Raw genomic sequence first — 115,343 nt, forward strand, 5'->3', positions numbered from 1 at the left:
TTAGCAATCAAACTTTTCCCAGCGCCGCTCTCTCCAATCAAGGCATTAATCTGTTGACTAAAAATTTTCAAATCAATCCCTTTAATAAGATATTTCTCACAAGTATTCTTTATTGTTAAATTTTGTATATCAATGAGACTCATCATATTCACCTCGTTGTTTTAGCAATCTATCTCTTAGCGCATCTCCGGTTAAATTAAAAATTAAAATAGTTATAGCAATGACTGAAGCAGGTGCAATCAACATAATTGGATGAGACGAAATAAAATCACGACCTTGTTGCAACATAGCGCCCCACTCTGGTGTTGGCGGTTGTGCACCTAACCCAATAAATGATAGTGAACTTATATATAAAATGATTTTACCGAAATCAACGACCATCAAAACGATAATAGCCGGTATAATTTTAGGTGTTAAATGACGTATTAATATTGTTCTTGTAGGTACATGAAATAATTGTGCCATTTTTATATAAGGCTTATTCATTTCGCTATTAACTATACTTCTAGTCAACCTTGTGTAATTCATCCATTTTATTACTGTAATTGAGATAACTAAATTCCACAAAGATGGTTGAAAAAAGCTTGCTAAAGCAATCATGATGATAAATTCTGGAATACTTAGACCAACATCAATAAACCTTAACACTAATCGTTCAATCCACCCTTTTTTATATCCGGCAAATAGACCTAGTGTAACACCTATGACAACGATAGCTATTAATGTTAAAACAGTAACAAACAATGTTGAACGTGCACCGATAATAATTCGGGTAAATAAATCTCTCCCATAATCATCAGTTCCTAATAAATGCAACCAACTAATAGGTTCAAAAGTTTGTGATAAATTGACTTTGGTTGCATTTTCACTACTGACAAAGAATTGCAGTACAATTACCACAAAAATAAATGCAACGAATACAAAAAATATCAGGTTATTCTTTGAAAATATTTTATGCATGACGGTCACTACTTTCTGATATCAATGGTGTATTGGTTTTGTTTTTTGGATTTCCTAATTGTAAACGCTGCTTCGGATCAAGTAATAACGTTAATAAATCAGCAATCGTATTGATAATAACAACGAAGAAGCCAATAAATAACACGCATCCTTGAATAACAGGATAATCTCGAGATTTAATACTATCCATTAATAGATAACCAATACCAGGTATATCAAATAAATTTTCAATCACTACAGTACCACCTATTAGACTGCCAAGTGAAATCCCTAGTAATGGGATAATCGGCAAAATTGTTGGTTTTAGTAAATCATGAATTAAAATATAACGTTCATTCATACCGCGTAATCTTGATGCTTGTACGATATTACTTTGCAATAACATCAATAAATTAGAACGCACTAAACGAATGATGTATGCACACATACCTAAAGATAGCGTGATTACAGGTAATATAAACTGACTTAGTATAACGCTATCTATATTCATTAAATTTGTGACAATAAATAATAAAATAATACCGATAAAGAACGCTGGTAAACTAATCGATAGTGTTGAGATCACTCTAATCACTTTATCCGTCCACTTATGAAATCGTTTGGCTGCTATAATGCCGAGCGGTATAGATATGCATAACGACACTACTAATGTTGAAAATGATATGAGTAATGTTATGGGTGCATAGTTGAATAATATCTGTGTTACCGGTTCTTTTGATTCAAAACTTTTTCCTAAATTAAAATGTAATAAATGATTCATCCAATGCCACCACTGTACCAATAAAGAATCATTTAATCCCAATTTATCTTTGGTTGCATTTATTTGTTCCGTCGACACTTGTGCTACATCAAGATGTAATATTTTATCAACAGGATTGCCTGGTGATAATTTCATTAAAATGAATGTAAGTGTAGAAATAACAAATAAAACAACTATCATTTGCATCAGTCTATACAACATAGACTTTATTATGAACATAATAGTCCCCCTCCTTGTGTAAGTTACTAACACTTTCTTTTTACATGAGAATGGCGCATGTATATGCAACTTACATATTAAGAACCAACGTTCATTATAGTATTATCCATAAAGAAATTGAAGTATATTTAATTTTTTAACAAAATCATTATAAAATATAATATTTTGAATCAAGTCAACCATGTAAAATATAAAAAAGTCAAAACAAAAACAACTATAGCACTGTATTCCATCTCTTTCGAAATAATTGTTACTGCAGTGTAACTTAAAAGTCGATGATTTTGTGCATATAGTTGTCGAATATTATTTTTTATCTTTACGGCGAAGTTCAGCGCCCTCATAGCCGTATTTTTCAATTTGCTTTTCTAATTTACGCGCTTTTCTTTCTTTACGCCAATTTCTAGTAAAATACCATAATAGAAAACTAATTAATAAACTCATAATCGCTAAAAATGCAGCGTATCCTAATAATGGTTGATATTTTATATCTTGAAAATTTGGAATAAAAAATGCAAGCACACCTAATATAACAAATGTAATTACTGCAGATACAAACCATTTATTTAAAACTAAGCAACAGAATATTGTTAATAAAATCATTATTAATGTTGTGATCCATAAATAATTAGGCATATCGAATAATGTCATATTCATTCTCCTTTTATTTCATTACTTTCCTTGTATACATTTTATTATAAATTTTTAAAAACTTAAACAATAGCAGTCAGTTTCAAGCAATATTCTATCTACTATTAGAAAAATCATTGTTCCTTGCGACATGGAAATCGTAACATTATCGTTTAGGAGACAAAATTATGTATAATGAATGTATTATACCAAAGGAGTGATTATATGTCTCAAGGTTTACCTTTAAGAGAAGATGTTCCTGTTTCAGAAACATGGGATTTAGTAGACTTATTTAAAGATGATCAACAATATTATGAAAGTATTGACGCTCTAGTACAACAAGCAAATCAATTTCATCATACATATGCAACAACATTAAATTCAATCGAACAAATTAATACTGCTTTAGCTGAATTAGAAAATATTTTAATTGCCTTAGATCGCTTAAGTAATTATGCAGAACTACGTTTAAGTGTAGATACTAGTAATATCGAGGCACAAGTATTGAGCGCTAAATTATCTACTACATACGGTAAAATTGTTAGCCAATTATCATTTGTAGAGTCAGAAATACTTGAATTACCAGAAGAAATACTTCAACAATTAGAAGAATCATGTCCATATCAACACTATATTAAACAGTTAATAAAACAAAAGCCATTCCAATTATCTGCGTCGGTAGAACAAGTATTAGCAACTTTATCACCTACGCTAAACAGTCCTTACGATTTATACGGCACGACAAAAATGCTAGATATTACATTCGATTCATTTGAACATGATGGTACAACGTACCCTGTCGACTATGCTACGTTTGAAAATGATTATGAAGATAATAAAGATCCTGAGTTTAGACGTAAAAGTTTCAAATCGTTTAGCGATGGGATTCGAAAATATCAGCATACTACCGCGGCTACATATAATATGCAAGTACAACAAGAAAAAATTGAAGCTGATTTACGTGGATTTGAATCAGTCATCGATTATTTATTACATAGTCAAGAAGTAACGCGTGATATGTTTGACCGTCAAATCGATATGATTATGCGTGACTTGGCACCAGTTATGCAGAAATATGCTAAACTTTTACAACGTATTCACGGATTAGATAACATGCGTTTTGAAGACTTGAAGATTTCTGTAGACCCTGATTATGAACCAGAGATTTCAATTGAAGACTCAAAAAATTATATTTTCGGTGCGTTAAGTGTTTTAGGTGATGACTATACAAACATGTTACGTGAAGCATACGATCAGCGATGGATTGATTTTGCACAAAATAAAGGTAAAGATACAGGCGCATTTTGTGCAAGTCCATACTTTACACATTCATATGTGTTTATTTCTTGGACTGGTAAAATGGCTGAAGCATTTGTCTTAGCACATGAATTAGGTCATGCAGGTCATTTTACATTAGCTCAAAAACATCAACCATATCTTGAATCAGAAGCATCAATGTACTTTGTTGAAGCCCCTTCTACAATGAATGAAATGTTGATGGCCAATTATTTATTTAACACAAGTGATAATCCAAGATTTAAGCGTTGGGTTATTGGCTCAATTTTATCTAGAACATATTATCATAATATGGTTACCCATTTATTAGAAGCTGCTTATCAACGTGAAGTGTATCACAAAGTAGATCAAGGTGAATCTTTAAATGCGCCGACATTAAATGAAATAATGCTAAATGTTTATAAACAATTTTTTGGAGATGCAGTAGACATGACTGAGGGTGCTGAATTAACATGGATGCGTCAACCTCATTACTATATGGGATTATATTCGTATACGTATTCTGCTGGCTTAACAATCGGAACTGTCGTTTCTCAAAAGATTAAAAATGAAGGCCAACCAGCTGTTGATGCTTGGTTAAAAACATTGAAAAAAGGTGGTAGTGTATCACCTGTCGAACTTGCAAACATTGCAGGTGTAGACATTACTACAGAACAGCCACTTAAATCTACAATTCAATATATTTCTGATTTAGTCGATGAAGTTGAAAAATTAACAGATGAAATTGAGCAAGCAAATAACTAAGATGCGAGACAATTTATAGTAGAACAATATAAACCAAGATTTTCACATTACTAATTGTGAGAATCTTGGTTTTTTTGAGGGTTTATGAATGATAGAAATATATATTTATCGTAAGGGATTTTATAGTAATAACTTTAAGTTATTGTTCGTAATGTGTACCTGTTAAATAAAAATAAACACTTTCAGCGATGTTAATAATATGATCACCAATACGTTCTAAATGTCTTGCTGCTAAATGAGCTTGTGCAGCGACAAATGGATCGTTATCAATAAGATACGTTGCGTTAATAATATGACTATATAAGTCATCGATATCTTCATCACGCTCAATTATTTCTCTTATTAATACGGTATCTTTCTTTTTAAATGCTTGATCTAAGTCCTTTAACATTAACATAGCTAATTTACCCATTGTCTTTAAACGGGTTAACACATAATCATCTGTAATCTTTGTACGCAATCGAATATTGGCAATACTCGATGCATTATCTCCTATTCTTTCTAAATCGGAGGCGATTTTTAATGAAGAAATCATCATACGCAAATCACTCGCAATGGGCTGTTGCTTTGTAATTAACATGATAACTCGCTCATTAATATCATAATTTAATTGATTGATATGTTTATCGTTTTTAACTGTTTGTCGTGCAAAGCCTCTATCGTCAATACTTAATGATTTTATACCATTTTCAATACTCACATAGACATTTGCACCTAACCGACGTAATTCCTTTATTAAATCATCAAGTTGCTCCTGATATCGCTGTCTAATTATTGCCATTATATATCAACCAAACCTTCCTGAAATATAATCTTCTGTTTTCTTGTTTGATGGGTTAGAGAAAATTTTATCAGTATCATCATATTCATTGACATAACCATTTAAGAAAAATGCAGTTTTATCTGATACACGAGCTGCTTGTTGCATATTATGTGTAACCATAATAATTGTATACTTTTCTTTTAGTTCTTGAACCAACTCTTCTACTCTTAATGTTGAGATTGGATCTAATGCTGATGTCGGTTCATCCATTAAAATGACTTCAGGTTCAATTGCTAAACAACGCGCGATACAAACACGTTGTTGTTGCCCACCGGATAAACTATATGCATTTGTGTGCAACCTATCCTTTAATTCATCCCAAATTGCAGCGCCACGTAATGATTTCTCAACGATTTCATCAAGAACTTTTTTATTTTTAATACCGTGAATCTTTGGACCGTAAGTAATATTATCGTATATTGATTTTGGAAATGGATTAGGTTGTTGAAAGACCATGCCCACATTTGTACGTAATTGTTCTTTAGAATATTTTTGATCAAAAATGTCTTGATCTCGATATAATATTTTACCAGCTGTTTTCACAGAAGGTACTAACTCAACCATTCGATTCAAAGTTTTAATATATGTTGATTTGCCACAACCAGATGGACCTATAATGGCAGTAATTTGGTTTTCATAAATATCTAAATTAATATTTTGTAATGCATGATTTTCGCCATACCATAAGTCTAAATTTTGTGTTGAATATATAACAGAATGTGAGTTTGTATCATCTGGTGTTTTATGATGACTTTGTGAGACATCAAACGTATGACTTTGAGATATTTGTTTAGTTTGTGCAAGTGTTTGCGCCATATTTAAAACTCCCTTTTTAATAGATAAATGAGATTGATTGTTTAAATTAGAATTTTTTACTAAATTTGTTACGTAAAATAATCGCAACGCCATTCATTAAGATTAAGATAACTAGTAAAACGATAATGCCTGCCGATGCAACATTCTGGAATTCTTCTTGAGGCATTTTCGCCCAAGTAAATATTTGGATTGGTAATGCTGAAAATTGATCCAATATACTTCTAGGTGTTGCCAATAATATAGTCGGTATACCGATTAGCACAAGTGGCGCTGTTTCTCCCAGTGCTCTTGAAAGAGACAAAATGAATCCAGTTAAAATACCAGGTAACGCTGCTGGTAAGACAACACGTCTTATCGTTTGCCATTTATTAGCACCTAAACCATAAGAAGCTTCGCGTACTGAGTTAGGTACAGCTCTAATTGCTTCCTGACTTGAAACAATAATAATTGGTAATATCAGTAAGGTCATTGTTAGCGCTGCTGCCAATATACTGTTACCCATTTTCAAGGCTTCAATCCCCGCACCACCAACGAACAAAGTGTAACCTAATAACCCAAATACAACTGATGGTACACCAGCTAAATTGGAAATACTGATTTTAACAAACTGAGTAAATTTGTTGTTTTTCGCATATTCTTCTAAGTATATAGCTGTACCTATTCCTAGGATGATTGATAATGGAATGATACTTAACATTAACCAAAGTGAACCGATTAACGCGCCTTTAACGCCAGCCATAGATGGTGTTGAAGAAGAAAAATTAGTGAAAAACTGTAAATTTAAATGACTTACCCCTTTAATCAATGTTTGAGTTAACAACGCAATAAGTACGACAAGTCCTAATAATGTACATGCTAAAAATATGAGTTTGAACACTTTATTTTTAACCGTTCTGGATGATAAATGTTTTTGGACAAGTTGTTGATCGACGAGTGATTGTCTATTATTATCTGTCGTTTCCATATTAATACTCCTCCCTAAAACGCTTAGAAATCCACTGAGAAAGTAAATTCATGATTAAGGTAAAGATAAATAGTGTGAACCCTACAGCATAAATACTGTAATAAATATTTGATCCAAATGTTGCATCACCTGTCGCTATCTCAACAATATATCCAGTCATTGTTTGAATCGAACTTGTTAAACTTAATGAAGCTGTTGGCGAACTACCTGCCGCTAATGATACAATCATCGTTTCTCCAATTGCTCTTGAAATCGCGAGAACGATTGAAGCTACAATACCTGATGTTGCTGCGGGAAGTACGACTTTAGTTGCTACTTCTAATTTAGTTGCTCCAAGTCCATAGGCACCTTCTCGAATTTTATTTGGTACAGATGCCATTGCATCCTCACTCAAACTTGTGATGAGAGGGACAATCATAATACCGACAACTAAGCCGGGACTTATAGCATTAAACTCTCCAAGACCTGATATGAAAGATCTTAATACTGGTGTAACAAAGGTTAATGCAAAGAAACCAAACACAATTGTTGGTATTCCTGCTAAAATTTCTAATATCGGTTTAATTATGCGTCGTGCACGGTCACTTGCATATTCACTTAAATAAATTGCTGCACCAAGCCCGACTGGAACTGCAAATATAGTCGCAATAACTGTGATTTTTAAAGTCCCTATTATCAATGCCCAGATACCAAACTTAGGGTCTGAACCGGTAGGATTCCAAGTAGTAGAAAATAGAAATTCAGTTATTGGAATTCTGGTGAAAAAAGTGATGGTTTCTAAAAGCAATGTGATTAATATACCTAGTGTTGTTAAAATGGAAATCGCTGAAATTGCGGCTAAAATAACTGGTATAATTTTGTCATTATGCTTCCCTTTTTTATTAATATTTTTTTCGATTAAAGCTTTAACATTAGTAGATGAAGTCATAATCAAACCTCTTTCTATTACTCCCAAAATAATTAGATTTGTAAAATAATGATGAACCACTATTTTAAGTTGATAAGCTTGTAGACTAACTGAATGTCAAAATCAGCGTCTCGATAAATCAAGCTTTGTACTCTAAATAATGATTCACCATCAAAATCATGTTTCAAGACACATTTGAAATTGCGTCTTATTATTTTTTGTCTTCAGACTTTTTATCATCAGATTTCTTGTCGTCTGATTTTTGATTTTTATCAATAAATGCTTTTAAATCATCTAATTGTGATTTGTATGTTTTCTCTGGTGCTGCTACATATCCAGCTTCTTCAGCTGCTTTACCTTTATCTTCTAAGACGAATTTGATAAATTCTGACATTACTTTATTATCTTTCAATGCTTTTTCATTTACATAAATGAATAATGGTCTACTTAATGCATAAGAGTTATCTTGAATTGTTTTTTTCGTAGGCTCTGTTGCTTTACCATTTTCATCTTTGATTTTAACTTCTTTTAATTTATCTTTATTTTGTACGTAGAAGTTATATCCAAAGTATCCGATTCCCTCTTTGTTTTTCGTTACAGAAGAAACGATAGCATTTGTATCAGCATTTTTTTCTGCTTTAATATCTTCTTTATTCATTACTTCATTTTCGAAGAAGTCATAAGTACCATGACTTGAGTTTGGTGATACAGCATTTATTTTTTTATCTGGCCATTTACTATTAACATCTTTCCATGTTTTAGCTTTTCCAGAATAAATTGCTTTTAATTGCTGTTTGTCTAATTCATCTACAAAATCATTTTCTTTATTTACAGCAACCGTTACACCATCTTGCGCAATTTTAAATTCTTTGTATTTGATATTCTTATCTTGTAATTTTTGCTTCTCTTCATCTTTAATTGGTCTAGAAGCATCAGCGAAGTCGATATCTCCTGCAATGAATTTTTGGAAACCAGCACCTGTACCAGCTTGTCCTGCTGAGATTTTAGCATCCGAGTGATCTTGAGCCCATTTTTCATTTAATTTCTCCACAATTGGTGCTACTGTTGATGAGCCATCACCTTTAGCTTCCCCTTTTAAATCACTATTACCACTGCCACCATTACCGCCACCACAAGCACCTAATAATAGTGTTGCACCTAAAGCTGTAGTACCAACAAATTGCCATTTTTTCATTGAAATATCCTCCCTGTATGAACAACAAATAGTATTTGTATTGATTACATCTTTATCTTAACCTTGAATTATTAACCTCATTTTTAGAAACTGTAAATGTTACATAAAAATTTGTTAAGAAAATGTAAATATTAATTTTTGTTAATCTAAAAAATATTGCTTCATTAGTAAAATTAAAATGCTTCCTGAAAAATTATCGAAATTTAAATATGTACACAAAAAATGAGGCTGGGACATAAATCCCTAAAAAAACAGCAGTAAGATAATTTTCAATTAGAAAATATCTTACTGCTGTTCTCTATTTATACAATACTTCGTATTGAATGGCTTCGCTTTGCCCGTCTGGCACATTACTGTAAAATTCTATAAATAGAATTTTTGATGACGGGTCCCTTCCTATGGTGCCGTCTCAGCCACCCCAACCGGCACATTGTTGTAAGCTGACTATATGTCAGCTTCTGTGTTGGGGCCCCTGTCTTCGACTGGCACTGCTCCCTCAGGAGTCTCGCCATTAATACTACGTATTAACATGTAATTTTACTTTGAAATACATTAAAGCCCAAATTAATCAAAAGCTTTCTGAACCAGAAACGAAAAAAATCTATAGTCATAGAAAAATTTATGTAGAGCCTGTTTTTGGATTTATGAAGGTTATTTTGGGTTTCACTCGAATGTCAGTTCGAGGAATAAATAAAGTTAAACGAGAGCTAGGTTTTGTATTAATGGCACTTAATATAAGGAAAATAGCAGCTCAACGAGCTGTACATTATAAAATACATATCAAAAAAGCTAATTTCCATCAAATAATTAATAGAAATCAGCTTTTTTACATTGCCTAAGAACTTAATGTCCCAGCCTATTCGTTTGAATTATTTAATTTTTTACTTTGAAAGGAATGTTTAAAAAACTACTTCATCTGTCCGACTTAATATTGAATATAAAAAACACGCATCCTACGACACGTGTAAAAATGATTATTCTTTTGAGTCAATTCGACTCCAACCTTTTTTAGTTAAAGTGATTTTACCTGTTTCTATATTAATAATCTTCTGTTTATATAAGTGACCGATTGCACGTTTGAATGAACCTTTACTCATATTGAATACTTCTTTAATCGCTTCAGGGCTTGATTTGTCCCAGAATGGTAATTCACCATCATATTCAACTAGTAAATCAAAGATGACTTGGCCGTCATCGTCTAAACGTTCATGTGCAAGTGGTAAAAATGAACCATTTAACTCACCTTTATCATTATGCCCGATAATTCTAACTTGAACAGATTCACCTAATCTTGGTTCAGCTTTACGTTCTGATTCATGTACGAAAATTTTGTAACCTGATTCGCTTAATAAGAAGCTACCAATTCGTAATACGCGGTAAGGTTTGGCTTCAATGACTTCGTTTTTTAAATTATCATCGTGTACAGGTGTAAACATATTTTCTACAACAGATTCACTCGCTAAACGTCCATACATATGATTCTCACGGTCAATTCGTAATGTAACTAGCAAATGATCACCAGGTTGTGGCCATAGTGATTTCACTTTTGGTAAATCTTCCCATGGTACTAACACTTCACGGGGTAAACCAACATCTATACGTGCCCCATCGCGATCCGTTTTAAGTACTTTAGCAAAATCATATTTATCTTTCGTAATATCAGGCATATTTTGAGTTGCAAATAATTCACCTGAACGGTTTGGATAAATGAAGAAACTATATTCTTCACCTACTTCTAATTCATCATCATCGTTCATTTCTGATTGGTTTAACTTTACGTTTTCACCGTTTGGTCCTTTTAAAAGGTAAGTTGAGCCTTGTAACCCTACTACTTCAAGGAATTCTATAGAACCTACTATATCTTTGTCTAATGCCATGTTATTCTCCTTCGATTCTTGTATTCTTTATTATTATAACATGTGTGAGTCATTCTATCATTACAACTTATATGAGGTCGAAACTGTGACGATAATATGATATAATTCTTCCGTTAGAATATCGAATGAAAAAAAGGAGAAAATGCATGTTACAAGTAACTGATGTGAGTTTACGTTTTGGAGATCGTAAACTATTTGAAGATGTAAATATTAAATTTACAGAAGGTAATTGTTATGGATTAATTGGTGCGAATGGTGCAGGTAAATCAACATTCTTAAAAATATTATCTGGTGAATTAGATTCTCAAACAGGACATGTTTCATTAGGTAAAAATGAACGTCTAGCTGTTTTAAAACAGGACCACTATGCTTATGAAGATGAACGCGTGCTTGATGTTGTAATTAAAGGTCACGAACGTCTTTATGAGGTTATGAAAGAAAAAGATGAAATCTATATGAAGCCAGATTTCAGTGATGAAGATGGTATCCGTGCTGCTGAACTTGAAGGTGAATTTGCAGAAATGAATGGTTGGAATGCTGAAGCTGATGCTGCTAACCTTTTATCTGGTTTAGGTATCGATCCAACTTTACACGATAAAAAAATGGCTGAATTAGAAAACAACCAAAAAATTAAAGTATTATTAGCGCAAAGTTTATTCGGTGAACCAGACGTACTATTACTGGATGAGCCTACTAACGGTCTCGATATTCCAGCAATCAGTTGGTTAGAAGATTTCTTAATTAACTTTGATAATACTGTTATCGTAGTATCGCATGACCGTCATTTCTTAAATAATGTATGTACTCATATCGCTGATTTAGACTTCGGTAAAATTAAAGTTTATGTTGGTAACTATGATTTTTGGTATCAATCTAGTCAGTTAGCTCAAAAGATGGCTCAAGAACAAAACAAGAAAAAAGAAGAAAAAATGAAAGAGTTACAGGACTTTATTGCACGTTTCTCAGCTAACGCTTCTAAATCTAAACAAGCAACAAGTCGTAAAAAACAACTTGAGAAAATTGAATTAGATGATATTCAACCATCATCAAGAAGATATCCTTTCGTTAAATTCACGCCTGAGCGTGAGATTGGTAACGACTTATTAATCGTTCAAAATCTTTCTAAAACAATTGACGGCGAAAAAGTATTAGATAATGTATCATTCACAATGAATCCAAATGATAAAGCGATTTTAATTGGAGATAGTGAAATTGCAAAAACAACATTACTTAAAATATTAGCTGGCGAAATGGAACCAGACGAAGGTTCATTTAAATGGGGTGTTACTACATCATTAAGTTACTTCCCTAAAGATAACTCAGAGTTCTTTGAGGGTGTAAATATGAATCTCGTTGATTGGTTAAGACAATATGCTCCTGAAGATGAACAAACAGAAACATTTTTACGTGGTTTCTTAGGTCGTATGTTATTTAGTGGTGAAGAAGTTAAGAAAAAAGCTAGTGTGCTTTCAGGTGGAGAAAAAGTACGTTGTATGCTAAGTAAAATGATGTTATCAAGTGCGAATGTACTTTTACTTGACGAACCTACTAACCACTTAGACTTAGAAAGTATTACTGCTGTCAATGATGGTCTTAAATCATTTAAAGGTTCTATCATCTTTACTTCTTATGACTTCGAATTTATCAACACGATTGCAAACCGTGTTATCGATTTAAATAAACAAGGCGGCGTTTCAAAAGAAATTCCATATGAAGAATACTTGCAAGAAATCGGCGTTTTAAAATAAACATAATATGTAGAATTTCTTTTCGAAAATCTCTGTATTGAGGCCCGACCAACTTGCACATTATTGTAAGTTGGCTTACTGTCACCTTCTATATTGGGACTTATTCCGCAACTTGTATTGTTTGTAGAAATTAGGAATCCAATTTCTCTATGTGTTGCACCGACAAGGATTGAAAAAAGCTAGCTACAAAGTCATTTTCATTCAGTCAACTACTGTCAATATAACATTGCAGGGTCTAGGGCATTGATTCATGCCCGAGACTATATTCAATTTAATAGACATTAACTGGTCGTGAGGCTGGGACATAAATCCCTAAAAAAACAGCAGTAAGATAATTTTCAATTAGAAAATATCTTACTGCTGTTCTCTATTTATACAATACTTCGTATTGAATGGCTTCGCTTTGCCCGTCTGGCACATTACTGTAAAATTCTATAAATAGAATTTTTGATGACGGGTCCCTTCCTAGGGTGCCGTCTCAGCCTCTTTTTACATTGCCTAAGAACTTAATATCCCAGCCTCGTGTCCTTTTTATTTTATTTTTTAGCACATCAGCACAGTGAACACCCCTTCTCTAAATTACAAATACAGTTATCACCGCATTAAAAGAGTACATTTATTTAATGTGCATATTGAGTATGCTATAAGTATTTTGAATTTTATTTTTCAAAAAGTCTCATTATCACCACCTTTTAAAATATAAGCAACGCTATAACTTGAATTTTCAGGTTATTCCAAAAAATCTAAATTATCGGTTTACATTCATATTTGTCATATGTATAATGAACACATACCAATTTAATAATATTTTGATGAGGCGCATCAATCATGAGTAAAGTTTAGATTACTGTCTGCTAACAGCTGAATTTGAAAGGGTGCGATGCCGAAGCGATTATAATAGCAGTTATAATTTGTTGGACTTTTTGGTTAAGAGCTGAGAGTTTGTCATTATTTAAAAATAATGGAGTGCATCACTTGTATATAGATTAAGAGCAAGTTCGCATTCCGAACTTGTTCTTTTTTTATTATTGTGTGCCCTTCCTAACAATTAGGAGGATTATATGGTAACAAGAAGTGTGTTGAAATTTGGCGGATCATCCGTCAGTGATTTTACAAAAATAAAAAGGATCGCTGAAATGTTAAAGGAGCGAGTCAATCAAGATGAACAATTAATTGTCGTTGTAAGTGCTATGGGTAACACAACAGATCAATTAATGACGAATGTATCGACCTTGACTAAAGCACCAAAACAACAAGAACTGGCATTATTATTGACAACCGGAGAGCAACAAACTGTATCTTATTTATCAATGGTATTAAATGATATCGGTGTGAATGCCAAAGCAATGACTGGCTATCAAGCGGGTATTAAAACCATTGGCCATCATTTAAAAAGTAAAATTGCTCAAATTAATCCTCAAACATTTGAACAAGCCTTTCAAGAAAACGATATTTTAGTAGTTGCTGGATTTCAAGGCATCAATGAACATCAGGAATTAACAACTTTAGGCAGAGGCGGTTCTGATACGACCGCTGTGGCACTTGCTGTTAGTAATCAAATACCTTGTGAAATTTATACCGACGTTGATGGTGTGTATGCCACTGACCCAAGACTTTTACCAAAGGCTAAACGACTAGACATCGTCTCATATGAAGAAATGATGGAAATGAGCGCTTTAGGTGCTGGTGTACTTGAAACAAGAAGTGTTGAATTAGCTAAAAACTATAATATCCCTTTATATTTAGGAAAAACTTTATCGAACGTGAAAGGAACATGGATTATGTCAAATGAAGAAATATTAGAGAAAAAAGCAGTTACTGGTGTGGCTTTGGATAAACATATGATGCATGTAACAATTAGTTATCCCCTACCTGACAATCAGCTACTTACCCAACTATTTACGGAACTTGAAGAAGGTGCTGTAAATGTTGATATGATTTCACAAATCGTCAACTTGGATGGGCTACAACTATCCTTCACGATTAAAGATAGTGATTTTCATCAAATTTCTATGATTCTTGAAACATTAAAGAATCAATATGAAGCATTAGCTTATAAAATCAATGAGCATTATGTCAAAATTTCATTAATTGGCTCAGGCATGCGTGATATGTCAGGTGTGGCATCAAAAGCATTTTTGACATTAATTGAAAATAATATACCTTTCTACCAAACAACAACATCTGAAATAAGTATTTCATACGTCATTGATGATTTTAATGGGCAACAAGCGGTAGAAAAACTATATGACGCATTTAACATTTAATGGTAAAATGATTGTTAAAATATTCTAAAAATTGGAAATTATTATAAAATGGAGTGACAAGTTATGACAAAGTTAGCAGTTGTGGGTGCAACAGGATTAGTAGGCACAAAAATGTTGGAGACATTAAATCGTAAAAATATTCCTTTCGATGAATTAGTATTATTTTCATCAGCACGTTCTGCAGGGCAAGAAGTTGAATTTCAAGAAAAAACATATACAGTACAAGAATTAACTGATGCTCGTGCTAGTGAACATTTCGATTATGTATTAATGAGTGCTGGTGGCGGTACAAGCGAACACTTTGCCCCACTCTTTGAAAAAGCTGGTGCAATCGTTATAGACAATTCAAGTCAATGGCGTATGGCAGAAGATATTGATTTAATCGTTCCGGAAGTCAATGAACCTACATTTACAAGAGGTATCATTGCCAATCCAAACTGCTCTACGATTCAATCTGTTGTGCCATTAAAAGTATTGCAAGATGCTTATGGTTTAAAACGAGTGGCATATACAACATATCAAGCTGTATCAGGTTCAGGGATGAAAGGTAAGAAAGATTTAGCTGAAGGTGTAAATGGTAAAGCACCAGAAGCATATCCACATCCAATTTATAATAATGTGTTACCGCATATTGATGTGTTTTTAGAAAACGGATATACAAAAGAAGAACAAAAAATGATTGATGAGACGAGAAAAATTTTAAATGCGCCAGACTTAAAAGTAACAGCAACATGCGCACGTGTGCCTGTTCAAGATAGTCATAGTGTTGAAATTGATGTAACGCTTGACAAAGAAACGACAGCAGAAGATATTAAAGCGTTATTTGATCAAGATGACCGCGTTGTTTTAGTAGACAATCCAGAGAACAATGAATATCCAATGGCAATCAATTCCACTAATAAAGATGAAGTGTTTGTTGGCCGTATACGTAGAGATGATTCATTAGAAAATACTTTCCATGTATGGTGTACATCAGACAATTTATTAAAAGGTGCTGCATTAAATGCTGTACAAGTATTGGAACAAGTTATGCGTTTAAAAGGAGCGAATTAAAATGACACATTTATTTGAGGGTGTTGGCGTTGCACTTACAACCCCTTTTACAAATAACAAAGTTAATCTTGAAGCTTTGAAAGCACACGTTAATTTTTTACTAGAAAATAATGCCCAAGCAATCATCGTTAATGGAACTACTGCTGAGAGCCCTACTTTAACAACAGATGAAAAAGAACGCATTCTAAAAACAGTTATTGATCTTGTAGATAAACGTGTTCCTGTCATAGCTGGAACTGGAACTAATGATACTGAAAAGTCAATCCAAGCTTCATTCCAAGCTAAAGCCTTAGGGGCTGATGCAATTATGTTAATTACGCCCTACTACAACAAAACGAACCAACGTGGTTTAGTCAAACACTTTGAAGCGATTACAGATGCTGTGAAATTACCAGTCGTGCTGTACAATGTTCCTTCAAGAACGAACATGACAATTGAACCAGAAACTGTAGAAATATTAAGTCAACATCCTTATATAGTTGCTTTAAAAGATGCTACGAATGATTTTGAGTATTTAGAAGAAGTGAAAAAGCGAATTGATACAAATTCATTTGCATTATATAGTGGCAATGATGACAACGTCGTCGAATACTATCAACGTGGCGGTCAAGGGGTTATCTCTGTTATTGCCAATGTCATTCCTAAAGAATTTCAAGCGTTATACGATGCTCAACAAAGTGGATTAGATATTCAAGATCAATTTAAACCAATCGGCACACTGTTATCAGCCCTATCAGTTGATATTAACCCAATTCCTATTAAAGCTTTAACAAGTTATTTAGAATTTGGAAACTATGAATTACGTTTACCATTGGTTAGCCTAGAAGATACAGATACTAAAGTGCTTCGTGAAGCATATGACACATTTAAAGCGGGTGAAAATGAGTGAAAATATTACTAATTGGCTATGGTGCAATGAATCAACGCGTTGCTAGATTAGCAGAAGAAAAAGGACATGAAATCGTTGGGGTCATTGAAAATACACCGAAAGCAACAACGCCATATCAACAATATCAACATATTGCAGATGTTAAAGATGCCGATGTTGCAATAGATTTTTCAAATCCGAATCTATTATTCCCATTATTAGATGAAGAGTTTCATTTGCCATTAGTTGTGGCAACAACTGGCGAGAAAGAAAAACTACTTAATAAGTTAGATGAATTGAGTCAAAATATGCCTGTATTTTTCAGCGCGAACATGAGTTATGGCGTTCATGCACTGACTAAAATTTTAGCAGCTGCTGTTCCCCTACTTGATGATTTCGACATCGAATTGACTGAGGCACATCATAATAAAAAAGTAGATGCACCAAGTGGTACGTTAGAAAAATTGTATGATGTGATCGTATCTTTGAAAGAAAATGTAACACCTGTGTATGATAGACATGAATTAAATGAAAAACGCCAGCCACAAGATATTGGTATACATTCTATTCGTGGAGGTACGATTGTCGGTGAACATGAAGTTCTATTTGCTGGCACTGATGAAACGATTCAAATCACACATCGTGCACAATCAAAAGATATTTTTGCGAATGGTGCTATACAAGCAGCAGAACGCTTAGTTAATAAACCAAACGGCTTTTATACGTTTGACAACTTATAAACATATTAAAGGAGATCGATTATTTTATGGTACAACATTTAACAGCTGAAGAAATTATTCAATATATAAGTGATGCTAAAAAGTCTACACCAATAAAAGTATATTTAAATGGTAATTTTGAAGGCATCACATACCCAGAAAGTTTTAAAGTATTTGGTTCAGAACAATCTAAAGTAATCTTTTGTGAAGCGGATGATTGGAAACCTTTTTACGAAGCATATGGTAGTCAATTCGAAGATATAGAAATTGAAATGGATCGTCGCAATTCTGCCATTCCATTAAAAGACTTAACAAATACGAATGCACGTATTGAACCAGGTGCATTTATTAGAGAACAAGCCATTATTGAAGATGGTGCTGTCGTTATGATGGGCGCAACAATTAATATTGGCGCAGTCGTTGGCGAAGGTACAATGATTGATATGAATGCTACTCTCGGTGGTCGTGCTACAACTGGTAAAAATGTACATGTAGGGGCTGGCGCAGTATTGGCAGGTGTGATTGAACCCCCTAGTGCATCACCAGTTATAATCGAGGATGATGTATTAATCGGTGCAAATGCAGTTATTTTAGAAGGTGTACGTGTTGGTAAAGGTGCTATTGTTGCAGCTGGCGCGATTGTGACACAAGATGTACCAGCTGGTGCAGTTGTTGCTGGTACACCTGCAAAAGTGATTAAGCAAGCTTCTGAAGTACAAGATACTAAAAAAGAGATTGTAGCAGCATTAAGAAAACTGAATGACTAGTGACGTCAACGTATAATAATTTCAAGGTTGAGATACGATTATGTCTCAACCTTATTGTTTATCATTGAATAAACTTATGATCACAAATTTCGAAATACGTTACACTATTTATATAGTAATTTAACACAAAGGATTGATAATTATGAATGAATTAGAATTTGTTACGAAACATCGCCGTCATTTACATCAACATCCTGAATTAAGCTTACATGAATTTGAAACAACTGCTTATATTAAAGCGTTTTTAGATAGTTTAAATATTAAATACGATTGCCCATTGGAAACTGGCGTCATTGCATACTTAGAAGGTAATGGCTCACATACGATAGCGTATAGAGCTGATATTGATGCGTTACCTATTTTAGAGGAAAATGATGTGCCTTATCGCAGTCAATCTGATCATGTGATGCATGCTTGTGGACATGATGGTCATACAACTGCATTAATGCTTTTTGTACAACGTTGCAAAGACATGCAAGACGCAGGTCAATTACCGCAAAATGTCGTTTTCATTTTCCAACCTGCAGAAGAAACTGGTGGCGGTGCAAATCGATTAATAAAAGCCGGTGCCTTTGATAAGTATCCAATTGAAGCGGTATTTGGTATTCATGTTAACCCATTTGCTGATGAAGGCATTGCAGTGATAAGAGATGAAGAAATTACGGCCAGCGCAACAGAGTATCGCTTTTTCTTAACAGGCCTGTCAAGTCATGTTGCTGATAAAGAACAAGCTCATTCTTGTGGTGAAGCATTACAACATGTATTAACTCAAATATCACAAATTCAACAATTTCACCTTAACGGTTTGAAACGAAATATTGTTCATATTGGTCATTTTAAAGCTGGTGAAGCGATTAACACTGTACCAAGTAATGGTTATTTAGAAGGTACAATTCGTACATATGATATTGATGATTTAACAATCGTTAAAAATCAAATGCACAAGATAGCAGAAAGTGTCAAGCTTCTGTTTAATGTAGAATGTGAAGTTAAATTTGCAGAAGGTTATCCCCCTACAATCAATAGTCCGAAATTACGTACTCAAATAGAGGACGCCTTAATAAAAGCTGATTTAAATGTCTATGACAAACCAACGCCATTCTTATTTGGGGAAGATTTTAGTTTTTATGGTCAACAACTAGCTCCAGCTTACTTTGTTTTTATAGGAACACGAAATGAAGATAAAGGTTTTGTAACTGGTTTGCACACATCACATTTAAATTTTGATGAAAAAGTGTTAATAAACGTGGTTAATTTTTACGAAAATTTATTAAATAATTACAAAGAGGTGTAATACATTGACAGCAACATGGTCTGTAAATAAGAAAATATTTTTACAAAATGCAATCACAGTCAAAAACAATCAGCCATTAATGGCAGTTGTTAAAAATAATGCATATCACTATGACCTAGAATTTGCTGTAACTCAGTTTATCCATGCAGGTATAGATACATTTAGCACAACATCACTACGAGAAGCAATTCAAATTAGACAACTTGCTCCAGATGCAACAATCTTTTTAATGAATGCAGTTTACGAGTTTGATTTAGTCCGTGAACATCAAATACACATGACTTTGCCGTCGTTGACATATTACTATAACCATAAAAATGATTTAGCAGGTATTCATGTTCACTTAGAATTTGAAAATTTATTACATCGGTCTGGATTTAAAGATTTAAACGAAATTAAAGAAGTATTGAAAGATCACCATCATAATCAAAATGCAAAAATGATTATTAGTGGTTTATGGACCCATTTTGGATATGCTGATGAATTCGATGTGTCAGATTATAATGTTGAACGTTCACAATGGATGGAAATTGTTGAAGCACTTTTATCTGAAGGTTATCAGTTCGACCTAATCCATGCTCAAAATAGTGCGAGTTTTTATCGGGAAGGACAAATATTACTACCCCACCATACACATGCGCGTGTAGGTATTGCGTTATACGGTTCAAGACCATATAGTTCACTGAATCAACATGATATAGTTCAGTCATTAACTGTAAAAGCACATGTTATTCAAGTGCGCGAAGTACAAGCTGGTGATTATTGCGGTTATAGCTTTGCCTTTGAAGTGACTAAAAACAATACAAAATTAGCTGTAGTTGATATCGGTTATGGCGATGGAATTTTAAGAACTCGTGCTAAACATGAAGCACTTATCAATGGTAAACGCTACCCGATACGTGCATTAATGATGAGCCATATGTTTGTTGAAGTAGATGGCAATGTACATGCACAAGATGAAGTTATTCTTTATAATAATGATATCCGCATCGATGAATATACCTTTAAAGGTGTTGGTGCAAATTCTGAACAATTAAGTGCTATGAATCATGATTCTTTAAAAAAGGAGTACATTTCAAATGACTGTTAAATATAATCAAAATGGCGAATTAACAATGGATGGTATTAGTTTAAAAACGATTGCACAAAGCTTTGGTACACCTACCATTGTTTATGATGAACTACAAATTAGAGAACAGATGCGCCGTTACCATCGCGCATTTAAAGATAGTGGATTAAAATACAATATTTCATACGCCTCAAAGGCATTTACTTGCATTCAAATGGTCAAACTTGTAGCTGAGGAAGATTTACAGTTAGATGTTGTTTCTGAAGGTGAATTATATACAGCTTTAGAAGCAGGTTTTGAACCGAGTCGCATCCATTTCCATGGTAACAATAAAACGAAACATGAAATTAGGTATGCTTTAGAAAATAATATCGGTTATTTTGTTATAGATTCATTAGAAGAAATTGAATTAATAGACCGCTATGCTAATGATACGGTTCAAGTTGTATTACGAGTTAATCCAGGTGTTGAAGCACATACACACGAATTTATTCAAACTGGGCAAGAAGATAGTAAGTTTGGATTATCAATTCAATATGGCTTAGCTAAAAAAGCAATTGACAAAGTCCAACAATCTAAACACTTAAAATTAAAAGGTGTACATTGTCATATTGGTTCACAGATTGAAGGTACAGAAGCATTTATTGAAACTGCTAAAATTGTTTTACGTTGGCTTAAAGAGCAAGGCATTCAAGTTGAATTATTAAACCTTGGTGGTGGCTTTGGTATTAAATATGTTGAAGGTGACGAAAGTTTCCCTATCGAAAGTGGTATTAAAGATATTACAGACGCAATAAAATCCGAAATTAAAGTTCTAGGTATAGATGCACCAGAAATAGGTATTGAACCGGGACGATCAATTGTAGGTGAAGCTGGCGTTACTTTATATGAAGTTGGAACCATTAAAGAAATTCCAGAGATTAATAAATATGTTTCAATCGATGGCGGTATGAGTGATCATATCAGAACTGCACTTTATGACGCAAAGTATCAAGCATTGCTTGTTAATAGAAATGAAGAAGCAGATGACAGTGTAACTATAGCTGGAAAATTATGTGAGTCTGGTGATATCATTATTAAAGACGCTAAATTACCTTCATCAGTCAAACGTGGAGACTATCTTGCTATATTATCAACTGGTGCATATCATTACTCTATGGCATCCAATTACAATCAAATGCAAAAGCCTTCTGTGTTTTTCTTAAAAGATGGCAAAGCACGTGAAGTTATAAAGCGACAATCGTTAAGACAACTCATTATTAATGATACAAAATAAAAATAAACAAAGTAATCCCCGAAGCACAGAAAATTATACTGTGACTCGGGGAATTTTTATGCATTATAGATGACTGTAGAAAACATGCTTGGACATATACTCTAAAAAAGGAAGAACAGCACATTTTTAGTTAGAAAGTATTTATTTCTTTTTGTCATTAATCCTTTATATTTAGTTAGCCCTATTCAACTAATTTAAAGCATCATATACATACCACACTTTAAACAAGCATCATGAAATTAGATTTTATGCTTTACTTGCTTTTTCAAATAATATAAAACGATAAGAATTAACAACAAATATAATGTATAAAACAGAATTTCATCAAATCCAAAATCTTTACTTGTAATTAATACATCAATATCTTCTAATTCCATCATCTCTGCTTTAATATAATTATTAAACTTTGGCAAAGTCATTAAATGTACATTGTAAATATAGTAATAAAAGTCGATAAATATGATGTTAAAAAATATGTATGTTTTATCAATATTAGTTTTGAAAAATAGTATCCCAGAAATCATTATCGGAATCACTAATACAATCATCATTGCTGCTAAAATATTAATATTTAATCCAATTGCAGATAATACACCGAAAACTAATAAATTAGCAACTAAACTAAGGATAAGATATTTCATAAAATCACCTCGTCGTTGTACACCATAATTATATTATATAAATATAATTTTCTATTGCAAACAATGTTGGTGATATAAAAAAAGAGTTCTCAATTTGGCTGAGAAACTCATCGCGTTAAGTATTTGTAATAAGCATATAAAAACACCTTACTTCTTGGTAAGGTGTTAGTTAAAATCAATGATTCAAATCTAAGAATTATAGTTTAACAACGTTTGCAGCTTGTGGACCGCGGTCGCCTTCAACTACTTCAAACTCAACAGCTTGACCTTCTTCTAATGATTTGTAACCATCTTGGTTAATTGCTGAAAAATGTACGAATACGTCATTTTCTCCTTCAACTTCGATAAAGCCGAATCCTTTTTCAGCGTTAAACCATTTAACTGTACCTTGTTTCATAATCTGAAACCTCCAAGACTAAAATTCATTCAATATGCTTATTCGCATATTACAAAAAATACATGCAAATTTCACTCAAATATTCTTTGCAATATGGAATAATCATCTGCTTAACTTGTATTATAGTGCAGTTATTACCAAATTGCAATACAATAATAAAAAATATTCATTTAATCAATTATTGGTAGTTTATAATATACTTCATTATTTTGTAAAACAATGAAACTATAAAATATTTGTAAATCCTCTTCACAATCTTCGCAATAGTTCATGTCACAATTATTATAAAATGCATAAATATTATATTTGCCTGTGACATAATTATCGAACTGAACTTTACATTGATTAATCAATTGTTGATAGTGCTTAAACATGTCATCAAAATCTTGATATTGATATTTTTCAACAATGTTTTCTGGCCAGTCACTGAATAACCACCATCCCTCATAATCGGCTCTAATTTTGGTAACTGTCCACATTATTAAAGACCCCTTCCATACTTCAAAAACTCTATACTTATTTTTATACCTTTATCCTCTGAAAATCAAGTTTGACGACTTGAAACAAACAAAGTAGTAACTATAGTAATTATTAGTTTTTTTAAGTAAAACTACGTATAATAACATTATGAGGTGGTAAAAATGAGACATATACATTTACAAGTATTCGGACGCGTTCAAGGCGTCGGATTTAGATATTTTACACAACGCATTGCAATGAACTATAACATTGTCGGTACTGTTCAAAATGTAGATGACTATGTAGAGATATATGCACAAGGGGATGACGCAGATATAGAGAGATTTATTCAAGGTGTAATTGAAGGTGCCTCACCAGCATCAAATGTAACAAGCCATCAACTTGAAGAGTTAGAACTAAATCAAAAATTATCGGATTTTCGATCAATATAAAATGCTAAATAAAGGAAGATGACAGTGAGATATAATATTTCTCATATATTTGGGGTGTTAGTGGGAATTCCTGTAGCGTTTTTAACAAGCATATTTGGGATGATTGCACTTGATGTATCTTTTTTAATTGATATGTCTATTGGTATTGTTGGCTTTTTAATGACATACCTACCGATACAAAAACTCACTTCACGCAAATATTTAAACGAAATTGGTTTGACTAGAAAAGACTATCGCTATATTCGAAATCAGTTAAATCATACACACCAAAAACTTAGAGGTATTTTAAAAACGTATGTCAATATAAGATCAATTAAAGATTTTAGGCAGATTAATGATATATACCAAATTTCACGTTCTATTTATACGACAGTTAGACAGAGACCTGCATCATTTTATAAAGTTGAAGGCTTTTTTTATTCTCATATTGATAATGCTTTAAATTTGGTTGATGCATATACACGTCTAGCAAAAATGCCCAAAAAATCAATTAATGAACAGCAAAAGTTAGAACAAACACGAATTACTTTGGATGAGGTCAAACGAACATTAATCGCTGATTTAAAGCGTCTCAACGAAGATGATTATGAACGTTTAGATATTGAAATGGAATTAAATAAGTTACATCAAAAACATCATCAAGATTGATGTAAAATAGCAACTATTGGAGAGATGATTGATGACTGAAAATAAAAGTTTCAAAGAAAGCCATCCACTAGATGATTTTATAAGCGATAAAGAATTATCGAATACTACTATTCAAAAAGAAAAGTTAACAATTGAACAACAAAAACAGGTAGACACAATCAGTAAACAAATTAACCCTTTAGACAATGAAGGTTTATTAGCGTTTGGTTCTGATTTACAGAAACAAATGTCTCAATTTTCACATCAAATGTTGGATGAAGTACAAAGTAAAGATGTTGGTCCTATTGGAGATACTTTGTCAGATCTAATGTCAAAACTAAAGTCAGTTAATCCAAATGAGTTAAATACTGATAAACCATCTATGTTAAAAAGAATTTTTAGCAGAGCAAAGTCGTCTATCAATGAAATCTTTTCAAGAATGCAATCAGTTAGTGCTCAAGTCGATCGCATAACGATTCAACTGCAGAAACATCAAACACATTTAACAAGAGATATTGAATTATTAGATACGCTATATGATAAAAACAAACAATACTTTGATGACTTATCATTGCATATCATTGCTGCACAGCAAAAAAAGTTGCAATTAGAAAATGAAAAGCTACCACAATTGCAACAGCAAGCGCAGCAATCCACTAATCAAATGGATATTCAACAAGTTGCAGATATGCAGCAATTTATAGATAGACTAGATAAACGCATATATGACTTACAGCTTTCAAGACAAATAGCTTTGCAAACTGCGCCACAAATTCGTATGATTCAAAATGTTAATCAAGCACTTGCCGAGAAGATACAAAGTTCAATTTTGACAAGTATTCCACTATGGAAAAATCAAATGGCCATTGCGCTTACATTAATGAGACAGCGTAATGCAGTTGCTGCACAACGAGCTGTCACTGATACAACTAATGATTTATTAACAGCAAATGCTGAAATGTTGAAACAAAATGCGATTGAAACTGCAACAGAAAATGAGCGTGGCATTGTTGATCTTGATACATTGAAACGTACACAGCGTAACATTATTGAGACAATTGAAGAAACATTAATTATTCAACAACACGGTCGCGAAGAACGACAATTAGCTGAAAAAGAATTACAACAATTAGAACAAGATTTAAAGTCACATTTAGTGAACATCAAAGGACCGAATAAACAATCATAAATTACGAATTAGATATAACAAAAAGGAAGCATCCTACGATTAAATTGGAGATGCTTCCTTTTATATTATTCGTTATTCCTGTTGATATTTAATTGGATCTTGTTTTACAAATATGCCGACTAGATAGCCTAATATCGTTGCAATAATTGCTACTGGGAACCACTCTAAAGAATACGCTCTTAGAGGCAATGATTCTATAAAGTTAATTTTCAGCCAACCTAACTTACTAATAACACTGAAAATCGACAATATAAATACGATAATAACTGGAATTTGTTGTGAAATGCGTTTTGTCGGTATGAATTTGGCAATTAAAATTAATAATACAACAGTTATTGCTACTGGGTATACAATGCTTAATACCGGAATTGACATTGAGATAACAGCATTTAAACCTTGGTTAGCAATAATAAAACTCATTAAAATGAAAACTAATACAAATGCTTTGTATGATACTTTAGGTACGATTCTATGGAAATATTCAGAAACTGCAACAATAAGCCCGCATGCTGTAGTTAGACATGCCAGCGCCACAATGATGCCCAATAAATATTTTCCGAATGAACCAAATCCTGTTGAAGCCATTGTCGTTAATAAATATGTCCCAATGTTTCGATCTTTGGATTTCAATTGATCTAACGTCATGTCACTTACTGGCATATGATTACCAATATAACCTAATGAAATATATATGAAAATTAAAGCTACGGCTGCAATTAAACCAGCAGTCAAAGTTTGTTTGAATATTTGATTTGTTTTAGTAATGCCTGTTAGTTTTACTGCATTAACAACAATCATTGAAAAAGCAATTGCTGCAATGGCATCCATTGTTAAATAGCCTTGTGTAAAGCCTTCAGCAAAACTTGAAAAATTAGAATGATATAGTGCTTCATTGCCCTTTCCAGCACTATTACCGCTAAAGTCTAAGTATCCTTTAATAATCATCGCTAAAATAGTAATCAATAATAATGGTGTTAATAATGAACCAATACGATCGATTAACTTAGATGGATTTAAACAAATATACAAAACGACTATGAAGTAGATAATCGTAAATATAAATAAAGCGATACTACTATTGCTATGTATAATTGGTGTAATTGTCATTTCAAAAGATGTAGATGCAGTTCTAGGTATTGCGAAAAGTGGTCCTATAGTCAAATAAATGATGATTAAGAACAATATTGAAAATTTAGGTGAAATTTTATTTAATGCGCCAATATATCCTTCTTTATCAAGTGCACCTACAATCACACCTAATAATGGTAAACCAATCCCAGTTAGAACAAACGCTAAAATGGCGGGCCAGAAAAATTGACCACTATCCAATCCGAGATTAGGAGGAAAAATTAGATTGCCTGCGCCAAAAAACATAGCGAAGAGCGTAAACCCAATGACCCATGTATTTTTATTCATAGAGTTACTCCTTTTTTTAAAACACGAAATAATTTACAAGTAAATATTTTAGCACAAAAAATAATAAAGAGTCTATATGAAATATGTTGTACATAGCAGAAACAAAACACATGTGTTGTTTAAATCAAATTATGCCAGAAAATAAAATTCTTCAAATTCACTTTTTAAATAGTAACTGATGACTTTTATTCACAATTTCATATAAACTCATATTTTAAACTTATTTATAAAGATTTAAGTAGTAATTTTTTTAATAATGGAGAGAGATGTCCAGGTAAATGCGCAACACCTTCAACGAAAATAGCATATTGACCATAAATATTATGAATTGTTTGTTCAACATCTTCAGTTATTGGATCTTGACTCAAAAATACATTAAATACTTCAATACCAAATTTACGTGACATTTCTACAGCTTCATACGTATCAATAATACCATCTTGACTATAATTAAATGCAGACGGTTCGCCGTCTGAAAATACGATTAAAAATCGTTGATGTTGATTTCGACGCATTAATCGTTCACTTGCAACTCTAATAGCAACACCATCACGATTATCATCTTGAGGTTCAAGTGCCATAATACGTGGGCCATCTTTTTCAAAGGTTGAGTAATCATAGTTAATAATTTCATTAATGATATTTGGTTGTGCATGATCGTCTGAATCAAAGGCATCCTCACTGAATGATAAAATTTCATGTTTAATGTTCAATGCTTTTAACGTCTCGTGGAATAACACTACACCTTTCTTCGTTTCAGCCATTTTATCATGCATACTTGCTGACGCATCAATTAACAATGTAAACGTCGCATCAAATGATTTACTTAAATCTTGTTTTTTGTAAAACAATTTATATTGATCGTCGATAAACCAATTAATTAAATCCTTTTGTAATCGCCCTTTTGTTAAATTAAAACGTGCATCTCGTTGTTCTCGTTCAATCGTTTTCTTTATAATTTGAATTAAGTCTTTGATTTCATATTGTACGTCTTGTTTCGATTCTTGATATTCTAAAACATATTGTGGCTCAATTTCAGGAATTTGCCATTTTATTTCTACATTTTTGTTCACACCATCAAGTTGAAATGCTTGGCTTTGACCAACAGCATCGCCTTCTTCACGATTTAGCGTATCGTTTGATCCTTTGCCCTTTTTGGTCATCATATCAGTCATATCATCTGTAGCATCGCCTTCACGTGCTTCATCATTACCTAATGTTTCACTATTTTGTCCTTCGTGAAGCTCCATTTCTAAATAGGCGCCACCTTTTGACTCACTATCTGCAGATTTAGAGTCAGCTTTTTCACTTTCGTTATCATCATCTTCTGAAGTATCATCTTGCCCATCGACTTGACTTGCATCAGTTCTCTTTAAATCATCAAACTCTGGACTAGCTAATGTATTATATAGTGTTTTAGGTAAGTAATAATATTCGTTTAGCATATCTTCTTTTAAAATATCATCTACTTGATACATAATTCTTTGAGCCAGATACATATTATCTTCAGAATTTTGATTTTGGAAAAAATTAGGTAAATATAAGAACATATTTACTAAAATATCATCTAAATCTGAATGTATAGATGGTATATCGAAGAAATCTTGACTTAAAAATGCATGTTCTAAATACAAAAATAATAAATCTGTATATTGTGTTTTAGTACGATACACTTTAATTTGAGATTCCGTATATGATACCCGTGTATCTAAGCGAAGATCAATTAATTTAGCAGTACTTGGGCGCTCAACTTTAATAGAATTTAATACGCGCATATCTTCTAATAATTTAAAAAGTTGTTGATAAAATTTAGGGTGTTTAAAAGTTTTATCTTGTACTACTTCATTTACAATTTGTACATCCATCATATGATAACCGTAAGCAGCTAACATAACATCTGTTTTTAAACCAGCCATTTCGATATGGCTTGGTCGATGTGACCAAAACCAACTCGTAATCAAAACATTTTGAACAGGATTATAGTAAGGGAATTTTTGGATTTTAACTTGTGTTTGTTCATTTTTTAATAAGAGTCGAGCTAAGTCTTGCAACATCATTACTTGCTTGGCATCTAACTGTTCGTCGTTAAATTTTATGAAACGATCACTCATGTTTTATCCCTCTTTAAAAGTTTAGTTCTACAGCATTATATATTGCTTGTTGTTCACGTTCATCTTCCAATTTATCAATAATTGTACGTTTAATTGCACGTTCAACTGGCATTACAGTGATTAAATCACACAAGTCTAATAATGCACGGATACTAGCGGCTTCTTCAGAAATTTGTCCCTGCTTAGACATAGTACGTAAATCTTCGTTAAACTTAATAATTTGTTCGATTTGTTTATCATCTTGTAATAAACTTTGCTCTTTAATCACATTTTTTAAAATGTCCCCGTCAATATAATCAACGTGAATAACAACAAAGCGATTTTTTAGTGCTTCATTCATTGGCAAAGTACCAACATAACCTTCATTTATCGCTGCTATAACGTTAAATCCTGGTACAGCTTTGATTACTTCACCAGTGTATGGATTCGTAATTTGACGACGATAATCTAATACACCATTTAATACAGGCAATGTTTCAGGTTTAGCCATATTTATTTCATCAATATATAAAATATGCCCCTCTTTCATAGCTTTAATAACTGGACCATCTACAAAGACAATTTCTTGTTGACCTTCCGCATTTGTTTTAATTGTTTTAAAGCCTAATAAGCTTTCTGTATCTAAATCAACAGAACAATTGACTTGATGCATGGGTGTATCAACAACTTCACTTAATGTTTCTGCCAACTTTGTTTTCCCTGAACCTGTTGGACCTTTAAGTAAAATATTTTTATTTAAATCAAATAATGCCTTCGCATCATTGAAAACTGTTGAATCTGAATTCTTATAATGTTTTAGTGCCATTTTAAAACGTTCTCCTTTAAATAAATTAAAAAACTAAGACATGGAATAAGTTCTTCAAATGCCTTAGTTTACTATTCTATTCTGATATAAAACGCAATACTTAGTATGCGAATTGTTTATATTTTACCAAATTTACTAATTGAAAATCTCATATTAGGCTTCATTTCAATAATTATGCGTTTAAACTTCTTTGAAATATGTTTTATAGTAACCGCCAACTAATCCAGAATTATCTATTATTTGATAATATTCTTCAGTTTCGTTGATAACATCATATTGTTTGCCAACCGTTAACATGTCAGAAACTGTAAATTTCTTTGCATCTGTATTAATGACTTCTACTTTCTTGATTGGTGTACGTTCTTTCCAAGTTTCATGTAACATAAATTTTGTCCTCACTATCGTAAAAAAATTATTTTTGTAAAGTGAATATAAACGATAATCCACTGTTTTCAGTAATTCTAATTGATTCAATATCATCTTGCTCAAGCGTTTGATATGGTATTTCCACTTCATCTAAGCGCGATTTCGCTTGATTAAAGAAATCTGCATCTTTCGTTTCAAACTCAACTTGATCGACTGCGCCATATTCCGGCATTGTCATTTCTGTTTCTACAGGCATTAAATGTATTTCGCCACCTAGACCACCCGTTCCAACTTTGAATACTTGGACATGATAGTCAGCATTGTCGAAGGGTTGGTATTCTGCAAATACTTCAAGTCCGAATATATTTGTTAAAATTTGACCTGTAATATCTACATGATTCACTTTAAGAATCACTGGTCCTAAACCTTGCACTTGATGTAACGGATTGACCGCACTCTCAAAAGAAGGCATACCTAAACCAACGCCATAATTATTCTCGTTTGAATATATTGAGAAAATATGACCATTGTTATCTTCGAGACTGAAATATTTATTGCCATTTAATTCTTTAACTGTTGTAAATGGAATATCCTTATTCGATAATATTTCCGCATACTCCTCTAAACCTGAGTCAGTTGGTGTACGTAATCCAATACCCACAAAGTGAGATTCTTCTAATTGCTCACTTGGAACTTGTATAAATTGAAGTCTTGTTCCTGGGCTTATATCTGCATCGCCGAAACGAATTGAGTTTTCAAGAAGTTCTTCATAATTTAATCCTAATATGTCAACCATGAAATGTTTTGTCTGTTCTATATTTGTTGTACCTAATGTTATACTTCTAAGTCCACACATTATAGCCACCTCTATCTTTATCTTTACTATTATATTATAACTTATTTTAATCATAAATTATAGAATATCGGTCAGTTGATTTTGATTATAGATTAATATGTGAAAAATGTATTTCTTTAAAAGAACTATTTCATTTAAATAGGTAACATAATATTGTTATGGTCGCTATTGAGTATGTCATTAATGAGTATCTGTATATAGCAATTGAATATTTCGTTTTATGTAGTACATAAAAAACATATACATGTCGTATCCATAAAGTGAATTTACATCTTGTTCAGATGATTTTAAATTAACTAAAGGCGCTTATAGAATTCATAAATTTCATCGCTTGTTATTATCTAAAATGATTTCATTAGCATATTGAAACACGCCATTCCACCTATATTTCTATTGTGAGTCTATTTCAATAAAAATGATATATTTTTTAAGTTGTCAAAATTAAACTCACATTTTAATACGAAGCATTATAAAAATAAAGTACAGCAGTAAGATATTTCGACTAGAAAATAATCTTACTGCTGTTTGTTATTGATTTGATTACGTTTTTAGGAATAGTAAACTATTTTGTGTTGTGGATTAAGATTCTAATAATAAGTCTTCTGGGTTTTCAATTAATTCTTTAATTGTTTTTAAGAATCCAACTGCTTCTTTACCGTCAATAATTCTATGATCATAGCTTAATGCAATATACATCATTGGACGATTTTCGATTGTATCTTGATCAATCGCAATTGGTCTTGTAATAATTGAATGCATGCCTAAGATTGCAGCTTGATTACCATTGATAATTGGCGTACTCATCATTGATCCAAAAATACCGCCATTTGTAATCGTAAATGAACCATTAACCATATCATCTAAGCCAAGTTTTTTCTCTCGTGCTTTAACTGCTAAATTAGCAATTTCTGCTTCGATTTCTGCAAAATTCTTTTTATCACAATCTCTTACAAATGGTACTAATAATCCATCATCTGTAGAAACAGCTACACCAATATCATAATATTGTTTCGTAATCATGTCGTCGCCATCGATTTCTGCATTAACTTCTGGATACTTTTTCAAAGCTGCTACAGAAGCTTTAGTAAAGAATGACATAAATCCTAATTTAGTACCATCATGATCTTTCATAAATTGTTCTTTCTTACGTTTACGCAATTCCATAACATTTGTCATGTCAACTTCGTTAAATGTTGTTAACATAGCTGTATTATTAGATACCTCTAATAATTTTTTGGCAGCTGTTTTCTTTCTGCGTGACATTTTTTCACGAATCACTGGTTTTGTAGGATATTGATTGTATTTTTTCTCTTCTTTTGCAGGTGCTTGTTGTGTTGTTTGTGTTGATGCCGGTGCCTGTTGTTTCTTATCAATATCTTCTTTACGAACCACATCATTTGTTTTCGGACTTACTTCAGCAAGATTCACACCATTTTCACGAGCATATCGACGCGCAGAAGGCGTAGCATTAATACGTTGCTGATTGTCATCATTTGCTTGATTGACTTCAGCTTTATCTACCGAATTATTTGTTGTTTCTTCTTTTTTATTATTTGTTTCTTCATTTTGTTGTGGAGTATTGTCGTTACTATTTTCTTTAGAAGCATTGCCACTACCTTCGCCGATGATAGCAATTGCTTGTCCAACTTCTACAGTGTCGCCTTCACTTGCAAGTTGTTCAGATAATACACCTGCTTCTTCAGATACAACTTCGACATTAACTTTATCAGTTTCTAATTCAAGAATAGCTTCACCTTTTTCTACGCTATCCCCTACGTTTTTCAACCATTCTGCAATGGTACCTTCTGTAATAGATTCTGCTAATTCTGGAACTTTAACCTCTGGCATGACTTATTTCCCCCTAGTTATTTTTTAATGCATTTTCTATAATTTTATTTTGAACAAGTTTATGAATTTCTCCATCGCCTTCAGCTGGAGCAGCCCTTTGAATTCTGCCATGATAACTTAAATCATATTTATCTGCAACTAGCACTTTAACATATGGATAGACATATAACCATGCACCTTGATTTTTAGGTTCTTCTTGTACCCATGACACTTCTTCAAGGTTTGGCAATTGTGCTAGTAATGCTTCAATCTCTTCCTCTGGGAATGGATACAATCTTTCAATCGCAACGAGTAACACGGATTCGTCTGGATTTTTAGCTAATGCTTCTTTTAAATCAATGAACATTTTACCAGTTGCTAAAATAACTTTTGTAACCTTATCCGCTTGATATGATTCTGTCAAAATTGGCTCAAATCCACCAGAAGTAAACTCATCAATTGGTTTGGCAACTGTTTTATTTCTCAATAAGCTTTTTGGTGACATAACAACCAATGGTCGCATTTGTTCAGAATCTAAACTAGCTGCTTGTGCACGCAATAAGTGGAAATAATTACTTGAACTAGATAAGTTGACAACTGTGCAATTATTTTCAGCAGCTAATTGTAAAAATCGCTCTAATCTTGCTGATGAATGTTCAGGTCCTTGACCCTCATATGCATGAGGTAAGAATAATGTTAATCCTGAACGTTCTCCCCATTTTGAGCGAGAACTGAATAAGAAGTTGTCAAAAATCATTTGTGACATATTTGCAAAATCACCATATTGCGCTTCCCAAATATTGAAGCTTTTTTTGTTTTCCACATTATAGCCGTATTCAAAACCAACTACTGCTGCTTCTGAAAGCGGAGAATTGTGTATATCAAATGTCGCTTTTTGATCAGGAACATGATGTAAAGGTGTATATGTTTCACCTGTTTGCTCATCATGTAACACGGCATGCCTATGACTGAATGTACCACGTTCACTATCTTGACCAGTTAAGCGAATCGGTGTACCATCTTGTAAAATTGTCGCAAATGCAAGTTGTTCTGCTTGTGCCCAATCAACTAAGCCATCTTCTTTATTAAACGGCTCATGACGCTTCTCAAGAACTTTGTTTAACTTTTTCAAAATGTTAAAGCCATCCGGATATGTTAACAATGCATCATTTATTTCTTTCAAATGATCAAACGTAAATGATTGTTCGTCTGCTTGTAACGGTAATGCAAGTTCTGCAGGTTTTTCCATATCTGGATTATCCATTTTATCAGCTTTATTAATTTTATCATGAGCTTGTCTTAGTTCCTTTTGGACTTGTTCTATAAATGAATGCATTTCATCTTCTGAAATGACACCTTCATTAACAAGCTTTTTACCAAACACATATTCAACAGAGTCATGTTTGCGAATATTCTGATAAGGAACTGGATTAGTAATTGATGGTTCATCCATTTCGTTATGTCCGAAACGACGATAACCTACTAAATCAATAACGACGTCTTTATGAAACTCTTTTCTAAATTCCATTGCAATATCAATTGCTTCAATAGTAGCTTCAACGTCATCAGCATTGACATGGAATATTGGCACATCATAACCTTTGGCCACATCTGTAGAATAAGTTGTTGAACGTGCATCAATTGGTTCTGTAGTAAATCCAATTCTATTGTTAGTAATAATATGCAATGAACCACCCGTAGAATAGCCTTTCAAGTTTCCTAAGTTCATTGTTTCGAAGTTAATTCCTTGACCAGGATAAGCAGCATCGCCATGTATAATAATTGGCATTGCTTTATGATGATCAGTCGTCGGAGCCCCAGCTCGTTGTGTATCATCTTGTGCTGCTCTCGTACGCCCCTCAACAACAGGTGCAACAATTTCCAAGTGACTTGGATTGTTAGCCAGTGCAATACGCTGCATTGTACCGTATGAATCAGTAGTTTTAATGCCACCAAGGTGATATTTCACATCACCAGTCCATCCAGCAGTTAACTGCAAGCTACCATCTTCAGGTAAGAATTTCATTGGATCTGTATGCATAAATTCTGAAATCATCATTTCGTACGGTTTTTCTAAGACATGCGTTAAAACGTTTAAACGTCCACGGTGAGCCATGCCTATTTGTATATTTTTAATACCTTCTTTCGCAGCAATCGTAATAGTACGTTGTAACATCGGTACAAGTGCGTCTACCCCTTCAATTGAAAAACGCTTTGCACCAACGAAGTTTTTATGAAGATATTTTTCAAACCCTTCAACATACGCTAATTGTTTGAATAGTGCCCTTTTTTCGTTATTATTTAACGTTACTTTATATGGCGTTTCAATTCTTCTTTTTAACCAACCACGTTCGGTATTGTTATTAATATGTGTATACTCAAATGCAATTGGTCCTTTGTAACGTTTTTCCATTCTTAAAATTGCTTCATAAGCATTATCATAAATGTCGGCAAAGTGATCTGAAACAATTCCTGCTGATATACCTTCCAAAGTCTGTTGATCTAAATCAAAGTCTTCAATCTCTAATTTAGGTACATGTTTCCTTTTTGGAGGATTTACAGGATAAATATCGGCTTTAAGATGCCCGTATTGGCGAATATTATCAATTAGACGCATGACACGCTTAATTGTGCCGTCGCTATTTTGACTACTTGTACTTTTTAAAGCTGGTACAATTGAGTCATCATTCTTAATTGTGCTGAATAAGACTTGTAAATCTTCTGGTACAGATGATGGATCTTGTAAAAAGTCATCATATAGATCTAACATTAGACCTAAATTCGCACCGAAGTTTACAGGAGCCTCTGAAACTTCTTTTCTTTCGTTAGTCATTTTACACCCTCCACAAAAATGTTGAAACGCTTACAATGTAATAATATCACTATTTAGTTATTTGTTAAAGTAGATTTACCTATTTATCTGCTAAAAAGAAGAATCAACAAAAGCGTTGATTCTTCTAGGTTTATAGATGTATTTTATTGTAAATTTTGGGAGTACAACAGAAATGATAAAGAACCACTGTTTATTTGTTTTATAGTTGTTCTTATACATTAGTCACAGCTAATGTGTACTTAAAAAATTGATCCTATGACTTTGATTGACGTCTCAGACATGATTAAAATATGATTTTAAACGTTGTTCCTTTATTAATTTCACTTTTAATTTTAATCGATCCTCCGTTTAATTGAATGATTTTTTGAGCAATAGATAATCCGAGTCCATTACCGCCTTGACTTCTTGAACGAGATTTATCCACTCGATAAAAGCGATCAAAAATGAAATCTTGATCTTCCTCTGGAATACCAATTCCATGATCTGTAATTTCAATTATTTTTTGCTTATTTTTTAACCTTGTCTTAACTTTAATTTTCTTATTCTTCACATCATATTTGATTGCATTATCAATAAAGATTAAAAATAATTGTTCGAATTGATGAGGTTTCATTTTAATTTCTAGATTTTTAGATGTCAGATCCGTATCAAATTGATAATCAGGATGCAATTGTTTTAATGAGTGTATTCGCGAGCGAATTTCATCATTAATATGCACGGTCTGCGCTTCAGAAGAAATGTCATTTACATCTCCTTTAGTCAATTCAAGTAATTCTTCGACTAATTTTATGATACGATTCATTTCTTCAATAGAAATATTTAACGATTCTTCTAATACTGCTGGGTCTTTTTTTCCCCATCGCTGAATCAAATTTAAATGACCTTGAATAATTTGTAATGGTGTTCGTAATTCATGTGACGCATCTTCAACAAATTGTCTTTGTTGATTAAATGATTCTTCAATTTGGCTCATCATCTCATTAAACGTATTTGCTAAATTATCTATTTCTTCATAATTTGTATTTAATTGCAATTTATTTTGAAAACCATCTCGTCGAATCTCAATCATTTTATTTGATAAACTGACAAGCGGTTTAGTAATTTGTGTTGAAAATACATAACTGATTGTGGCAGTTATAATTGTTGCAATCACTCCAAATGCCAGCGCAATGATATACAATGATTTTACGATGTTATCATAATTTTCTAGTGAATGAATTAACAAGCTATACCCTTTGAAATCTTGCGTTGTAATTGGTTCTTTAATAATTAAATATTCAATGCCTTTATAGCGTTTTTTTATTACGCGGTCAAAATAACGGTGTTCATAACCTGGTTCAACTCTCACTGTGTTATCATTCGATGTCTCAAATAATTTATTATTATGCTCATCATAAATAATTATCTCTTGAAAATTACCTAAAGATGCATTCAAGTCTAATGCAGATATATCTTTAACAGGCTTAGAATGAAATAAATTATTAATATCGCTTGAGCTTCGTTCTGCATCATCAAGCTCACTATTATGCAGTGTATCTTTCAAGAAAAAAATAATAATTAAACAAAACAAAAATATCGTGACAAACGTAATCATCGTGGTAACAATAATCCAGTTATTGCGCAATTTACGTTTTGTCATCGTATCACATACCCAACGCCACGAACTGTTTCAATCATTTTGTCACGATCGTATGGTTTTAACTTGTTTCGTAAATATCTTATATAAACATCTACGACATTTGTTTCTACTTCACTATTATAACCCCATACATGATTTAAAATTTGTTCCCGTTGCATAACATGGTTTTTATTTTCAGCTAGAAGATATAGTAAATCATACTCTGTTTTTGTTAATTCAATTTCTGCGCCATTTACCGTCACTTTAAAAGCGTTCTTATCAATTGTAATACCGTTGACATCGATAATATCCTTTTGTGGCTGACGACGTAAAATTGCACGAATTCTTGCTAAAAGTTCTTCAATATCAAACGGCTTAACTATATAATCGTCTGCACCGTAATCAAGCCCAGCAACTTTGTCATACGTATCACTTTTCGCTGTAATTATAATGATAGGTGTAGATTGTTGTTGTCTAATTTTGCGACAAATTTCTAAGCCATTAATTGACGGCAACATTAAATCTAATATGATTAAATCATAGTAATGGCTAAGCGCTTTATCTAAACCGTCTTGTCCATCATACTCTGTGTCCACATTGTAATTTTCATGTGTGAGTTCCAATTCAAGAAATCTTGCTAAGTTTTGTTCATCTTCTACTATTAAAATTTGCGTCATTTGTACACCTCATATTACGACTTTTTCTAATAAGGTAATATATTTTAAATTTTGTATTTTTCTATACAATAGTTGCTTTTTAAATTAGTTTGTTTACGTTTAAATTTTATCACAAATCAATAACCATGTTTTAAATTTTTCAAGCTACAATCATTAATTATTTATTAACTCAAATATTTAATAATCAGTTAATGGCATTCTGTTAATTCTGATTGCAGTACTTAAATATAGAATACTGTAACACAAGGCCTTACCGCAATATTAATTGTTGTCATATACTGACTTTTCACTATTGTAAAATGAATAGTTATTATCTTTATTTTCACAAAATGACCGTAGTTTAAACATTTTCACACATCATTTCAATGTGCGATTTTGAACTTGGAAGTAACATTTCATAATGTATAAATTCAAAAGGAGTATGTAAACAATATAATTTTTAAACCTCATAACTTTTAAATATTCTAATTCTAATGAGAAATACAAATTTTTTTATTTTCTAAAATAGCGTAATCATGCGTTTTATTTACTATTCTTAAAAAATATTCAAAAAAAGTTTTAGTTTCTAATTGACAATGATTCTCACTAATGTATAATAGTAGTTGAAAATGATTATCAATACCACATAGAACATCCCCCCACAACGTTTCGTTCTTGTTGGATTGGTCATTTTCAAATATTCCCCTTTTATATGCCCGTAAAAGACAATATACGTTATAACAACGTTTTATAAAAGCAGTAAACCCTTACGACACTTTAGGTTTACTGCTTTTGTTTTTTTACTATTTAATTTATTAATTTATTTCTAAGTAATAACGTTGATAAAATAATGCAAAATACGCCACCAATAATGCCGGCAATAATATCTGTTGGATAATGTACACCTAGATATACACGTGATATGGAAATCAATAAAATCATAGCTGCACATAACCCTATAAGAATACCTTTTGAATTACCTTGATTTAATCGATTTAATAGATAGATACCACTTCCAAAATATGCAGTTGATCCCATAGCATGACCGCTAGGAAAACTAAATCCTGTTATATCAATTAAACGCAGCAATGTAGGTCTTTCTCTATCGAATATATTTTTTAATGCTGGATTCAAAATTCCAGATAGTGCCATTGTTAATGCAAAAAATAATGCTTCAATTTTGTGGCGCTTTAACATGAGATATGCCACAAGAAGTAATGAAATACATAACATTGCCCAGACTTCACCTACTTTAGTAGCCCCAAGCATGATAGATGTCGTAATAAAGCTCTCTGATGAATATATAAATTCATAAACTTCATTATCAATCCATTTCCCTAGTCTTGATTCGTGGAAAAACGCGATAATTCCAAAAACCAATGCAAAAACGATGAGCAAAGAGATACGTTTCCATTGACTCATAAAGCATTACCCCCCATTAATTCAATGCGTCTTTAATCATCTTATCAAATAAAGCTTCTTTCGTATAACTTTGTTCATACGATTTCATATTATTGATAATTCGAGTTCTTTCCTGTTCCATTTCATTTAGTTCTTGTAATAAAATTTGTGCTGTTAATTGTTCTTCATCAATCGTTTTAGCATAACCTTTATCAGCAAAATGATTTGCATTGTCAATTTGGTCGCCTCGGGATTGATCTAAACCTAATGGTACTAATAACATTGGTATACGTAATGTTAAGAACTCATAAATCGCATTTGATCCAGCTCTACTTATTACTGTATCCGTAATTGCTAATAAATCTGTTAAATCCTCTTTAACAAATTCATATTGTATATATCCTGATTTTTTAACTTGAGCATCTTTTAATCCTTTACCAGTTAAATGTATCACTTGATATTGTTGTAATAATGCATCTAAGTTTTCGCGAATAATGCTATTTAATTTTTTACTTCCTAAGCTTCCACCCATAACAAGTAAAACTTTTTTATTTTCATTAAAGCCTGTTAATTGATAACCATTATGTGCATTACCATTTTTTAAATCTTCTCGAATTGTTGCTCCAATAAAATCAGCTTTCTCTTTAGGTAAGTAGTTTAGCGTTTCTTCAAATGTTGTATATATTTTCTTGGCAAATTTAAGTGCTATCTTATTCGCTAATCCTGGTGTTAAGTCAGATTCATGAATAATAGTTGGTATATTTAATGATTTGGCTGCAATAACAACAGGCACAGATACAAATCCACCTTTTGAAAATAATAGATCAGGTTTTTCTTTTTTCAAAACTTTACGAGCATCAAGAATACCTTTCAATACTTTAAATACGTCTTTGGCATTTTCTAAAGAAATATATCTTCTTAATTTACCACTCGAAATAGGATAATACTTAATTTCTGGTAGTTGTGATTCAATCATTTCTCTTTCAATACCATTTTTAGAACCAATATAAAGCGCTTCATAACCTTGTGATAATGCAGTTGGAATTAAACTTAAATTTACTGATACGTGTCCAACTGTTCCCCCTCCGGTAAATGCGATTTTCGTCATTAATATTACCTCTATTCTTTTAAATTTTTATAATATGCATAAAATGGTTCACCTTTATCATATGGCGGATATTCCATTAATTGTTCACCGACCTTATGAAATCCATATTTCGCAAATAAACCTTGTGCAGGTTTGTTTAACGCAAAGGTGTCCGTTAAAATAACTTCTGCACCACGTGCTTTAACTACATCAATAACATAATTGAATAATTCTGTAGCAGCTCCTTTATATTCTTTCGAACCAGTTAATCGATGAATAACAAAGGCGCCTTCTCTATTTACTGGCCAGTCAATGTCATCATACCATTCTGCTTGGTCTTGGTCGACAACAATAAAGCCATAAATTTTGTCATTTTCCTCTAATACGTACAAATAATCTTTAGCAATATCTTCTTCAAAATGTTCTAAAAGTGGGTACTGATCGTCCCATTGCTCGTTGTCGTGTTCTTTCATTAATTCTTTTGCTTCTTCTACTAGATTTAAGATTTGATCTAAATCTGACATTTTACCTAGACGGATCATGTACGTCACTCCTTATATCGTTATGTTAAACATGTTTTTCAGTACATGTTAATCTTACACACTATTAACATGCTTTAAACCTTTATTATGAATGAAAAATAGTAATTATCACACTATGGGATGAAAATAACCAATAAAAGTATCATATACCAATTAATCGATTGTTAAAACTAGTGAATAATACTATTTAAAAAGTATATGCTCATAGTATATTAAAGCATGAATTGTTAACAGCGATGATAGAAATTGCGTTATTTACATCATTTGTAAATGTCTAATTTATATCTTTTAGGGTTAGACGTCAATAAAAATAAACACGCCTCCTAAATTGCTATCTTTGCAAATTTAGGAAGCGTGTCATTAACATAATAATAATACAATTTTAGTAGTGTGTATCGCTTATTTTAAAATATTAATCAACTTATCGAGAACATCATCATGTTTATTAGCTTTTTCAACTAATAACTCAGTAAATTTATTATTCGTTTCTTTATTAAATTCACCAGTTACCTCGAGTTTATTCGCTTGTTGGAAAGCTTTAACTTGATTTTCTAAAGCTTGATCAAATTGCGTTGATTCATTATCAACTTTATAACCTAAAGCTGATAAACCAATTTTAATAGTTTTAATATTTTTATCATCGTCTCCAACTTTAAATGTTTTCGTATTAGGAATGACATTTAAAGATTGATATTTAGGTGTGTCAATAGTAACGTCTGGTTTAATGCCCTTACCGTGAATATAATGACCATCTGGCGTTAACCATTTCATTTCAGTATATTTTAACAATGAACCATCCTTAAACTCTCTTGTAGTTTGTACGACACCTTTGCCGAATGTTTTTGACCCATAAACTTTAGCTTTATTATAGTCCTTTAGCGCACCAGTAAACACTTCAGAAGCACTAGCTGAACCTTCATTCACTAAGATGGATATATCCATGTCTTTCGCTTCTTTTAACGAGTCATTAGAAGTTTGAATTGCTTCAGTATCTTTACCTTTTTCTAGTTTAACAACAGTTTTTCCTTTATCGATAAAAATATTTGCCATTTTAACAGCTTCATCTAGTAGTCCACCAGGATTATTTCTTAAATCTAAAACAATCTTTTTCAAACCATCTTTGTGAGCTTTAAGAACTGCATCTTTCAATTCACCTGATGTATCATTCTGGAATTTATTAATAGTAATAACTCCAACCTTACCTTTTTTCTTATACTCAACACTTTTAACATGAATTTTTTCACGTTTAATCTTAACGTCTTTTTCTTCACTGCCTCGTTGAACAGTTAAAGTTACTTCAGTGTTTTCTTTACCACGAACGTCTTTGACAACTTCGTCTAATGCTTTTCCTTTAATTGATTTTCCATTTACTTTAGTAATGACATCTTTAGGACGGATGCCAGCACGTTCTGCTGGAGAACCCTTCATAGGGCTAGTAACCATAATTTGATCATTTTTCTTTTGCATTTCTGCACCAATACCTACAAAATCACCTGAAACACCTTCATTAAAGGATTTCGTTTGTTCTTTTGTTAAATATTCAGAATAAGGATCTTTTAATTCTTTGACCATACCATCAATTGCAGCTTTACTTAACTTGTCAGAGTCCTGTTTTTTGTAATAATCACTATTTAAGATTTTATACACATTTTCAATTTTATTTAAGTTTGCTTGATCAGTTTTGTTTAAACCACTTATTTTTTGATTTATAAAAATATATGCAACAACTGTGATGACAGCTGTTATTAGGGTTGTGCCAATTAATATTGATATGAATTGCCAACGTTTTAAGTGAACGCGTTTCGATGAATTAGTTTCTTGGTCTTGATTGCTTGTTGCAATTTCAGCGCGTTCATCATCGGATGAAGATGTGTGTTGCTTATCATCCATTGTATCACTTCCTTATTATGTATTATGTACTTTTAAATTCTGTGTAGTTAATCATATCAATTTATGCAAGATAGCGCACCATATTTCACTATAATTGATTAATTTTTAGTCACAACTTAGTTTATTTTAAATTAAAACCAGGATAACGAATTGCATCACCCTGGTTCTAACTATTATTTTTAAAAATTATATTAAAATTTTAGCCATTCCGTATATTCTTCATATAAATCATCAAATACAGACATTGGCAATGTGAAATCACCATGTGTCTCAATATAATCAGACAGTATGTTAAAATCATCATCGTGTTTTGGGAAAGCAAGATCGTCAAATATCTCTTCTGCTAGACGACCTTTATCGTCGTGTCGACCACGAACTGTCATGACAAATTGATAAAACGAATAGTTTTTCATTAGTTCATTGTCACATCAATCACTTTTGTTTCACCTTTAATCACAGCATTTTCATCATAAATATTAATTGAAGCTGCTTGATCAGTGTTAGTAATTATAATTGGTGAAATAACAGATTTAGCGTTATTATTAATAAATTCAAGGTTGAATCTTACTAATGGATCTCCGACGTTAACTTCGTCACCACTAGACACTAACACTTCAAATCCTTCACCGTCTAATTGAACTGTGTCTAAACCGATATGAACTAATAATTCTAATCCGTTATCTGCTTTTAACCCAATCGCATGCTTAGTTGGAAAGACATTGTCAACACGTCCTGCAATTGGAGACACAACTTCTCCTTCAGTTGGATTAATACCAAAACCTTCGCCCATCATTTTTTGTGCGAATACAGGATCTGGAATATCTTCAATTTTCACGTATTCTCCAGTTAATGGTGCATAAATTGCGATATCTTTCTGAACTTCTTTGCCTTTTCCGAATAATTTTTTAAACATACTTTCCACTCCTACTTATCAAAATGTGATATTAAATCGCCATAACCCAATTCTTCTAATTTTTCATATGGAATAAATTGAATTGCAGCGGAATTGATACAGTATCTTAAGCCGCCACTTTCTTTAGGTCCATCATTAAAGACGTGTCCTAAATGACTATTTGATTCTTCTGAACGCACTTCAGTTCTTACCATACCAAATGATTTGTCGACTAATTCTATAATTTCATCGTCATCAAGCGCTTTAGAAAAGCTAGGCCATCCACATTCAGAATGAAACTTTTCTTCAGATGTAAATAAAGGTTTACCAGAAATCTTATCTACATAAATCCCTTTAGCAAAATGATTCCAATATTCATTCATAAATGGTGGTTCAGTGCCATTTTCTTGTGTAACAATATATTCTATGTCTGTTAGTTCACTTTTATCTTTTTTAAGCATTTTGATTCCCCCAATGTGATTCTATAAACGCTTTTCTACCTGAACCACGTTGATATTGGTAATAATGTACCGGGTTCTTTTTATAATAATCTTGATGGTAGTCTTCAGCTGGATAGAAATTTTTATATGGTTTAATAGGTGTAATCACTGGTTTCTTGAAAATACCTTGTTCATTTAATTGTTGCTTTTTAAACTCAGCAGCCTTTTTCTGATGCTCATCATGATAGAAAATGACTGGTTGATAGCTTTCGCCTCTATCGAAAAATTGCCCTTGATCATCAGTTGGGTCAAATGTTTTGAAATATATGTCTAATATATTTTCAAAGGAAGTAACCTCTGGATCAAACGTAATTTGTACTGCTTCGACATGGCCGGTTTTATTCGTACATACCTGTTCATAAGTAGGGTTATCAACATGACCGCCACTATAACCAGATACGACTGACTTGATGCCTGGATATGATGTAAATGGTTTAACCATGCACCAGAAACATCCTCCTGCTAATGTTGCATATTCTTTTGTCATATGAATTACCTCCTCTATCTATCTAATTATAAATTTAGTCTATAAAGGATTGAAATGGAAGTAATTAACACTGAAAAGATTAAATTTACTTCTTAAGGACTACGAGGCCAATCGCACCTTGACCAGTATGTGCAGAAATAACTGGTGTAGTTACATTTATATCGTAATTATTCACATGAAAAGCTTCGTTAAAAACTTTCTTCAATTTATCAACATATTCAATGACGTTAGCATGTGCGACACCAATGGATTTGATTTCATGATCTCCTATAAATTCAGCAATTTCCTTTTTCAAGTATTGGATACTAGAATTTTGAGTTCTCGCATTGTGCACAAGCTCTAAGCGACCATCATCAAGTGTACCAATTGGTTTAATTTTCATAAGATTACCAATCAAACCTTTTGTTTTACTAATTCTGCCACCTTTAATTAATTGATTCAATTGCCCTATAACTACAAATAATTTAATGTTTTCTCTTAAATGATTTAACTTTTTAACTATTTCAGAAGTTGAGACACCTTCTTTTACAAGCTCTACTAGGTGTTGTATTTGATACCCTAAACCAAAAGAAATAGATTTTGAATCAATAACAGTTACATTAGCATCTACCATTTGACTTGCTTGGTAAGCAGTGTTATATGTACCACTTAATCCTGAAGAAAGATGAATACTTATGATTTCAGAGCCATCTTTTCCTAGTTCTTCATAAGCAGATATAAATTCACCTATGGCTGGCTGACTTGTCTTTACATCTTCATCATTTTCAATATGATTAATAAATTCTTCTGATGTAATATCTACTTGGTCAACGTATGAAGCTCCTTCAATAGTTAAACTTAAAGGAATTACATGAATGTTGTTTGCTTCTAAGTATTCTTTAGATAAATCGGATGTTGAGTCTGTTACTATAATCTGTTTTGTCATGGTCGTTTTCCCCCTTATTTTTTACGAATTAAATGTAGAAAGGTATGTGGAATTGTATTTTTCTCATCTAGTTTACCTTCAACTGAAGAGGCAACTTCCCAGTCTTCAAATGTATAAGGTGGAAAGAACGTATCACCACGGAATTTACCTTCAATAACAGTAATATACATGTCGTCCACTTTATCAATCATTTCTTCAAATAATGTTTGCCCTCCAAATATGAAAACATGGCCCGGTAGTTGGTAAATATCTTCAATAGAGTGAATTACATCAACGCCCTCTACGTTGAAACTTGTATCTGAAGTAAGTACAACATTTCGACGATTCGGTAGTGGTTTACCAATCGATTCAAATGTCTTACGACCCATTACTAAAGTATGACCTGTTGATAATTTTTTAACATGTTTCAAATCATTTGGTAGGTGCCAAGGTAATTGATTTTCAAAACCAATTACTCGTTGCAAGTCATGTGCAACTAGAATGGATAAAGTCATAATTATCCTCCTTCTTCTATCATTTCATTTTTTATTACTAAGTTATCTTTAATTTAACACAATTTTTATCATAAAGTGTGATAGAAATAATGATTTTGCATAATTTATGAAAACGTTTAACACAAAAAAGTACTTTTTTGCACTTGAAAATACTATGATGTCATTTTGATGTCTATATGGTTAGCTAACTATGCAATGACTACACTGCTATTGGAGCTTTTATTGCTGGATGTGATTCATAGTCAACAATTTCCAAATCTTCATAATTTATGTCGAAAATAGACTTGTCACTGTTAATTTTTAATGTTGGAGGATTGAAGCTTTCACGTGCTAATTGTGTTTGAATCGCATCAATATGATTTGAATAAATATGTGCATCTCCAAATGTATGCACAAATTCTCCTACTTCAAGTCCACATTCTTTGGCAATAAGGTGTGTCAATAAAGCGTAGCTTGCGATATTAAATGGCACACCTAAAAAGATATCTGCGCTACGTTGGTATAACTGGCAACTTAACTTACCATCTTGGACATAAAACTGGAACATGGTATGACAAGGCGGAAGTGCCATTGTATCAATTTCTGTTGGATTCCATGCAGATACGATGTGTCGTCTTGAATCTGGATTATGCTTAATTTGTTCAATTACTGTTTTAAGTTGATCAAAATGATTACCATCTTTATCAACCCAATCTCGCCATTGTTTACCATAAACATTTCCTAAATCACCGAATTGCTTCGCAAAAGTATCATCTTCAAGAATACGTTGCTTAAATTGTTTCATTTGTTCTTTATATTGTTCGTTAAATTCAGGATCACTCAATGCACGATGCCCGAAATCTGTCATATCTGGACCGTTATACTCGTCTGATTTTATATAATTTTCAAAAGCCCATTCGTTCCAAATATTATTATTATATTTTAATAAGTATTGGATGTTTGTATCTCCTTTAATGAACCATAATAATTCGGTTGCTACTAATTTAAAAGAAACTTTCTTTGTCGTTAATAGTGGAAATCCTTTAGATAAGTCAAAGCGAAGTTGATGACCAAATTTCGAAATCGTACCTGTATTTGTGCGATCATTTCGTGTATTTCCTATTTCTAAAACCTCTTCACAAAGACTGTGATATGCTGCATCAAATGAATTCAACATATGCGATAACACCTCATTTTCATTATTTATAGTATGTATATTTAGTTTGATATAACTTAATTTTATGTAGCATTTTGTTATCACTCATTTTAGGAATATGATATTAATATCATGAATTCCGTTACTTTATTTATAAAATGCTGATTAAGTACCTACCACATCGTAACGTGATATATGTTTCCAATTGGTAATTGTTTACCCAAATCTATAACTTTAATGCTAAAAAATTTTAAAAAAGAGGTTAACACATGATTTGAATATTATGTTTGATGTCCTATTAAAACAGTTAAATTTCTAGAAAATATAGTTGGTAAAAACGGACTTTATTTAACAAATAGAATACAACTATATTCTCTATTTTCAATGACAGACACCATTTTTAATATTATAAAATGTGTTAACCTTTATATTTATTTATGTGTACTATTTACAATTTTCGTCAAAGGCATCCTTTAAGTCCATTGCAATGTCATTAATATCTCTACCTTCGATAAATTCTCTAGGCATAAAATAAACTAAATCTTGACCTTTGAATAAAGCATACGAAGGACTAGATGGTGCTTGCTGAATGAATTCTCGCATTGTAGCAGTTGCTTCTTTATCTTGCCCAGCAAAAACTGTAACTGTATTTGTAGGTCTATGTTCATTTTGTGTTGCAACTGCTACTGCAGCTGGTCTTGCTAATCCAGCTGCACAGCCGCATGTAGAGTTAATAACTACAAAAGTAGTGTCATCAGCATTTACTTGGTTCATATACTCCGATACTGCTTCGCTCGTTTCTAAACTTGTAAAACCATTTTGAGTTAATTCGCCACGCATTTGTTGCGCAATTTCTTTCATATAAGCATCATATGCATTCATATTTAATTCCTCCAATTAAATTGTTCTGTTTGCCATTTGTTTCCATACTGAACCAAGTGCCTCATCTCCGTTTTCAATACGAGATATGGCCATTTCAATTTGTAATTTAACTTCAAACGCATTGTCATTAATATGGGCTTTTAGTGCGGGAAGCTGCTCTGCATTACCTTCATCAAAGATAAACATAGCAGCACGCCACCTAACGATTTTCTGTGGATCATCTAATAGTAGCACCATTTCTGGTAGTGCCTCTGGATACCCTAAATCGCTTATGCAATCCCCTGCTGTTCTTCTTACAGCAGGACTTTTATCACGAAGCCCCTTATATAAATACGGTAAAATTTCTTTACTTTCAATCATACCTAATAATACAATCGCTTGACGTCTAACCGGTACTTTTTCATCAGATAAAGCTAAATCAAGTAGCGGTATATCTTCAAAAGTCGGCTTTGGAAAATGGTTTAACATTCGTAATCGAGTCTTCCAATTATCAGTTGCATGATATTCATCCAAAGAGACATGTCGATAGAAATGATAATTATTAGTTGCGTGATTTTCTTCTAAAGCATGTTTTACCAATACGGGTAACTGTGATTCTGGATAGGTAGCTAGCACTTCTTCTAGGACACCATCCATTACTTCTTCAATATTTCCATAGCGATTTCCTAAATCTAGCCATTTACGCATAAAAACAATATTGTCATGTGCTGTTTGCGCTTGAGTCATATGATCAACATATGTTTGTGGTAATTGTTCTCTTAATTCTTGGTCAGCAGAAGTTAGCTTAATTTGATACGGTATACCCTTAAAAGTTAATAATTCAGCTTTAATTTCACCAAAATAATTGTCAATTTGAGGTTCATTTACAGATTCTAAAACCTTATTCGCATCAGAAAAAGCAGCTTTAATATCAGGTAATATGACTTCCCAATCAGCTTTTGGTGCCTTATCAACAGCTAAGAAGTTCATGACATGAAAAATGGAAGTGATACCATCTATAGATAACAACTGATTTATAAATCTTGGTTGTGTTTCTTCTACTTTTTTATAAGTATTAGATAACTTGTCTTCTCTTGTATATGACAAAACAACTTTCATTGTATTTGGACTTGGTGTTGGCTCTATACGTAAAATTTCCATATACTTTATTCCCCACGAATACTAGTTGATGAAAAATTTATTCGAATACAGCCTCTACTTTTGGCAATACTGTTTCCCAATTTGCGTCATTTTCTTTATCTACTGAAATAAAGTCCATAACATGGAAAATTGATTTAACGCCTTCAACCTTTAAGATGTCATTAATAAATGCTGGCTGTGAATCATCAACTTTAGTATACGTATCTGATGTCATACCTTCTCTGCTTTCACTAAGTGTAATCTTCATTGTGTTGTGGTTCGGTGTTTCTGATATAGATATAATTTTCATTTGACTTCCTCCTATTGAAGTTCATTTCCTAATTGTTTTATTTCTTTCCCTATTGAACACTCATTGATACAAAAATGATGCGCCTTCGTTTTCCCCTCTAATTTACGCAGACGAGTTTTGATTGGACATTGATTGCAATAAGTATTCATTAAATCATCTATTTTCGCGAGTGCATTTTGCTCTGAAAAAGTTAAAATACGCGACACTTCCTTTATTACTTCAAAATATTGCAACCTTGTAAATAAGTGTTACTGTTTTAAATTTGACATAAAAATATTATAACATTTTTGACCCTAAGATTTGAATGAAACCTTTTACAATTCTATACGTAAAATGTATTTATATTCAAATGCTATTGCATCGCAAACGATTTTTCAGTAAAATGAGTAAGTTATTTATTGAGCGGTTTCTAAACACCCGCATGATCAAAATTTAGGAGGACATTTTAATATGTATAATGAAATTTTAGGACTAGTTACGTTTATTGCAACGTTCGTACTTATGGTACTTATGTATCGCTTTTTTGGTAAACAAGGTTTAATTGCATGGGTTGCAATTGGCACAATCATTGCCAACATACAAGTGATTAAAACTGTAGAAATCTTTGGTATTTCAGCAACTTTAGGTAATGTCATGTTTGCTTCTATTTATTTAGCAACAGATATTTTAAATGATATTTATGGGCGTAGAGTTGCAAAAAGAGCAGTTTGGTTAGGCTTTTCATCAACATTAATTATGATTATTGTTATGCAATTGTCATTACATTTTATTCCTGCACCAGAAGATATGGCACAAAAAGCATTACACGCAATCTTTGATGTTGTGCCACGTATTGCTTTAGGCTCAATTGTCGCATATATTATTGGTCAACATATTGATGTATTTATCTTTTCACTAATTAAAAAAGTATTTAGTTCTGATAAAACGTTTTTCATCCGTGCATATGGTAGTACATTTTTAAGCTCAATAATTGATACAGCTTTATTTGTAGCTATCGCTTTTATCGGAAGTTTACCTGGTACAGTTGTATTTGAAATATTTATTACAACTTACGTATTAAAATTAGCTTCAACAGTTTTCAATGTACCATTTGGATATATTGCTAAATCATTTTATCGTAAAGGTAAGATTGATAAGTTAGATCAAGGCTATTAACGCACTTACTACACAAAAGAATAAGTTTTAAGGGAGTGGGACAGAAATGATATTTTCGCAAAATTTATTTCGTCGTCCCACCCCAACTTGCATTGTCTGTAGAAATTGGGAATACAATTTCTCTTTGTTGGGGTCCATCCCCAACTTGCACATTATTGTAAGCTGACTTTTCGTCAGCTTCTGTGTTGGGGCCCACACCCCAACTCGCATTGCCTGTAGAATTTCTTTTCGAAATTCTCTGTGTTGGGGCCCCTCCCCAACTTGCACATTATTGTAAGCTGACTTTTCGTCAGCTTCTGTGTTGGGGCCCCTGACTAGAATTGAAAAAAGCTTGTTACAAGCGCATTTTCGTTCAGTCAACTACTGCCAATATAACTTCGTAGAGCATAGAACATTGATTTATGTCCCAGCCTGAAGATGATTTTTTTAGGAAGTATATTACAGTACTACGTATTAGAAAATCATCTTTGAATCAGCGAGTATTTTAAACACGTGTTACTTATTTAAGTGATGCGTGTTTTTTAATGGATTACCCAACATATTTTGTATTACAGTAATAGTAACTTTAACTAAGTATTGAATAGAAAGTAGGTTTATTATGGCGAAAATAAATTTTGATGCTGCGACGAAAGGAAATCCAGGCATAAGTACATGTGCCATTGTAATCAAAGAAGATAAGCAGCATTATACATATACACATGAGTTAGGCGAAATGGATAACCACACTGCAGAATGGGCTGCATGTATTTATGCACTAGAACATGCACGTGAATTAAATGTTCAAAACGCACTATTATATACAGACTCAAAGCTAATTGCAGATAGCATTGAAGCTGGTTATGTGAAAAACGCAAATTTCAAACCTTATTTTGATCAAATAGAAATATTTGAAAAAGATTTTGATTTATTATTTGTTAAATGGATACCGAGAGAACAAAACAAAGAAGCGAATCAACACGCTCAACAGGCATTGTATAAATTAATTAAAAAGAATAAATAAAAGGAGCACCGACTGATGTGATGTCAATCGGTGCTCCTCAATTTATCAAAGAAACAAATTATTTTTTATTTTTCTTAGATTTCTTTTTCTTCTTTTTAGCTGCTACCTTTTTAGAAGTATTTTTTGATGCTGACTTTTTGTCTTTGGATTGGTTATCTTTTTGATTTTTCTTTTTAGCCAATAATAAAGGAACGTCCTCATCTTTAGATTCAATACTAGTTGTTGTTTCAACATCTTCCTCTTTATCTTTGCGTCGTTTTGCGAATAAGAGTGGTGAATGTTCGTTATCTTTCAACACTTTTTCATCTGTGTTTTCATTTGTAACTTCCACATCTTCTTCATCTTCTTTACGACGACGTTTTGGTAAGAAGAACGGCGTATGTTTAACTTTATCGAGTGACTCGCCATTATTTAGCGAATCTTTTTCTTCAACAGTAACATCTTCTTCATCTTCTTTTCTGCGACGTTTCGCAAATAAAAGTGGTAAATGTTTTGTATCGTCTAAAGTCTCTTTTATTGAATCTTTATTATTATCTCTTATTTCTAATTCTTCCTCTTCATCTTCTTTACGACGACGTTTGGCAATGAAGAACCAGAAACTAGCTAGTAAGCCAGAGATACCCACCACACCAATAGCGTTTTTAATAACATTACCGAAATTATTACTAAAGTGACGCATATGAAGTGGATCAATGTCATCATCTTCATCAAGTTTCTTTTTATGTCCAATAGTCGAACTGTTAAATGGATGATTTGCAGTTCCATAACCAATTGTTAAATGGCTATTAGATTCATTTCCAGTACTTGACGATTGTTTAGCACGATCAGATATTACAATTTGTACTGCTGAAATTCGAGCAATACCATTGTTCAATGCAGCCTCAACTTGCTGTAATGTATGCGCATTATTAATATCTCTAATTGTTTCAAGCACAATTTCGTTAATTTGATTCATTGCTGCTTGTTTTTCATCAGCTGTGCCAATTTCACTATTTCGAATACTATTTATTTTTTCATTTGAAAAGTCTTTAATTCTACTAATAGCTTCTTGCTTGCGTTTAGCTAGTTCTTTTGCTGTTGGATTAGCTGCTTTCATTTGAGCTTTAAATTGTTCCAATTGCTCAGTTATTTCACTGATGCTTTGCGCACGTTGAATCGCTTGAATTGCTTGTTCTTTTAATTGATTTAACTTAGCAATAGCTTCTTGCTTCTCTTTATCTGTTAGATCAGTACGAGCTTTGATTTCATCAATCATATGTTGAATTGCATCTTCAATCGATTTAATTGCATTTGATTTTGCTTGTTCAATCGTAAATTGTTCTGGATTAAATTGTTCAATATACGCTTGTTCTTGTTGTTGAATTTCTTCAACTGAATGAACATCAGGTGCATTGTTAACATGATCAATTGCTTGTTGTTTAAGCTTATTAACTTCTGCAATTGCAGCTTCTTTTTGTTCCAGTGTTAATGTCACACTATTATTGATTTCATCAATCTTTTGTTGTGCCGCATTTTCGATTGATTCAATTGCCTGTTGTTTGACTACTGACAATTCTTTTTCTACAACTTTTACAGGAACATTAACAATCACTTTTGATCCATCAAGCAATGTAACTTCAACTTTTGCTGTTAAGCTATCAGAAATCGTTGCAGTTGATGGTGTATCAATAACTTCTGCTGAAAGCTGATCAATTAAGTTTATGTGTGCAAGAATATCTTGTTCTGTAATGATGTCATCACGATGTACAATGAGTTCACCATTAACTAGGATTTGCTCAGGTGTTGCTTCAAAAATTTCATTTACAGCAGGTTGTTCATCAACCTCCCATACATGTGTATTTCTAATGTCATCTAAACCTAAGTTTAATCCTCGATTTAATTGATCTATAGTTTGAGCATTCTCAACGTTTTGTAGTGCTCGTTTTTCAGCTTCGTCAATTTCTTTGAGCGCTTTTGCTTTTTGCTCAGGTGTTAAATCTGGATTTGAATTGATTTGATCACGCTTCGCATTAGCTAAGGCTTTTATTGCATTTTTCGCATCTTCTTTAGCTTTCACTAAATCTTTGATGTCTTGTAATGCTTGTGCAAGTTGTGCTTTGGCTTGTTCAATTTCTTCTTTAGTCATCGCATTGTTAATGTCGTTATGACCTTGTTGCAGTATTTGATTGATTCGATCTTTAAGCGCTTGTTTTTCCTTATCTGTTAGATTTGGATTTTGATCGATTTCGTCAATTAATGCTTGAACTTGTTTATCAACATCTTGTTTCGCATTTTCTTTAGCTTTCACTAAATCTTTAATTTCTTTTAATGCTTGTGCAAGTTGTGCTTTGGCTTGTTCAATTTCTTCTTTAGTCATCGCATTGTTAATGCCGTTATGACCTTGTTGAAGTATTTGATTAATACGATCTTTAAGTGCTTGTTTTTCCTTATCTGTTAGATTTGGATTTTGATCGATTTCGTCAATTAATGCTTGAACTTGTTTATCAACATCTTGTTTCGCATCTTCTTTAGCTTTCACTAAATCTTTGATGTCTTGTAATGCTTGCGCAAGTTGTGCTTTAGCTTGTTCAATTTCTTCTTTAGTCAGCGCATTGTTAATGTCGTTATGACCTTGTTGAAGTATTTGATTAATACGATCTTTAAGTGCTTGTTTTTCCTTATCTGTTAGATTTGGATTTCGATCAATTTCGTCAATTAATGCTTGAACTTGCTTATCAACGTCTTTATTGGCATCAATTTTTGCTTTTGGTATTTCATTAGCATGCACTTGTTCAATCGCGTGGTTGCCTGCTGTTTGAACTTGAGATACAGCCTGATTACTTGTTGCTTTATTAATGTTGTTGATGATGCTGTTTGCCAATTCTTCTGCTTTATTTTTCGCAATAAGCTTGTCTTGATCCGTCGCATTTGAAGCTTCGATTTCTTTTAGCTTATTAGCTAAAGCTTGATTAATTGATTGAATTGCCTTGTCTTTAGCATCTTGTAGTCGTTGATCACCATTAAGATTATGGATTGCATCATTGACTGCTTGGATTGCGCCATTGATATCATTCACATTTGTGTTATCACTATTTAGCAATGTATTTGCTAGACGTTTGGCATCATCGAAGTTTGTTTTAGCATTATCGTCAGCGTTTTGGTAATTGACAGTTTGCTCTGCATTTGGAATTTCATTGTCAACTAAATGTTTCAATGTTTCCATTGCATCATTTAAGTCAATTTGATTATTAACAATATCTGTTACATCTGATACAGTATCGGCATTGTTAATTGCTTTATGTGCAAGATCTTGTTGCTGTTGATTTAATCCATTTAACGAATTAACAAACGCATTTGCTTTATCTTTGGCATTTGCAAGGTTTTGGTCTCCATTTAATGCATTTTGAGCATCGATAATATTTTGTTTCAATTGCTCTGCTTCAGCTTTTGCAATTGCATTACCTTGCACTTTATCTAACTCATGTGCTGCATTCGCAATTGCATTATCATAATTTGCTTTCAAATTGTCATCTGCATTGATGTAATTTGTGCTGCTGATAACACCAAGGTGCTGTTCGTCAATATATTGTTGTACTGCACCCATTGCATTATCTAATTTAGTTGCTCTATTAATTGCTCGAGATGCTTTATTTAGCGTTTCAGCATTATTAATTTGTTGGATTGCTAATTGTCTTTGAGCATTGTTTAGATGTGTTAATTGATCCAATCTTTGTAATGCTTCAGCTTTACGATTATTAAGTCTTTCTTCACCATTTAATGCTTTCTTAGCTGCAGTGACTGCATCATTTAATTTGATAACTTGTTCTGCAGTTAAGTTTTGCCCAGACGATTTATCAAGTGCTTGTTTCGCTTTATCAACCGCTTCATCATATACTTGTTTGACTTGTGTATCTGCATTGACATAGTTCGTGCTACCTTTCGTGCGTCCTTCATTGCCAGTGATTTCTTGTGACAATTGATCCATTGCACGATTAAGTGCCTTAGCCTCATCTACAATTTGTTGGATTTGATTTAAATCGTTTGATTGATCGATGCGACCTTTAAATCCATCTTGTTGAGCATTGTTTAATGCATTCAATTGGTCGATGTCATGTTTACCATTTGTTTTAGCAAGTGCTACACGTTCATCACCATTTAATGCTTGTTTTGCATTTAAAATATTTTGAAGTGCTTGATCCACTTGTTGCTTATTCGCATTTTGTTTCAATACATTTTCAGCATCAGCAATCGCTTGTTTATAAGCCTTTTGCTTATCTGAATCTGCTTGTGTGTAATCTATAGTTTGCTCAACGTTAGCATGTTCATTAACTGCTTGTTGTAATTGATCCATTGATTGGTTCAATTGCGTTGCTTGATCTACTAATTCAGCGATTGGTTGAAGTTTCGTCGCTTGATCAATATTTTGTTTAGCAGTTGCAATTTGATCAGCATTTAAATGTGTTAATTGGTCAATAGTTTGTTTCGCTTGTGTTTTAGCTTCAGCGACTCTCTCATTACCATTTAACTCATTCACTTTTTCTTGAAGCTTAGTTAATGCTTGTTCTACAGCGTCTTTATTCGCATTTGAACCATTAGTTGGATCTGTAATGCTTTGTGCAGCTTGTAACGCTTGATCTACTGCTTCTTTTTTATCAGTTGACGCTTCAGTGTAATTTGGTTGAGCCTTATCTGTATTCACTTGATCAACTTTATTTTTCAATGTTTCCATCGCGTGATCAAGTTCAGTAGCAGTTTGAACATGTTGTGCAACCTCTGTTCTTGTAGGCGCTGCATTTATAGCATCAGTTAATGTTTGTTGTTGTGCATGATTTAAGTTTGGCAATGCATTTACAGTTGTTACTGCTTGTTGTTGATCACGAGCAAGTTTTTGATCACCATGTAGATTATCTTTTGCAGTTGTTACTGCTTGTGTTAATTGTTCTACTTGTGATTTGTCGAGTGTTGGATTACCTGTTTGGTTAATTAAATCTTTTGCATTTTGAACTGCTGCTTGGTAAGCATCTTTTTGCGGTTTATCTTCATTGATAAACTTGCTACCCGCTTCCGTTTGTTGTTGATCTTGAATACTATTTCGTAATGCTTGCATTGCTTGATCAAGCGCTTTTGCTTCAGCTAATTTTTGCGCTACTTCGCCACGAGTTGCTGCGTTGTTTATTTGGCTTTCAAGTGCTTGACGTTGCGGATTATTCAAACCATTTAATTGATTTAAATCAGTAACCGCATGTTGTTTATCGTCTGCAAGTTTTTGATCACCGTGTAGGTTATCTTTAGCTTGTTTAAAAGCATGTGTCAATTGTTCAACTTGTGCTTTATCAAGCGTTGGATTACCTGTTTGGTTAATTAAATCTTTTGCATTTTGAACTGCTGCTTGGTAAGCATCTTTTTGCGGTTTATCTTCATTAATAAACTTGCTACCAGATTCTGTTTGTTGTTGATCTTGAATGCTATTACGTAAAGCTTCCATTGCTTGGTTAAGTGCTTGTGCTTCAGTTAATTTTTGTGCTACTTCACCACGAGTTGCTGCATTATTGATTTGATTTTCAAGTGCTTGACGTTGTGGTGTATTCAAGTTAGACAAGTTATTTAACGTTTCTGTTGCACGTTGCTTATCTTGAGCTAGTTTTTGATCACCATGTAAATTGTTTTTAGCATCAGTCACTGCCTGTGTCGCTTGATCAATGATTGATTTAGCTAATGTAGGATCAGTTGTTTTGTTAATCAAATCTTTCGCGTGTTGTACTGCTTGCGTATATGCATCTTTTTGCGCTTGATCCTCGTTAATAAATTTACTACTTGCTTCAGTTTGTGGTTGATCCTTAATACTTTCTTTTAATGCTTTCATCGCTTCATTTAATGCTTGCGCTTGTGCAATGATTTCAGCCACTTTATCACGAGTTGTTGCATTATTAATTTGATTTTCTAGCGCTTGTTGTTGAGCTGGTGTTAATTGATCTAAATGATTTAGAGAATTTCCAGCAGTTTGCTTATCTTGAGCTAATCGTTCAACACCATCTAATGCATTTTTAGATGATATTACTGCTTGAGTCGCACTTGATACATTACCTTTATTGATAGTTGGATTATTTAATCCTGCAATGATAGACTCAGCATTTTGAACTGCTTCATCATAGGCTTGTTTTTTATTCGGTTCTGCATTGACATATGCACTGCTCGCACGTGTTGCATCTTTGTCAGCAATACTTTGTTGTAATGCATCCATAAGTTGATCTAATGCTTGTACTTCAGTCAAATCTTGCTTAACTGCTGTTCTAGTTGTTTCACTATCAATTAACGTATCTTCCATATGTTTTTGTGCATTGTTTAGATGTGCTAATTGGCTAACCGTTTGTTTAGCATGATCTTTATCATTTTGTAATTTCACATCACCATGTAATGCTGCTTTCGTTGTATTCACAGTTGCCGCTACTTGATTAATCGCATTATTATCTAATGTTGCAGTTTGTTCATTGATAATATTATTTGCGGCTTGAACAGCTTGATCATAGTTTTGTTGCTCTGGTTGATCTTCGTTGATATATTTGCTATTTGCTTTAGTTGCTGCGTTATCTTGAATGCTCTGTCTTAAACCATGCATTGCTTGGTTAAGCGTATTCGCATTTTGTTCAATTTGATGAACTGCAGTTACTAAAGTTGCAGCTGTAACTTGGTCTTTTAATGCTGTTTTTTGAGGATCATTTAAGCTTGTTAAAGCATCAATTGCTTGCGTCGCATTTGTTTTAGCAACTTGTAAATTATGATCTCCATTTAACGCTTGAAGTGTTGTTTGAACTTTAGTAATAGCTTGTTCTACTTCTGTTTGGTTCGCATTTTGACCAGTTTGTTTGTTAATCATTGCTGCTGCTTCATTTACCGCTGTATTATAAGCAGTTTGTTTATCAGTATCAGCATTGATGAAGTTACCACGTTGTTCAACGGCTTGATGATCTGCAATCGCATTAATTAAGTTACCCATCGCAGTATTTAAAGATTCTGCTGTTTGTTTGTGACCATTAACTGCAGCAATATCAGATGATTGCGTAATTTGTGATTGTAACTGTTGCTTTTGCGCATTATTCAAATGATCTAATTGATCAAGTCTGTTGTTTGCTTGTTGTTTAGCTGCTGCAAGGTTTTCATCACCATCTAATGCAACTTTCGTATTATTCACTTGTGTCGTTGCACCATTAACATCATCTGGATTCATCGTAGGCGATGTAGTTTGATTAATGATATTATTAGCAGCTGTTACAGCTTTGTTATAGTCATTTTGTCTTTGCGCAGTTGCATCATGATAATCTTCAGACGCTAATGTCGTTTGATTATCCGCAACACTATTTCTTAATAATTCCATCGCATGATCTAACGTTTGTGCTTTTTGATTAATCGTAGTGACATCTGTAACAAGTGGCGCTTGTGTAATTTGACTTTCAAATGATTGTTTTTGTGCATCATTTAAGTGTGTTAAGTTCGCCAATTGTTGTTTTGCTTGTTGTTTTGCATTTGCCAAATTGTCATTACCATTTAATGCTTGTTTCGCTGCGTTCACTTCATTAGTGATGCTTTCAACTTGTGCTTGTACTTCATTAGTACCACTTTGTTTATTCAATAATGCTTCAGCTTTTGCTACTGCCTGTTTATACGCATTTTGTTTGTCAGGATCTGCATTTAAGTAATTACCGTCCGCTAATATTTGATCTTTATCATTAATAGCTTGTGATAATTGATCCATTGCTTGATCTAGGCTCGTTGCTGTTTGTTTAACTTGGTTCACTGTAGCAATTTCAGGCGATTGATCGATTTGACCTTTTAATGCTTGTTTTTGAGCATCGTTTAAATGCGTCATTCCACTTACGGCATCTTTAGCATTTTGCTTTTCAGTGGCTAATTTAGCTTCACCGTTTAAGCTATTTTTAGCATCAGTCACTTGAGTTAATGCACGAGTAATGTCATCTGGGTTAAGCGTTGGATTTGTCGTTTGATTGATAATACCTTCCGCTTGAGACACTGCATTTGTATATGCTGTTTGCTTATCGACATCAGCATCGTGGTAGTTCTCACTTGCTTTCACAGTATCTTTATTTGCAATACCTTGTTTCAAGTTACCCATTGCTGTATTCACATTTTGTGCATTTTGTTTAGTTTGTTCAACTGTAGCTAAAGCTTGTGCTTGATTGATTTGGTTTCGTAATGCATCACGTTGTGGTTGATTTAAGTCACGTAACGTATCAAGATTTGCTAAAGCATCTTGTTTCGCTTGCGCTAATTTTTCATCACCGTTTAATGCATCTTTCGCTTGATTCATAGTTGTAACTGCTTTTGTTACTGTATCAGGCGCCAATACAGGTGTTGGTGTGCCATTTGCGATTTGTTGCGCTTGGTTAGCTGCATTGTTATAAGCTTGTTGTTTGTCTTGATCCGCTTGTGTAAAGTCAACTGATTGTGGTACTTGACTATTCGCTTGAATTTGTTGTTTCAACGTACCCATTGCATTATTTAACGCATCAGCATTTTGCTTAATAGCATTAACACCTGTAACAAGTTCTGCATGCGACACTTGGTCTTTTAATGCTGTTTTTTGTGGTTGATTTAAGTTTGGTAACTGATCAATGGCTGTATTTGCATTGTCTTTAGCAACTTGTAAGTTATGGTTACCGTTTAAATCACCCTTAGCTTGATTCACTTGTTGTAACGCTTGAGCCACTTGTTGTGGATCCACGTTTGCATTTGGTGTACCACTAATGATTTGTTCAGCATGCGCTACCGCATTGTTATATGCATTTTGCTTATCAGTATCAGCATTGACAAAGTTACCATTTGCTTTAGTTTGGTCTTTATCTGCAATACCTTGTTTCAATTGTGTCATTGCTTGATTTAAATCTTGTGCTGTTTGCTTAATCGTGTTTACATTTGCAACAGTTTGCGCAGCATCGACTTGTTGTTTTAATGCATCTTTTTGCGCTTGATTTAAATCATTTGCATTTGTAATTACTTGTTTCGCTGCATCTTTTGCACGTTGTACATTGTCATTACCATTCAATGCTTGTTTCGCTTCGTTCACACGTTGCATCGCTTGTTCCACTTCAGTTTGACTTGCATTGCTGCCATTTGCTTTAGATAAAATACCTTCTGCATGTGAAACCGCATTAGTATAATCATCTTTCTTAGCTTGATCTGCATCAGTAAAGTTAATGCTATTTAATGTCTCAGTTTTATCTTGTAATGCATTGTTTAAGTTAGTCATAGCATTATTCAGATTTTGAGCATTTTGCTTAACATTATTAACTGTTGCAATATCTGGTGCTTGTTCAACTTGAGTTGTTAGCGCTTGTTTTTGAGCATCATTTAAATGATCTAGTGTACCAAGTGTTGTCTTAGCATCTTGTTTGGCATCAGCTAATTTTTGATTACCGTTAAGTGCTTGATTTGTGTCATTCACTTTAGTTAATGCTTGTTGAATTGTATTTGGATCCATTGTTGGATTTGTTGTTTGTTTTAACAATTCTTCTGCTTTTGTTACTGCATTATCATATGCTGTTTGCTTGTCAGTATCAGCATCGTGATAGTTCTCGCTACCTTTAATTTGTGCTTTATTCGCAATACCTTGTTTCAATTGTGTCATCGCGTCATTAAGCGTTGTTGCCGCTTGTTGAATAGCATTGACGTTTGGTACAAGTGTTGCTTGCGTGATTTGTTTGCTGTATTCATCACGTTGCGCTTGGTTTAAGTTTGGCAATTGATCAATAGCATGTTGAACATTTTGTTTCGCCGTTGCTAAGTTTGTATTACCATTTAAATCATTTTTAGCTTGCGTAACTTTATTTAACGCTGCAGTAATTTCGCTAGGTGTAACGACAACATCAGGCGTACCACTAATTAATGCTTCAGCTTTCGCTACTGCTTGATTATATGCATTTTGCTTGTCAGAATCTGCATTGACAAAGTTACCATCAGCTTTTGTTTGTTCTTTATCTGCAATGCCTTGTTTTAATTGTGTCATCGCATTGTTTAACTCTTGCGCCGTTTGTTTAACATTGTTTACACCAGCTACAGTAGTTGCATTTTGTACTTGTTGTTTTAATGCATCTTTCTGTGCTTGGTTAAGATCATTAGAGTTATTAATTAATGCTGTTGCTTCGTCTTTTGCATGTTGAACGTTGGCATTACCATTTAATGCTTGTTTTGCTGCATTTACTTGTTGGATTGCTTGTTCAACTTCAGTTTGTGTTGCATTACCACCATTAGCTTTTGAAATGATATTTTCAGCATTTGTAACTGCAGTGTTATATGCTTGTTGTTTTGCTTGATCTGCATCAGTGAAGTTAACTGTTGCTTTCGTAGCATCTTTATCAGCTATCGCTTGTTTCAAGTTACCCATCGCAGTATTTAAGTTTTGCGCATTTTGCTTAATTTGATTTGCTTCATCAACAGTATGCGCGCCATTAATTTGATTAGTAACAGCTTGTTTTTGCGCATTATTTAAGTTGTCTAATGAACCTAAAGATTGCGTTGCTTGTTGCTTCGCTGCCTCTAAGTTTTCATTACCATTTAAAGCATTTTTAGACGTGCTTACTTGTCCAGCAGCTTGATTGATAACAGTCGGATCTAATGAAGGGTTTGTAGTTTGATCAATAATACCTTGTGCAGTTGTGACAGCATTATTGTACGCATCCTTTTTATTCGGACTTGCATCAGTATAATTTTGGTTTTGTTTTGTTGTCGCATTATCTGCAATACTTTGACGTAATTTGTCCATTGCTGCATCAACATTGTTTGCTTTTTGTTCATTACCTTGTGCTTCTGCAACAGTAGTCGATTGTTGTACCAATTGTTTTAATGCCTCTTTTTGTGCATTTGTTAAATGGCTTAAACCGTCAATTGCTGTATTTGCGTGTTGTTTCGCTTTTTCAAGGTTTTGAGTACCATTAAGCGCTGCTTTTGTAGTATTCACTTGATTCATAGCTGCTTCAACTTGATCTTTAGGCACGTTCGTACCTGTAGATTTATTTAAAATATTTTCAGCATTACGAACCGCTTCATTGTATGCATTTTTCTTCTCTGGATCTGCATCTGCAAAGTTTTGACTGCCAAGTGTAGTGTCTTTATCATTCAAGCTATTTTTCAAGTTACCCATCGCTGTATTCAGTTCCTGAGCGGTTTGAATGGCTTGCGTTACTTCAGCTACAGTGTGCGCTTGATTGATGTTTCCAGTAACAGCACCTTTTTGTGCATTGTTTAAGTTATCTAACGTAGATAATGTTTGGTTTGCATTGTTTTTAGCATCTGTTACTTTTCTATCACCATTCAACGCTTGTTTAGTAGTTGTTACAGTTGAAAGTGCTGCTTCAACTTGTGATTGGTTCGCATTTGTACCATTTGCTTGATTAATAATATTTTCAGCAGCAGTTACCGCATTGTTGTATGCTGTTTGTTTTTCTGGATCTGCATCTGTAAAGTTAACACTTTGTTTCACTTGATCTTTGTCTTGGATTCCGTTGATTAAACGTTCCATTGCTTGATCTAATTGTTCAGCTTTAGTTTTCACTTGATTTACTGTGCTAATATTTGGTGCATTTGTCACTTGTGTATTTAAATCTTGCTTTTGAGCATTGTTTAAATGACTTAATCGGTTGATGTTAGCAGTTGTTTCTTGCTTTTTATTTGCTAAGTTTTGCGCACCATTAAGCGCAGTTTTGTTAGTGTTCACTTGATTAGCTGCTTGTGTTACTGCAGATGGATCAAGTGTTGGCTGACTCGTTGCATTAATGATATTTTCAGCACTTGTAACTGCTGTATTGTATGCATTTTGTTTATCTGTATCTGCATCAACATATGGTTGACTCGCTTTTACTTCATCTTTATTCGCAATACTATTTCGAAGTTGATTCATTGCATTGTCAAGATTTGTTGCATTGTCTTTCACACTTTGTACACCAGTTACTTGTGTCGCGCTATCAATTTGACCAGTAATACTTTGTTTTTGTGCATCAGATAAATGTGTCATTTGACGTAATGCATCTTTAGCTTGTTGCTTCGCAGTTGCTAAGTTTGTATCACCATTTAAACTTGTTTCAGCATTATTGACACGTTGTGTTGCCGCAGTAACATCTGCTGCATTTGTAATCACATTAGGTGAACCATTTACGATATTCTTCGCAGCATTATATGCATCAGTGTAAGCACCTTGTTTATCAGGACTTGCGTTAGTGTAATTACCACCAGCTACAATTGTGTCATGATCACCAATTGCTTGTTTTAATTGATCCATCGCATTATTAAGTGATGTAGCACTATTTTTCAGATCAGTTACACCTGATACGCGTTGTGCAGCATTCACTTGTTGTTTCAATGCTGTTTTTTGCGGTGTATTCAATTGTGTCAAGTTATCGATAGCTTGTGTAGCTTCAGTTTTAGCGCGTTGTAAGTTCGCGTCACCGTTCAAAGCATTTTCAGTAGACGTTACACTTTGAATTGCTTGTTCAACAGCTTGCTTATCTTTATTCGTACCATGATCTTTATTTAAGTAAGATTCAGCTTGTGTGATGGCATTATCAAATGCTGTTTTCTTAGTTGGATCTGCGTCAATGTAGTTTTCGCTCGCTTTAGTTTGATCTTTATTTGCGATTGCTGACTCTAATCGTTGCATTGCACCATCTAAGTCTTGTGCTTTCGTTTTAACACTATTTACACCGTTGACTGTTGTTGCACCTTCGATTTGTGATGTTAAATCTTGTTTTTGTGCATTATTTAAGTGTGTTAATGTACCTAAGTTTGCTTTCGCATCTGATTTTGCTTGTCTTACATTTGCATCACCGTTTAAAGCATTCTTAGCAGTCGTTACTTGATTTAATGCAGCTTCAACTTGTGCTTTTGTCATATTTTGACCGTTTGCTTTATCTAAAATACCTTGAGCATTCGTAACAGCATTTGTGTAAGCATCTTTCTTACCTTGGTCAGCATCTGTAAAGTTCACTTGTTGTTTAACAGTGTTTTGGTCATTAATACCATTTTGAAGTTGACCCATTGCTGTATTTAATTCATTAGCAGTATTTTGTGCAGCAGTTACGTCTGCTACTGTCGTTGCATTGTCAATTTGACTAGTTGCTGCAGTTGATTGCGCGTTATTCAAGTTACTATATGAAGCTAATGCACGTTTTGCTGTTTCTTTCGCTTGAGCAACTTTATTATCACCATTCAAGTCGTTTTTAGCTTGATTCAATTGGTTAAGCGCTGCTTGAACTTGTGTTTCATTCGCGTTACTGCCATTTGCATTAGTAATTGCTTCTGCTTGTGTAACTGCAGTATCATACGCTTGTTGTTTTGGTTGATCCGCATCTGTGTAATTGACACTACGTTTCGTATTATCCTTTTCAGCAAGTGCATGTTTCAAATTACCCATCGCTGTGTTTAACGATGTTGCTTTATTTTTAGCCGCTGTGACAGCTGCAAGATTTGGTGCTTGATCCACTTCAGCATTTGCCGCAGTTCGTTGTGCATTGTTCAAGTCTGTCAAACGACCGATATCTGATTTCGCAGTTTGTTTTGCTGCTGCTAATTTTTCATCACCGTTCAATGCAGACTTCGCACTGTTCACTTGGCTCGCTTTTTGGTTAATTGTATCAGGATTCATTTCAGGGTTATTCGTTGCACTAATAATACCTTCAGCATTAGTTACCGCATCATTGTATGCATTTTGTAAATCTGCATTCGCGTCTTGATAATCTTCGCTTGATTTAGTCGCATCTTTAGAAGCAATACTTTGTCTTAATTGATTCATTGCTTGATTTAAAGTACCAGCATTTGCTTGGATGCCTTGAACACCAGCAACAGTTGTACCACGTTCAATTTGTTCTGTTAAGTTTGCTTTTTGAGCATTAGTTAAATGTGACATTGTCGCTAATTGTTGTTTAGCTGTGTTCTTCGCTTCATTTAATCGCGCGTCACCATTTAATGCTGTTTTAGCAGTATTCACACGTTGTAATGCTTGTTCAACGGCTACTTTATTGTCATTTGAACCAGCTGTTTTATCTAATAACGTTTTAGCTGCTGTTACAGCATCATTGTATGCAGTTTGTTTATCTCTATCTGCTTCAGTATATTTCTGAGCTGCTTTTGTAGCTGCTTCGTCATTAATACCACGTTGTAAGTTGCTCATTGCAGTATTTAATTCAGATGCCATTGTAGACACTTGATTTACACCTGCAACTGTTGTCGCACCTTCAATTTGTGATTTCAATGCTGCTTTTTGTGCATTATTAATTGATGTAAGGTTATTCAATGCATTTTTCGCAGTTGTCTTAGCGTTCGCAACATTTTGATTACCGTTCAATTCGTTTTTAGCACGTTGTACATTTTGTAACGCAGTTTCGACACCGTCTTTTGCAGTATTTGGACCTTGTGCTTTATTTAAAATTTGTTCAGCTTGCGTCACTGCATTTGTATATGCATTACGTTTCGCTTCATCTGCATCAGTGAAGTTAACACCTTGCTTAATCGTATTTTGATCTTGAATACCATTTTTCAAGTTCGTCATAGCTGTATTTAATGCGTCCGCATTATTTTGCGCTTGTGTTACTTCATTAACATGCGTTGCACCTTCGATTTGGCGTTTCGCTGCATCTTTTTGTGCATTAGTTAAGTCACTTAAGCCATTCAAATGTTGCTTCGCATTTGTTTGCGCAGTTCTTAAGTTTTCTTGACCGTTTAACGCTTGTTGTTTAGCTGTCACTTGGTCTTTCGCTTGATTAATTTCTTGCGCAATCATTGATGGACTAGTTGTTTGACCAATGATTGCTTTTGCTGCAGTGACTGCATTGTTGTAGTCATTTTGTTTGTTTTGACTTGCATCTGTGTAGTTTTGACCTGCTTTAATCGTTGCTTCATTCGCAATGCTATCTCGTAGACCTTTCATTGCAGTGTTTAATGTTTGTGCATTATCACGAACAGTTTGAACATTTGGCAACGTCGTCGCTTGACCCACTTGTTCTTTAAGTTTTGCTTTTTGCGGACCATTTAAAGAAGTTAAACCATCAATTGCTGTGTTAGCATTTTGTTTCGCTACTTCTAAATTATGATTACCGTTTAACTGCGTCTTCGCATTCGTTACTTGCGTTGCTGCATTTGTAACATCTGATGGTGTTAACGTTGGTGTTGGTGTACCACTAACGATATGTTCTGCAGCTGTCACTTTTTCATCATATGCTTGGCGTTTATTCGCATCAGCATTGACATAATTACCACTAGCTTTTGTGTCAGCTTTATCAGCAATGGCACGTTTTAAAGCTGTCATCGCAGTATTTAATTCAGTCGCAGTATGTTCAACACCATTTGCTGCAGATACGCGTCCTGCACTTGTTACTTGTGCTTTCAATGCTTCTTTTTGTTTTGTATTTAAGTCCGAAGCATTTGTAATCGCTGTGTTCGCAGCCTGTTTCGCACGTTCTAAGTTTTGAATACCGTTTAATGCAGTATTGGCTTGTGTAACAGCTTGCATTGCTCTTTCGACATCTGCTTTAGGTGTATTTCCTCCAGCTGTTTTATTTAAAATAGTTGCTGCTGCATTTACTGCTTGAGAATAAGCCGTTCGTTTAGCATCATCAGCATCTTGATAATTTTGACTTTGTAACGTCGTGTCTTTATCACGAATTGATGTTTCTAATTGACCCATAGCACCATCTAATTGTTGCGCTTTGGCTTTAACTGTATTAACACCTTCAACATTTGTTGCTTGTGTAATTTCATTATCTAACGCATTACGTTGTGCATTATTAATGTGTGTTAATGTACCTAACGTTTGTTTCGCAGCAGCTTTAGCTTCATTTAATTTCGCATCACCGTTCAACGCCGTCTTCGTACTGTTCACATTTTGTAATGCTTGTTCAACTGCTGCTTTGTCTACATTTTGACCACTAGCTTTTGTTAAAATTGCTTTTGCTGCATTTACTGCTTGATCATAAGCTGATTTCTTACTTGGCTCAGCATCTAGGTATTTCTGAGTTTGTTTTGTTTGTGTCTCATCATTGATACCATTTTGTAAACTGTGCATTGCGTTATTTAATTCTGTTGCTTTTGCAGTTTCTTGATTTACACCAGCTACTGTAGTTGCACCATCAATGTTACGCGTTAACGCATCTTTTTGTGCATTGTTAATTGATGTTAAGTTATTCAAGTTGTTTTTCGCTGTTGTCTTAGCTTGAGCTAAGTTTTGCGCACCATTTAATGCATGTTCTTTAGTTGTCACTTGTGATGTTGCTTGCGTAATAGTATTTGGTTCCATCGTTGGGTTCGATGTTTGATTAATGATTGCTTTTGCTGCAGTAACTGCGCTGTCGTACTCGTTACGATTATTTGGACTTGCGTCAGTGTAGTTTTGACCTGCTTTAATCGTTGCTTCATTCGCAATACTATCTCTTAAGCCTTTCATCGCTGTATTCAACGTTTGAGAACTATTTTTAACAGTTTGAACACCATCTAATGTAGTTGCACTTTGAACTTGTTCTTTTAATTTTGCTTTTTGTACATTATTCAATTGTGCTAAGCCGTCAATTGTATTGTTAGCATGCTCTTTCGCTACACGTAAGTTGTTATCACCATTTAATGCTGTTTTAGCCGCATTGACTTGTGATGCCGCACTATTTACGTCATTGACTGTTAATGTCGCATTTGGTGTACCATTAATGATATTTTCAGCGTTAGTCACTTTTGAATCATACGCTTGACGTTTTTCTTGATCAGCATTGACATAATTACCGCTTGCTTTTGTTCTTTCTTTATCCGCAATAGCTGCTTTAAGTGCTGTCATCGCACCGTTCAATTCAGTAGCTGTATGTTGAACGTTATTTGCATCAGATACACGTTGTGCATTGTTAACTTGTGTTTTTAATGCATCTTTTTGTTTTTGGTTTAAGTCTTGCGCGTTGTTAATTGTGTTCGTCGCATTTGTTTTAGCTTGAGCTAAGTTTTGTGCACCATTTAACGCTGCTTTTGTTGTATTGACTTGATTTGCCATGTCATTAATCGCATTAGCATCCATATTTGGATTGTTCGTTGCATTAATAACACCATTTGCATTATTTACAGCAGTATTGTAATTATTTTTGTTGCTATCAGATGCATCAAGATAATTTTGACTTGTTTTCGTCGTATTATCATTTTGGATACTTGTACGTAATGCACCCATGGCAGTATTTAATGTATTACCTTTATCTTTAACACCATTTACACCAACTACATTTTGCGCTTGTTCAACTTGATGCTTCAAGTTGTCTTTTTGTAATTGTGTTAAGTTAGGTAAACCATTAATCGTATTTGTTGCTGAAGTTTTCGCATTTCTTAAGTTTTCAGCACCATTTAAAGCCGCTTTCGCTCTTGTAACTGCATTTAATGCATTATCAACGTCTGCTTTAGATGTGTTACCACCTGTTTGTTTATTTAAAATGCCTTCAGCCGCTGTGACAGCTTGCGTATATGCATTTCGTTTTGATTCATCTGCATCAAGATAATTTTGATTTCTTAATGTCGCATCTTTATCATTGATTGCACCTTGTAAGCTATTCATAGCGCCGTCTAATGTATTGGCATTTGTTTTTACAGTATTAACGCCATCAACAGTCGTCGCTTGATTGATTTGACCTTCTAACGCAGTACGTTGTGCATTCGTAATATGGTTTAAAGTACCTAAGTTTTGTCTAGCTGCCGCTTTCGCTTCTGCCAGTTTAGCATCCCCATTCAATGCATCTTTCGTACTTGTTACTTGTTGTAATGCACGGTCAACTGCTGCTTTATCTGAATTGGAACCTGTTTGTTTATTTAAAATTGCTTTCGCAGCAGCTACAGCTTGATCATAAGCAGTTTTCTTACTTTGTTCAGCGTCACGATATTTTTGAGTTTGTTTTGTTGCATTTTCATCATCAATACCATGTTGTAATTGACCCATAGCTGTATTAAGTTCATTTGCAGTTTGTTGGATACTTGTTACATTTGCAACACGTTGCGCACTTGTAACTTGTGCTTTTAACGCATCTTTTTGCGCTTTATTTAAGTTAGTAGCACCATCGATGGCATTTGTTGCTGTTTGTTTCGCTTGCGTTAAATTATGTGTACCATCTAATGCATTTTTCGTTGATGTCACTTGTGTAGCGATTTGGTTAATTGCATTAGCATCCATATTTGGATTGCTTGTTGCATTAATGACACCATTAGCACTATCAACAGCATTGTTATAGTTTGTTTTGTTACGTTCTGTAGCATCAAGATAGTTTTGGCCATTTTTCGTAGCTGTGTTATCTTGTATGCTATTTCTTAACGTACCCATAGCACCATTTAATGTGTTGGCACTTGATTTAACAGTATCTACACCTGCAACATTTTGTGCTTGTTGCACTTGTTGTTTCAATTTATCTTTTTGTGCTGTTGTTAAATGTTGAAGGCCGTTTATAGTAGTGTTTGCATTTGATTTAGCTTGCTCTAAATTATGGTTACCATTTAGGGCACCTTTCGCATTTGTCACTTGTGACAACGCGTTTTCAACGGCAGCTTTATCTAAATTTGATCCACTATTTTTATTTAAAATATTTTCTGCGTTCGTAACGGCTTGAGTATAAGCAGTTTTCTTATCTGAATCAGCATCATGATAGTTTTCGCTCGCTAAAGTATTCGCTTTATCATTAATACCATTTTGCAAGTTAGCCATCGCTGTATTCAATTGTGTACCTGTATTAGATACCGCTTCAACACCAGCTACTGTTGTTGCTTGATCAATTTTAGTTGTTAAGTCACGTTTTTGTGCATTATTAATTGACGTTAAGTTATTTAATGCATTTTTAGCTGCATTCTTCGCATTTGTAACGTTTTGATCACCATTCAATGCATTTTTAGCACTTGTAACATTTTGAATAGCCGCTTCAACATCTTGTTTAGACGTATTTGCACCTTGCGTTTTATTCAAAATTGTTTCTGCTCTGCTTACCGCATTTGTATAAGCATCACGTTTAGCTTTATCTGCATCAGTGAAGTTAACACCTTGTTTAACTGTGTTTTGATCATGGATAGCTTGTTCCAAGTTGCCCATTTGCGCGTTTAACTCAGTTGCTGCATTTTTAGCAGCTGTTACCTCACTCACATGACCTGCACGATCAATTTGTGATGAGATTGCAGATTTTTGGTTATTTGTTAAGTGTGATAACGTATTTAAGTTTTGCTTAGCAGTGTTTTGTGCATTTCTTAAGTTTTCAGCACCGTTTAAACCATTTTTAGCATTATTCACTTGTGTTGTAGCTTGGGTAATCGCACTAGTATCCATAGTTGGATTGTTAGTTTGATTAATGATACCTTTCGCATTTGACACAGCGCTATTATATGTTGATTGGTTATTCGGACTTGCGTCTGTATAGTTTTGACTTGCTTTGACTGTTGTTTCGTTAGCAATACTATCTCTTAAGCCTTTCATTGCATTGTTCAATGATTGTCCATTTGTTTGAACAGATTGTACGTCTTCTAATCTATTGGCTTGTCCCACTTGTTCTTTTAATTTAGCTTTTTGAGGAGTATTTAATTGCGTTAATGCATCAATAGCAGTATTGGCGTTTTGTTTTGCAACACGTAATCTTTCGTCACCATTTAATTCTTGTTTCGCGCTGTTTACTTGATTAGCTGCAGCTGTTACTTCTGAAGGTGTTGTAACAACCGTTGGCGTACCGCTAATAATATGTTCAGCATTGGTAACTTTAGTTGTGTAAGCATTTTGTTTAGTGCTATCGGCGTTGACATATTTACTGCTTGCTAACGTATTCGTCTTATCTGCGATGGCATGTTGTAATTGACCCATTGCCGTGTTCAGTTCAGTCGCATTACGTTGTACATCATTTGCATTAGATACGCGTTGAGCACCATTAGCTTGTGCTTTTAATGCATCTTTTTGTTTTTGATTTAAATCAGATGCGCCATTAATTGCTGTAATCGCTGCTTGTTTCGCATTATTTAAGTTTTGCGTACCATTTAATGCATGTTTCGCACTATTAACATTATTAAGTGCTTGTTCAACCGCTGTTTTCGCTGTATTCGGTCCAGTTTGTTTATTTAAAATGGTTTCGGCAGCTGATATAGCTTGATTGTAAGCATTACGTTTTTGCTCATCAGCATCCAAGAAGTTTTGGCTCGCTAATGTTCCTGACTTATCGTTGATAGCCGTTTGTAAGTTACCCATTGCGCCATCTAAACTATTTGCACTTTGTTTAACTGATTCAACACCAGCTAAGTTTGTAGCTTGTGAAATTTGATTTGTTAAATCATTGCGTTGTGCTGTAGTGATATGCGTTAAAGTACCTAAATGTTGTTTCGCTGCGTTTTGAGCTGCAATTAATTTTGCATCACCATTCAATGCATCTTTCGCAGTATTAACACGTTGCAATGCTGCTTCAACTGCATTTTGCGCAGTGTTTGGACCTGTCGATTTATTTAAAATCGCTTTCGCTGCAGTAATAGCATTATCATACTCTTGTTGTTTATTTGTATCAGCATCACGATATTTCTCAGATGATTTCACTTGAGATTCGTTGTTAATACCATTTTGTAAGTTAGCCATAGCTTGATCTAAATGTTGTGCATTTTGTTTTACAGTATCAACACCACTCACTCTTGTCGCACTACTAATTTGACTAATCAAATTGTTCTTTTGAGCATCTGTAATACTCGTTAATGTGTTTAAGTACGTTTTCGCATTTTGTTTTGCCGTAGCTAAGTTTTCATCACCGTTAAGTGCCGTTTTAGAACTATTCACTTGCTCTGCTTTTTGTGTAATCGTACTTGGATTCATTTCTGGATTACTATTCGCATTAATAATCGTTTCAGCAGCAGCTACCGCGTTGTTATATGCTGTTTGCTTATCATTATTAGCATCTACGTAATCTTCACTTGCTTTAGTCGCATCATTGTTAGCAATACTTTGTCTTAACGTATTCATCGCTTGATCTAATGTGTTGGCATTTGATTGAACCGTATGAACACCAGCAACAGTAGTACCACTATTAATTTGATTTGTAAAATTCGTTTTTTGTGCAGTTGTTAAATGCGTCATATTATTTAACTGCTGTTTCGCTGTTTGCTTCGCTTGATCTAATAAACGCGTACCATCTAAGTTATTTTTAGCCGAATTCACTTGATTCATCGCTTCAGTAACTTGATCTTTCGTTTTATTTTGACCATTTGATTTATTTAAAATATCTTTCGCAGCTTGCACCGCATTTGTGTATGCTGTTTTCTTACTAGGTGTCGCATCTTGATAATTTTGACTATTAAGCGTCGTTTGTTCATCATTGATTGCACCCTGCAAGTTACCCATCGCTGTATTTAAATCTGTACCTTGTTGTTTAACGGTATTTACACCAGCAATATTTGATGCAGCATTAATTTTAGATTTAACATCTGCTTTTTGTGCATTATTTAAATGTGGTAATGCATCAATTGCTCTTGCAGCATCTGTTTTAGATTGTACTAATTTTTCATCACCATTTAATGCATTTTTATTAGTAGTAACAGCTGAAGTTGCACGATTAACATCATCAACAGACATTGTCGGATTAGCTGTTTGATTAATAATTGTTTCAGCACTTGAAACTGCACTGTTATATGCATTTTGTTTAGCTGTATCTGCATCCGCATAATCTTCTGTACGTTTCACTTGATCTTTATCTGCAACAGCTTGTCTTAAGTTACCCATTGCACTATTCAAGTTTGTTGCATTTTGCTTAATTGTATTAACTGCATCAATTTGATGCGCACCATTAATTTGCGATTGTAAGTTTTGACGTTGTACATTATTTAAATTGTTTAAATGACCTAATGCAGTATTCGCTTCTTGTTTCGCAGCATTTAACTTAGCTTCACCATTCAATGCATGTTCTTTACTTGTGACATTTGATAAAGCATTGTTAACATCACTTGGTGTTATAACTGGATGTTGTGCATTACCATTAATAATGTCATTCGCATGGTTGTATGCATTGTTGTAATCATTTTTCTTATTAGTATCTGCGTTGACATAATTATCACTTTGTACGACTTGGTTATGATTAGCAACGCCACGTTTTAAACCTGTCATAGCAGTATTTAAGCTTTGAGTCGTTTGTTTAATATCATTTACTGCTTGCACGTTTTGTGCACTATTCACTTGTTGTGTTAATGCATTCTTTTGTGCTTGGTTTAAATCACTTGCATGCGTAATCGCATTTGTTGCTTCTGTTTTCGCACGTTGTAAGTTTTGTTGACCATCTAAAGCATCTTTCGTCGATTTAACAGATGCTGCTTTTTGGTTCACTGTGTTAACATCCATCGTTGGATTAGTCGTTTCTCCAATGACACCTTTAGCCGCATTAACTGCATTATCATAGGCTTGTTTATTAGCTGGTGTTGCGTCAGTGTAATTTTGACCTGATTTAATTGTATTATTATCCGCAACACTGTCTTTTAATTTCGTCATCGCAGTATTTAAAGCCGTAATGTTAGACTTAATTGTTTCAAGCGCAGCATGATTTTGAGCAGCATTAATTTGTTGCGTGAAATTATTTTGTTGTGCTTGGTTTAAGTTAGATGCACCATGTAATGTTGTTAACGCTGGCTGTCTATCTAATGTTAAACCTTGACGTGCTGTATTTAATTGATCCTTAGCTTGGTTTGCCTCTGCCACTTTATCATTGATATTTTGGACAGTTGGGTTGCCATTCAACACTTGATTAATTTCAGTTAACTTTTGACGTGCTGCTTGTAATTTTTGGTTGTATGCATTTAACGAAGCGGTTGTCATACCTGTTGTATCTGTTGGTTGATTAATGCTTTGTTCTAATTGCGTTTTCGCATTTTGAAGCGGCGCTTTATCTGGTGTTAACGCTTGACGTGCATGATCTAAATCAGATTTCGCTTGATTTGCTGCAGACGTATTTGTATTAATTTGATCTACAGTAGGTGAACCTGCTAATACTTGATTGATTTGTTGAACCTTATTACGTGCAGCTGTTAACTTCGCATTGTATGCATTTATAGAGTCTTGTGTCATACCAGTTGTACTTGTTTGCGTATCAATACTATGTTGTAGTTGATTTTTCGCATTTTCTAAAGGTGCTTTATCGACTGTTAAGCCATTGCGCGCTTGATCAAGTGCTGTTTTAGCAGCATTCGCTGCTGTCACGTTTTGACGAATCGTTGCTACATCTGGATGAGATGCTAGTACGCGATCAATTTCTTGAATTTTAGTTCTAGCTGCTGAAAGTTTGTCATTAAATGCAGCAACAGATGCGCTTGTCATACCAGTCGTACTCGTTGGCTGATCAATATCATTTTGCAACTGAGTTTTTGCAGTTTGTAATGGTGCCAAGTCTGGTGTTAATCCAGCAATTGCTTGTTTTAAGCTATTATATTTTTCTTCTACTTTTGTTTTTTCTGCGGCAATTTGTTGGTCTGTCGCGTCACCATTGTTAATAACATTTTGTGCATTTGTTGTTTCTGTTTGACCTGCACGTTTAGCATTTTCATATGCTTGGATTGATGATTGTGTCATACCATCAGTAGTTACTGATTTATTGATTTCTTCATCAAGTTTCGTCTTAGCAGTTCTTAAAGCACTATTATCAGCTAAAGGTACTAATTGATTAATTGCTTGCGTTAATCGCTCATTGACACGATTTACATTTGTTAACGCAGATTGTACCTCTTGCACTGTTCTTATTGGCTTCTGAATGATAGCATTAGCGCTATTTTTAGCACTTGTTAAGTCACTTTGAAGTGCACGAATCGAATTATTGTAAGCAGTAATACTTGCCGGCTTCTTACCAGTCGTTGTACCTGTGCGATTCAATTGTTGCACTGCTTGCTCTAAGGCATGTGTATCTGCAGTTAAATCATGTTTCGCTTGGTTTAATGCTGTTAATGCGTTATCGACACGATGTTTTTCATCTGAAATTTGTTGTGCAGTTGCATCGCCATTGTCAATAACACGTTGAGCTGCAGTTATTTCAGTTTCTGCTTCACGCTTCTTCGCATTATAGTTATCAATACTTTGTTGCGTCATACCAGCAGTTGATGGTACTTGGTTCACAGAACTTTGTAAGTTATTTTTAGACGTTACTAATTGGCTATTATCTTCTTTATTTTGAAGTAATGCTTTAGCTTGATCAATCTTAGTTTGTGCTGCACGAACTTTAGTTAGTACGTCAGAAACTTGTTGTGGTGTTGCACGCTCATTATTAATCACTTGTTGTGCTTCTGTTTTCGCGGTATTGATTTGTTGTTGCGCATTATGCATTGCATTATTGTACTGCGTAATTGTACCTGGCTTTTTACCTTCAGTGCTTACTGGATCATCTAAATGATTTTTAGCTGTGATTAACTCACGTTTATCCGCTTTTGTGAAAATGGACTCTTGTACTTCTTCAGTACTACCATCATTGTAAGTTACTGTCACAGGAATCGTCGTTGTGCTACCACCAGCTAAATTAGTAGGCATTGCTGTGCCATTTTTAATCGTTGCAGTACGTTTATTAGCAACTTGAACTGCATTGTTAATTTCAGCTGCTGTTACATTTGAACCATAATCTTTCACAATTTCAGTTGTGTTGACAGTATGAGCTGCCGGTGCAGTTAATGTACTTGGATTACTACTTACTGAGTGACCTGTACCTGCTTTCGGAGTAATTGTGATTGATGAATTTGGTTTTATAGTATTGGCATTGAACGTCACTTTACCAGTTTGTGCATCTAACGTTACATAGTCAGGCTTATTCGCAATTGTCCATTGATTATTTTGACCACGAACAACATTAATTGTCTTACTATGTTCTGCACCATTACCCACTTTTTCAGTGTAAGCAATATCCATTGCTTGTGTTGGATTAATTAAATGTCCTGATGGATTATTAGGCGTGATATCAATATGACCATTTTGCCAAATTTTCGTAGTCGCTTGGTTCGGTTGTGGTGCGACAACTGTGAAATCATCACTACGTTGCTCGTCACTGATTGTTTCGCCACTACCTTGTGTTGCAACAACTTGAATTGTATCAGCAGGATTGAAAGTACCTGCTGCCACAGTAATACCATTATTAGTTCCAACAATACCTGTTACATTAGCTGCTGATGCTTCTTTCACCCATGGGCTCGTATTATTACGACGTGTAAATGTCGTTACAACATTTCCATTACGTTTAATAACTAATTTGTCAGCATATGTCGTAACATTACCAGCATGAGTATTGACTGTTTGGTTCGCACCAGGTGCAATTGTAATCGCTCCTGCCGCTGTTTCAGTGACAGTTGGTTTCGCTGGTTGAACATCTTTTACTACAAATTTCGCTGGTAAAGATGTTGCAAATGTATGTCCATTATAGATGACATCATATTTTGCATTAACGACTTGTGCAGTATTTGGTTTATTCATTGCTGCCCAGTTTGCATCGTTTGTACCCGTAGTATCACGATTCCATTTATACGTAAATCCATCTGTTGGTAAACCTGAAGCGTTTTGCATATGTGCATATCCTGATGCTTGCGTACCACTTGCTAAAGTGCCACCAACTGTTGTTGTATAAGTAGTTTGAGGGAATTCAAATTGATATACGTTCACAGTTACAGGAACTCGTTTAGCAGCTGAAATACCTGGATATGTGACATCGACATTTAAATGTTGAACGCCTGCTTGCTGGTTATTTGGTTGTTGTCTATTTGCCCATGCTGCTGTAATACCATTCGTATTAGTATTTGGATCAAATGTAATGTAATCAATAGCGTTTGTACCATGTGTCAAATTTTGACCTTTCACATCACGTGATGGCGCCTTAGCATTAGCAACTGGATAAACTTTGACTGGAACTTCAACATTACGCGTACCTTGACCACTAGGTAATGTTACAACCGCAGTTTTATGTGTGTTGCCGACTGTATTCTTCCATGTATCTGGACTATCATGCCATGCGACCGTTGCCCCATGTGGCGGATTTTGAATAAATCGTTCTACATGACCGAAATCAAAACCGTCGCCACCTTTAATAAATACAGCGCCTTCAGTAGTTGCTTGTAATTGTGGTGTTACTGTAACAGAAGCACTATCATTTGAATCAACAGATTCATTTCTTGTTACTGTAACAACTTGACCATGTTCGTCTTGCGTCGTATACGTCACATTGTTCATTGAAATTGAAGATTTTGCTTTAATTCCGCCATTTGGTAACGCGTCACTTACTGTCACAACCGAACTAAAACCACTACCATGAGTAATATTTGTGACATTTAATGGTGTATTATCTGCTTTAAATAATTTTACTGACGAGTTATTTAATACGTTATTAACTTTAATTTCTTGGTTTGTAAGACCTGCTTTATATGTCACAGAGTTTGCGTCAATTCTTGGTGGGTCAGGTTTAACTTTAGATAAAATAGTTAAATCTTCAGTTTGTCTATTATCATAAGTCACTCTAATAAGACGCGTTGATATACCTACAACATCTTTGTTAGGACCATATGTTCCAACAAATTGAAAATTCATATGTTGCGCATTTGTCGACCAAGAATTATTTACTGGCTTAACATATTGTTTCGCATCATACATATCTGAAACACCTGGGTATAAAACACCTCTGGCTGTTTCAAAGACATGTTTCGGTACAGTTCTTACTACTTTATATGTTGCTGTTTTCGTAATCGGCGTTGTTTCGCCATCAATTAAGATATGTGCAGTTACTGTTATATCTTCACCAATACGTGTATTATCTTTATTTGGCGCTTGTCCACTTACCCATGTAATCGTTGCATCTGGAATGGCACTACCATTAGATAACTTAAAGTAATCTGCTGCACTAGAACCATTACCTGCTGGGAAGTCTTGGCCTTGTACAGTGTAATGCGAATGTGCAACGATTTCTGGAATGACATGCTTTACAGGTACAGTCACTGTTGATGTTGTTCCATCTTGATGAGTAACAGTTACTGTGACATTGGCATTATTTCCAGTACGACTGACATTACTAACTGTTTTACTAGTGATTTCATTTGCGCTTGCTGTTGCATAGTTTCTATTTGGTGCATTACTTGTAAACGTTAACGAATTAATAATTGTCGTTTGATCAGCTTGTGATACTGTCGCATTATTCGAAATATTGGCAATTCTAACAGGATTAGCAGCCGTTGATGAAGTACCAACTCGATATTTATCACGCAAAGGTTTCACTGTTACATTGAATGAAGTTGTAGCTGTATTACCACTTGTATCAGTTGCTAATAAATTGATTGTCTTACTAGTTGCTGATGTCACATTTGGTGCCGTTGCAGAAACATGTTGATGGTTATTATCAACAGTACCTGTAATTTGTGATGTATTTGGTACAGTTACCGATTGCACACCAAAGTTATCATTCGCTGTAATCGTATTTGTAAATGTTTCACCTGAGAACACTTGATGATTAGTGTAATTACCTACTGAAATTGTTGGATTCACTAAGTCACTTGGTACAAAATAAATGTTAATAGCGTCAGTAGTATTTCCTGTATTTTGATTTAAATGTTCAACATATTGTTTTGGACCATATGGCGTTAAGTATAACTGCGCTTTATAAACTGCATCACTTGCATTATGTGTAGAATTACTTTTTACAACGTGGTCAATTGTAAATGCGCCAGCACCATTAGCTGCCGGTTCGTTTACGTTAACAACAGTTGAGTTACTATGGTTTGCACGAGTATTTGAATTTGTAACAGGTTGCCCACCATAACCGTTTGAAGGGTTGATGATGTCTAATATTTGAATCACTTGACCATTCAACGTAAATTGACGTTGACCATCAGTTGTCGCATTTGATTGTGAATAACCAGTTGTTCTATAGTTTGGTCTTCCACCTGCTTCTGCTTGTGCTTTTTCATTACCAGTAATATTATTACGCAATCCAGGCACTGTAGTAGTCGCTTTTAGCATCGTTAAAATATCATTAGTTGTAATTTGTATGCCTAATGTAGCATCATAACGATAAATTAAAGATTTATGGTCATCGGACCATGATAAACCACCATCTGTTGGTCTGTTTGCAATTTTTGCATTCGTCCATGTCACTGTATAATCTTGTGGGAAATTAACCCAACGCAAGAAATTCATATTAGCTAGGTTAGACGCGAATGATTTCGTTAATCGACCTTTATTAATATTTACTGTAATAGTACTTACATTAGCACCATTAGGTGTATTTGTAACTGAAATATCACCTTCGGCAAGCGTAATTACATCTCTATTTGCATTAATAAAAGCTTGTTTTACTTTTGAGATTTCATCAGTGGTTAAATCATATGTTGACGTACGATAGACACGTTGATCGCCTTCAGGTTGTTTCACATCAACGATTTTTAAACTAATATAGAAATCTTCAGTGTCTTTATGATATGCATTTGAAGCAACTATATGATATAACTGCGTACCTGCATTCATTTGACTAACTTCTTGTGCAGTTGGAATAGTTCTATCAGATGTAATATTTGTAAATGTGCCATTTGGAATAGCTTGTCCATTACTTAAAGTAAAATATTGTTTAATATCACCAATATTAAATGATTGTCCTTTAGCAATCGTTACCGTTGCTGTTTTAGCAGCATTGGCAGTTTGATATTCAGATTTCACAACTGGTTCGTATGTCATCACATTTGTAGCATCAAGCGTTGTTGATGAGCCATCACGGTAATGTAATGTGACGTTACCATTATTATCGACAGTTACTGGATCAGTTGATGCTAAATATCCTCTTATATTTTGGTTTTTATTCATAAAGGCAGTAATTATGCTTTGCTTTTCATCATTAGATACAGCAGTCGGATTGACTACTACAACTTTCTCAGTATTTCCTAATACAATCGGATGAGCATCTTCACTAATTTTACCTACATGAATTGACACATGTTTAGATTGACTATCATTTGTCGTATTATTGACATTGTCTGTCGCTGATACTTTAAATGTAATATCACTGTTAAATGCCTGATTCATAGAGACTCTACCTGTAATAGCTAATGAGCCGTTTTTGTTGTCGGATTTAGTTAAATTTGATGTCCAACCACTTGGCAAAGTAGTAATAGTTGTATTTTTTATACCAGAATGTCTATCAGAGACTCCCATTGTAAAGTTGACTTCGTCGCCTCGATAGTATTTGGCATTTATTCCAACAGGATTATTGATTGTTGGTGGAATGTCATCTGGCAAAATAGTAACAGCATTACTCATATTAGATGCAACTACTTTATTATAATAAACTACTGCTCTAATTTGTTTACCTACAGGTGGTATGAATACAACATAATCTTGCGGTCGTATAGTAATTGTATTATGCACCCCATCAGGTGTACCAGTCGCAAGTATCGTATAACCAGATGGTATTTGATCTGCCTCACTACCACCATTCGTAGTTTGATTTGTTGGTGCAACTAAATAAACCAATGCCGATGGATCCAACGGTATTCCCGAAATATTAACAGGCACTTTTTGTAATGCTGTACCTCTTAATTGCTCAGCTGTCGTTGTAATTGTTGGTGTATGTGGTTTAACACGAATTTCAAATAATTGTTCTTTACGTCCAAAACGTATCGTACCAAAGTAATCCCCTGGTAATAAATTACCAACAAGTTCAATGTTACGTTCTCTAGCATTATTAGTTCTATTTGTCGAGTTTTCAATGTGTAATGTACGCGGAATACCTGTAATTTGCCAATCTTTATCTGTAAAATTCTCATTACTTGTTAAATTAATACGTAATGGTTGAATAGATGTTACGCTACCACCTAAATTCACGGAAGCATTCCCTTGGTTACCTGCATATACATAGAAAACTGGATGCCCAGCTTGTTTTGAAAATGGTTTTTCAGCAATATTTTGAGTATCGTCATTTTTAAAGAATTTAATATTATGTTGGATTTCAGGTAATACCGTTAAGTTAACAGGAACTAAAGTTTCACTATTACCATAACCATCAGGATAGTCGAAACCAATCATTAATCTTATTGGGTTTCTAGTTCTTGCTGCTTCTTGTAATTTTTGATCAGTAAATAATTGACTTAATTGATATTCATTTAATTCTTGAACGCCCCCCGGTCTAAAAGCGTTAGTATTTGCATTAGTTGGGTAAAAACCTAACACTTTATTACTCGGCGTCTTAACATAACTTAAAGGATCATCAACAAAATCATCTATATTTAGGTTTGTACTTTCTAATACCTTTTTCGTTTGTACATTTCCTTGACTCACTTCTACACGTTTAGTTGTACCTATGCGATATGTACGATTAACCACTTGTCTTAAACCATTAAGACGTTGTTGATGGTCTTGCGTTGATTCGACGTATAGTTGACTGTACATAAATAATTGATTGTACTCTAAAGCACGCCCACCTGCTGCATAATACAATTTATTAACAGTTGGACCTTGTGTTTTAAATGAAATTGTATAACTTGCATCACCTTGACCGATGAAAGTATAAACTTTAGGAACACCCGGTGATTCAGCAGGTTTTTGACCATTAATATATTCAAAATTTTGTCTACCAAATGCTTTAGTAGCAGGTGTCGCTCCAGCTTCACTAAAATAATCACTCGCTCTAGATAAATCTTCTAAAGAATAAACATGGACAGTTGGCCAGCTATATATTACTTGGCCACTTCTATTTCTTATTTTAAAGTCATGTGAACGATCAGGATCATTTACTCCATATTCCCACATTTGTTGAAGTGGTTTATTTGCACCTGCTCCTGCTCCATGACTCCATTGTACATTTGTTCCATCTGAATTAACTGTTACAAAGTCAGTTCTTCCTACTGGCACTTGGTCTGCTGGTAATGCAAACCAGAAAATCATATTTTGATGTGGAGCATGTCCTTTATTAAACTTAATAACCCATTGGTAGCCATCTCCAGTTTGTTTCGCTGTCATAAGAGCAATTTCCTTTGAGTCAGAGGCCTTCAATGTATTCCATGGTGTAGTTGGTAAATTATATGGCGCCCCTTTACTAGAAGCATTGATATATGTACCTACAGGATATCCTGAACCATCATTAGCATTTTCAACATAATATGATGAATTTGCATTTTGATAGTCTGATACTGATCTAGGCTCTGCAGCTCTAGACTCAACAGAACGCGTTTGAATTCTGTTTGATCGACGGCTAGTTTGTTGACGTTGAGGCATTGTACGAATTAAAGCAACAGCTTGTTCCAATTCTTTGTATGCAAGTTGCAAGTCTTTATTGTTAATTGGATCATTACTGCCTAATAAAGTATTAATCTTGTCAAAAATGCCTTTTACATAGTTAAATGTGCCAGAATCTGCATTTTCACGGTCAATAAAGCGATAATCATGATAATTTGCATCAAAAAATGCTTGTAATTCATTTCGGTCATGTTGTACGTTACCATTATCAGATGAATCTGAAGCTGTTACTACATTTGCTTCATGATTTTCTACATGAGCCGCTCTATTGTCGTTTCCATTTTTATTAGCAGATTGACTTTCGTTTTGTTTATGCTTACTTTCTTCTTTATCTGGTTGTGTTGTCGCAGCCGTTGCCGAATCTTTCTTTGTATTTACATTTTGAGATGCTGGTTGTTCATCATTAGTAGTAGATGATTGCGCTACTTTTTGATTTACTAAATTAGCTTGACTATTATTTGGTTGCTCATTTTCATGAGTAGCGGATAATGATTGACTATTTTGTGAATTTTGAGAATTTTGTACTTGAGATTCTCGATTCTCAGTCTGTTCATTATTACTTTGTTGTTTCTGTTTAACCACGCTTGCTGGTTGATTTGTTTCAGCAGCATGTGCTTGTGATGTATTGAATCCTAAAAATACCAATGTCGCAATGACAGTTGAAAATGTACCAACTGTATATTTACGAATACTAAACTTTTGAATTTTATCACGATAATTCACAGCTATTGTTCACTCCTTATCTTGTTGTTATGTCTCTGTTGTGTTGTGAATGTATTTACTTTTGATTGCTTGTATATTGTAATGCTCATTCCATTCTCATTTAAAAATTTAAAACGATGACTATTCAATACAATTTCGCAATCTATCCAAAAAGTATTGAAACACATTACAACTATGTGTTGAACAATTTATTTATGCCCCAGAATATAATAACACAAAATATATTGTAAGGTAAATTGAATTTGTGACAATTTATAATAATTATAAATAAAGTAGCGTAAAAGAGTAATAAAAAACCAATAAAAAACCAATCCCTATGTTCATTTAAAATAATGACACATAAGAATCGGTTTATATTTTTGTTTAATATTGTAGCGACTTGTATGATTTCAATTTAATTCTCAATTATCATAATTGAGTGTCGTTTTGTTTAGGCACAAGTAACAAAATGATAACGAATGATAATATTCCCATACCTGCGTTTAACCATAATGCAATCATTGCACCAGTATAAATGTTTGTCATATTTGATACGATTGCATAAACTGCACCACTCAATGCGACGCCAAATGCTCCACCTAATGCAGAAGCCATTTTATAGATACCTGCAGCAACTCCTACTTTTTCTAACGGTGCATTTGCAATTGCTGTATCTGTTGATGGTGTAGCATATATTCCTAGTCCTAAACCAAAGAATAAATAACCTATAATACAACAAATGACATACAATATTTCTGGCAAGAAAGTTAATGAAATGAGACATTCTCCGACAATAAGAACTCCTGTTCCAATTAACATTGGTTTCTTGCATCCGAGTGTTTGAAGTAACTTTTCACCAACACGAATCATAATTAGTACCATTACTAAATAAGTGATTGATAAACTTCCTGCTTGCAATGAGGAATATCCTAAACCTCTTTGAACAAATGTGTTGGCTACTATTAATGTTCCCGCAACACCATTTAACAAAAAGTTTGAAGCTGTTGCACCTGTATAAGCTTTATTTTTAAATAATTTAAAATCGATTAAAGGATTTGTAGCACGCTTTTCAAGAACTATAAATAAACTAAAAGATCCAATTGCAATTGCTAATAAAGTGATAAAAAGAAGTGAGGTTACACCTAATTCTGATCCTTTAGTAATTAAAATATTTAAAGTGAGGAGCATAATGACTAAAAGAACCAGACCTTTAATGTCAAATTTATTTAGAGAAATCGATTTAGATTTAGTTTCAGGTGTGCCTTTAATAAGAAACAGCGCAATTAATGAAATTATAATTGATAGGATGAAAATCCAACGCCAACCTAAAAGTGTTGCAACTGCACCTCCAAAAAATGAACAAACACCAGAGCCGCCCCATGAGCCAATTGACCAATAACTTAAAGCGCGTTGTCTATCTTTCCCAATGTAATATGACTTAATAATAGACAAAGTTGCAGGCATAATACATGCTGCTGAAAGTCCTTGAATTAATCTTCCTATAATAAGTAATAAAGGAATATTTGAAATAATGATTAATAATGAACCCAATATATTTAAGATAATACCAATGTTCGTGAGTTTAATTCTGCCATATTTATCAGCAAGACCACCTGCTCCTACAACAAACATTCCTGAAAATAAAGCAGTTATACTAACGGCGATATTAACCGTTCCAATATCTGTATTGAAACTATCTTCAAGTATTGGTACAACATTAACCAATGATTGTGCAAATAGCCAAAACGTTATTACACTTAAAACAATTCCTATTAACAACTTATTATTGCCTTCAAATGCCTCTCTTGACGGCTTTTCCATCTCTATTTGCCTCCCTATACTTTTGAAAACAGACAAATTCCATAACAGAAATTTGTCTGTTCGATAGAATAATTGAATGGTTTTTGATTTTAATGTGTAAAACTTTAAATTTATTAGTAGTCCATCCATTTATTCTCAATGCTAGTTATCTTACCTTATGCTGCTTTTTGTTTCTTCTTATAGTAATAAACTGGTATACCAAGTGCTGTTATTAGAATTCCAATGATTGCTAATATAAATTGTGTAAACAGTGTATTAATCAATACAAATGATCCTGCCAAAATAGCAATTAAAGGTATGATCGGATATAACGGTACTTTATATGGACGCTCCATATTTGGTTCACGTTTTCTTAAAATTATTACAGCAACAAATGACATACAATAGAACAACCAAATAACAAAGATTAACATGTTTGTTATTGTATCAAATGCTCCCATTGACATCATGATGATAGCGATTATAAGTTGTATAATTGCGCCAAACCATGGTGCGCCAGATTTTGTTAATTTTGCGAATAAGTGGCTAAATGGCAATAATTTTCTTTCAGCCATTGCATATGGTACGCGCATACCAGTCATAGTATAGCCATTGATCGTACCATAAACAGAAATTAATATACCGATTGTAATAATTTTACCGCCATTTTCACCAAATAATATTTTTGATGTATCTGAAGCTGCATTTAAGTTACCAGCAAGTAGTTCTATTGGCAACGTTAATAAAAATGTAGCGTTAATTAATAAATACACAGCCATAATACAACCGATACCAACTGAAATCGCTAAAGGTAAATCGCGTTTAGGATTTTTAAGTTCCCCCGCAACATTTCCTACATGAATCCAACCATCATATGCAAACATAGTTGCTAATAAACCACTACCAATTGCTGTAAAGAAACCATTTCCTGAATTACCTGTAGTTGGAATTAATGAAAAAGTGATATCTCCAGATTGAAAAATACCAAAAATTACAATAACGATGATTGGAATCAGTTTAATTACTAAAGTAACTGATTGTAAAATTCCGCCTGCTTTTGAACCTAGGAAATTTATCAACACAATAGATAACGCAGATGTGATTGCTATTGGTATTAACGAACCTATAGATAAATGGAATAAATTAATTAGCTGTGTCGCAAATACGATAGACAATGCTGCTACGTTAGCTGGAAAATAAATAAATGATTGCGCCCAACCTGATAGGAAGCCCCAGAAATCACCGTATGTATATTCTATATACTTCGTTAAGCCACCTGTTTCAGGGATTGCAGCAGCAAGTTCTGCTGCTGTTAACCCCGCACAAATGGTAATGATGCCGCCTAGGAACCATACAAACAAGGCCATTCCTGCTGTTCCTGTTACTTCTGTTACGTTTGATATTTTAAAGAATACTCCTGAACCAATAACTGTCCCCATAACAATAGCAAACGCTGAGAAGAAACCTATATTTTTTTGTAATTCTTTACCATTTGACATAATTACACCTCATTTTTAAGATTGGAAGTTTTAACCTACCACACCCTTACTTGTATCCGCGATATTTAAGCCATGTTCAATGACACCAGAAACTCTAGTTAAGTCAACGTTTCCTCCTGAAACTAATGCAACGACATTTTTACCCTCTAGCCATTTTTTATCAATTTTCCCACTTAAAATAGCTGCTGTAGGTAAAGCTCCTGCACCTTCTGTAATGATTTTGGCACGTTGCATTAAATCTTGCATTGCATGTTCTATTTCCTCTTCTGATACAAGAATAAATTCATCTACTAAATGTTTTACTACTTCGTATGTTTTTTCACCTGGTACTTTTACATCACAACCATCTGCAATTGTGCTATCTTCACGATGTTCAGTTAAAGCTCTCTTATAGAATGACTCTGCCATGCCATGCACATTTTCAGCTTGAACGCCGATTATATGAATTGATGGGTTGAATGATTTTAAAGCGGTGGCAATACCTGCAATTAGGCCACCTCCACCAACTGGAACAATGACCGTATTAACATTCCATATATCATCTAAAATTTCTAATCCTATTGTTCCTTGACCAGCCATGACAAACTTATCATCATATGGATGAACAATTGTCATACCATTTTCTTTCGCTAATTCTTCCATATAAAGTCTAGTTTCATTAAAGTTTTTACCTTTTAAAATGACTTTTGCACCATATCCTTTGGTAGCATTCTGTTTAGCAATTGGTGCTGTTTCTGGCATCACAATCGTTGCATCAATACCTAATAGTTTTGCTGTCAAAGCTACACCTTGTGCATGATTTCCGGCTGATGCGCCAATAATACCTTTAGCTTTTTGTTCATCTGACAAATGATTAATTTTATTGCTAGCACCTCTAAATTTAAATGAACCTGTAAACTGCATATTTTCAAGTTTTAAATATACGTTACCTTTAGTGATATTTTGACTTAAATACATAGATTTAATTAGTGGTGTTCGACGAATAAATGGTTTAATGCTTGCTTTAGCTTCTTCGATATCTCCTAAACTTACAATATGTGCTGTTTGTAATGTAACTGTGTTGGTTGTCATAATAATTACATCCTTCCGTTTTGTAAATTTTTAGTCCAAACTATAATGCTATATTTAAAATATTCATTTCACTCAATTTCATTTAAATTATTATCTATTCGATAACATTTAATATTTCTTTATAATCTAGGTCATGTGATGAAGCTAATCCTTGATTTGTCACTTGTCCTTGGTAAATGTTTACACCAGTACTTAAGGCTTCATTATCTTTAATTGCTTGTTCTAAGCCTTTGTCACAAATTTCTAATATATAATCAATATTTCCTTGTGCTAATGCCATTGTTGAAGTTCTTGGGACTGCTCCTGGTTGATTTGGTACACCATAATGAATCACACCTTCTTCTTCATACACTGGATCAGAAATTGTAGTTGGTCTAATTGTTTCAATAGTTCCACCTTGGTCAATAGCTATATCGATTAATACTGAACCTTTTTTCATTGATTTAACCATCTCACGAGTAACCAATTTTGGCGGTTTCGCACCTGGAATTAAAATTGTAGAAATAAATACATCTGCTTTCTTAATTTGTTCTGCTAAATTTTCTGGTGTTGATTTGACTACTGTGACATCTTTTTCTGCATACATATCTTCAAGATATTTAATGCGGTCATCGTTTAACTCGATAATGATTACTTTAGCATTTAGTCCCAAGGCAACATTTGCTGCATTTGTTGCTGCTACGCCACCACCGAAAATCACATATGTACTACCAGGTATATCCACATTTTCATGTACACCAGTCACTAAAGTACCTTGACCACCATGTTGTGCTTCAGAGTAGTAAGCTCCCATAATTGCTGAGCGTTGACCTGCTATAGCACTCATTGGCGCTAATAATTCTGCTTTTCCATTTTTTATAATGGTTTCACCACTAATCGCAGTTACACCAACTTCTTGCATTTTTTCTACTATTTCTTTTGAAGATGCTAGATGTAAAAATCCCCAGATAATTTGATTCTTTTTGAAATATTGATATTCGCTTTCATGAGGTTCTTTTACTTTGATAACAAGATCAGCTTCCCATGCTTGTTCGTGAGTTACGATCTTAGCGCCTTCTTTTTCATACATATCGTTAGAAAATCCTGAACCAATGCCAGCATTTTTTTCAACAATTACTTTATGTCCTGCATCCGTTAACTTACGCACATTTTCGGGTGTGCAAGCTACACGTCCTTCACCTTGTTTTAATTCTTTGACTACTGCAACTAACATTTGCAACACTCCTCTTTCATTTGTGAATAATTTCACAATTATTTTATCCTTTGGTTATGAATATGTAAATACCATTAATTAATTATTCATATTTTATCTATAATTTGTTAATAAATATTTAATATATTATTCTTATTCTTAAATATTATGTGCAATTATACCACTATATTTATTTCTTATACTCCATTTGATTTATAGTTGTATTAATACATTGACTCAAAAACTAATTAATCAAATATGTTTTTTAGATTAATAAAGTTGTAACTGTACTATTTTGTAGTGTATGGTAATTTATTTGGATGAAATATAATTCTTTAAACTCTATTGATTAATCAAATATGTATCTATCAAAATTCGTCTTATTTATTCACTCTGACATATCCAAATACGCAAAAAGACTATTTCTACCTTGCATCGATAGAAATAGTCTTTTTATACTTAATTGGTTTAATTTTTCATAAAATTTTATACTTTTTTAAAAATGGGATGAAATATATTTTCCTGAAACATGTAATTCATGTTCGTTACAAATTGATAAAATATGATTAAGTGTTGTTGCAAATGACATTTTCTCAAAAAGCGCTTCACTATCAATTGGTACTTGTGTGTGAATTTCAGCAAGTCGCTTCGATAAATATAGTTCATCTAAATTGTCATTAATCTTATTACGTTGCCCAGCTGATAATGCATCAATGTTTTCAACCACATTTTCAACGCTTTGATATTGCTGAATTAACTTAATAGCCGTTTTCTCACCAATTCCTTTAACACCTGCATATCCATCTGCTGTATCACCCATAAACGCTTTAATATCGATTAGTTGTTGTGGTTCAAGGGCATATTCTTCGTTAAAACGATGTAATGTATATCTATTATAAATGTTAAAACCTTTTTTAATTAGCCAGACTTCAACATTGTCATTAATACATTGCAGTAAATCTTTGTCGCCCGTAATAATATAGACATCGTTATCAGTTGAATATTGTTGTGCTAATGTACCTATAACATCATCCGCTTCATAGTTTTTAACGCCAATATTTACAAAGCCAAATTGCTCTGAAATTTCTTTAACATAATCAAATTGTGGTATCAATTCTTCTGGTGGTGCAGAACGATTTTGCTTATAACCATCAAACATATCATTTCTAAAAGTTGATTGTCCCATATCCCAACATACAGCTACATGTGTAGGGCGTATTTCATGTATTGCCGAAAAGATATGACGCACAAATCCTTGTATTCCATTTGTAGGTACACCTTGTGAATTGTACATAAATTGTTTATGAAGACTTGTAGCATAGAAATGTCTAAATAATAGCGCCATACCATCTACAAGTAATATTTTATTAGGCATTTAAAACGTTCCTTCTTTCTTAATATAAAATAGTTTTCAGTTGTTGATGTTTATCTTTCAATTGATTGATAAGTGTTGTATCTAAATCAAATGCTAATAAATCGTTTATTTGCGTTTGAATATTAGCTTCAAAACTTTCAAATTGCGATTCAGCTTCTACAGCCATTTGCTTTACATATAATTCAAGCTGTTGCCTCAATAATCCCATTTGTGGTTGTAATAATCCTAACGTACTTTGACAAATTGATTCATGTATATCTCTTTGCCCATTTGGATTCAAAATTTTACGTTTTGTTAATTGTTTAGGCAATGCATTTAGCATATCATTGAAATCGATGTGCAATAATGGTTGCTCTATATTAGCTGATTCAAAGTTAAACTGAGGATTAACAATGACATGTAAATCTGCTAATTGTTGAACGATTGGTGCAATTTGCTTAGTGAGTTGCTTATTAAAGTATTTTTTTATACGTTCTGTAATTAAAGATTGCTCTAAAAACAATCGTTGATGAATTTGATCTAAGTATACTTTCGTAGACACTTTCTTTTCTTCATTAAAATCACTATTTTGCGTCATTTGAGAATTAAACACTGATTTAACATCGTCAAGTAGTTGTAATTTTAAACGTGCATTTAAATGATAAACTTGTTCTTCAACTTCGTTGTCTGTATGTTGTAGCGTCGCATCAATTAATTGATGTTGTAAACGCTGTTTATCTTTATAATCTGTTAACCTTTGTTGGCGACGTGAAATATCAGCTTTATTTGTTTCAAATTCTGTAATCATCTCTACATAAGAACGATCCATTTGTTGAAGCTGATGAATCATTTGTTGTTCTAAAATTGATTTAGATTCAACATCAACAAATTGTTGTATGCTTTGTTTTAATTGATCAATGCCCTTATCTTCAGCTTGCAATGCATTTCGACTTGATACAGCAAAAATGTCTGATTGTAAGTGTACTTGTCTTAATGCATCTGATACATATGTTTCAACTGCTTCAAGATCATCTTGACTTTCTGCTAAATCAGCAGCATTAATTACCATTTTAAATGCTTGGTTTTCATTCAACTGGTTCATATCTTTCATGTGTTCTATAAACGCTTTGTCATTATCAGTAAATGAATGATTAAAATAACTTACATACAATATTAAGTCTGAAGAAGTTAAAATTTGTTCGGTTTCATTTGTATGCCTTTGGTTATTTGAGTGTAGCCCTAATGAATCAACAATTATTTTACCTTTTAACCAATCATGCATTAATGCAATGTGTACTGTCTTAACAAATGTTGCATATTCATCTTCTGCACTCCACTTTTTCAATTCCTGTTGATTAATGGCATGTTTTTCTCCATTTTCCAACATATTGACATACAATTTATAATGTTTTTCAACTGCCTGAATAAAAGCGAGTTGATTTTTATTTAAATGTGATTTTAACTTTTCTAAATCCCAATTAATAAATTCTTCTATAGTTGAAAAAGATATATCTTGGTATTCAACTACTGCATTAATTTCATCTAATAATTGCGATTGTGATTTTAGCGTTATATAACTCTCGTCTCCATAAGATATTTCTGTAGTAGCTGCTGTAGTAGGATTTGGAGAACTCACTAAAATATGCTCGCCTAATAATGCATTTATCAAACTACTTTTACCCGCACTAAATGTTCCAAATACACCTATTTTTATTAATTTATTATCTATACGTGTTAATGTTTCGTGGATATCTTGCTTTGTACGCTTGAACAAAGGCACATCCGAAATTATATCAAGCGCTTTTTGAATATCTATAGACATATTTGTTGTAGCTGTATTTTGATTTAGCTGCTGATTATCACGATTATCCTGAGTATTATCAGTAGCCACTTGATATGTTGTCTCTTGTCGACCTATTAATTTATCTAGAGATTCATCTAAATGAATATAGTAGTGACGATAATTCTTAGTCGTCAATGACTGACGCAGCTCATTTAATTCTGTATAACGTTGATATTCTTTTAAATCATCACTTTCTTCTGTTGGTAATTCATCTGCCTGCACATTTTCTATTATTTCTTTAAAAATCGGTGTTGATTGTTGTTCAACATATTTCTTAATGGCTTTAACCACTTCGTCTGAAAATGTAAGTACATAAGTATTGCTGATTGATGTTTGTGGTTGATATAAATCTTCAATCATTTCCGGTTTAACGTCATAATGCTGATTTAATACTTTATCTGAAGCTTCTTTTTTATTGATAAAACGCGTTACAAATGACATATCTTCTCGCATTGGTTGACGAATTTGTTGATTAACATGTTCTTGTAACGCATCTGTCGCTGTTAATAATCGCTGTTGTTGAATTTGTAGCTTTTTCTTCTTTTTATTAAAAAACCCACCAACATTAAAATCTTGAGACATACTTTCCAAATAACTTCGTAACATTTCTCTCATATTATGCGGCATAATGTATGCATTTTCTAAAATATTTTTACGCTTATTCTTTAAAAATGCCATTAATTCATCTGGATTATTTAAAAGTTGTGCCTCTTCACTAATTGCTTGATGTTGTTGACTATTTAAAAATGCTTGTTCAAACTCCGCTTCTTCGATACCTAAATCTTCTAGTACTTCCTGAATTTCAGACTGAATGTAATCTAGCTGAGCTTCGGTAATGTATTCAACCGTTCTTGATGTATAATCCTCTATTGTCTCTCTATGTTGATCTAATGAAATTAGATAACTTGATAATACTTCAAGTTCATTTTCAGGGTGATCAAATTTAGATACATAAAAGGTGCGTTCTAATTTAATGCCCCAATCTGCAATTGATTTTTCAACTCGTGATTTAAACGTAGAGAATGACAATTCATCGTCTTGATGCTTGTCAATTTGATTAATGATAAACACAACAGGTATTCCAACATCATTTATATGCTTCATAAACTTAAAGTTAAGTTCAGATTGAACGTGGTTATAGTCAACCGTATAAAATATCATATTACTTGTATACATATATTGTTCTGTTATTGACTGATGTGATGCAACATTTGAATCAACACCTGGTGTATCTTGCAACGTAAACCCATTTTCAAATTTAGCTGATTGAAAATTAATTTCTACAGATTCAACGTCGACATTTTGGCGATTCATTTCCCTTACTTCATCATAATTAGATAATTTGGCATATGTTTGATTCGGCAAATTAGCAATAATATCGTGATTGTCTGAAACTGACACAATAGCAGTATTACTTGTCGTTGGTACAGGTGAACTTGGTAAGATATCTTGTTCAATTAATAAATTTATCAGTGTCGATTTACCTGCAGAAAAATGTCCAACGAACGAACATGTATATTGCTGCAAATATACTTTCTTAATTACTTGGTTAATTGTATGTAAAAGTGCTTCATTTCGCGACTTTTCAACTTCTTTTTTTAATTTATATAAAAGATCTAATTGTTCTTTATTAATCATGTTACTTTCCCCTTTGGTTCGTTCACATAGAAATGCTTGCTTGTTAAAACGAATTCATACAATATCGATGTCCATTTAAACATAGATCGTTAAATGGCTCGCATTGTATTATGTTTAAATTTTATCATAGCTGCTTGATAAAACATACGAATAATCAATTTTCTTCAAACATTCCAACTTAAAAGTTCATATTTCTAAAAATCACAAATCATCGTTAAATTTTTCTAGAAAATAAATATTGTCACAGTTTGTTCACACACGTCACAGAATTGACACCGTATAATAGCCAATTGGGAGGGAAATATGAAAAATACATTTAATCCATTACAAAGATTACATTTCTATGCAGCAATATTTATTGCTCCACTGTTAATCACTTTAACCATTTCGGGCATTGGTTACTTGTTCTTTCCAGAAGTTGAAAATAATATTTATAAGAATGAGTTTTTTGGTGACAGTGATGTAAAAACGCATCAAACATTAAATGATGCAGTACATCAAGTTGAACAACAATATGAAGGATTCTTTGTAAGTAAAGTTAGCATACTTGATGAACCATATAACAAACGAATTACACTGAGTGATATGGCAGGAAATCAACGTTACGTCTTTCTAGATCATAACAATCAATTTGTTGCAGATCAAAATGCGAAACATACGTATTCTAATGTGATGCGAAGTATACATAGTTCTTTGTTTACTGAAAATACTATTATTAATTATTTAGTAGAGTTAACCGCATGTTGGACGATATTCATGATTTTATCTGGTACTTATTTACTCATTAAGAAGCATTTAATTTCTAACAAAAGTAAGGCACTTCGTTGGCAAAAGTGGCACGCAATGATTGGAGTTATCATTGCAATTCCAGTATTTGTATTAGTTTTAACTGGATTGCCATGGTCTGGTTTTATGGGCAGTAAAATTGCCGGTATGATGGACACAAACGGTGACCTTGGTCAAGGTGAATTAGCGATTAATCCACCTAAATCAGATTTGAACGAATTACCTTGGGCTACACGTAAAAATAAACAGCCAGCTTCATCCGAAAAAGGTTCAAGTGGTCATCATGGTAATGCAGCAATGCCTCAAACCAAATTAGATTATCAAATATCTATTGATAAGGTCGTTGTACAAGCGCAAAAAGCTGGTATTAAAAAGCCGTTTTCAATCGTATATCCAAGTGATAAAAATGGTACCTTTATTGTATCTAATACTAGTAATTCAGGTGTTACTGGGCTAGATGTATCACCTTACAAGGAACAAACACTTTATTTCGACCAATATAGCGGTAAAAAGCTAGGTACGATTAAATATGATGACTACGGTATTATTGCTAAATGGTTTACATGGGGCATTCCGCTTCACGAAGGTCATTTATTCGGCATTTTAAATAAAATCATTAATTTATTTGTATGTATCACTTTATTAGTAGCCATTGGCATGGGGTTTGTCTCTTGGATAAAGCGTACAAAAAATACTGCAGTAAAAGTACCACATCGCGTAAAAAAACCAGCATCTATATCACTCATAATATGTTTAATTGTATTAGGATTATTAATGCCATTATTTGGATTATCACTTATCCTTGTATTTATAATTGAATTAATATTATATATTAAAGATCGTCGTGCTAAACAATAATGCACTTAAAGTTTTGAACTGACGAAATTTACAAAATGATTCTCGTCTCTCTAATTACTTAAAACGGGTTCTATAATAAATCGTACTGATGGAAAGTTTTTACTTTTTATCTGTCAGATTTTTTGAATTTGAAGATAAAAAAGCATCTAAAACGCATAAGAAGATAACTCTACTTCTTCAAAATTACGTTATAGATGCTTTTTTATTAATTCATATGCATGTCGTGAATTTTCATCATTAAACCGTGTGGGACGTCATCATGTTTAACAATCTCTTGTTTATAAAATGTCTTCCCATCATCTTTAGAAACTAATTTTACAAAGTCTCCTTTTTTCGGTTTAAAATCATTTGATGGTTCTACTTTGATATTATGTTTGACTAATCCATCTTTTTCACTGACAACTTTTTCTGCATTTGTTTTACTATTCATATAACCAAAATAAGTCGTTTTTTGACTAGAAAAAATCATTAAACATACAACGGCAATACCAATAACAACCAATGCTATAGATAAACCTAGACCCATTTTTTTACCCATTTATAGACTCCTCCATTTTTCAAAAATACCTATTATCATGAGAACTTAATTATTACTAATTTTAGTCACGCATTAGAAACACTTTAGTTTTCAATAGTTTTACGTTCTGTCTTTTTACCCCAGTATTGATAATAAGTACATTCTATATATCCATTAAATAACTTACGTCGCTTCGTTGCTTTACGATTTACTAAATATTCAAATTCTTTATTACTTGTTAAAATGTATGTAGATAAAAATGGATGTTGTTTCATTAGTTTACCAATATAACGGTACATTTCTTCAACTTCTTCACGATCACCAATACGTTCACCATATGGAGGATTTCCAATTAACGCCACCGGTTCTTCTGTATCAATTGTTAATGTATTGACATCTTTTACACTAAATTTAATAATATCAGACAACCCAACTTCTTCAGCGTTACGCTTAGCAATCTCTACCATTTCTGGATCGATATCAGAAGCATATACTTCGATTTCTTTATCATAATCAGCCATCTTATCCGCTTCATCACGGTAATCATCATAAATATTTGCTGGCATGATGTTCCATTGCTCTGATACGAACTCGCGATTAAAACCAGGTGCGATATTTTGAGCAATTAAACAAGCTTCTATAGCTATTGTACCCGAACCGCAAAATGGATCAATTAAAGGTGTATCACCTTTCCAGTTTGCAAGACGGATTAAACTTGCTGCCAACGTTTCTTTAATTGGTGCTTCACCTTGTGCTAATCTATAACCACGTCTGTTCAAACCAGAACCTGATGTGTCGATAGTCAATAATACATTATCTTTTAAAATAGCAACTTCAACAGGGTATTTGGCACCTGATTCATTTAACCAACCTTTTTCGTTATATGCGCGACGTAATCGTTCAACAATAGCTTTCTTAGTTATCGCCTGACAATCTGGCACACTATGTAGTGTTGATTTAACGCTTCTACCTTGAACTGGGAAGTTACCTTCTTTATCAATTATAGATTCCCAAGGGAGCGCTTTGGTTTGTTCGAATAATTCGTCAAACGTTGTTGCGTTAAAACGTCCAACAACAATTTTGATTCGGTCTGCTGTGCGCAACCATAAATTTGCCTTTACAATTGCACTTGCGTCTCCTTCAAAAAATATACGACCATTTTCAACATTTGTTTCATAGCCTAATTCTTGAATTTCCCTAGCAACAACAGCTTCTAATCCCATCGGACAAACTGCAAGTAATTGAAACATATATGATTCTCCTTTTATACAGGTATTTTATTCTTAGCTTGTGTTTTTTATACATTTCCAACAAATTTAATCGCTGATACATTAACGCATCCGCTTACTATTTTAAAACAAGGCAGTGTCATTATATCAAGACAAGGCGTTAATTTTAAGTGTTCTTTTCATGAAAAAAGCTCTCCATCATCTAGGAGAGCTAAACTAGTAGTGATATTTCTATAAGCCATGTTCTGTTCCATCGTACTCATCACGTGCACTAGTCACACTGGTACTCAGGTGATAACCATCTGTCTACACCACTTCATTTCGCGAAGTGTGTCTCGTTTATACGTTGAATTCCGTTAAACAAGTGCTCCTACCAAATTTGGATTGCTCACTCGAGGGGTTTACCGCGTTCCACCTTTTATATTTCTATAAAAGCTACGTCACTGTGGCACTTTCAAATTACTCTATCCATATCGAAAGACTTAGGATATTTCATTGCCGTCAAATTAATGCCTTGATTTATTGTTTCATCAAGCACGAACACTACAATCATCTCAGACTGTGTGAGCATGGACTTTCCTCTATATAATATAGCGATTACCCAAAATATCACTTTTAAAATTATAACATAGTCATTATTAGTAAGACAGTTAAACTTTTGTATTTAGTAATTATTTACCAAATACAGCTTTTTCTAAGTTTGAAATACGTTTTAAAATATCTACATTATTTGAAGATGTATTTGTTGTTGTATTATTCGAAGAAAAACTTTTATTGTCCTGAGGTCTTGATGTTGCTACACGTAGTCTTAATTCTTCTAATTCTTTTTTAAGTTTATGATTCTCTTCTGATAATTTTACAACTTCATTATTCATATCGGCCATTTTTTGATAATCAGCAATAATGTCATCTAAAAATGCATCTACTTCTTCTCTTCTATAGCCACGAGCCATCGTTTTTTCAAAATCTTTTTCATAAATATCTTTTGCTGATAATTTCAATGAAACATCTGACATTTTTTCCACCTCATTAGAAACTTTGATCTTCAGACCACTGTAAGTCATTGATGAATGCTGTTAATTCATCGAACGTCACAATATCACAAGTATAGTTTGTTTTATCCATAAAATCAACTAACATCTGCTTGAAGAACTTAGGACTTGCCTCTTGTTCCTCATCATAAATGAGCAATGTTTGATCCGAATGTTCAAGCATAAATTGATCTGCTTGTTTAAATTGAAAAGGACCTTGATACGACGTATGAAAAATACTATCAACATAATCTGCATGCTTAATTATGTTGGCATACTTACTTTGATTATGTTCATTCCACTTTTCTGTATGTCCTTGGAACGGTGTAATTACAGCAAACTTTAACGAATCATATGTTCGTTGTAATTCAATAACAACTTCTGCAGTCCATAATTCTATACCCATTTGCCCTTGTATTAACACCCATTCTAATCCTTCATCCAACAGTTGTTCAATTTTATGTTTTATAAATTGTTTTAAATAATGTACTTCAGGTGCGTCATCTTTAAAAATGTTTAATTCGAATGATTTGTAACCTGTTACATAAACTGTTTTAACCATAAGTACCCTCTTTTGTTACGCCATCTAATATATTTTGTAAATCATATTGGACACTTTTAAGCTTTTCTATAAATAACTTTCGACTTGTTCGCTTAAAATGACATTCGACAGAAAGTTGTTCAATGTTAGCAATCAGTAGCTCAAATTTCCTTGAATTCATATAAGGTACTTCTATAATAAATTCACGATGTAATTTGATCTCATTGAGCATGCTATCAATATGTTCAGTATATGGCTTTACAGTTTGGTAAAAATCATGATCTTGTTGTTGTGATTTCACATTTTCAAAATTTTGTTGCATGTTGTTAACTTCATAAATTAGTGATTCGACTACATCATTCATGAGGACGCCTCCTACATTTTTTAATTTATCACAATATACTGTATTCGTCATGTTTTAACACTCTATATAATTTGATTTAACTATTTTTTCAAATGTGTTATCTGTTAAATCAAGTAAATCTAAAAACTTCCTATATAAATACAAAATTTTATCGTGTATGTTGTTATACGATGAAAATACTTTTAATCTAATAAAATCATTTAAATCAAATACACCTCTGCTGATTAACAACACATACTTGTACTTGCCTCAAAAATAAAAATTACTGATCATGATTTGACTTTTATAACAAAATTCAAAAATATTGTAATGAGTATTCATTTTTATAAGCAAAACTTTTCAATTAATTAAAATTGTGTGTAAAATTCCAACATTAACGGTAAATGTATTATAATATTATTGTGTTAATGCTGAAATCACGTTAAAATAAGCTTTGGTGTATTGTGTCTTTCGCATTTATACTAATTTAAGTTTGGTGTTTCACTATAATGTTGTGTATAATAAACAACGTTTACTACCAAACTTGTGTGGTGAAATTTATGAATTATCCAAATGGTAAACCATATCGTAAAAATAGTGCTATAGACGGAGGGAAAAAGACCGCTGCCTTTAGTAATATTGAGTATGGTGGACGTGGTATGTCACTTGAAAAAGATATCGAACATTCAAATACGTTTTATCTTAAAAGCGACATTGCAGTTATTCACAAAAAGCCTACGCCAGTACAAATAGTTAATGTCAACTATCCTAAGCGGAGTAAAGCTGTGATTAACGAAGCTTATTTTCGTACACCTTCAACAACTGATTACAACGGCGTTTATCAAGGTTATTATATTGATTTTGAAGCAAAGGAAACTAAAAACAAGACGTCCTTTCCTTTAAATAATATTCATGACCATCAAGTCGAACATATGAAAAATGCATATCAACAAAAAGGTATTGTGTTTTTAATGATTCGTTTTAAAACGCTAGATGAAGTTTATCTTTTACCCTATTCAAAATTCGAAGTATTTTGGAAGAGATATAAAGATAATATTAAAAAGTCTATAACAGTTGATGAAATACGAAAAAATGGTTACCATATTCCTTATCAGCATCAACCAAGATTAGACTATCTAAAAGCAGTTGATAAGTTGATATTAGATGAAAGTGAGGACCGCGTATGACGGAAAACAAAGGATCTTCTCAGCCTAAGAAAAACGGTAATAATGGTGGGAAATCCAACTCAAAAAAGAATAGAAATGTGAAGAGAACGATTATTAAGATTATTGGCTTCATGATTATTGCATTTTTCGTTGTTCTTTTACTAGGTATCTTATTGTTTGCTTATTATGCTTGGAAAGCACCTGCTTTTACCGAAGCTAAATTACAAGATCCGATTCCTGCAAAGATATATGACAAGAACGGAGAACTTGTTAAAACATTAGATAATGGCCAAAGACATGAGCATGTAAATTTAAAAGACGTGCCGAAATCAATGAAAGACGCAGTACTTGCAACTGAAGACAATCGTTTCTACGAACATGGCGCACTTGATTATAAACGTTTATTCGGTGCAATTGGTAAGAACTTGACTGGTGGATTTGGTTCTGAAGGTGCCTCAACATTAACACAACAAGTTGTTAAAGATGCATTTTTATCACAACATAAATCTATTGGACGTAAAGCTCAAGAAGCATACTTATCATATCGTTTAGAACAAGAGTATAGTAAAGATGATATCTTCCAAGTATATCTAAATAAAATTTACTATTCTGATGGCGTAACAGGTATTAAAGCTGCTGCTAAGTATTACTTTAATAAAGATTTAAAAGATTTAAACTTAGCGGAAGAAGCTTATTTAGCCGGTTTACCTCAGGTTCCAAACAACTATAATATTTATGATCATCCAAAAGCTGCTGAAGATCGTAAAAACACTGTTTTATACTTAATGCATTATCATAAACGCATTACAGATAAACAGTGGGAAGATGCTAAGAAAATCGATTTAAAAGCGAACTTAGTAAATCGTACTCCTGAAGAACGTCAAAACATTGATACAAATCAAGATTCTGAGTATAATTCATACGTTAACTTTGTGAAATCTGAATTAATGAATAATAAAGCATTCAAAGATGAAAATTTAGGTAATGTATTACAAAGTGGTATTAAAATTTATACAAACATGGATAAAGATGTTCAAAAAACATTACAAAATGATGTTGATAATGGTAGCTTCTACAAGAATAAAGACCAACAAGTTGGTGCAACGATTCTTGATAGTAAAACTGGTGGTTTAGTTGCTATATCTGGTGGACGTGATTTCAAAGACGTCGTTAACAGAAACCAAGCAACAGATCCTCACCCTACTGGTTCATCTTTAAAACCTTTCTTAGCGTATGGACCTGCCATTGAAAATATGAAATGGGCAACAAACCATGCGATTCAAGATGAATCTTCATATCAAGTTGACGGTTCTACATTTAGAAACTATGATACGAAGAGTCACGGTACTGTATCTATTTATGATGCTTTACGACAAAGTTTCAATATCCCAGCTTTAAAAGCATGGCAATCAGTTAAGCAAAATGCTGGTAACGATGCACCTAAGAAATTCGCTGCCAAACTTGGCTTAAACTACGAAGGCGATATTGGTCCATCTGAAGTACTTGGTGGTTCTGCTTCAGAATTCTCACCAACACAATTAGCATCAGCATTTGCTGCAATCGCTAACGGTGGTACTTATAACAACGCGCATTCAATTCAAAAAGTAGTTACTCGTGACGGTGAAACAATCGAATACGATCATACTAGCCATAAAGCGATGAGTGATTACACTGCATACATGTTAGCTGAGATGCTAAAAGGTACATTTAAACCATATGGTTCTGCATATGGCCATGGTGTATCTGGAGTAAATATGGGTGCTAAGACAGGTACTGGTACTTACGGTGCTGAAACTTATTCACAATATAATTTACCTGATAATGCAGCGAAAGACGTGTGGATTAACGGCTTTACACCTCAATACACTATGTCAGTGTGGATGGGCTTCAGTAAAGTTAAACAATATGGTGAAAACTCATTTGTGGGACATAGCCAACAAGAATATCCACAGTTCTTATATGAAAATGTGATGTCAAAAATTTCATCTAGAGATGGCGAAGACTTTAAACGTCCTAGCTCAGTAAGTGGTAGTATCCCATCAATCAATGTTTCTGGTAGTCAAGATAACAACACTACAAATCGTAGTACACACGGTGGTAGTGACACATCAGCAAACAGCAGTGGTACTGCACAATCAAATAACAATACTAGATCTCAACAATCTAGAAACAGCGGTGGATTAACAGGTATATTCAACTAATCCACTCAACATAAAATCCTCAGTTATACCATATTTATGGTGTAGCTGAGGATTTTTTTAGGTTCTTCATCTTTTATGGTGGGAAGGTAAAACTTCCTGCTTTTTTTATAAGTATTCATACGCTAATGCTATATTAGTAGAAACCGTAAAATCAGTCATTCACATACATTTTGAAACATCTAAATAGTTTTTCATATTCACATCTTTAGCTATGTAAAATTATTGAATTTGAATAAGTGGTTGTTCCCATTTTTAAAATTATGATTATATTTTCTCATAGTCATCTTAGACGCTGTTTTAAATTGAAATGTTTATCAATTCCCTGTGTACGTTAATCAGTGAAATATCAAGATGTTTGCAACATATTTTCACAATCATAGATATAAGAAATCCACCTACGATTCGAAATAGGTATCTTAAAGCATATCTCAAGATATCCATTATGATGTAGATGGACAGTTTTTATATTAAGACGTTGTAATGACACGACACCTAACATAAATACAAATATGTGTGCATGAATTAGTTTTACATATTTTCAACATTAAGAAATGATCAATCTTGTCTATACCTGCTTATTCTTTAACCTTGTTTGATAACTAGCATTCATTTTAATCAATTCAGTTTTAAAGGTCTTCATTTGTCGATAGCCCATAAAATGATATTTACGTTCAATCATATAATCATATCTTTCTTTAAAATTCATTGGCACAACAGGATATTGATTTAAATTATCAAAATCAATATTGCTAGTTATGTCATTAACCTGCTTAAAATAATCAATAATTTTACTATGGTATTCATCCAAGTAGGGCTTTGCTTCACTAGAACCTAATGCCTTATTTTTGGCAAATACATCAATCTCTTGTTCTAAATTATCAAATACCTCTTTTGTAATATTTGTCATGTTATCACGCTTCTTTCAAACTAGCTTTATAACGTTTTTGTCCTTCTCTACAATCTTCTAATAGTGGACAAATATCGCATTTAGGTTTTCGGGCTAAACAGTGGTATCTTCCAAAGAAAATGAGTTGATGATGGCTCCTATTCCATCTATCTCTAGGTATGACAGAACATAAACGGTCTTCTACCTGTCTCACATTATCTTTCCAACGATTAATACCTAAGCGTTTAGAAACACGTTCTACATGCGTATCAACAGCTAATGAAGGTTCATCAAATGCTACACTCATGACTACATTAGCAGTTTTACGTCCTACACCTGCTAAACTTTCTAATTCCTTATGTGTTTGTGGTATTTCTCCATTAAATTGATCAATCAAAGATTGACAAAGTTTCTTAATATTCTTAGCTTTGTTACGATACAGACCGATAGAACGAATATCATTCATAAGTTCTTCATCACTGACTGCCAAATAATCTTCAGGCGTTTTGTATTTTTTAAACAGCTCAGTTGTTACTCTATTTACTAGAACGTCTGTACATTGCGCTGACAATAATACAGCAATAGTTAATTCGAACGGATTATCATGTTTTAATTCACATTCTGCATCCGGAAACATATTTGCTATAACATCAATCATTTCTAATGCTTTTTTCTTACTTACCATCAAGGTTCTCCCCGTTTAACCAATCAAATTTAGGTACCGTTTTAACTGTGTGCGTCATTTTCGGTTTATTAAATTTTTCTCTTATTTTTCTAGAATCGTCAATTGTTTTGACATTGTTTTTCTTCCAATTAAGTAAAATACGATCCATATATTTAAAGCTAAGTTTATTCAAACTATTCGCCTCGTCTAATGCCGCTTGTATAATTGCACTATCGTGTTTATCAACATCAATCCATTGATTTAACGTTTCTATTTCATATGGAGATAACGGCCTTGCAAATGTATCCTCTAAAACTCTAAATAATTGTTTAAATTTTTCTTTACTATTTTGCTCTTTCGTTTCCATACTTTGTTGCTTCAATATATGACTTAATTTTTCGAAAAAAGGATCTAGATTCATATATTCGGTAAATCTACCTTCTTCATCTTTTTGAACTTGTAATTCTAGCAATTCACGTTGTATCAAATTTTGAATAACCATTGTAATATCACGTGGTTGCATAGTTGAGCCCTTCTGAAGTAATTCAATTGAAGGCTGTTTATTTGATGTTTCGGAAGCATAAATCAATTTAAGCAAAATGACTAAATCTTGCTCATCTAAACCTAAGTCACTGTAATGGTCTAATAATTCTCTTCGTATCACTACAGGTCTTGCTTTTAATTGATATTTATCCATGTTCGTGCCCCCTTTTAAATTTAACCATTACTTAATAGTATAAATCATTTTCTTTAATTTTCGACTAAAATGCTTAATATATTTAACTAGTAGCAAACAAATTTTAAATAACAGTATTTTTTAAAACTAGATTTTAACAATGAACTTTATGGATAATCAGATGAACTATTTATTTTCCAAATATAGTTACTAAACAAAAGTTTGTTCATGATTAATATAAGCCGTTATCAATCTTCATTTTGCAAGCATAAATCGCCCAGCTATTAATATAGGCTGGACGATTCTTTTTATTATCATAATATAAATTTTAAGTAACGATCCTAAAACTTATGGATATAAACGGTTTAATAATCTTGGGAATGGCGCAGTTTCACGAACGTGTTCAACACCAGAAATCCATGCTACTGTGCGCTCTAAACCTAAACCAAATCCACAGTGTGGCACACTACCATAACGACGTAAGTCTAAGTAGTAACTATATGCTTCTTCGTCTAATCCATGTTCTTTAACGCGTTGTTCTAACAATTCTAAGTCATCCACACGTTCAGATCCACCGATAATTTCACCGTATCCTTCAGGTGCAATTAAGTCTGCACATAAGACAGTTTCTTCATTCTCAGGATTTGGTTGCATATAGAAAGGCTTAATTTTAGTTGGATAATTAGTAATAAACACCGGTAAATCATAATGATTAGCAATGGCAGTTTCATGTGGCGCACCAAAATCTTCACCCCATTCAATATCATCAAAGCCTTCTGCTTTTAAGAATTCAATTGCATCATCATATGAAATTCTAGGGAATGGTGTCGCAACTTTTTCAAGTTTTGATGTATCACGCTCTAAAATTTTCAACTCTAGTTTACAATTTTCTAAAACTGATTTTACTACATGTGTTACATATTGTTCTTGAATTTCTAAACTTTCAGCATGATTTGTGAAAGCCATTTCCCCTTCAATCATCCAGAACTCGATCAAGTGTCTACGTGTTTTTGATTTTTCAGCTCTGAAAGTTGGACCAAATGAAAATACTTTTCCGTGTGCCATTGCTGCAGCTTCTAAGTATAACTGACCACTTTGAGATAAAAACGCATCTTGATCAAAGTATTTAGTATGGAATAATTCACTTGTACCTTCTGGTGCACTTGCTGTCAAAATTGGTGGATCAACCTTTGTAAATCCATCTTTGTTGAAAAATTCATACGTTGCACGAATAACTTCATTTCTAATTTTCATTACAGCATGTTGTTTTTTAGAACGTAACCATAAATGACGGTGATCCATTAAGAATTCTGTACCATGATTTTTAGGTGTAATCGGATAGTCATGCGCTTCTGAAATAACTTCAATTGATTTCACTTGCATTTCGTATCCTAAGTCAGAACGATTATCTTCTGTAATTGTGCCTGTAACGTATAGAGATGATTCTTGAGCAATTTCTTTCGCAAGTTTGAATACCTCTTCATCAACTTCTGATTTAACTACTACGCCTTGCATAAAGCCTGTTCCATCACGTAATTGTAAAAAGGCGATTTTACCACTTGAACGTTTATTTGTTAACCAAGCACCAATTGTAACGTCTTGGTTTAAATGATCTTTCGCTTGTTTAATCGTTGTTTTCATAACCATTCTCCTATTTATTTTTTCGTTATACAATACTCATTCATTTTAACAAAATCCGCTTTCAAGTTCTAGAACTAGACTAAAAGATAACGTGTAAATGGTAATGATTTACGCACAGATTTGAACATTAATTTATATTAAGACAATACAATCATCAGTTTCAGACAAAATATATAATAAAGCCTCAATATTATTAGTATGAAGGTCGTTTTTTGTGCTAACATTCAAGTTTAATTATAAAACTCAAATTTTGACGACCAAACAAAAATTCTTGTAACAGAACATAGCACATGTCATGTCACAAGAATTTTACTTTGTATTTCACTTTTTCTTTTTTTGAATTTGTCTTAATAATTTTCCAAACTGTTGAATGTCGCCTTTTTTCTGACGATAATTTTCAAGTGTTTGTTCAAAAAAGTTTTTATAATTACTGTTTATGAGTCGATCATCAAATGAAACTATTATGCCGCGATCATTTTCATTTCTAATTAATCTTCCAAGTCCTTGTCTAAAACGTGTAACTGCATCAGGTAATACATATTCCTTGAAAGTTGAAGTGAATTCAGAATCCATAAGCCAATATTTTGCATTATGCTTGTTCATAAACGGTAACTTCGCTATCATCACACATTTAATACCATTTGCTTGAAAATCAAAACCTTCAAAAAATGTTGACGTACCAAGCAGTATGGCCTTATCAAAATTATTAAACTGTTGTACTATTTTATAATTTTGGTTCTGCTGTTGTGTTAATACAACATAATCTTCAAATTCTGGCAATTCATTTAGCATATCTTGTACCATATGCATCATTTTATAACTCGTAAATAAGACTAAACATTTTGATGACGTTATAGTCGTATATTCAATAATATAGCTTACAATCGATGCTACATACTCATCTATATTTTTATATTGATAAGATGCTACATCACTCGGTATAAATACACTTGTATTTTTTGCACTTTGTAACGACGTGTTAACTTCAAATGTATTAAAGTGAACATCTTTGTTGAATAACTGTTTAAAAGCTTCAAACGAATGATTAAATTTTAAAGTACCAGATATAAAAATGAGTGATTTAAATTTTTCCAATACTTGTTTCGTTAATACATCTTTTACAGCGTAATCTTTCACATATAAACGTATTGTTGATTTTTGAGATAAATTTTTAATTGAAATGAAACTAGTATGTCCAGCTTTTAAACTTTGTTCGATATTTTTAAATTTATCTTTTAAATACAACAACTGTTTCCGTAATGATTTAACTGTTTTATGACTAATGCCATTGAATATTTCTAGCGTTTTATTTAACTTATCGATAATCGCATGTAAATCCTTCAAAATGTCTTTTGTTTCAAAAGTAAATACATTATGGAAGCGATGAATATCATCATCATAAACATCAGAATCATTGATAATCGTAAATATCGTTGAGAACAATTGCTCATTTAACTCATGAATCTCATTCATACTAGCCTTCAAGCCAAAAATATCAATTGGTGCAATATCTAATTTTTCCAAAATTCGCTGCTTTTCCAGTTGATCGATTGCCTTTAACAATTTTTCATTTTCGTTTTTACCAATCAAACCAAGCTGATATTTAATATCAGCATAACTCAACTCATTTGTCACTTGATTTAAGGCATAGTCTGGTAAGCGATGTGCTTCATCCACTATACAATCATCAAACAATTGATATATTGAATTTTCAACATCAGAATGAATTAAATGTGCATGATTTGTAATACCAATTTGAATGTTCTGTGCATTTCGCTTAATAAAATTATAATAATGAACATCGTGACGTGCCGGTACATATGTTTCAATTTTCTGGTCAAAATACATCTTTTGACCACCTTTTAAATTTAATTCCTGTATATCTCCGGACGGCGTCTCTATAATCCAAATTAACAATTGCATTTTCAAGATATTCACTTCGTAATTACTTGTGTCATCTTTTAAAATTTGACTAATAAGTCCCAATGAAATGTAATCACTTTTACTTTTAATCAATAGTGCATTAATTTTAAAATTTAACGCTTCATTCATTGCTGGAATATCTTTTTCTAACAATTGACTTTGCAGTAATTTAGTATTGGTAGAAATCATGACATGCTTCCCAGTTTCAATATTATACATCAAGGCCGCAAGTAAATATGCTAATGATTTACCACTGCCTAGTGATGCTTCAATCATTGCTTTTTCACTATGCATGAGCTGATCTAATATAGTTTCCGCTAAATATAATTGTTGCGGTCGATATGTTAAGCCAAGTTGATCTACAGCTTTGCTATATAAAGACTTCAAGCTGCCATTATAATTTGTTGTCGGCTTTTTAAAATCAACTTGCTTACGATAGATAATCTGTTCGAACTTTTCGTACGATTTATCCAATGGCTTTGCATCATATTGCCTAACCATCTCAAAGAAAATATCATACAAATCGTATTTCAACTGTTTACTTAAATAATATAATTGCTTCAAAGTATCTAACGGTAACTTTTCAAATTTTTCAAAAGCTAATATCATCAATTTAGCAGTAGTAGCGGCATCTTCGTCAGCTCGATGGGCATTTGCTAAGGTAATACCATGTGCCTCTGCTAATTCACTTAATTGATAGCTTTTATCTGTAGGAAAAGCTATTTTAAAGATTTCTAGTGTATCTATAACTTTTTTGGGACGATATTGAATATTACAATCTTTAAATGCCTTTTTAATAAAATTCAAATCAAAATCTACATTATGAGCGACAAAAATGCAATCTTTTATCTTATCGTAGATTTCTTGTGCAACTTGATTAAAATATGGCGCTTGTTGTAGCATATTTTCTTCAATGGATGTTAACGCTTGAATGAACGGCGGAATCTCTAAATTTGTTCTAATCATAGAATGATATGTATCAATAATTTGGTTATTGCGCACAAACGTTATACCAATTTGAATGATATCGTCAAAATCTAATTGGTTGCCTGTTGTTTCCAAATCCACAACGGCATAGGTTGCCATACCCATAGCTATCTCTCCTTGCTTTAGTGTTAAAAATCTATATCTGCACTAATTAAACGGTGTGATTCACCCGCTTCATCTCTAACAATTAGATAGCCATCGTAATCTAAATCAATTGCTTGTCCTTTAAACTGTTTATCATTTTCTGTAAATAGCAACGTTCTATTCCAAATATTAGAAGCTGCAATATATTCTTCACGAATTTCAGAAAAAGGTAACGTTAAAAATTGATTATATCTTTTTTCAATTTCTTGAAGTAATCTCTCTAAAAATTGATATCTATCTAATTTATTTTTATCATGTAATTGTATACTTGTTGCTCTATGTCTAATACTTTCATCAAAGTTTTCTAGTTGTTGCGTCAAATTAATACCTATACCACATATTATTGCTTCTATACCATCATTATTAGCAACCATTTCAGTTAAGAAACCACACACTTTACCATTATCAATATATATATCATTCGGCCATTTCACTTTGACTTCATCTTGACTAAAATGTTGAATCGCATCTCTTATCCCTAATGCAATAAATAAATTAAATTTAGATATCATTGAGAATGCAACGTTAGGTCTTAACACGACAGACATCCAAAGTCCTTGCCCTTTTGAAGAACTCCAATGTCTATTAAATCGCCCACGACCTTTCGTTTGTTCATCACTCAAGATAAAAAATGAAGATTGATTTCCAACAAGTGACTTTTTCGCAGCAAGTTGTGTAGAATCTATTGAATCGTATACTTCACTAAAATCAAACAAAGCAGAACTTTTTGTATATTGGTCTATTATACCCTGATACCAAATATCTGGGAGTTGTTGTAATAAATGCCCTTTATGATTTACTGAATCAATTTTACATCCCTCTAACTTTAATTGGTCAATCACCTTTTTTACTGCAGTGCGTGAAATATTAAGTGATTCCGCAATGCTTTGTCCAGATATATAATTCGGTTTATTTTTATAGAGTAATTGAAGTACATCTTGACTATATTTTGACATGATTATCCACCCATTTCAAAATTTCAGTTTCTTCGTTGCTTACTTTACCTGTTACAATCGCTATCTCAATTTGTCTTAGCACATCTTTTAACCACGGACCACTTTTGGCATTTAAATGTGCCATAAGTACACCGCCATTAACCATCATGTCTTTTCTATTATGCATAGGTAAACGATGTAATGTTTCATCAATCGTTTGAAGGTTAACGATTAATGGTTCATGTCCTTGAATATCATTTGCCTTTAACACGTCTGCTGCAACCATTACATTTTTAATGAGATTCGTATCATAATCATAAACAAACATTTTTAATTGTTCTTTTGTAATAATACTTGGTAATGCATTCATAATTTGAATATATTGATTGATATCTTTTACTTGTCGGTTACTTAGCTTTAAAGGCTTCAATGAGTAATTAATATCAAATTTAACTGACACTATAGCAATCAACAATTCTAAATCAATTGGTTCAGTTACATTAATTTGATTCATATCAAGTTGTTCGAAATATGGCATATAATTAAATGCTTTCAGCGATTTTAAATGATTAAAACTCTCTTCAACATTAATACCTCGCATTAATTTAGTTAGTTCAATCACTATACGCTCAATTGATAAAAATTTAATATCTGCCATTTGTGTACGCATCGCTTCAAATGTTTCCATTGCAATATCAAATGATAATTGTGACTGGAATCTTAAACATCGAATCATACGTAAAGCATCTTCTTGGAATCGTTCCTCAGCTATACCTACAGTTCTTATTATTCGATTATTAATATCTTGTTGACCATCAAAATAATCATACAATTTGTATGCTGTATCCATTGCTATCGCATTCATCGTGAAATCTCTTCGTTGCAAATCTTCGTATAAATCCCGAACAAATGTAACACCACTTGGTCTACGGTGATCGACATAATCTTCTTCAGCCCGGAATGTTGTCACTTCATAATTTTCATCATTAAAAACTACATTTATGGTGCCATGTTCTTTACCTACAGGTATCGTATGACTAAAGATAGATTCTATTTCATCCGGCGTTGCACTTGTTGTGATATCTATATCATGAATATTTCTTCCCATGACATAATCTCTTACAGAGCCACCTACATAATATGCTTCAAAACCATTGTCTTGAATTTGTTCTAATATAGGCCTTGCCTGTTCAAATAATGATTTATCCATATTATTACTCGCCTTTACTTTTGTTATGCTCATTTAGCATTTTTTGATAATAATACTCATATTGATCTGTAATAAGTTCTGATCCAAAACGTTCAGCAATATCTGCTAGCATGTTTTTCTGAAGTTTGTTGTATAACGCCTTATCTTCAAGTAAACGGATAGCATAGTCACTCGCTGAATCACAATCACCCACATCTACAACAAATCCAGTTTCACCATGTTTAATAACCTCTTTAATTCCACCGGCATTTGAACCAATTGGAACGACGCCTGTTTTCATAGCCTCAAGTAAAGTTAGTCCAAAGCTTTCTTTTTCACTTAATAATAATACTAAGTCAGATAATTGATAAAATTCACTTACACAATCTTGTTTCCCTAAAAATAAAACATCCTCTTCTACGTTTAACTCTTTCGTCAATTGACGCATTGGCACTAATTCAGGACCATCTCCAAGTAAAATTAATTTACTAGGTATCTTTTCACGTACTTTTGCAAATGTTTCTATAATAGTATCTATGCGTTTTACTTGTCTAAAATTCGATACATGTATTAACACTTTTTCATCTGGTGCTATACCAAATTGTGATTTTAATGCTGTGTTATGTTTAGTTGGAAACTCATTTTCACGTACAAAATTATAAATCGGTATAATTTCTTTGTTAGTTTCGATAATTTCATGTGTTTCTTGCGCTAAAGATTTACTCACACTTGTCACAATATCACTTTTTTCAATGCCAAATTTAATTGCACCTTGGAGTGAATGATCATAGCCCAAAACAGTAATATCAGTACCGTGTAGCGTTGTCATAATTTTTATATCTTTACCTGACATCTCACGAGCTAAAATTCCACAAATTGCATGAGGTACAGCATAGTGCATATGCAACAAATCAAGATCATATTCTTTAATAACTTCAGCGATTTTAGTACTTAACGTAATATCATACGGTGGATATTGAAATACTGCATATTGATTCACTTCAACTTGATGAAAAATCATATTCGGCAATGGTTTTCTTATTCTAAACGGGATATTTGAAGTGATAAAATGTACTTCGTGACCTCGCTCTGCTAATTTAATTCCTAATTCTGTGGCAATAATTCCAGAACCACCCATGGACGGGTAACATGTTATACCTATCTTCATTCGCTTGCCCATCCTTTCTTTCTATTTCTCTTTCTATTATTCTCGATGCGTAGATAATTGTTTAAATTTAAGTTTATAGTAATGTTGAGTTTATAATTTCAAATATCTAAAAAACAGGTGTTGTATATATAATCATTTATCTAGTTCTACTTACTTTAAAAATAATATAATTTCATGCGATGCAATTCATTGGTCTATGTTTTTAATCTTAATCAAATCCAAATAAAGCATATATTTTTAAATTCACTTTCTTTCGAATCGATTTTTATCTCTTGTATTAAACTTTTCCATTGTTTCATTAAAGCTCTCTGTCATATCTATTCCCATTGAATTCGCTAAACATAACAACACAAATAAATTATCACCTAATTCTGCTTTAATCGTATTTGCTTCCTCTGAATCTTTCTTCTTTTTTTCACCATAGGTATGATTTATTTCACGTGCAAGTTCGCCCACTTCTTCAGTCAATCTAGCTAAGTTAGCTAATGGTGAAAAATATCCTGTTTTAAATTGTCCAATATATTCATCAACTTCACGTTGCATTTCTACCATTGATTTCATTTCTACGTTCTCCTTATATTGCATTTCTAATATAGTATATATCAATTTGAAGTCTCATGCATGTTTAGTGCAATCTACTGACTCTAGCTAAACTAGATGACAAGTTGTTTATTTTAGAAGTTTAATAATTCAGTTTATATAAATGTAATGCATTCCTAACTAAATTAAATCAATTGAAATTGGGATTATAACTTTATGATTCGTACCACTACAATAAAATAATATAATGAATAATCTACCATTAGAAAAATAAGCACAAAAAAACTAGCAATCACACAAAATGTGATTAGCTAGTTAATAAGTGTCTAATTTAAGTTAATTGTTAATCTATAAGATTAATCACTTGAACGCGCAATCAAAATAATACGTACAAGCTCTGCTACAGCGACAGCAGTTGCTGCAACATAAGTCATTGCTGCTGCAGATAATACTTTACGCGCATGCTTGTATTCTTTTTCATTTACAATGTTCAATGCCGTAATTTGTTTCATCGCTCTTGAACTCGCATCAAACTCAACTGGTAACGTAACAATTGAGAATAATACCGCTAATGACATTAAACCAGCACCAATCCATAAAGCAGTTGAACCAAATGCACTACCTATCGCTGTTAAGATAATACCTAACATGATGATCATATAACTTAATGAACTCCCTAGGTTTGCAACAGGTACTAATGCTGCTCTGAATCTTAAGAACCAATATCCTTGGTGATCTTGAATGGCATGACCAACTTCGTGGGCTGCAATTGCAGTTCCAGCAACTGATGGTCTGTCATAGTTTGCAGGAGATAGTGAAACAACTTTCTTTTTAGGATCGTAATGATCTGTTAAGAATCCTTCACCTTTAACAACTTCGACATCATAAATACCGTTTGCATGTAAAATTTCTAATGCAACTTCACGACCCGTTTTACCACTAGTTGATCTAACTTGTGAATATTTCTCATAGTTAGATTTAACTTTGTGTTGTGCCCATAAAGGAAGCACCATTAATATTACGAAATAAATTATCATAGTAAAAATTGAAGACAATAAACTCACTCTCCTTTATAAATATTTTACTGTCATTTGCCGTTTTTATCAAATCATTTACACTTTAATAATTTGTTTAATTCAATATAAAGCAAAAGTCCAAAAACACTTAGACAACATGATAATACACCAATTTGCCACACATGTGTAGTTATAAAATCATAATATGGAAATTGAAGGTGAAAATAGTCAATATAATCATTCAAAAACACCCAAATCATCGCTACACTGAT

General features: G+C 33.2%; 80 protein-coding genes, 1 other RNA gene, 3 pseudogenes and 1 riboswitch (2 of these 85 cut by a window edge). Of the genes and pseudogenes, 19 read left to right on the plus strand and 65 right to left on the minus strand.

The features are described from left to right. From NSS86_RS05530 to NSS86_RS05550, 5 genes are all read right to left on the minus strand, one after another. Window positions 1-143 carry the start of an ABC transporter ATP-binding protein gene (locus NSS86_RS05530; protein ID WP_000052315.1) on the minus strand. It extends 631 nt beyond the left edge of the window, so the window shows 143 of its 774 coding nt (coding positions 1-143); it begins with the start codon at window positions 141-143; its stop codon lies beyond the left edge, outside the window. Beyond that, on the minus strand, window positions 130-960 hold the full coding sequence (gene nikC, locus NSS86_RS05535; RefSeq protein ID WP_000548936.1) for a nickel transporter permease: 831 nt from the start codon (window positions 958-960) through the stop codon (window positions 130-132). The genes NSS86_RS05530 and nikC overlap by 14 nt, the downstream gene beginning before the upstream one ends. Further along, on the minus strand, window positions 953-1,939 hold the full coding sequence (gene nikB / locus NSS86_RS05540) for a nickel ABC transporter permease (protein WP_000469951.1): 987 nt from the start codon (window positions 1,937-1,939) through the stop codon (window positions 953-955). Before nikB ends, nikC begins: the two co-directional genes overlap by 8 nt. Before the next feature lie 170 nt (window positions 1,940-2,109). After that, a complete protein-coding gene (locus NSS86_RS05545; protein ID WP_001791844.1) occupies window positions 2,110-2,295 on the minus strand; it encodes a hypothetical protein in 186 nt (61 codons plus the stop codon). After that, window positions 2,243-2,587, minus strand: coding sequence for a hypothetical protein (locus NSS86_RS05550; RefSeq protein ID WP_000171798.1), 345 nt, complete (start codon window positions 2,585-2,587; stop codon window positions 2,243-2,245). The genes NSS86_RS05545 and NSS86_RS05550 overlap by 53 nt, the downstream gene beginning before the upstream one ends. 204 nt (window positions 2,588-2,791) lie before the next feature. Here NSS86_RS05550 and pepF point away from each other — a divergent pair, with 204 nt between their 5' ends. Continuing rightward, window positions 2,792-4,606 carry an oligoendopeptidase F gene (gene pepF, locus NSS86_RS05555; RefSeq protein ID WP_000077572.1) on the plus strand — a complete coding sequence of 605 codons (1,815 nt, stop codon included), beginning with the start codon at window positions 2,792-2,794 and terminating at the stop codon, window positions 4,604-4,606. Between the two features lie 139 nt (window positions 4,607-4,745). Here the strand turns inward: pepF and phoU are convergent, their stop codons facing one another. The 5 genes from phoU to NSS86_RS05580 all read right to left on the minus strand — a co-directional run bounded on the left by phoU (window position 4,746) and on the right by NSS86_RS05580 (window position 9,311). Next, window positions 4,746-5,387: a phosphate signaling complex protein PhoU gene (gene phoU, locus NSS86_RS05560; RefSeq protein WP_000974847.1), complete on the minus strand. Its 642-nt coding sequence runs from the start codon at window positions 5,385-5,387 to the stop codon at window positions 4,746-4,748. A gap of 6 nt (window positions 5,388-5,393) precedes the next feature. Further along, window positions 5,394-6,245: a phosphate ABC transporter ATP-binding protein PstB gene (pstB, locus tag NSS86_RS05565; protein ID WP_000079447.1), complete on the minus strand. Its 852-nt coding sequence runs from the start codon at window positions 6,243-6,245 to the stop codon at window positions 5,394-5,396. A 46-nt stretch (window positions 6,246-6,291) separates the two neighbouring features. Further along, window positions 6,292-7,209: a phosphate ABC transporter permease PstA gene (pstA, locus tag NSS86_RS05570; protein WP_000450297.1), complete on the minus strand. Its 918-nt coding sequence runs from the start codon at window positions 7,207-7,209 to the stop codon at window positions 6,292-6,294. Window position 7,210: 1 nt separating this feature from the next. Further along, window positions 7,211-8,137, minus strand: coding sequence for a phosphate ABC transporter permease subunit PstC (gene pstC, locus NSS86_RS05575; protein ID WP_000204619.1), 927 nt, complete (start codon window positions 8,135-8,137; stop codon window positions 7,211-7,213). Between the two features lie 190 nt (window positions 8,138-8,327). After that, window positions 8,328-9,311 carry a phosphate ABC transporter substrate-binding protein PstS gene (locus tag NSS86_RS05580; protein WP_000759232.1) on the minus strand — a complete coding sequence of 328 codons (984 nt, stop codon included), beginning with the start codon at window positions 9,309-9,311 and terminating at the stop codon, window positions 8,328-8,330. A 545-nt stretch (window positions 9,312-9,856) separates the two neighbouring features. Here NSS86_RS05580 and NSS86_RS05585 point away from each other — a divergent pair. Beyond that, window positions 9,857-10,150 (plus strand): annotated as a pseudogene (locus tag NSS86_RS05585) (transposase); the annotation flags it as partial. A gap of 135 nt (window positions 10,151-10,285) precedes the next feature. Here the strand turns inward: NSS86_RS05585 and cvfB are convergent. Continuing rightward, on the minus strand, window positions 10,286-11,188 hold the full coding sequence (gene cvfB / locus NSS86_RS05590; protein ID WP_001162352.1) for an RNA-binding virulence regulatory protein CvfB: 903 nt from the start codon (window positions 11,186-11,188) through the stop codon (window positions 10,286-10,288). Between the two features lie 146 nt (window positions 11,189-11,334). Between cvfB and NSS86_RS05595 the strand changes: the two genes are divergently transcribed. From NSS86_RS05595 to lysA, 9 genes are all read left to right on the plus strand, one after another. After that, window positions 11,335-12,936, plus strand: a complete 1,602-nt coding sequence (locus tag NSS86_RS05595; protein ID WP_000942303.1) for an ATP-binding cassette domain-containing protein — start codon at window positions 11,335-11,337, stop codon at window positions 12,934-12,936. 804 nt (window positions 12,937-13,740) lie between these two features. After that, window positions 13,741-13,916: riboswitch (Lysine riboswitch) on the plus strand. Between the two features lie 81 nt (window positions 13,917-13,997). Next, window positions 13,998-15,203 carry an aspartate kinase gene (locus NSS86_RS05600; RefSeq protein ID WP_000258716.1) on the plus strand — a complete coding sequence of 402 codons (1,206 nt, stop codon included), beginning with the start codon at window positions 13,998-14,000 and terminating at the stop codon, window positions 15,201-15,203. A gap of 63 nt (window positions 15,204-15,266) precedes the next feature. After that, window positions 15,267-16,256 (plus strand): aspartate-semialdehyde dehydrogenase, encoded by a 990-nt coding sequence (locus tag NSS86_RS05605; RefSeq protein ID WP_000163523.1) that lies wholly within the window; start codon window positions 15,267-15,269, stop codon window positions 16,254-16,256. A gap of 1 nt (window position 16,257) precedes the next feature. After that, on the plus strand, window positions 16,258-17,145 hold the full coding sequence (gene dapA, locus NSS86_RS05610; protein WP_000149278.1) for a 4-hydroxy-tetrahydrodipicolinate synthase: 888 nt from the start codon (window positions 16,258-16,260) through the stop codon (window positions 17,143-17,145). After that, a complete protein-coding gene (gene dapB / locus NSS86_RS05615) occupies window positions 17,142-17,864 on the plus strand; it encodes a 4-hydroxy-tetrahydrodipicolinate reductase (RefSeq protein ID WP_000698231.1) in 723 nt (240 codons plus the stop codon). The genes dapA and dapB overlap by 4 nt, the downstream gene beginning before the upstream one ends. Before the next feature lie 26 nt (window positions 17,865-17,890). Continuing rightward, window positions 17,891-18,610, plus strand: coding sequence for a 2,3,4,5-tetrahydropyridine-2,6-dicarboxylate N-acetyltransferase (gene dapD / locus NSS86_RS05620; RefSeq protein ID WP_000249839.1), 720 nt, complete (start codon window positions 17,891-17,893; stop codon window positions 18,608-18,610). A 142-nt stretch (window positions 18,611-18,752) separates the two neighbouring features. Next, window positions 18,753-19,904 (plus strand): amidohydrolase, encoded by a 1,152-nt coding sequence (locus tag NSS86_RS05625; protein ID WP_001003790.1) that lies wholly within the window; start codon window positions 18,753-18,755, stop codon window positions 19,902-19,904. Between the two features lie 4 nt (window positions 19,905-19,908). After that, entirely contained in the window at window positions 19,909-20,994 is a 1,086-nt protein-coding gene (locus tag NSS86_RS05630) for an alanine racemase (protein WP_000127595.1), read from the plus strand. Then, window positions 20,984-22,249, plus strand: a complete 1,266-nt coding sequence (gene lysA / locus NSS86_RS05635; protein WP_000216946.1) for a diaminopimelate decarboxylase — start codon at window positions 20,984-20,986, stop codon at window positions 22,247-22,249. Before NSS86_RS05630 ends, lysA begins: the two co-directional genes overlap by 11 nt. Before the next feature lie 239 nt (window positions 22,250-22,488). Here lysA and msaC read toward each other — a convergent pair whose 3' ends face one another. The 3 genes from msaC to msaA all read right to left on the minus strand — a co-directional run bounded on the left by msaC (window position 22,489) and on the right by msaA (window position 23,766). Further along, window positions 22,489-22,890, minus strand: a complete 402-nt coding sequence (gene msaC / locus NSS86_RS05640) for a sarA expression modulator MsaC (protein ID WP_000876201.1) — start codon at window positions 22,888-22,890, stop codon at window positions 22,489-22,491. Window positions 22,891-23,086: 196 nt separating this feature from the next. Beyond that, window positions 23,087-23,287 (minus strand): cold shock protein CspA, encoded by a 201-nt coding sequence (gene cspA / locus NSS86_RS05645; RefSeq protein WP_000809131.1) that lies wholly within the window; start codon window positions 23,285-23,287, stop codon window positions 23,087-23,089. Between the two features lie 170 nt (window positions 23,288-23,457). Next, complete coding sequence (gene msaA / locus NSS86_RS05650) at window positions 23,458-23,766, minus strand: regulatory protein MsaA (RefSeq protein ID WP_000269923.1); 309 nt, start codon at window positions 23,764-23,766, stop codon at window positions 23,458-23,460. A 162-nt stretch (window positions 23,767-23,928) separates the two neighbouring features. On the opposite strand from msaA, the gene NSS86_RS05655 reads away from it, so the two are divergent. The 3 genes from NSS86_RS05655 to NSS86_RS05665 are packed head-to-tail and all read left to right on the plus strand — an operon-like array spanning window position 23,929 to window position 26,014. After that, window positions 23,929-24,198, plus strand: a complete 270-nt coding sequence (locus NSS86_RS05655; protein WP_001215907.1) for an acylphosphatase — start codon at window positions 23,929-23,931, stop codon at window positions 24,196-24,198. 18 nt (window positions 24,199-24,216) lie between these two features. Beyond that, complete coding sequence (locus NSS86_RS05660) at window positions 24,217-24,846, plus strand: 5-bromo-4-chloroindolyl phosphate hydrolysis family protein (RefSeq protein WP_001788788.1); 630 nt, start codon at window positions 24,217-24,219, stop codon at window positions 24,844-24,846. Between the two features lie 31 nt (window positions 24,847-24,877). Continuing rightward, window positions 24,878-26,014, plus strand: a complete 1,137-nt coding sequence (locus NSS86_RS05665) for a toxic anion resistance protein (protein WP_000138413.1) — start codon at window positions 24,878-24,880, stop codon at window positions 26,012-26,014. Window positions 26,015-26,086: 72 nt separating this feature from the next. On the opposite strand, the gene brnQ is transcribed toward NSS86_RS05665, so the two are convergent. The 26 genes and pseudogenes from brnQ to NSS86_RS05795 form a co-directional block, all read right to left on the minus strand. Next, window positions 26,087-27,430, minus strand: a complete 1,344-nt coding sequence (brnQ, locus tag NSS86_RS05670; protein ID WP_001039275.1) for a branched-chain amino acid transport system II carrier protein — start codon at window positions 27,428-27,430, stop codon at window positions 26,087-26,089. A gap of 224 nt (window positions 27,431-27,654) precedes the next feature. Then, complete coding sequence (locus NSS86_RS05675; RefSeq protein WP_001283678.1) at window positions 27,655-29,541, minus strand: nitric oxide reductase activation protein NorD; 1,887 nt, start codon at window positions 29,539-29,541, stop codon at window positions 27,655-27,657. Window positions 29,542-29,554: 13 nt separating this feature from the next. Then, on the minus strand, window positions 29,555-30,346 hold the full coding sequence (locus NSS86_RS05680) for an AAA family ATPase (protein WP_001185421.1): 792 nt from the start codon (window positions 30,344-30,346) through the stop codon (window positions 29,555-29,557). Window positions 30,347-30,526: 180 nt separating this feature from the next. Next, entirely contained in the window at window positions 30,527-30,730 is a 204-nt protein-coding gene (locus tag NSS86_RS05685) for a DUF6501 family protein (RefSeq protein ID WP_000902175.1), read from the minus strand. A 28-nt stretch (window positions 30,731-30,758) separates the two neighbouring features. Continuing rightward, the gene (locus tag NSS86_RS05690; protein WP_000334518.1) at window positions 30,759-31,568 is read right to left on the minus strand and encodes a hypothetical protein; all 810 of its coding nucleotides are present in this window, start codon (window positions 31,566-31,568) and stop codon (window positions 30,759-30,761) included. A 579-nt stretch (window positions 31,569-32,147) separates the two neighbouring features. Continuing rightward, the gene (gene sucB, locus NSS86_RS05695) at window positions 32,148-33,416 is read right to left on the minus strand and encodes a dihydrolipoyllysine-residue succinyltransferase (RefSeq protein ID WP_001115439.1); all 1,269 of its coding nucleotides are present in this window, start codon (window positions 33,414-33,416) and stop codon (window positions 32,148-32,150) included. A 13-nt stretch (window positions 33,417-33,429) separates the two neighbouring features. After that, a complete protein-coding gene (locus tag NSS86_RS05700; protein WP_000180673.1) occupies window positions 33,430-36,228 on the minus strand; it encodes a 2-oxoglutarate dehydrogenase E1 component in 2,799 nt (932 codons plus the stop codon). 283 nt (window positions 36,229-36,511) lie between these two features. After that, a complete protein-coding gene (gene arlS, locus NSS86_RS05705) occupies window positions 36,512-37,867 on the minus strand; it encodes a sensor histidine kinase ArlS (protein WP_000166801.1) in 1,356 nt (451 codons plus the stop codon). Next, complete coding sequence (gene arlR / locus NSS86_RS05710; protein ID WP_000192137.1) at window positions 37,864-38,523, minus strand: response regulator transcription factor ArlR; 660 nt, start codon at window positions 38,521-38,523, stop codon at window positions 37,864-37,866. Before arlR ends, arlS begins: the two co-directional genes overlap by 4 nt. Window positions 38,524-38,784: 261 nt before the next feature. Continuing rightward, a pseudogene (locus NSS86_RS05715) lies at window positions 38,785-38,917 on the minus strand (hypothetical protein). Between the two features lie 76 nt (window positions 38,918-38,993). Further along, window positions 38,994-39,193: pseudogene (locus tag NSS86_RS05720) on the minus strand (hypothetical protein). A gap of 116 nt (window positions 39,194-39,309) precedes the next feature. After that, window positions 39,310-39,924, minus strand: coding sequence for a phosphatase PAP2 family protein (locus NSS86_RS05725; protein ID WP_000084769.1), 615 nt, complete (start codon window positions 39,922-39,924; stop codon window positions 39,310-39,312). Window positions 39,925-39,940: 16 nt separating this feature from the next. Beyond that, entirely contained in the window at window positions 39,941-41,011 is a 1,071-nt protein-coding gene (locus tag NSS86_RS05730) for an undecaprenyldiphospho-muramoylpentapeptide beta-N-acetylglucosaminyltransferase (protein WP_000160906.1), read from the minus strand. Between the two features lie 11 nt (window positions 41,012-41,022). Further along, window positions 41,023-41,532, minus strand: a complete 510-nt coding sequence (locus tag NSS86_RS05735; RefSeq protein WP_000620196.1) for a GNAT family N-acetyltransferase — start codon at window positions 41,530-41,532, stop codon at window positions 41,023-41,025. A gap of 399 nt (window positions 41,533-41,931) precedes the next feature. Continuing rightward, complete coding sequence (locus NSS86_RS05740; RefSeq protein WP_000342132.1) at window positions 41,932-43,422, minus strand: S41 family peptidase; 1,491 nt, start codon at window positions 43,420-43,422, stop codon at window positions 41,932-41,934. A gap of 191 nt (window positions 43,423-43,613) precedes the next feature. Further along, a complete protein-coding gene (locus tag NSS86_RS05745; protein ID WP_000801007.1) occupies window positions 43,614-43,835 on the minus strand; it encodes a YozE family protein in 222 nt (73 codons plus the stop codon). After that, the gene (locus NSS86_RS05750) at window positions 43,835-44,335 is read right to left on the minus strand and encodes a PTS glucose transporter subunit IIA (protein ID WP_000473653.1); all 501 of its coding nucleotides are present in this window, start codon (window positions 44,333-44,335) and stop codon (window positions 43,835-43,837) included. The genes NSS86_RS05745 and NSS86_RS05750 overlap by 1 nt, the downstream gene beginning before the upstream one ends. A gap of 11 nt (window positions 44,336-44,346) precedes the next feature. Then, entirely contained in the window at window positions 44,347-44,775 is a 429-nt protein-coding gene (gene msrB, locus NSS86_RS05755; protein WP_000913317.1) for a peptide-methionine (R)-S-oxide reductase MsrB, read from the minus strand. After that, window positions 44,768-45,301 carry a peptide-methionine (S)-S-oxide reductase MsrA gene (gene msrA, locus NSS86_RS05760; RefSeq protein WP_000159900.1) on the minus strand — a complete coding sequence of 178 codons (534 nt, stop codon included), beginning with the start codon at window positions 45,299-45,301 and terminating at the stop codon, window positions 44,768-44,770. The genes msrB and msrA overlap by 8 nt, the downstream gene beginning before the upstream one ends. 85 nt (window positions 45,302-45,386) lie before the next feature. Next, entirely contained in the window at window positions 45,387-46,226 is an 840-nt protein-coding gene (fakB2, locus tag NSS86_RS05765; protein WP_000166059.1) for a fatty acid kinase binding subunit FakB2, read from the minus strand. Between the two features lie 14 nt (window positions 46,227-46,240). Beyond that, window positions 46,241-46,720 (minus strand): dihydrofolate reductase, encoded by a 480-nt coding sequence (locus NSS86_RS05770; RefSeq protein WP_000175746.1) that lies wholly within the window; start codon window positions 46,718-46,720, stop codon window positions 46,241-46,243. Window positions 46,721-46,919: 199 nt separating this feature from the next. Continuing rightward, window positions 46,920-47,876, minus strand: a complete 957-nt coding sequence (locus tag NSS86_RS05775; RefSeq protein WP_000934894.1) for a thymidylate synthase — start codon at window positions 47,874-47,876, stop codon at window positions 46,920-46,922. A 423-nt stretch (window positions 47,877-48,299) separates the two neighbouring features. Then, a complete protein-coding gene (gene brxA / locus NSS86_RS05780) occupies window positions 48,300-48,737 on the minus strand; it encodes a bacilliredoxin BrxA (RefSeq protein ID WP_000995287.1) in 438 nt (145 codons plus the stop codon). Between the two features lie 15 nt (window positions 48,738-48,752). Then, on the minus strand, window positions 48,753-49,877 hold the full coding sequence (locus NSS86_RS05785) for a virulence factor (RefSeq protein WP_000404655.1): 1,125 nt from the start codon (window positions 49,875-49,877) through the stop codon (window positions 48,753-48,755). Between the two features lie 37 nt (window positions 49,878-49,914). Beyond that, window positions 49,915-50,166 carry a NifU N-terminal domain-containing protein gene (locus NSS86_RS05790; RefSeq protein ID WP_000691942.1) on the minus strand — a complete coding sequence of 84 codons (252 nt, stop codon included), beginning with the start codon at window positions 50,164-50,166 and terminating at the stop codon, window positions 49,915-49,917. An 11-nt stretch (window positions 50,167-50,177) separates the two neighbouring features. Then, a complete protein-coding gene (locus NSS86_RS05795) occupies window positions 50,178-50,372 on the minus strand; it encodes a zinc-finger domain-containing protein (RefSeq protein WP_001795441.1) in 195 nt (64 codons plus the stop codon). Window positions 50,373-50,616: 244 nt separating this feature from the next. Between NSS86_RS05795 and NSS86_RS05800 the strand changes: the two genes are divergently transcribed. Continuing rightward, window positions 50,617-51,321 (plus strand): queuosine precursor transporter, encoded by a 705-nt coding sequence (locus NSS86_RS05800; RefSeq protein ID WP_000282171.1) that lies wholly within the window; start codon window positions 50,617-50,619, stop codon window positions 51,319-51,321. 598 nt (window positions 51,322-51,919) lie between these two features. After that, complete coding sequence (locus NSS86_RS05805; protein WP_001062946.1) at window positions 51,920-52,321, plus strand: ribonuclease HI family protein; 402 nt, start codon at window positions 51,920-51,922, stop codon at window positions 52,319-52,321. A 58-nt stretch (window positions 52,322-52,379) separates the two neighbouring features. Here the strand turns inward: NSS86_RS05805 and ebh are convergent, their stop codons facing one another. The 7 genes from ebh to NSS86_RS05840 all read right to left on the minus strand — a co-directional run bounded on the left by ebh (window position 52,380) and on the right by NSS86_RS05840 (window position 94,630). After that, window positions 52,380-84,254, minus strand: coding sequence for a hyperosmolarity resistance protein Ebh (ebh, locus tag NSS86_RS05810; protein WP_001109346.1), 31,875 nt, complete (start codon window positions 84,252-84,254; stop codon window positions 52,380-52,382). 408 nt (window positions 84,255-84,662) lie between these two features. Further along, window positions 84,663-86,054, minus strand: coding sequence for a multidrug efflux MFS transporter NorB (norB, locus tag NSS86_RS05815; protein WP_000414695.1), 1,392 nt, complete (start codon window positions 86,052-86,054; stop codon window positions 84,663-84,665). Between the two features lie 155 nt (window positions 86,055-86,209). After that, complete coding sequence (locus NSS86_RS05820; RefSeq protein ID WP_000064782.1) at window positions 86,210-87,532, minus strand: amino acid permease; 1,323 nt, start codon at window positions 87,530-87,532, stop codon at window positions 86,210-86,212. Between the two features lie 30 nt (window positions 87,533-87,562). Beyond that, complete coding sequence (gene tdcB / locus NSS86_RS05825; RefSeq protein WP_000210817.1) at window positions 87,563-88,603, minus strand: bifunctional threonine ammonia-lyase/L-serine ammonia-lyase TdcB; 1,041 nt, start codon at window positions 88,601-88,603, stop codon at window positions 87,563-87,565. A 94-nt stretch (window positions 88,604-88,697) separates the two neighbouring features. Then, the gene (gene ald / locus NSS86_RS05830; RefSeq protein WP_000959424.1) at window positions 88,698-89,816 is read right to left on the minus strand and encodes an alanine dehydrogenase; all 1,119 of its coding nucleotides are present in this window, start codon (window positions 89,814-89,816) and stop codon (window positions 88,698-88,700) included. 475 nt (window positions 89,817-90,291) lie between these two features. Further along, the gene (locus NSS86_RS05835) at window positions 90,292-91,170 is read right to left on the minus strand and encodes a 5'-3' exonuclease (RefSeq protein WP_001133021.1); all 879 of its coding nucleotides are present in this window, start codon (window positions 91,168-91,170) and stop codon (window positions 90,292-90,294) included. 19 nt (window positions 91,171-91,189) lie between these two features. Then, window positions 91,190-94,630 (minus strand): dynamin family protein, encoded by a 3,441-nt coding sequence (locus NSS86_RS05840; protein ID WP_000608509.1) that lies wholly within the window; start codon window positions 94,628-94,630, stop codon window positions 91,190-91,192. A gap of 303 nt (window positions 94,631-94,933) precedes the next feature. Here NSS86_RS05840 and NSS86_RS05845 point away from each other — a divergent pair, with 303 nt between their 5' ends. Beyond that, window positions 94,934-96,274 (plus strand): PepSY domain-containing protein, encoded by a 1,341-nt coding sequence (locus NSS86_RS05845; RefSeq protein ID WP_000798987.1) that lies wholly within the window; start codon window positions 94,934-94,936, stop codon window positions 96,272-96,274. Between the two features lie 205 nt (window positions 96,275-96,479). Here the strand turns inward: NSS86_RS05845 and NSS86_RS05850 are convergent, their stop codons facing one another. From NSS86_RS05850 to NSS86_RS05880, 7 genes are all read right to left on the minus strand, one after another. Next, entirely contained in the window at window positions 96,480-96,812 is a 333-nt protein-coding gene (locus NSS86_RS05850) for a DUF4889 domain-containing protein (protein WP_000516798.1), read from the minus strand. Between the two features lie 83 nt (window positions 96,813-96,895). Further along, window positions 96,896-98,041, minus strand: a complete 1,146-nt coding sequence (locus NSS86_RS05855; protein ID WP_000487154.1) for a class I SAM-dependent RNA methyltransferase — start codon at window positions 98,039-98,041, stop codon at window positions 96,896-96,898. Window positions 98,042-98,249: 208 nt separating this feature from the next. Then, an RNA gene (rnpB, locus tag NSS86_RS05860) (RNase P RNA component class B) lies at window positions 98,250-98,629 on the minus strand. Between the two features lie 62 nt (window positions 98,630-98,691). Continuing rightward, entirely contained in the window at window positions 98,692-99,036 is a 345-nt protein-coding gene (gpsB, locus tag NSS86_RS05865) for a cell division regulator GpsB (RefSeq protein WP_001286320.1), read from the minus strand. Window positions 99,037-99,049: 13 nt separating this feature from the next. Further along, window positions 99,050-99,613 carry a DUF1273 domain-containing protein gene (locus tag NSS86_RS05870; protein WP_000241308.1) on the minus strand — a complete coding sequence of 188 codons (564 nt, stop codon included), beginning with the start codon at window positions 99,611-99,613 and terminating at the stop codon, window positions 99,050-99,052. Beyond that, window positions 99,606-99,956, minus strand: a complete 351-nt coding sequence (locus NSS86_RS05875; RefSeq protein WP_001000806.1) for a YppE family protein — start codon at window positions 99,954-99,956, stop codon at window positions 99,606-99,608. The genes NSS86_RS05870 and NSS86_RS05875 overlap by 8 nt, the downstream gene beginning before the upstream one ends. Before the next feature lie 54 nt (window positions 99,957-100,010). Then, a complete protein-coding gene (locus NSS86_RS05880) occupies window positions 100,011-100,190 on the minus strand; it encodes a hypothetical protein (protein ID WP_001788819.1) in 180 nt (59 codons plus the stop codon). A gap of 305 nt (window positions 100,191-100,495) precedes the next feature. Here NSS86_RS05880 and recU point away from each other — a divergent pair, with 305 nt between their 5' ends. Beyond that, the gene (gene recU / locus NSS86_RS05885) at window positions 100,496-101,122 is read left to right on the plus strand and encodes a Holliday junction resolvase RecU (RefSeq protein WP_339302366.1); all 627 of its coding nucleotides are present in this window, start codon (window positions 100,496-100,498) and stop codon (window positions 101,120-101,122) included. Beyond that, complete coding sequence (locus NSS86_RS05890) at window positions 101,119-103,302, plus strand: transglycosylase domain-containing protein (RefSeq protein ID WP_000138351.1); 2,184 nt, start codon at window positions 101,119-101,121, stop codon at window positions 103,300-103,302. Before recU ends, NSS86_RS05890 begins: the two co-directional genes overlap by 4 nt. A gap of 565 nt (window positions 103,303-103,867) precedes the next feature. Here the strand turns inward: NSS86_RS05890 and NSS86_RS05895 are convergent. The 11 genes from NSS86_RS05895 to NSS86_RS05945 all read right to left on the minus strand — a co-directional run. Beyond that, window positions 103,868-104,209 carry a YpoC family protein gene (locus tag NSS86_RS05895; RefSeq protein ID WP_000182021.1) on the minus strand — a complete coding sequence of 114 codons (342 nt, stop codon included), beginning with the start codon at window positions 104,207-104,209 and terminating at the stop codon, window positions 103,868-103,870. 4 nt (window positions 104,210-104,213) lie between these two features. Further along, the gene (nth, locus tag NSS86_RS05900; RefSeq protein ID WP_000253765.1) at window positions 104,214-104,873 is read right to left on the minus strand and encodes an endonuclease III; all 660 of its coding nucleotides are present in this window, start codon (window positions 104,871-104,873) and stop codon (window positions 104,214-104,216) included. Beyond that, window positions 104,863-105,549, minus strand: coding sequence for a DnaD domain-containing protein (locus NSS86_RS05905; RefSeq protein ID WP_000362218.1), 687 nt, complete (start codon window positions 105,547-105,549; stop codon window positions 104,863-104,865). The genes nth and NSS86_RS05905 overlap by 11 nt, the downstream gene beginning before the upstream one ends. Before the next feature lie 327 nt (window positions 105,550-105,876). After that, complete coding sequence (gene asnS, locus NSS86_RS05910; protein WP_000858779.1) at window positions 105,877-107,169, minus strand: asparagine--tRNA ligase; 1,293 nt, start codon at window positions 107,167-107,169, stop codon at window positions 105,877-105,879. 321 nt (window positions 107,170-107,490) lie between these two features. Next, window positions 107,491-110,184, minus strand: a complete 2,694-nt coding sequence (locus tag NSS86_RS05915) for an ATP-dependent DNA helicase DinG (protein ID WP_000525068.1) — start codon at window positions 110,182-110,184, stop codon at window positions 107,491-107,493. 23 nt (window positions 110,185-110,207) lie between these two features. Next, window positions 110,208-111,179, minus strand: coding sequence for a biotin--[acetyl-CoA-carboxylase] ligase (locus tag NSS86_RS05920; RefSeq protein WP_000049921.1), 972 nt, complete (start codon window positions 111,177-111,179; stop codon window positions 110,208-110,210). After that, window positions 111,166-112,368: a CCA tRNA nucleotidyltransferase gene (locus tag NSS86_RS05925; protein WP_000361540.1), complete on the minus strand. Its 1,203-nt coding sequence runs from the start codon at window positions 112,366-112,368 to the stop codon at window positions 111,166-111,168. The genes NSS86_RS05920 and NSS86_RS05925 overlap by 14 nt, the downstream gene beginning before the upstream one ends. Before the next feature lie 4 nt (window positions 112,369-112,372). Then, the gene (gene bshA, locus NSS86_RS05930) at window positions 112,373-113,515 is read right to left on the minus strand and encodes an N-acetyl-alpha-D-glucosaminyl L-malate synthase BshA (protein ID WP_000690025.1); all 1,143 of its coding nucleotides are present in this window, start codon (window positions 113,513-113,515) and stop codon (window positions 112,373-112,375) included. 243 nt (window positions 113,516-113,758) lie between these two features. Continuing rightward, entirely contained in the window at window positions 113,759-114,076 is a 318-nt protein-coding gene (locus tag NSS86_RS05935; RefSeq protein WP_000839926.1) for a nucleotide pyrophosphohydrolase, read from the minus strand. A 335-nt stretch (window positions 114,077-114,411) separates the two neighbouring features. After that, entirely contained in the window at window positions 114,412-115,092 is a 681-nt protein-coding gene (locus NSS86_RS05940) for a zinc metallopeptidase (protein ID WP_001827022.1), read from the minus strand. 71 nt (window positions 115,093-115,163) lie between these two features. Then, window positions 115,164-115,343: the 3' portion of a DUF1405 domain-containing protein gene (locus NSS86_RS05945; RefSeq protein WP_000154683.1), read on the minus strand. Its footprint extends 408 nt past the window's final position; 180 of the gene's 588 nt are visible here — the last part of the coding sequence; its start codon lies off the right edge, out of view — the gene reads right to left on this strand; its stop codon occupies window positions 115,164-115,166.

The sequence above is a fragment of the Staphylococcus sp. FSL W8-0056 genome, assembly GCF_037963075.1.
Taxonomy (GTDB): domain Bacteria; phylum Bacillota; class Bacilli; order Staphylococcales; family Staphylococcaceae; genus Staphylococcus; species Staphylococcus aureus.

What these genes read in the sequence shown, in the direction of transcription:
- nikC (WP_000548936.1), bottom strand. Translation starts at nt 960, where the DNA reads ATGCATAAAATATTTTCAAAGAATAACCTGATATTTTTTGTATTCGTT.
- nikB (WP_000469951.1), bottom strand. Translation starts at nt 1,939, where the DNA reads ATGTTCATAATAAAGTCTATGTTGTATAGACTGATGCAAATGATAGTT.
- NSS86_RS05550 (WP_000171798.1), bottom strand. Translation starts at nt 2,587, where the DNA reads ATGACATTATTCGATATGCCTAATTATTTATGGATCACAACATTAATA.
- pepF (WP_000077572.1), top strand. Translation starts at nt 2,792, where the DNA reads ATGTCTCAAGGTTTACCTTTAAGAGAAGATGTTCCTGTTTCAGAAACA.
- phoU (WP_000974847.1), bottom strand. Translation starts at nt 5,387, where the DNA reads ATGGCAATAATTAGACAGCGATATCAGGAGCAACTTGATGATTTAATA.
- pstB (WP_000079447.1), bottom strand. Translation starts at nt 6,245, where the DNA reads ATGGCGCAAACACTTGCACAAACTAAACAAATATCTCAAAGTCATACG.
- pstA (WP_000450297.1), bottom strand. Translation starts at nt 7,209, where the DNA reads ATGGAAACGACAGATAATAATAGACAATCACTCGTCGATCAACAACTT.
- pstC (WP_000204619.1), bottom strand. Translation starts at nt 8,137, where the DNA reads ATGACTTCATCTACTAATGTTAAAGCTTTAATCGAAAAAAATATTAAT.
- NSS86_RS05580 (WP_000759232.1), bottom strand. Translation starts at nt 9,311, where the DNA reads ATGAAAAAATGGCAATTTGTTGGTACTACAGCTTTAGGTGCAACACTA.
- cvfB (WP_001162352.1), bottom strand. Translation starts at nt 11,188, where the DNA reads ATGGCATTAGACAAAGATATAGTAGGTTCTATAGAATTCCTTGAAGTA.
- NSS86_RS05595 (WP_000942303.1), top strand. Translation starts at nt 11,335, where the DNA reads ATGTTACAAGTAACTGATGTGAGTTTACGTTTTGGAGATCGTAAACTA.
- NSS86_RS05600 (WP_000258716.1), top strand. Translation starts at nt 13,998, where the DNA reads ATGGTAACAAGAAGTGTGTTGAAATTTGGCGGATCATCCGTCAGTGAT.
- NSS86_RS05605 (WP_000163523.1), top strand. Translation starts at nt 15,267, where the DNA reads ATGACAAAGTTAGCAGTTGTGGGTGCAACAGGATTAGTAGGCACAAAA.
- dapA (WP_000149278.1), top strand. Translation starts at nt 16,258, where the DNA reads ATGACACATTTATTTGAGGGTGTTGGCGTTGCACTTACAACCCCTTTT.
- dapD (WP_000249839.1), top strand. Translation starts at nt 17,891, where the DNA reads ATGGTACAACATTTAACAGCTGAAGAAATTATTCAATATATAAGTGAT.
- NSS86_RS05625 (WP_001003790.1), top strand. Translation starts at nt 18,753, where the DNA reads ATGAATGAATTAGAATTTGTTACGAAACATCGCCGTCATTTACATCAA.
- lysA (WP_000216946.1), top strand. Translation starts at nt 20,984, where the DNA reads ATGACTGTTAAATATAATCAAAATGGCGAATTAACAATGGATGGTATT.
- msaC (WP_000876201.1), bottom strand. Translation starts at nt 22,890, where the DNA reads ATGAAATATCTTATCCTTAGTTTAGTTGCTAATTTATTAGTTTTCGGT.
- cspA (WP_000809131.1), bottom strand. Translation starts at nt 23,287, where the DNA reads ATGAAACAAGGTACAGTTAAATGGTTTAACGCTGAAAAAGGATTCGGC.
- msaA (WP_000269923.1), bottom strand. Translation starts at nt 23,766, where the DNA reads ATGTGGACAGTTACCAAAATTAGAGCCGATTATGAGGGATGGTGGTTA.
- NSS86_RS05655 (WP_001215907.1), top strand. Translation starts at nt 23,929, where the DNA reads ATGAGACATATACATTTACAAGTATTCGGACGCGTTCAAGGCGTCGGA.
- NSS86_RS05660 (WP_001788788.1), top strand. Translation starts at nt 24,217, where the DNA reads ATGACAGTGAGATATAATATTTCTCATATATTTGGGGTGTTAGTGGGA.
- NSS86_RS05665 (WP_000138413.1), top strand. Translation starts at nt 24,878, where the DNA reads ATGACTGAAAATAAAAGTTTCAAAGAAAGCCATCCACTAGATGATTTT.
- brnQ (WP_001039275.1), bottom strand. Translation starts at nt 27,430, where the DNA reads ATGAATAAAAATACATGGGTCATTGGGTTTACGCTCTTCGCTATGTTT.
- NSS86_RS05675 (WP_001283678.1), bottom strand. Translation starts at nt 29,541, where the DNA reads ATGAGTGATCGTTTCATAAAATTTAACGACGAACAGTTAGATGCCAAG.
- NSS86_RS05680 (WP_001185421.1), bottom strand. Translation starts at nt 30,346, where the DNA reads ATGGCACTAAAACATTATAAGAATTCAGATTCAACAGTTTTCAATGAT.
- NSS86_RS05685 (WP_000902175.1), bottom strand. Translation starts at nt 30,730, where the DNA reads ATGTTACATGAAACTTGGAAAGAACGTACACCAATCAAGAAAGTAGAA.
- NSS86_RS05690 (WP_000334518.1), bottom strand. Translation starts at nt 31,568, where the DNA reads ATGTGTGGACTTAGAAGTATAACATTAGGTACAACAAATATAGAACAG.
- sucB (WP_001115439.1), bottom strand. Translation starts at nt 33,416, where the DNA reads ATGCCAGAGGTTAAAGTTCCAGAATTAGCAGAATCTATTACAGAAGGT.
- NSS86_RS05700 (WP_000180673.1), bottom strand. Translation starts at nt 36,228, where the DNA reads ATGACTAACGAAAGAAAAGAAGTTTCAGAGGCTCCTGTAAACTTCGGT.
- arlS (WP_000166801.1), bottom strand. Translation starts at nt 37,867, where the DNA reads ATGACAAAACGTAAATTGCGCAATAACTGGATTATTGTTACCACGATG.
- arlR (WP_000192137.1), bottom strand. Translation starts at nt 38,523, where the DNA reads ATGACGCAAATTTTAATAGTAGAAGATGAACAAAACTTAGCAAGATTT.
- NSS86_RS05725 (WP_000084769.1), bottom strand. Translation starts at nt 39,924, where the DNA reads ATGAGTCAATGGAAACGTATCTCTTTGCTCATCGTTTTTGCATTGGTT.
- NSS86_RS05730 (WP_000160906.1), bottom strand. Translation starts at nt 41,011, where the DNA reads ATGACGAAAATCGCATTTACCGGAGGGGGAACAGTTGGACACGTATCA.
- NSS86_RS05735 (WP_000620196.1), bottom strand. Translation starts at nt 41,532, where the DNA reads ATGATCCGTCTAGGTAAAATGTCAGATTTAGATCAAATCTTAAATCTA.
- NSS86_RS05740 (WP_000342132.1), bottom strand. Translation starts at nt 43,422, where the DNA reads ATGGATGATAAGCAACACACATCTTCATCCGATGATGAACGCGCTGAA.
- NSS86_RS05745 (WP_000801007.1), bottom strand. Translation starts at nt 43,835, where the DNA reads ATGAAAAACTATTCGTTTTATCAATTTGTCATGACAGTTCGTGGTCGA.
- NSS86_RS05750 (WP_000473653.1), bottom strand. Translation starts at nt 44,335, where the DNA reads ATGTTTAAAAAATTATTCGGAAAAGGCAAAGAAGTTCAGAAAGATATC.
- msrB (WP_000913317.1), bottom strand. Translation starts at nt 44,775, where the DNA reads ATGCTTAAAAAAGATAAAAGTGAACTAACAGACATAGAATATATTGTT.
- msrA (WP_000159900.1), bottom strand. Translation starts at nt 45,301, where the DNA reads ATGACAAAAGAATATGCAACATTAGCAGGAGGATGTTTCTGGTGCATG.
- fakB2 (WP_000166059.1), bottom strand. Translation starts at nt 46,226, where the DNA reads ATGACAAAACAGATTATAGTAACAGACTCAACATCCGATTTATCTAAA.
- NSS86_RS05770 (WP_000175746.1), bottom strand. Translation starts at nt 46,720, where the DNA reads ATGACTTTATCCATTCTAGTTGCACATGACTTGCAACGAGTAATTGGT.
- NSS86_RS05775 (WP_000934894.1), bottom strand. Translation starts at nt 47,876, where the DNA reads ATGTTGAATTCATTTGATGCAGCATATCACAGTCTTTGTGAAGAGGTT.
- brxA (WP_000995287.1), bottom strand. Translation starts at nt 48,737, where the DNA reads ATGAATGCATATGATGCTTATATGAAAGAAATTGCGCAACAAATGCGT.
- NSS86_RS05785 (WP_000404655.1), bottom strand. Translation starts at nt 49,877, where the DNA reads ATGGAAATTTTACGTATAGAGCCAACACCAAGTCCAAATACAATGAAA.
- NSS86_RS05790 (WP_000691942.1), bottom strand. Translation starts at nt 50,166, where the DNA reads ATGAAAATTATATCTATATCAGAAACACCGAACCACAACACAATGAAG.
- NSS86_RS05800 (WP_000282171.1), top strand. Translation starts at nt 50,617, where the DNA reads ATGTATAATGAAATTTTAGGACTAGTTACGTTTATTGCAACGTTCGTA.
- NSS86_RS05805 (WP_001062946.1), top strand. Translation starts at nt 51,920, where the DNA reads ATGGCGAAAATAAATTTTGATGCTGCGACGAAAGGAAATCCAGGCATA.
- norB (WP_000414695.1), bottom strand. Translation starts at nt 86,054, where the DNA reads ATGGAAAAGCCGTCAAGAGAGGCATTTGAAGGCAATAATAAGTTGTTA.
- NSS86_RS05820 (WP_000064782.1), bottom strand. Translation starts at nt 87,532, where the DNA reads ATGTCAAATGGTAAAGAATTACAAAAAAATATAGGTTTCTTCTCAGCG.
- tdcB (WP_000210817.1), bottom strand. Translation starts at nt 88,603, where the DNA reads ATGACAACCAACACAGTTACATTACAAACAGCACATATTGTAAGTTTA.
- ald (WP_000959424.1), bottom strand. Translation starts at nt 89,816, where the DNA reads ATGTTAGTTGCAGTAGTCAAAGAATTAAAACAAGGTGAAGGACGTGTA.
- NSS86_RS05835 (WP_001133021.1), bottom strand. Translation starts at nt 91,170, where the DNA reads ATGCCTAATAAAATATTACTTGTAGATGGTATGGCGCTATTATTTAGA.
- NSS86_RS05840 (WP_000608509.1), bottom strand. Translation starts at nt 94,630, where the DNA reads ATGATTAATAAAGAACAATTAGATCTTTTATATAAATTAAAAAAAGAA.
- NSS86_RS05845 (WP_000798987.1), top strand. Translation starts at nt 94,934, where the DNA reads ATGAAAAATACATTTAATCCATTACAAAGATTACATTTCTATGCAGCA.
- NSS86_RS05850 (WP_000516798.1), bottom strand. Translation starts at nt 96,812, where the DNA reads ATGGGTAAAAAAATGGGTCTAGGTTTATCTATAGCATTGGTTGTTATT.
- NSS86_RS05855 (WP_000487154.1), bottom strand. Translation starts at nt 98,041, where the DNA reads ATGTTTCAATTACTTGCAGTTTGTCCGATGGGATTAGAAGCTGTTGTT.
- gpsB (WP_001286320.1), bottom strand. Translation starts at nt 99,036, where the DNA reads ATGTCAGATGTTTCATTGAAATTATCAGCAAAAGATATTTATGAAAAA.
- NSS86_RS05870 (WP_000241308.1), bottom strand. Translation starts at nt 99,613, where the DNA reads ATGGTTAAAACAGTTTATGTAACAGGTTACAAATCATTCGAATTAAAC.
- NSS86_RS05875 (WP_001000806.1), bottom strand. Translation starts at nt 99,956, where the DNA reads ATGAATGATGTAGTCGAATCACTAATTTATGAAGTTAACAACATGCAA.
- recU (WP_339302366.1), top strand. Translation starts at nt 100,496, where the DNA reads ATGAATTATCCAAATGGTAAACCATATCGTAAAAATAGTGCTATAGAC.
- NSS86_RS05890 (WP_000138351.1), top strand. Translation starts at nt 101,119, where the DNA reads ATGACGGAAAACAAAGGATCTTCTCAGCCTAAGAAAAACGGTAATAAT.
- NSS86_RS05895 (WP_000182021.1), bottom strand. Translation starts at nt 104,209, where the DNA reads ATGACAAATATTACAAAAGAGGTATTTGATAATTTAGAACAAGAGATT.
- nth (WP_000253765.1), bottom strand. Translation starts at nt 104,873, where the DNA reads ATGGTAAGTAAGAAAAAAGCATTAGAAATGATTGATGTTATAGCAAAT.
- NSS86_RS05905 (WP_000362218.1), bottom strand. Translation starts at nt 105,549, where the DNA reads ATGGATAAATATCAATTAAAAGCAAGACCTGTAGTGATACGAAGAGAA.
- asnS (WP_000858779.1), bottom strand. Translation starts at nt 107,169, where the DNA reads ATGAAAACAACGATTAAACAAGCGAAAGATCATTTAAACCAAGACGTT.
- NSS86_RS05915 (WP_000525068.1), bottom strand. Translation starts at nt 110,184, where the DNA reads ATGGGTATGGCAACCTATGCCGTTGTGGATTTGGAAACAACAGGCAAC.
- NSS86_RS05920 (WP_000049921.1), bottom strand. Translation starts at nt 111,179, where the DNA reads ATGTCAAAATATAGTCAAGATGTACTTCAATTACTCTATAAAAATAAA.
- NSS86_RS05925 (WP_000361540.1), bottom strand. Translation starts at nt 112,368, where the DNA reads ATGGATAAATCATTATTTGAACAGGCAAGGCCTATATTAGAACAAATT.
- bshA (WP_000690025.1), bottom strand. Translation starts at nt 113,515, where the DNA reads ATGAAGATAGGTATAACATGTTACCCGTCCATGGGTGGTTCTGGAATT.
- NSS86_RS05935 (WP_000839926.1), bottom strand. Translation starts at nt 114,076, where the DNA reads ATGAAATCAATGGTAGAAATGCAACGTGAAGTTGATGAATATATTGGA.
- NSS86_RS05940 (WP_001827022.1), bottom strand. Translation starts at nt 115,092, where the DNA reads ATGATAATTTATTTCGTAATATTAATGGTGCTTCCTTTATGGGCACAA.